General features: G+C 32.4%; 105 protein-coding genes and 1 riboswitch (1 of these 106 running past the window's edge). Of the genes, 86 read left to right on the top strand and 19 right to left on the bottom strand.

The window, feature by feature from the left end:
• On the bottom strand, window positions 1-217 hold the start of the coding sequence (rsgA, locus tag ERL59_RS07410) for a ribosome small subunit-dependent GTPase A (protein ID WP_160645559.1). It extends 842 nt beyond the left edge of the window; the window shows 217 of its 1,059 coding nt (coding positions 1-217); it begins with the start codon at window positions 215-217; its stop codon lies off the left edge, out of view.
• A gap of 330 nt (window positions 218-547) precedes the next feature.
• Window positions 548-1,018 (bottom strand): DUF1440 domain-containing protein, encoded by a 471-nt coding sequence (locus ERL59_RS07405; RefSeq protein WP_160645558.1) that lies wholly within the window; start codon window positions 1,016-1,018, stop codon window positions 548-550.
• A 77-nt stretch (window positions 1,019-1,095) separates the two neighbouring features.
• Between ERL59_RS07405 and ERL59_RS07400 the strand changes: the two genes are divergently transcribed.
• The 4 genes from ERL59_RS07400 to ERL59_RS07385 all read left to right on the top strand — a co-directional run bounded on the left by ERL59_RS07400 (window position 1,096) and on the right by ERL59_RS07385 (window position 4,739).
• Window positions 1,096-1,821 carry a hypothetical protein gene (locus ERL59_RS07400; protein ID WP_160645557.1) on the top strand — a complete coding sequence of 242 codons (726 nt, stop codon included), beginning with the start codon at window positions 1,096-1,098 and terminating at the stop codon, window positions 1,819-1,821.
• A gap of 41 nt (window positions 1,822-1,862) precedes the next feature.
• Window positions 1,863-2,561 (top strand): SDR family NAD(P)-dependent oxidoreductase, encoded by a 699-nt coding sequence (locus ERL59_RS07395; RefSeq protein ID WP_160645556.1) that lies wholly within the window; start codon window positions 1,863-1,865, stop codon window positions 2,559-2,561.
• A 72-nt stretch (window positions 2,562-2,633) separates the two neighbouring features.
• Complete coding sequence (locus ERL59_RS07390) at window positions 2,634-4,235, top strand: vWA domain-containing protein (RefSeq protein ID WP_160645555.1); 1,602 nt, start codon at window positions 2,634-2,636, stop codon at window positions 4,233-4,235.
• Window positions 4,236-4,316: 81 nt separating this feature from the next.
• Entirely contained in the window at window positions 4,317-4,739 is a 423-nt protein-coding gene (locus ERL59_RS07385) for a GNAT family N-acetyltransferase (RefSeq protein WP_160645554.1), read from the top strand.
• A gap of 66 nt (window positions 4,740-4,805) precedes the next feature.
• Here ERL59_RS07385 and ERL59_RS07380 read toward each other — a convergent pair whose 3' ends face one another.
• A complete protein-coding gene (locus tag ERL59_RS07380) occupies window positions 4,806-5,699 on the bottom strand; it encodes a DMT family transporter (protein ID WP_160645553.1) in 894 nt (297 codons plus the stop codon).
• Between the two features lie 134 nt (window positions 5,700-5,833).
• Between ERL59_RS07380 and ERL59_RS07375 the strand changes: the two genes are divergently transcribed.
• Window positions 5,834-6,181, top strand: coding sequence for a hypothetical protein (locus ERL59_RS07375; protein WP_160645552.1), 348 nt, complete (start codon window positions 5,834-5,836; stop codon window positions 6,179-6,181).
• Window positions 6,182-6,695: 514 nt separating this feature from the next.
• Window positions 6,696-11,366, top strand: a complete 4,671-nt coding sequence (locus ERL59_RS07370; RefSeq protein ID WP_160645551.1) for a glycosyl hydrolase — start codon at window positions 6,696-6,698, stop codon at window positions 11,364-11,366.
• A gap of 225 nt (window positions 11,367-11,591) precedes the next feature.
• Here ERL59_RS07370 and ERL59_RS07365 read toward each other — a convergent pair whose 3' ends face one another.
• Window positions 11,592-13,229: an alpha-glucosidase gene (locus tag ERL59_RS07365; protein ID WP_160645550.1), complete on the bottom strand. Its 1,638-nt coding sequence runs from the start codon at window positions 13,227-13,229 to the stop codon at window positions 11,592-11,594.
• Between the two features lie 252 nt (window positions 13,230-13,481).
• On the opposite strand from ERL59_RS07365, the gene ERL59_RS07360 reads away from it, so the two are divergent.
• From ERL59_RS07360 to ERL59_RS07295, 14 genes are all read left to right on the top strand, one after another.
• On the top strand, window positions 13,482-14,486 hold the full coding sequence (locus ERL59_RS07360; protein WP_160645549.1) for a LacI family DNA-binding transcriptional regulator: 1,005 nt from the start codon (window positions 13,482-13,484) through the stop codon (window positions 14,484-14,486).
• Between the two features lie 239 nt (window positions 14,487-14,725).
• The gene (locus tag ERL59_RS07355) at window positions 14,726-15,580 is read left to right on the top strand and encodes a carbohydrate ABC transporter permease (protein ID WP_328699914.1); all 855 of its coding nucleotides are present in this window, start codon (window positions 14,726-14,728) and stop codon (window positions 15,578-15,580) included.
• The gene (locus ERL59_RS07350; protein WP_235929824.1) at window positions 15,577-16,638 is read left to right on the top strand and encodes a carbohydrate ABC transporter permease; all 1,062 of its coding nucleotides are present in this window, start codon (window positions 15,577-15,579) and stop codon (window positions 16,636-16,638) included. Before ERL59_RS07355 ends, ERL59_RS07350 begins: the two co-directional genes overlap by 4 nt.
• A gap of 42 nt (window positions 16,639-16,680) precedes the next feature.
• A complete protein-coding gene (locus tag ERL59_RS07345) occupies window positions 16,681-17,961 on the top strand; it encodes a sugar ABC transporter substrate-binding protein (protein ID WP_160645548.1) in 1,281 nt (426 codons plus the stop codon).
• Between the two features lie 127 nt (window positions 17,962-18,088).
• Window positions 18,089-18,469, top strand: coding sequence for a hypothetical protein (locus tag ERL59_RS07340; protein WP_160645547.1), 381 nt, complete (start codon window positions 18,089-18,091; stop codon window positions 18,467-18,469).
• Window positions 18,470-18,716: 247 nt separating this feature from the next.
• Window positions 18,717-19,307: a TetR/AcrR family transcriptional regulator gene (locus tag ERL59_RS07335; protein ID WP_160645546.1), complete on the top strand. Its 591-nt coding sequence runs from the start codon at window positions 18,717-18,719 to the stop codon at window positions 19,305-19,307.
• Between the two features lie 568 nt (window positions 19,308-19,875).
• Window positions 19,876-20,184: an MTH1187 family thiamine-binding protein gene (locus ERL59_RS07330; RefSeq protein ID WP_160645545.1), complete on the top strand. Its 309-nt coding sequence runs from the start codon at window positions 19,876-19,878 to the stop codon at window positions 20,182-20,184.
• Between the two features lie 521 nt (window positions 20,185-20,705).
• Window positions 20,706-22,442 (top strand): peptide ABC transporter substrate-binding protein, encoded by a 1,737-nt coding sequence (locus ERL59_RS07325; protein WP_160645544.1) that lies wholly within the window; start codon window positions 20,706-20,708, stop codon window positions 22,440-22,442.
• Window positions 22,443-22,724: 282 nt separating this feature from the next.
• A complete protein-coding gene (locus tag ERL59_RS07320; RefSeq protein ID WP_268894502.1) occupies window positions 22,725-23,657 on the top strand; it encodes an ABC transporter permease in 933 nt (310 codons plus the stop codon).
• 3 nt (window positions 23,658-23,660) lie between these two features.
• Entirely contained in the window at window positions 23,661-24,596 is a 936-nt protein-coding gene (locus ERL59_RS07315; protein ID WP_160645542.1) for an ABC transporter permease, read from the top strand.
• A 42-nt stretch (window positions 24,597-24,638) separates the two neighbouring features.
• Window positions 24,639-25,655: an ABC transporter ATP-binding protein gene (locus ERL59_RS07310; protein WP_160645566.1), complete on the top strand. Its 1,017-nt coding sequence runs from the start codon at window positions 24,639-24,641 to the stop codon at window positions 25,653-25,655.
• Window positions 25,655-26,623 (top strand): ABC transporter ATP-binding protein, encoded by a 969-nt coding sequence (locus tag ERL59_RS07305; protein ID WP_160645541.1) that lies wholly within the window; start codon window positions 25,655-25,657, stop codon window positions 26,621-26,623. The genes ERL59_RS07310 and ERL59_RS07305 overlap by 1 nt, the downstream gene beginning before the upstream one ends.
• A 17-nt stretch (window positions 26,624-26,640) precedes the next feature.
• A complete protein-coding gene (locus ERL59_RS07300) occupies window positions 26,641-27,042 on the top strand; it encodes a DUF3899 domain-containing protein (RefSeq protein WP_160645540.1) in 402 nt (133 codons plus the stop codon).
• Window positions 27,043-27,391: 349 nt separating this feature from the next.
• Window positions 27,392-29,722, top strand: coding sequence for an immune inhibitor A domain-containing protein (locus ERL59_RS07295; protein ID WP_160645539.1), 2,331 nt, complete (start codon window positions 27,392-27,394; stop codon window positions 29,720-29,722).
• Window positions 29,723-29,869: 147 nt separating this feature from the next.
• Here the strand turns inward: ERL59_RS07295 and ERL59_RS07290 are convergent, their stop codons facing one another.
• On the bottom strand, window positions 29,870-31,066 hold the full coding sequence (locus ERL59_RS07290) for an MFS transporter (RefSeq protein ID WP_160645538.1): 1,197 nt from the start codon (window positions 31,064-31,066) through the stop codon (window positions 29,870-29,872).
• A gap of 296 nt (window positions 31,067-31,362) precedes the next feature.
• Here ERL59_RS07290 and ERL59_RS07285 point away from each other — a divergent pair, with 296 nt between their 5' ends.
• From ERL59_RS07285 to ERL59_RS07175, 23 genes are all read left to right on the top strand, one after another.
• Entirely contained in the window at window positions 31,363-32,103 is a 741-nt protein-coding gene (locus ERL59_RS07285) for a FadR/GntR family transcriptional regulator (RefSeq protein WP_160645537.1), read from the top strand.
• 270 nt (window positions 32,104-32,373) lie between these two features.
• The gene (locus ERL59_RS07280; protein WP_160645536.1) at window positions 32,374-33,261 is read left to right on the top strand and encodes a dihydrodipicolinate synthase family protein; all 888 of its coding nucleotides are present in this window, start codon (window positions 32,374-32,376) and stop codon (window positions 33,259-33,261) included.
• Window positions 33,262-33,281: 20 nt separating this feature from the next.
• Window positions 33,282-34,718 carry an aldehyde dehydrogenase family protein gene (locus ERL59_RS07275; protein WP_160645535.1) on the top strand — a complete coding sequence of 479 codons (1,437 nt, stop codon included), beginning with the start codon at window positions 33,282-33,284 and terminating at the stop codon, window positions 34,716-34,718.
• A gap of 132 nt (window positions 34,719-34,850) precedes the next feature.
• A complete protein-coding gene (locus tag ERL59_RS07270; protein ID WP_160645534.1) occupies window positions 34,851-35,126 on the top strand; it encodes a (2Fe-2S)-binding protein in 276 nt (91 codons plus the stop codon).
• Window positions 35,119-35,454, top strand: coding sequence for a (2Fe-2S)-binding protein (locus ERL59_RS07265; protein ID WP_160645533.1), 336 nt, complete (start codon window positions 35,119-35,121; stop codon window positions 35,452-35,454). The genes ERL59_RS07270 and ERL59_RS07265 overlap by 8 nt, the downstream gene beginning before the upstream one ends.
• A complete protein-coding gene (locus ERL59_RS07260; protein WP_160645532.1) occupies window positions 35,451-36,686 on the top strand; it encodes an NAD(P)/FAD-dependent oxidoreductase in 1,236 nt (411 codons plus the stop codon). Before ERL59_RS07265 ends, ERL59_RS07260 begins: the two co-directional genes overlap by 4 nt.
• A complete protein-coding gene (locus tag ERL59_RS07255; RefSeq protein ID WP_160645531.1) occupies window positions 36,676-37,866 on the top strand; it encodes an NAD(P)/FAD-dependent oxidoreductase in 1,191 nt (396 codons plus the stop codon). The genes ERL59_RS07260 and ERL59_RS07255 overlap by 11 nt, the downstream gene beginning before the upstream one ends.
• A 12-nt stretch (window positions 37,867-37,878) precedes the next feature.
• The gene (locus ERL59_RS07250) at window positions 37,879-38,901 is read left to right on the top strand and encodes a proline racemase family protein (protein ID WP_160645530.1); all 1,023 of its coding nucleotides are present in this window, start codon (window positions 37,879-37,881) and stop codon (window positions 38,899-38,901) included.
• 26 nt (window positions 38,902-38,927) lie between these two features.
• A complete protein-coding gene (locus ERL59_RS07245) occupies window positions 38,928-39,908 on the top strand; it encodes a proline racemase family protein (RefSeq protein ID WP_235929826.1) in 981 nt (326 codons plus the stop codon).
• Between the two features lie 306 nt (window positions 39,909-40,214).
• Window positions 40,215-41,078, top strand: a complete 864-nt coding sequence (locus ERL59_RS07240) for a YitT family protein (protein ID WP_160645565.1) — start codon at window positions 40,215-40,217, stop codon at window positions 41,076-41,078.
• Window positions 41,079-41,310: 232 nt separating this feature from the next.
• The gene (locus ERL59_RS07235) at window positions 41,311-42,330 is read left to right on the top strand and encodes a fatty acid desaturase (protein WP_160645528.1); all 1,020 of its coding nucleotides are present in this window, start codon (window positions 41,311-41,313) and stop codon (window positions 42,328-42,330) included.
• A 241-nt stretch (window positions 42,331-42,571) separates the two neighbouring features.
• Complete coding sequence (locus tag ERL59_RS07230; RefSeq protein ID WP_160645527.1) at window positions 42,572-43,204, top strand: GDSL-type esterase/lipase family protein; 633 nt, start codon at window positions 42,572-42,574, stop codon at window positions 43,202-43,204.
• A gap of 278 nt (window positions 43,205-43,482) precedes the next feature.
• A complete protein-coding gene (locus ERL59_RS07225; protein ID WP_235929822.1) occupies window positions 43,483-44,619 on the top strand; it encodes an Ada metal-binding domain-containing protein in 1,137 nt (378 codons plus the stop codon).
• Window positions 44,620-44,760: 141 nt separating this feature from the next.
• Window positions 44,761-45,666: a multicopper oxidase family protein gene (locus tag ERL59_RS07220; protein ID WP_160645526.1), complete on the top strand. Its 906-nt coding sequence runs from the start codon at window positions 44,761-44,763 to the stop codon at window positions 45,664-45,666.
• A gap of 99 nt (window positions 45,667-45,765) precedes the next feature.
• The gene (locus ERL59_RS07215; protein ID WP_160645525.1) at window positions 45,766-46,161 is read left to right on the top strand and encodes a helix-turn-helix domain-containing protein; all 396 of its coding nucleotides are present in this window, start codon (window positions 45,766-45,768) and stop codon (window positions 46,159-46,161) included.
• A gap of 197 nt (window positions 46,162-46,358) precedes the next feature.
• The gene (locus ERL59_RS07210) at window positions 46,359-46,811 is read left to right on the top strand and encodes a MarR family winged helix-turn-helix transcriptional regulator (RefSeq protein WP_160645524.1); all 453 of its coding nucleotides are present in this window, start codon (window positions 46,359-46,361) and stop codon (window positions 46,809-46,811) included.
• Between the two features lie 99 nt (window positions 46,812-46,910).
• On the top strand, window positions 46,911-49,247 hold the full coding sequence (gene gshAB / locus ERL59_RS07205; protein ID WP_201763502.1) for a bifunctional glutamate--cysteine ligase GshA/glutathione synthetase GshB: 2,337 nt from the start codon (window positions 46,911-46,913) through the stop codon (window positions 49,245-49,247).
• Between the two features lie 104 nt (window positions 49,248-49,351).
• Window positions 49,352-50,317 carry an ABC transporter ATP-binding protein gene (locus tag ERL59_RS07200; RefSeq protein ID WP_160645522.1) on the top strand — a complete coding sequence of 322 codons (966 nt, stop codon included), beginning with the start codon at window positions 49,352-49,354 and terminating at the stop codon, window positions 50,315-50,317.
• On the top strand, window positions 50,314-51,426 hold the full coding sequence (locus ERL59_RS07195) for an ABC transporter permease (RefSeq protein ID WP_160645521.1): 1,113 nt from the start codon (window positions 50,314-50,316) through the stop codon (window positions 51,424-51,426). The genes ERL59_RS07200 and ERL59_RS07195 overlap by 4 nt, the downstream gene beginning before the upstream one ends.
• Before the next feature lie 216 nt (window positions 51,427-51,642).
• Window positions 51,643-52,566, top strand: coding sequence for an EamA family transporter RarD (gene rarD, locus ERL59_RS07190; protein WP_160645520.1), 924 nt, complete (start codon window positions 51,643-51,645; stop codon window positions 52,564-52,566).
• Window positions 52,567-52,806: 240 nt separating this feature from the next.
• Window positions 52,807-53,214, top strand: coding sequence for a CBS domain-containing protein (locus ERL59_RS07185; protein ID WP_160645519.1), 408 nt, complete (start codon window positions 52,807-52,809; stop codon window positions 53,212-53,214).
• A 146-nt stretch (window positions 53,215-53,360) separates the two neighbouring features.
• On the top strand, window positions 53,361-54,275 hold the full coding sequence (locus ERL59_RS07180) for an NAD(P)/FAD-dependent oxidoreductase (RefSeq protein WP_160645518.1): 915 nt from the start codon (window positions 53,361-53,363) through the stop codon (window positions 54,273-54,275).
• A 153-nt stretch (window positions 54,276-54,428) separates the two neighbouring features.
• Window positions 54,429-54,926, top strand: a complete 498-nt coding sequence (locus tag ERL59_RS07175; RefSeq protein ID WP_160645517.1) for a hypothetical protein — start codon at window positions 54,429-54,431, stop codon at window positions 54,924-54,926.
• Window positions 54,927-54,996: 70 nt separating this feature from the next.
• Here ERL59_RS07175 and ERL59_RS07170 read toward each other — a convergent pair whose 3' ends face one another.
• Window positions 54,997-55,662 (bottom strand): glycosyltransferase family protein, encoded by a 666-nt coding sequence (locus ERL59_RS07170; RefSeq protein WP_160645516.1) that lies wholly within the window; start codon window positions 55,660-55,662, stop codon window positions 54,997-54,999.
• Window positions 55,663-55,909: 247 nt separating this feature from the next.
• On the opposite strand from ERL59_RS07170, the gene ERL59_RS07165 reads away from it, so the two are divergent.
• The 6 genes from ERL59_RS07165 to ERL59_RS07140 all read left to right on the top strand — a co-directional run bounded on the left by ERL59_RS07165 (window position 55,910) and on the right by ERL59_RS07140 (window position 61,385).
• Window positions 55,910-56,962, top strand: a complete 1,053-nt coding sequence (locus ERL59_RS07165; protein ID WP_160645515.1) for a CgeB family protein — start codon at window positions 55,910-55,912, stop codon at window positions 56,960-56,962.
• A 91-nt stretch (window positions 56,963-57,053) separates the two neighbouring features.
• A complete protein-coding gene (locus ERL59_RS07160; RefSeq protein WP_160645514.1) occupies window positions 57,054-57,731 on the top strand; it encodes a class I SAM-dependent methyltransferase in 678 nt (225 codons plus the stop codon).
• 104 nt (window positions 57,732-57,835) lie between these two features.
• Window positions 57,836-58,816: a CgeB family protein gene (locus ERL59_RS07155; RefSeq protein WP_160645513.1), complete on the top strand. Its 981-nt coding sequence runs from the start codon at window positions 57,836-57,838 to the stop codon at window positions 58,814-58,816.
• Between the two features lie 47 nt (window positions 58,817-58,863).
• On the top strand, window positions 58,864-59,667 hold the full coding sequence (locus tag ERL59_RS07150) for a glycosyltransferase family 2 protein (protein ID WP_160645512.1): 804 nt from the start codon (window positions 58,864-58,866) through the stop codon (window positions 59,665-59,667).
• A gap of 47 nt (window positions 59,668-59,714) precedes the next feature.
• A complete protein-coding gene (locus tag ERL59_RS07145) occupies window positions 59,715-60,524 on the top strand; it encodes a TylF/MycF family methyltransferase (RefSeq protein ID WP_160645511.1) in 810 nt (269 codons plus the stop codon).
• Window positions 60,525-60,575: 51 nt separating this feature from the next.
• On the top strand, window positions 60,576-61,385 hold the full coding sequence (locus tag ERL59_RS07140) for a glycosyltransferase family 2 protein (protein ID WP_160645510.1): 810 nt from the start codon (window positions 60,576-60,578) through the stop codon (window positions 61,383-61,385).
• Window positions 61,386-61,391: 6 nt separating this feature from the next.
• On the opposite strand, the gene rfbD is transcribed toward ERL59_RS07140, so the two are convergent.
• From rfbD to ERL59_RS07115, 5 genes are all read right to left on the bottom strand, one after another.
• On the bottom strand, window positions 61,392-62,249 hold the full coding sequence (rfbD, locus tag ERL59_RS07135) for a dTDP-4-dehydrorhamnose reductase (protein ID WP_160645509.1): 858 nt from the start codon (window positions 62,247-62,249) through the stop codon (window positions 61,392-61,394).
• Between the two features lie 34 nt (window positions 62,250-62,283).
• Entirely contained in the window at window positions 62,284-63,234 is a 951-nt protein-coding gene (gene rfbB, locus ERL59_RS07130; protein ID WP_160645508.1) for a dTDP-glucose 4,6-dehydratase, read from the bottom strand.
• Entirely contained in the window at window positions 63,231-63,794 is a 564-nt protein-coding gene (gene rfbC, locus ERL59_RS07125) for a dTDP-4-dehydrorhamnose 3,5-epimerase (RefSeq protein WP_160645507.1), read from the bottom strand. The genes rfbB and rfbC overlap by 4 nt, the downstream gene beginning before the upstream one ends.
• A 60-nt stretch (window positions 63,795-63,854) precedes the next feature.
• Entirely contained in the window at window positions 63,855-64,721 is an 867-nt protein-coding gene (gene rfbA, locus ERL59_RS07120) for a glucose-1-phosphate thymidylyltransferase RfbA (RefSeq protein WP_160645506.1), read from the bottom strand.
• 146 nt (window positions 64,722-64,867) lie between these two features.
• Window positions 64,868-66,259, bottom strand: a complete 1,392-nt coding sequence (locus ERL59_RS07115; RefSeq protein ID WP_160645505.1) for a bifunctional glycosyltransferase family 2 protein/class I SAM-dependent methyltransferase — start codon at window positions 66,257-66,259, stop codon at window positions 64,868-64,870.
• A 258-nt stretch (window positions 66,260-66,517) separates the two neighbouring features.
• Here ERL59_RS07115 and ERL59_RS07110 point away from each other — a divergent pair, with 258 nt between their 5' ends.
• From ERL59_RS07110 to ERL59_RS07045, 14 genes are all read left to right on the top strand, one after another.
• A complete protein-coding gene (locus tag ERL59_RS07110; protein ID WP_235929820.1) occupies window positions 66,518-67,618 on the top strand; it encodes a tetratricopeptide repeat-containing glycosyltransferase family 2 protein in 1,101 nt (366 codons plus the stop codon).
• Window positions 67,619-67,844: 226 nt separating this feature from the next.
• Window positions 67,845-68,690 carry an HAD-IIB family hydrolase gene (locus ERL59_RS07105; protein ID WP_160645504.1) on the top strand — a complete coding sequence of 282 codons (846 nt, stop codon included), beginning with the start codon at window positions 67,845-67,847 and terminating at the stop codon, window positions 68,688-68,690.
• A gap of 56 nt (window positions 68,691-68,746) precedes the next feature.
• On the top strand, window positions 68,747-69,481 hold the full coding sequence (locus ERL59_RS07100; protein ID WP_160645503.1) for a metallophosphoesterase family protein: 735 nt from the start codon (window positions 68,747-68,749) through the stop codon (window positions 69,479-69,481).
• A 30-nt stretch (window positions 69,482-69,511) separates the two neighbouring features.
• Window positions 69,512-70,129 (top strand): class I SAM-dependent methyltransferase, encoded by a 618-nt coding sequence (locus ERL59_RS07095; protein ID WP_160645502.1) that lies wholly within the window; start codon window positions 69,512-69,514, stop codon window positions 70,127-70,129.
• A gap of 65 nt (window positions 70,130-70,194) precedes the next feature.
• The gene (locus ERL59_RS07090; RefSeq protein WP_160645501.1) at window positions 70,195-70,884 is read left to right on the top strand and encodes an HAD family hydrolase; all 690 of its coding nucleotides are present in this window, start codon (window positions 70,195-70,197) and stop codon (window positions 70,882-70,884) included.
• Window positions 70,885-70,990: 106 nt separating this feature from the next.
• Window positions 70,991-71,473: a DUF2569 family protein gene (locus tag ERL59_RS07085; RefSeq protein WP_160645500.1), complete on the top strand. Its 483-nt coding sequence runs from the start codon at window positions 70,991-70,993 to the stop codon at window positions 71,471-71,473.
• 11 nt (window positions 71,474-71,484) lie between these two features.
• Window positions 71,485-72,150, top strand: a complete 666-nt coding sequence (locus tag ERL59_RS07080; protein WP_160645499.1) for an HAD family hydrolase — start codon at window positions 71,485-71,487, stop codon at window positions 72,148-72,150.
• A gap of 36 nt (window positions 72,151-72,186) precedes the next feature.
• Window positions 72,187-72,657, top strand: a complete 471-nt coding sequence (locus tag ERL59_RS07075) for a GNAT family N-acetyltransferase (RefSeq protein ID WP_160645498.1) — start codon at window positions 72,187-72,189, stop codon at window positions 72,655-72,657.
• Between the two features lie 204 nt (window positions 72,658-72,861).
• On the top strand, window positions 72,862-73,572 hold the full coding sequence (gene cuyB / locus ERL59_RS07070) for a cysteate racemase (protein WP_160645497.1): 711 nt from the start codon (window positions 72,862-72,864) through the stop codon (window positions 73,570-73,572).
• A 179-nt stretch (window positions 73,573-73,751) separates the two neighbouring features.
• Entirely contained in the window at window positions 73,752-74,621 is an 870-nt protein-coding gene (locus ERL59_RS07065; RefSeq protein WP_160645496.1) for a LysR family transcriptional regulator, read from the top strand.
• 205 nt (window positions 74,622-74,826) lie between these two features.
• Window positions 74,827-76,083 (top strand): dicarboxylate/amino acid:cation symporter, encoded by a 1,257-nt coding sequence (locus tag ERL59_RS07060; RefSeq protein WP_160645495.1) that lies wholly within the window; start codon window positions 74,827-74,829, stop codon window positions 76,081-76,083.
• Window positions 76,084-76,234: 151 nt separating this feature from the next.
• On the top strand, window positions 76,235-77,701 hold the full coding sequence (gene aspA, locus ERL59_RS07055) for an aspartate ammonia-lyase (protein WP_160645494.1): 1,467 nt from the start codon (window positions 76,235-76,237) through the stop codon (window positions 77,699-77,701).
• A 228-nt stretch (window positions 77,702-77,929) separates the two neighbouring features.
• Window positions 77,930-79,126: a GNAT family N-acetyltransferase gene (locus tag ERL59_RS07050; protein ID WP_160645493.1), complete on the top strand. Its 1,197-nt coding sequence runs from the start codon at window positions 77,930-77,932 to the stop codon at window positions 79,124-79,126.
• 42 nt (window positions 79,127-79,168) lie between these two features.
• On the top strand, window positions 79,169-80,863 hold the full coding sequence (locus ERL59_RS07045) for a M3 family oligoendopeptidase (protein WP_160645492.1): 1,695 nt from the start codon (window positions 79,169-79,171) through the stop codon (window positions 80,861-80,863).
• A gap of 76 nt (window positions 80,864-80,939) precedes the next feature.
• Here the strand turns inward: ERL59_RS07045 and ERL59_RS07040 are convergent, their stop codons facing one another.
• A complete protein-coding gene (locus ERL59_RS07040; protein ID WP_160645491.1) occupies window positions 80,940-82,670 on the bottom strand; it encodes an aromatic amino acid hydroxylase in 1,731 nt (576 codons plus the stop codon).
• Window positions 82,671-83,008: 338 nt separating this feature from the next.
• Between ERL59_RS07040 and ERL59_RS07035 the strand changes: the two genes are divergently transcribed.
• The 3 genes from ERL59_RS07035 (at window position 83,009) to ERL59_RS07025 (ending at window position 86,528) form a co-directional block, all read left to right on the top strand.
• Entirely contained in the window at window positions 83,009-84,382 is a 1,374-nt protein-coding gene (locus ERL59_RS07035) for an MATE family efflux transporter (RefSeq protein WP_160645490.1), read from the top strand.
• A gap of 696 nt (window positions 84,383-85,078) precedes the next feature.
• A complete protein-coding gene (locus tag ERL59_RS07030; protein ID WP_160645489.1) occupies window positions 85,079-85,591 on the top strand; it encodes a sigma-70 family RNA polymerase sigma factor in 513 nt (170 codons plus the stop codon).
• A 4-nt stretch (window positions 85,592-85,595) separates the two neighbouring features.
• Entirely contained in the window at window positions 85,596-86,528 is a 933-nt protein-coding gene (locus ERL59_RS07025; protein ID WP_160645488.1) for a hypothetical protein, read from the top strand.
• A 148-nt stretch (window positions 86,529-86,676) separates the two neighbouring features.
• Here the strand turns inward: ERL59_RS07025 and ERL59_RS07020 are convergent, their stop codons facing one another.
• Entirely contained in the window at window positions 86,677-87,183 is a 507-nt protein-coding gene (locus ERL59_RS07020) for a ferritin (protein WP_160645487.1), read from the bottom strand.
• A gap of 370 nt (window positions 87,184-87,553) precedes the next feature.
• Here ERL59_RS07020 and ERL59_RS07015 point away from each other — a divergent pair, with 370 nt between their 5' ends.
• Window positions 87,554-89,227: a thiamine pyrophosphate-dependent enzyme gene (locus tag ERL59_RS07015; RefSeq protein ID WP_160645486.1), complete on the top strand. Its 1,674-nt coding sequence runs from the start codon at window positions 87,554-87,556 to the stop codon at window positions 89,225-89,227.
• A 337-nt stretch (window positions 89,228-89,564) separates the two neighbouring features.
• Here the strand turns inward: ERL59_RS07015 and bioA are convergent, their stop codons facing one another.
• Window positions 89,565-90,926 carry an adenosylmethionine--8-amino-7-oxononanoate transaminase gene (gene bioA / locus ERL59_RS07010; RefSeq protein WP_160645485.1) on the bottom strand — a complete coding sequence of 454 codons (1,362 nt, stop codon included), beginning with the start codon at window positions 90,924-90,926 and terminating at the stop codon, window positions 89,565-89,567.
• A 258-nt stretch (window positions 90,927-91,184) separates the two neighbouring features.
• Between bioA and ERL59_RS07005 the strand changes: the two genes are divergently transcribed.
• From ERL59_RS07005 to ERL59_RS06995, 3 genes are all read left to right on the top strand, one after another.
• Window positions 91,185-91,787, top strand: a complete 603-nt coding sequence (locus ERL59_RS07005; RefSeq protein ID WP_160645484.1) for a pyroglutamyl-peptidase I — start codon at window positions 91,185-91,187, stop codon at window positions 91,785-91,787.
• A 216-nt stretch (window positions 91,788-92,003) separates the two neighbouring features.
• Window positions 92,004-93,383, top strand: a complete 1,380-nt coding sequence (locus ERL59_RS07000) for a hypothetical protein (RefSeq protein WP_160645483.1) — start codon at window positions 92,004-92,006, stop codon at window positions 93,381-93,383.
• A 95-nt stretch (window positions 93,384-93,478) separates the two neighbouring features.
• Window positions 93,479-93,880 carry an Asp23/Gls24 family envelope stress response protein gene (locus ERL59_RS06995; protein ID WP_160645482.1) on the top strand — a complete coding sequence of 134 codons (402 nt, stop codon included), beginning with the start codon at window positions 93,479-93,481 and terminating at the stop codon, window positions 93,878-93,880.
• Between the two features lie 114 nt (window positions 93,881-93,994).
• Here ERL59_RS06995 and gcvPB read toward each other — a convergent pair whose 3' ends face one another.
• Genes gcvPB through gcvT form a run of 3 tightly spaced genes read right to left on the bottom strand, consistent with a single transcriptional unit; the run spans window position 93,995 to window position 97,919 of the window.
• Entirely contained in the window at window positions 93,995-95,452 is a 1,458-nt protein-coding gene (gene gcvPB, locus ERL59_RS06990) for an aminomethyl-transferring glycine dehydrogenase subunit GcvPB (RefSeq protein WP_160645481.1), read from the bottom strand.
• A complete protein-coding gene (gene gcvPA / locus ERL59_RS06985) occupies window positions 95,449-96,798 on the bottom strand; it encodes an aminomethyl-transferring glycine dehydrogenase subunit GcvPA (RefSeq protein ID WP_160645480.1) in 1,350 nt (449 codons plus the stop codon). The genes gcvPB and gcvPA overlap by 4 nt, the downstream gene beginning before the upstream one ends.
• A gap of 2 nt (window positions 96,799-96,800) precedes the next feature.
• Window positions 96,801-97,919: a glycine cleavage system aminomethyltransferase GcvT gene (gcvT, locus tag ERL59_RS06980; protein ID WP_160645479.1), complete on the bottom strand. Its 1,119-nt coding sequence runs from the start codon at window positions 97,917-97,919 to the stop codon at window positions 96,801-96,803.
• 229 nt (window positions 97,920-98,148) lie between these two features.
• Window positions 98,149-98,249: riboswitch (glycine riboswitch) on the bottom strand.
• Between the two features lie 320 nt (window positions 98,250-98,569).
• On the opposite strand from gcvT, the gene gcvH reads away from it, so the two are divergent.
• The 14 genes from gcvH (at window position 98,570) to ERL59_RS06910 (ending at window position 111,171) form a co-directional block, all read left to right on the top strand.
• Complete coding sequence (gene gcvH, locus ERL59_RS06975) at window positions 98,570-98,959, top strand: glycine cleavage system protein GcvH (RefSeq protein ID WP_160645478.1); 390 nt, start codon at window positions 98,570-98,572, stop codon at window positions 98,957-98,959.
• 171 nt (window positions 98,960-99,130) lie between these two features.
• Window positions 99,131-99,847, top strand: a complete 717-nt coding sequence (locus ERL59_RS06970) for an endonuclease/exonuclease/phosphatase family protein (protein ID WP_160645477.1) — start codon at window positions 99,131-99,133, stop codon at window positions 99,845-99,847.
• Window positions 99,848-99,962: 115 nt separating this feature from the next.
• Window positions 99,963-100,676, top strand: a complete 714-nt coding sequence (locus ERL59_RS06965; protein WP_160645476.1) for a DUF421 domain-containing protein — start codon at window positions 99,963-99,965, stop codon at window positions 100,674-100,676.
• A 163-nt stretch (window positions 100,677-100,839) separates the two neighbouring features.
• The gene (gene aepX, locus ERL59_RS06960; protein WP_160645475.1) at window positions 100,840-101,736 is read left to right on the top strand and encodes a phosphoenolpyruvate mutase; all 897 of its coding nucleotides are present in this window, start codon (window positions 100,840-100,842) and stop codon (window positions 101,734-101,736) included.
• A gap of 34 nt (window positions 101,737-101,770) precedes the next feature.
• Window positions 101,771-102,517 (top strand): YheC/YheD family protein, encoded by a 747-nt coding sequence (locus tag ERL59_RS06955; protein ID WP_328699912.1) that lies wholly within the window; start codon window positions 101,771-101,773, stop codon window positions 102,515-102,517.
• Between the two features lie 86 nt (window positions 102,518-102,603).
• A complete protein-coding gene (gene aepY / locus ERL59_RS06950) occupies window positions 102,604-103,731 on the top strand; it encodes a phosphonopyruvate decarboxylase (protein ID WP_160645561.1) in 1,128 nt (375 codons plus the stop codon).
• 13 nt (window positions 103,732-103,744) lie between these two features.
• Window positions 103,745-104,869, top strand: coding sequence for a 2-aminoethylphosphonate aminotransferase (locus ERL59_RS06945; protein WP_160645474.1), 1,125 nt, complete (start codon window positions 103,745-103,747; stop codon window positions 104,867-104,869).
• 117 nt (window positions 104,870-104,986) lie between these two features.
• A complete protein-coding gene (locus tag ERL59_RS06940; protein WP_160645473.1) occupies window positions 104,987-105,826 on the top strand; it encodes a YheC/YheD family protein in 840 nt (279 codons plus the stop codon).
• 101 nt (window positions 105,827-105,927) lie between these two features.
• Window positions 105,928-106,269, top strand: coding sequence for a PadR family transcriptional regulator (locus ERL59_RS06935; RefSeq protein WP_160645472.1), 342 nt, complete (start codon window positions 105,928-105,930; stop codon window positions 106,267-106,269).
• Window positions 106,256-106,903: a DUF1700 domain-containing protein gene (locus ERL59_RS06930; protein WP_160645471.1), complete on the top strand. Its 648-nt coding sequence runs from the start codon at window positions 106,256-106,258 to the stop codon at window positions 106,901-106,903. Before ERL59_RS06935 ends, ERL59_RS06930 begins: the two co-directional genes overlap by 14 nt.
• Window positions 106,904-106,970: 67 nt before the next feature.
• Window positions 106,971-108,437 (top strand): DUF4153 domain-containing protein, encoded by a 1,467-nt coding sequence (locus tag ERL59_RS06925; RefSeq protein ID WP_160645470.1) that lies wholly within the window; start codon window positions 106,971-106,973, stop codon window positions 108,435-108,437.
• Between the two features lie 62 nt (window positions 108,438-108,499).
• Entirely contained in the window at window positions 108,500-108,922 is a 423-nt protein-coding gene (locus ERL59_RS06920; RefSeq protein WP_160645469.1) for a hypothetical protein, read from the top strand.
• Window positions 108,923-109,042: 120 nt separating this feature from the next.
• Window positions 109,043-109,504: a hypothetical protein gene (locus ERL59_RS06915; RefSeq protein ID WP_160645468.1), complete on the top strand. Its 462-nt coding sequence runs from the start codon at window positions 109,043-109,045 to the stop codon at window positions 109,502-109,504.
• A gap of 251 nt (window positions 109,505-109,755) precedes the next feature.
• A complete protein-coding gene (locus ERL59_RS06910) occupies window positions 109,756-111,171 on the top strand; it encodes a flavin monoamine oxidase family protein (RefSeq protein ID WP_235929825.1) in 1,416 nt (471 codons plus the stop codon).
• A 96-nt stretch (window positions 111,172-111,267) separates the two neighbouring features.
• Here the strand turns inward: ERL59_RS06910 and ERL59_RS06905 are convergent, their stop codons facing one another.
• Window positions 111,268-113,013: a heavy metal translocating P-type ATPase gene (locus ERL59_RS06905; protein WP_160645466.1), complete on the bottom strand. Its 1,746-nt coding sequence runs from the start codon at window positions 113,011-113,013 to the stop codon at window positions 111,268-111,270.
• 257 nt (window positions 113,014-113,270) lie between these two features.
• On the opposite strand from ERL59_RS06905, the gene ERL59_RS06900 reads away from it, so the two are divergent.
• Window positions 113,271-113,807 (top strand): hypothetical protein, encoded by a 537-nt coding sequence (locus ERL59_RS06900; RefSeq protein WP_160645465.1) that lies wholly within the window; start codon window positions 113,271-113,273, stop codon window positions 113,805-113,807.
• Window positions 113,808-113,922: 115 nt separating this feature from the next.
• On the opposite strand, the gene ERL59_RS06895 is transcribed toward ERL59_RS06900, so the two are convergent.
• The gene (locus ERL59_RS06895; RefSeq protein ID WP_235929817.1) at window positions 113,923-114,432 is read right to left on the bottom strand and encodes a QcrA and Rieske domain-containing protein; all 510 of its coding nucleotides are present in this window, start codon (window positions 114,430-114,432) and stop codon (window positions 113,923-113,925) included.
• Window positions 114,433-114,675: 243 nt separating this feature from the next.
• Here ERL59_RS06895 and ERL59_RS06890 point away from each other — a divergent pair, with 243 nt between their 5' ends.
• A complete protein-coding gene (locus ERL59_RS06890; protein WP_160645463.1) occupies window positions 114,676-115,275 on the top strand; it encodes a cupredoxin domain-containing protein in 600 nt (199 codons plus the stop codon).
• The last annotated feature ends 68 nt before the right edge of the window (window positions 115,276-115,343 follow it).

Here is a 115,343-nt window from a genome sequence, read left to right as displayed (position 1 = left end):
GGACAACCCAATCGCCAACAGCAGGATAATCTTCTCGTGAAGCAGATTCAAATCTAAATTTCCCTGATACTTCTCCTAAAAGTTCTCCGTTTTCTGTATATATTCTATATAAGCGTTTATGTTCTAACGCCACACGACCGAGTGTAAATTGTTTTTCCTTATATGGTAAAAATTCATTTTCAAAATATTCATTCCAACCTAATTTGTTTATATTCAATGTAAAAGCCTCCAATTATTATATACTGTAAATTTTTAATTAAAAAAAGACCGTTTCAAACGGTCTTAGTAATAGATAAGAAATATATCTATCCATTAAAAAACCGTGGGTTAAATACACAACCCACGGTACAGTCATCAATTGAATTAAGTACAACTAACTAAGTATCGTATCGTAAATGGAGGGTTGTGTATTATTCAATGCAATTAAGGTATAAACTCGTAATTTGATTGTCATAAAACATTCCTCCTTTGATTAAGTAGTAATACCTAAATTAATATACAATAATTTCAGAACGTTGTAAAGTTGTTTTTTAATCTTTACTTCACTTTATTTATTAGGGATTAATTTAAACACTGTTCCAGTTACCAGCCCATATATACCATGACTAACCAAGCTTAACCACATCCCTGATGATGAACCTCCACCACAGGCATTACCACATGGATCACTTGCAGTCCCGCAAGCGCTTCCACAAATAGAACCACAAACAGCTACATCACCACCCATTAACATTGGCATAATTACTAGGGGACCGATAACCCAAATGATCACTCCAAAGATTACACCTGCAACTATGGGTTGTTTGATAAACCCAATAAAATATGCAAAACAAATCCCAAAGATGGCACTGATGGCTAAATGAATAATAAAACCAACAATGGCAGAGTCACTTCCTACCATAGATGCGATTCCAGGAAAAGACCCCATCATTCCTAACATAATAGACATTATAAGTCCACCAATTAAACTTGCTAAAACTCCAGCTTTTAGATTAAACTTTTTTGCTGTTTCAGACATAAAAGTATACCTCCTTTATTTTTATTTTCATTATATTGGTAATGAAAATTATAGTATGTAAAACAGATTACATTATTATGGAATTAGTTCATGGTATGATTGATTTTAATGGAAATTATAGAGAGGAATGTGATAGATTAATGGTATTTAAAAAATATTGGAAGTTAATGATTATGATTGGTGGTCCTTTTTTGTTAGGAACTTTAGAAATTTGGCACCCTCATCATGTGGATTTTAACGACATGGTTTCTGCAAATGATAAAGCAAGTTGGTGGTTAACAATACATCTGCTACAACTCCCATTATTTGGCTTACTGGCTCTATCTATTTTGTTTTTATTAGAAAAAGCTCGAAATGCAGCTGCATTCATAAGTAAAATCGCATTGTCGTTTTTTATTGTGTATTATATTGCTTTAGATTCTATCGCAGGCATCTCAACAGGAATATTATTTAATTTTCTAAAGTCCAATCCTGATTTAGCTCAATCTGACACAATGAATCAACTTTTTTTATCCCTATTTCATATCCAAGTACCAGGCGGTGCTATGATTGTTAAGATAGCGGTTGTTTCTTGGTTAGTAGCTGGAATTTCTGTAACGATTGCACTCTATTTAAAAGGATATAATCGAGTAGGAGTCATTTTGATAGGAATTGCTACGATTGTTTTTCAATCACACGCTTACCCAAATGGAACCATTGCAATGTATTTGTTAACAGCAGGAATAATATTGATTCAATTTCTACCTTGGCATTTTACAGAAGTGAAAAAACCTTCAACAAATCAAGAAATAGATTTCAAATAGAAACTATGATAAAATGATTTCTGAAATTGGAGGGATGAACAATGAAAAGGTTAGATGGCCAACTGGCTTTAATCACAGGTTCTAGTCGTGGTATTGGTGCAAAAGTTGCAGAAGGATTAGCAGATAGAGGATGTGATGTTATTCTTCATGGAAGAAAAATAGAAAACACATTACATACAAAAAAATTGATTGAGACTAAGGGAGTTGAGGTTTATTCAGTAGAAGGTGAATTATCTACTCTTGAAGGTGTTAATCATATTATTCAACAAGTAAAACAAATAGGGCATGTTGATATTCTATACAATAATGCTGGACTTAGTAATATATATAAATCCATTTTTGAATATACAATGGAAGATTGGCAAGAAATTATGCAGGTTAATTTGTATAGCTTAACATTATTATGTAATGCATTTGCCGCTGCAATGCAAGAAAAAGGGTATGGTCGAATTGTAAATGTAAGCTCCGGTATTCAGGATCAACCCCATTTAGTTGCTTATAGTGTTTCAAAGGCAGCTGTAGATAAGTATACGAAAGATCTATCCTATGAATTAAAAGATACTGATGTAAAAGTCAGTTACATTGATCCTGGGTGGATAAAAACCGATTTAGGTGGACGGAATGCTGAAAATGATCTGAGCAGTGTTCTGCCAGGTATGTTAGTGCCTGTTTTATTAGATAAAGAGTCTGTTACTGGACAAGGTTTTCGCGCACAAGATTATAGAGGCAAAGAAATTTAATAAATAATTTATAAATAGATACAACATTTTCCTCCTTCATACCGTCTATGGATTTAAAGGGGGTTTTTTATAATGAAAAAAATAGGGTTCATTTTATTTTGTTTTGCATTGTTTTTGTCTATTATCGGGTGCTCTAATCAACCTGAAGAAAGCCCGATGTTAGAAGGAGACAGTATATATGAAGAAACAGAACAAAGTCACATAGATATTGAGGTACAAGGTCAAGAAAAACCGAAGTTTGAAGAATCTGCTTCAATGGATTCTGCTCTAAGTTTAGAATTTTCTGAAAGTTATACGGATGAGAGTATAGTGATAACTCCGCCAAACAGAGAAGGAATAGAAAATATGTATTTCAAAGGATATGGCACCAATCCCTTTATTTCAACAGAAGATGATACGTTATCTACTTTTGCTATTGATGTAGACACGGGTTCTTATACAGTGGCTAGGAATTATATTGAAAGAGGTGCTTTACCTCCTTCAGAGGCTGTAAGGGTGGAAGAATTTATTAATTATTTTAAAACAGATTTGGAAGCACCTAAAAATAAATCTTTTACAATTCAAGTTGATGGTGGAGAATCTCCGTTTGGTGAAGGTTATAAACTAATGAGAATTGCAATTAAAGGGGAAGAAATAGAAAATGATAACAGAAAACCAGCGAACTTAGTATTTGTCATTGATGTTTCTGGCTCAATGAATCAAGAAAATCGATTAGGACTTGTGAAAAAAAGTCTATATCTTTTAGTAGATCAACTAAAAGATAATGATAGAGTGGGTATCATCGTATATGGATCAACAGCTAGAACTATTCTTGCACCTACTTCAGTTGAAGACAAACATCGAATTTTAGAAGCCATAGATCAATTAGAATCATCTGGATCAACAAATGCTGAGGAAGGATTAGTAATGGGTTATGAGATGGTATCGGAATATTTTCAAAAAAATGCTGTAAACCGAGTAATTCTTTGTTCAGATGGTGTTGCTAATGTAGGTGAAACTGGGGCAGAGGGAATTTTAGGAGAAATCAAAAGGTATGCAAGGAATGATATAACATTAAGTACTTTTGGGTTTGGGATGGGAAACTATAATGACGTTCTAATGGAGCAGTTAGCTAACCATGGGGATGGTAACTATGCATATATTGATTCTTTTTCAGAGGCTAGACGTATTTTTACTGAGGAATTAACAGGTACATTACAAACGATTGCTAAGGATGCAAAGATCCAAGTTGAATTTGATCCTAATAAAGTGGATAGATACCGTTTAATAGGTTATGAAAATCGAGATGTAAGGGATGAAGACTTTCGGAATGATACAGTTGATGGGGGAGAGATTGGAGCCGGACACACCGTGACTGCTTTATATGAGATTAAAGTGAAAGATAATGAGTTAGATGATCTGGGTTATATTAGATTAAGATTTAATGATGTAAAGATGGAAGATGTTGTAGAGATTTCAAATTCACTGTCCATCCAAAATGAACTTAATAGGGAGTTGAAGTTTCAAGCAGCTGTTGCTGAATTTGCTGAGATATTAAGACAAAGTTATTGGGCAAAAGAAAGCACCTTGATGGAAGTACTAGAGCTAGCAGAACAAAACGCAGTAGGAGAAAAACAATTGCAATTTGTTTCTCTAGTAAAAGATGCTATCGCAATTCAATCCTATGAACATTAGTTAAAATCATTTTGTCAATTACTCTAAATTACTGATATAATCATAAAGAAAGTCGTTATATTGAAAGGGAGAAGGTAATACATGAAAGTAAAAGTTGTAGAAAATGATCAAGAACTTCAAGATGCATATAAAGTACGAATGGATGTATTTGTAGAAGAACAGAAAGTACCTCCAGAAATTGAGATAGATGAGTTTGAGCAAGAATCTACACATGTAGTTATTTATGAAAAAGGAAAACCAATAGCAACGGGACGGATCCGAGAAGCAGATGGTTATGGAAAATTAGAACGCATATGTGTTTTAAAAAGCCATCGCAAATTTGGATTAGGTAAAATGATTATGGATGAGTTAGAGTCTGTAGGGCGTAAGATGGAATTAAAACAATTCAAGCTAAATGCCCAAACTCAAGCGGAGTCATTTTATCAAAAACAAGGGTATAAAACAGTATCAGGAGAATTTCTAGATGCAAATATACCACATGTGACAATGGTAAAAAATAAATAAAGTATAGTAAACCCGTCTTTTTAATATTTAAAATAAGACGGGTTTTTGAATATTTAATTACTGATTTCATATTTTTGATCGATCTTTCTCATCGAACTTAATAAACAACCAAACTCCAAATAATAATATAACTCCAGCAATAGCTTGTTGGATAGTAATATGTTCATTCAGAAGGAAATATGCAAGTAATGCTGCTCCTAACGGTTCCCCTAAAATAGACATAGATACAGTTGTAGCATTCATATATTTTAATAACCAATTAAACAGTAGATGGCCGAATACTGTTGGCACGATAGCCAATATGATAAAAATTCCCCAATCTATTGAAGCATAATTGAAAAAAGAATATCCTAAAATTAAATTATAAATATGAAGTGAAAAAGCTGCTGTTAAAAATACAAAGAAACTATAAACATAGTTGGACATTTTGCGTAGTAATAGTTTTCCAATAAGCATATGTAATGCAACTGCAATTGCTCCTAACAAAGCTAGTATATCTCCAAAGAATGCTTCTGAAGAAACTCCAAAATCTCCCCATCCAATTAAAGCTGCACCAAGAACTGCTATAAACATACCAACCACTGATAGAATGTTTGTTCTTATTTTGAAAAATAGAAAAGATCCAATGAGCACAAATATAGGTTCTAGTGCTACTATTGCTGTTGAATTTGCTACAGAAGTAAACCTTAAAGAACCCATCCACAATAAAAAATGTAATCCTAATAAAAGACCAGATAAAGATAAATAAAACCAGTCACTTTTGGAGAGCGTCTTAATTTCGCTCCAGTATTTCATTACGAATGGTATCATAAATAAGTTTGTGAAATATAAGCGATACATTGCCATAACAGATACGGGTGCATCTGACCATCGAATGAAGATAGAAGAAAAAGAAATAGCTATAATTCCAATAAGTAAAATAATCCAAAGTGGAATGGGGAATGGTTTTGAGTTGTTCATTATGCTGATTCTCCTAAAATAATTGACTTATTAGAATGGTATGATTTCTATGAAACTATGAAATGAATCCCCATTCTTAACTTCTCTTCAAATACATATACATAATATAAATGATTTTTAAGGTGGGGTAAATGGTGATCGAAAAAATAAAAGAATACGTTGAGCTTAAATCAAAACAGAAACAAATCACAGAGGAATTATCAATTTTACGTGATGATATTCTTTCTTTTATGGAAAAAGTCTATCAACTAGAAATGGATATAGAAAGTTATCATGTAAAAGTTGTGCCTTTGGAGAGGAGAGTTTATGATGATGAAGCATTATTTAAATCATTACCTGACGAGAGTTTGTGGAGATTAATGTCTAAAGCAGACATCTCAAAAATTAATGGATTATTGAAGTTAAACATAATTAAGGATGAATTATTAATTGGTTCTTATGAAATTAAAAAAGTGACTAATTTACAAATTAGCAAAAAATAGAGGTTACCTATAATATAAGTTCATGTAAATCAAAACCATATCTCTTTATGTTATATGTGAAGAAATATGGTTTTTTGTGTTTTTTAAGAATTTCACAGAAAATTTTTATATAATCAAAATTATATATAGGAAAATTTTCTAATTAAGTGTATACTAGTGTTAATAAATATTTATATTTAATTAAATAATTTCCAATTAACTCCTCAATTACATACATTTTATTAATAAAGTAATTACTTCTTAATATTTATTTATATGATCCCACAGAAAATTTTCCAAATCAATTCTATTTTACCTTTTTATTTTTTAAACTTAATTAAGCTTTTTGATGCTGTAATCTTTATTTAGTCATATTCGTAAAACATAAATATTTTGATATACAAAAATTACATGTTTAGATGAAATGATGCTTTATGGAGGTGATGCAAAAAAAGTGATTTGTCATGCTCTTATCATGAAAGGGGGTTAACTTCATCTGCTAGATTTATAAAATTTTTATAAAAGGGAGTGTATGATGTTGGTAAATCTAAAATTAAGATTTGCTCATAAAATGATGATCATTTTGATTATTTTCATTTTATTACTATCACAGATGTCACTGAATAATGTTTCAGCAGATAACCATGTTCCCTCTCCATTATTACAGTATCCTGCATATTCAACTACTGATAGTGCTAATGCAAATCTACCAGTTCCACCAGTTCGCATTACTGATAATGTGAGTACGCCATTAACATCACATCAATGGTTTACAAATTTATATTTTGATCCAAGTGATTGGGCAGATCCTGAGTACCCAAATATGATTGGTTTAATAGCCGATCCATTAGCTGTGCGTATTGAAAAAACTGGAGGAGGTCCCATTCTAACTGCTTTAAATATTCAATATGTATACAATGCCGGTCAAGGAAATCCCCATTATAGAATACCTTATGAACTTGCCCCAGCCTTGGAAGTTAATCCACTTAGCAGTGATGCAGGGGTAGCTCATATGGATGGTTACTCCGATTGGGGATTAAAAATGGCATGGAATAATGGAGACTTTAATGCTTATGCATATAATGGAAGTCCTTTTGTATATTTTGAATCAAACGATGGAATCCGTATTCAAACTAAAGATATTGGACATATTTGGTACAATCAAGACAACGTTTTAGGAGTGAGTGTCGAGATCAATATTGAAGAAGATCCTAGTTTAGGACATTTAGGAACAGATGATTTTGTTATTTATGCACCAACAGGATCAACATGGGAGGTTTTTACTGATCAATTTGGTTTCATTACAGCTACTTCAGATTTAAATGGACTTGATTATGCATCAGTAGTAAGTTTACCTAGAGAAGAAGATGTGGCTGCTAAAATAGACCTTCTCAATTACTATAAAGCATTTGCTTATAACTTTATTACGGATACAAAAGTAAGCTGGGAGTATAATGAGGAAGCTGCTTTGGTTACAACTACATTTACATCCACATTTGATCAAAAAGAACCAGGCAGCAATAATCTAGTTTATGCTTTATATCCTCATCAATGGCTGAATTATAATCACGATATTGAGAATATTACATATAATTCTGCTAGAGGACCGATGAAGGTGATTGAAACACAAGGTAATCGTTTTATTACGGAAATGACTTATTACGGAATTCTGCCTTCTTTCCCACATGTAGCAGATGAATCTTTAAGTGGTTACAGCATTGAGGAATTAAGACAACATGTTCTGGATCAAGTCGCTGCTGGTGAAGGAGCTAACATTTTTCAAAGAAACACGATATACGGTACTTCTGTTACGATCGGAAGAACAGCTCATATGATAGATGTAGCTAACGATGCAGGGCTAATCGAAGAGAGAGATACCATTATACAATGGGTAAAAAATGCATTGGAAGATTGGCTTTCATACTCTGGGGAAAATGGAGATGCTTTCTTCTATTACAATGCTGATTATGGTAGTTTAATCGGTGTACCACCTGAAAGTGGTATGTTTAGTGATTCTCACTTAAATGATCACCATTTTGAATATGGTTACATGATTAAAGCTGCTGCTATAGTAGCTTCCTATGATAAACAGTGGGCGTTGGATTGGGAAGACAGAATAAATCTTTTAATTAGGGAAGTTGATAATTGGGATAGAACCGATACACAGTTTCCATTTTTGCGTTTTATGAATCCGTATCAAGGTCATTCTTGGGCTACTGGAGCTGCTGATTTTAGAGATGGTGCGAACCAAGAATCTAGTTCAGAAGCGATGAACTTTGCTTCAGGAGTTGCTCAATGGGGTATGGTCATGGGGAATGATACTATTAGAGATCTAGGAATCTACTTATACACAACTGAAGGAGAGGCTGTATTAAACTATTGGTTTGATATAAATGATATCGTTTTTCCAAATGGTCCAGATTTTGGAGATCAAATAGATGCAATTTGGGAACCAGCCCAGTTCAATTATCCAATGGTTGGATGGATTTGGGGAGACAAAGCAGGTTTTGCAACATGGTTTGGAAGTGAACAAACAGGTTATCAAGAATACCCAGTTGGTATTAATCTTCTACCAATGACAGCAGGTTCTCTTTATTTAGCCCGGGATACAGAATACATTACTAATTTTACAGACTGGTTTTTAAATAAATATGGACAGGTCAACCGTTGGAACGAACTATTTTGGGAATATCTTGCATTAGCTGATCCTGAGAGGGCATTAACGATGTATAATACGAGTCCTCATGGAGCTAGTGAACCTAGTCCACCAAGTGAAACAGAGCCGCATTATTATAGCTGGATTCACAATATGGTTGCACTAGGTGCTTATGATTCAAGTATTACAGCTAATACACCTTCCTACGCTGTATTTAATAAAAATGGTGAACGGACATATGTTGCATATAATCCTACGAATACAGATTTAGTCGTACAATTTTCAGATGGATCTGTTGTTACTGTACCTCCAGGTGAACTTATAGCAGAAAAAGATCCAGATCAATTGCTTGCTGATGCTGGAGAGAATATTGTAGTATTGGATGATAATGAAGATGGCAGCGAGTCTGTTATGTTAGATGGATCTGGTAGTTTTAATTCTAACGGTACGATAACGAGTTACGAATGGTTAGAAAACGGAATGCAGATTGCAACGGGTGTAAGTCCGACAGTTGTATTAGATAATGGAGAACATCTAATTACTTTAACAGTAACTGGAAGTGATGGCACAACAGCTAGTGATGAAGTGCTTGTTTGGGTAACAGCTGGAGAACCTATTGCAATTGCAGGATCAGATCAATCTTTAGTAGATTTAGATGGAAATGGATCTGAAACAGTAGTTCTTGATGGTTCGAGAAGTTTTGCTCCTGTTGGTACTATAGCCGAGTATAGATGGACAGAAGATGGAACACAGATTGCTATAGGAGTATCACCTAATGTAGATTTATCTACTGGAAATCATAATATTACACTAACCGTTACATCGGATATAGGTAAATCCTCTAGCAGTAATGTGCTAATTTCCATAGACGCTGAAATTGGTCAAAATGCAACTGTGACAGCTTCCTCAACTAGTGAAGGTATCCCTGGTAACATAAATGATGGAAATGAAAACAGCGTATGGGTTAGTGAAGACAGTGATGCACCACAATGGATAGTTATGGACTTTGGAGGTATGAGCGATGTATCTCAAGTGAATGTAACATGGGGAGATAACTATTATGCAACCACTTATGAAGTGCAGATATCTGATGATGAAAGTTTTACAAACTTTGAAGTGTTGGGTTCAATTAACGATGGGGATGGAGGAGAGGATGTACTCCATCCTGAAAATCATATAAATGGAAGTTATGTAAGGTTGTATGCAACTGAAGGTAACGGAGGAACAAAAGGATTTGAAGATTCTTCTCGTAATTTCATTGCTGAAGTGACTAGCAGCACTACTACAGTTCCTACTATCACTTTTGTGCCGCTTGTGAATGATATAGGTATTGGTTTTTGTTACATTCAACCTTCTGTGAATGGAAGTGAACTTGGAAGTTATCCTTGTACACCTAATCAACCATACGAATTGAATAATGTAATCGATGGGGATATCGTATCATTTAATTACAAGTACACTTTACCTACTGGTGCACAAGCTGATAGTGATATCTTTGAATTTACCGTTGGAAATGTGAATGGTGGAAAAGTTTACAGCATTAAAGAAATAAAAGTATTTAGCAACAGTGATGTCGATCCTGTTCCTAAATATGAGTTAGATGTTTTGAATGGAACAGGAGAAGGTAATTACAGAGAAGGGGAATTAGTTCTAATTACAGGAACTCCTCCACTTGTACAACCGAATGAGATTGCAACTTTTGAAGGTTGGACAGGAGATGTTTCTTATCTTGATGATCCAACATTGGAAAGCACTACGGTGACTATGCCAAATATGAATATAACAGTCACTGCAAATTATTTAGTAGAACAAGTAGAGTTATATGATTTAATGGTTGAAAATGGGTCTGGAAGTGGAAGTTATAAAGAAGGAGATAGGGTTATAGTGTTGGGAACTCCTCCAACAGTGGAACCCAATGAAATTGCAACTTTTGAAGGTTGGACAGGAGATGTATCATATCTTGAAAATCCAACATTGGAAAACACTGCAGTGACTATGCCAAATATGAATATATCCGTTACTGCAAATTATAGTATTGAACAGGCACCTGTTTATCAACTAATGGTTCAAAATGGAACTGGTAGTGGTAATTACCAGGAAGGTGAATTGGTTAAGATTACGGGCACTCCTCCACAAGCTGAGCCAGGGAGTATCATTACATTTACAGGTTGGACTGGGGACATATCTTACCTTGATGATGCAATGATGGAAAGTACTGTAATTTCAATACCGAATATGAATATATCTGTTACAGCAAACTACAGTATTACTCCACCTTCAGAAGGTGAGTTTATACAGGGCGTAGAAGTAATGGGGAATCAACTAACGATTTGGTTTAAACCTAATCAATTTTCGCCAGGGTTTGTATTAGTACATCATGTTGTGTACCCACAACCGGGATATGAAGAGAATTATTTCTTGGAATATAATTCAACTACAGATAGATATGAAAGAATTGTAACGGGTACTTCTATTGATTATTCATTTACTTATACAGATGAAAGTAATACACAAATCACTACGGATACTTATCATTTTATAGTTGAATAAGTTGAAATAATAGTTTCAAAAAGTATAACAGCTGACGATTTTTCGTCAGCTGTTTTTTCATTTTAAAATTATTAAAATTAATGGCTACAAACAGTCAAGGGAAATGATTTGGTGAGTATTTCCCGGGTGAGCGCACAGAAAGATAAATATTATAATGAATCGACAACAGCTTTTATATTTTTTATCAGTTCATAGTATATTATGTCGAAACAACTCTTAATATGATCAAAATATTTGATAGACCAAAGCCTCATATGGTCTTAAATCAATTTCGTCATTCTCTAAAACAACTTCTGCATCTTGGTAATTGTTAATGATTAGATTTTTCTTTTTATTCTGATAAGGAGTAGAAAATTTGAACACATGATGAAGATCAGAATGATTTAGAATGACCATCCATACATTGTTTTCCTTCTTTCTTGTATACACGTATAGATGCTTGTCCTCTGGTAACAAATCCTCATATTCCCCATAAACCATAATTTCATGCTTTTTTCTGAGAGAAATGAGCTTTTGATAATAATAGAAAATGGAATTAGGATCCTTTAAAGCTGATTTTACATTAATGGTTTTATAATTAGGATTGATATTAATCCATGGGGTTCCCTCCGTAAAACCGGCATTTTTTGTGTCATCCCATTGAACAGGTGTACGTGAATTATCTCTACTTAGAAGTTTTAAAGACTGGATCACCTCTTTAGGACCCCTTCCTTTGTTCACTTCTTCTTTGTATTTATTGATCATTGCAATATCTTTGTATTCCTCTATAAATTCATAGTTGACTCCTGTCATGCCTATTTCCTCACCTTGAAAAATATAAGGTGTTCCAGGCAAGGTATGAAGCATTGTAGCTAGTAACTTTGCTGATTCTACTCTATATTTCTCATCATTACCATATCTTGTAACTTGTCTTGTATGGTCATGATTATTTAAAAATTGCGAATTCCATCCCGAATCTTTTAGTGCCTCATACCAGTCTTTTTGAATGGATTTGTATTTTATAGTATCCCAAGTAGGCATATCATCTGCTACTTGAAAGTGAAATAAAGTATTTAATTCTTTATTTTCTTCAGCAACATATTGTTTCCCCATTTCGGGAGTAACAAAAGGAACTTCACCAACAGTCATAATATCATAATGTTTTAATACTTTATCATTCATTTCACGTAAATATTTATGAATACCTGGGTTGTTTCCAAGATATTGAATGTTGTCTGGATTTTCAACATTGGAAAAATCTTTTGGTTTAGCAAGTAAGTTAATGACATCCATTCTAAACCCATCTATCCCTTTATCCAGCCAAAATCTCATCATGTCATAGATAGCCTCACGAACCTTTGGATTTTTCCAATTTAAATCAGGTTGTTGGACGGCAAAGGAATGCATATAATATTGATTGGTCAATTCATCAAACTCCCATACTGAAGGTGTAAAATAAGAACGCCAATTGTTTGGCTCTTGACCATTCTTTGGATCTTGCCAAATGTACCAATCTCGTTTTTCATTCGTTAAAGAAGATCGAGATTCAATAAACCATGGGTGAGCAGAAGAGGTATGATTTACAACTAAATCCATAATTAATTTCATTCCTCTGTTGTGAACTTCAGTTAAAAGCAAATCCCATATTTCCATAGATCCTGCTCGTGGTGTGATGCTAAAATAATTACTTATATCATAACCATTGTCAACATCAGGTGATTCATATATTGGATTTAACCATATGATGTCTACTCCAAGGTTTTTAATGTAGTCTAATTTTTTTATGAGACCGTGTAAATCACCATATCCGTCACCATCGGAGTCATAAAAACTTCTCCAGTAAACTTGATATACAACAGCCTCTTTCCACCAAGTTTTTTTCATGTCCTGCCTCCAAATGTAATATAGTGGAATTTAATTAATTGAAAAGCTTTTCAGGTTTTGATAAAATGAAATAGAAACATTTTAATTATTACACTTTTTTCGTATACTTGTAAAGAATATTTTAAAATGAAAAGAGAGCAGCATAATTCTCCACCCAATTTCCAATGCTCTAAATAGCTAATATATTTAAACTTCCAATTTTTCACGCCAATTATGCGGATAATTTGAAAGTTTTTTCAAGGAGGTAAATCATTGACAGCTACAATACATGATGTCGCCAGAAAAGCAGATGTATCTATTTCTACTGTTTCAAGAGTAGTTAATAATCCATCTTCAGTAAGACTTGAAAAACGTAAAAGAGTATTAGAAGCCATAAAAGAATTAAATTATGAACCTAACCCTTTTGCAGCAGGGTTAAGGGACAACAGAACAATGACTATTGCAGCTATTATTCCCGATATATCCAATCCATTTTATTCTTCACTGCTTCGAGGCATCGAAGATGTAGCAAGAATGAAAAAAAACAATGTCATCATTTGCAACACAGAGCAGGATGATGAACGTTTCCGAGAATATATGCTGTACTTTAAAAAGAAAAAAATTGATGGGGTTATTTTTACTAGTGCCGTGATTAGTGACTATGTTTATGAATCATTTCAGGAATTAAACAAACCGGCTGTTCTTGCAGCAACAAAAAGTGAAGACCGTAGTTTACCATATGTGAAAATAGATGATTTTCAAGCTAGTTATGATGCAACTAAATTTTTAATAAAAAATGGCCATCATTCTATAGGGATGATTAGTGGTTCTTTAAGTGACCCCATTGCTGGAAAGCCAAGACATGATGGGTTTTTTAAAGCATTGAAAGAAGAAAATATTCCTTTTTCTGATCAATCCGTTTCCTTTGGTAATTTAGATTTTGATAGTGGTTACGAAGCGATGAGTAAGCTTTATGCTCAAAAACCTGAAATCACAGCAGTGTTTGCTGCATCTGATTTAATGGCACTGGGTGCGATGTCATTTCTACAAGAAAGACACATACAAATTCCAAAACACATCTCAATTGTAGGATTTGATAATATTGGTTTTTCACGTATGGTCTCACCACCATTAACAACTGTTTCCCAGCCTATCTATGAGATTGGGAAAAGTGCAGCATCTTTATTATTTCAATTTATTGAAGAAAAACAACCGCCAGAAAGTATATATTTGAAACATGAGTTGAAAATCAGACACACTGTATTTAATAAAAATTAGACTTAAATATAAGACTCAATTTACTTATTTATTAATTTTTACTGATTACCAACATTTTTTATTGACGAGTGATTTGTAATCAGTTAAAATTAAATCGTAATCTTGAAAAGCTTTTCAGAATTGAAATATAGAAACAGTAGTAAAAAATTTAAAACTGAATAAGTTCCATAGGAAAAAGAAATAAATAGAGGGAGGGTTTAAGGTAAATGAGGGATCACTAGAAGGAGGAGAGAACTAAAGTGAGATTTGTAAAGAAGTACTGGTTAGAAATGATGATGGTACTTCCGTTGTTCGCTTATTTGTTTTATTTTACATTTATACCTGTCTTTCAAACGATACAAATTAGTTTTCTTGATGATAAGAGCAATCAAATTTCATTGATTAATTATCAATCACTTTTCTCTCATATTGATTTTAACAGTGCTTTGTTTAACACTATTTTCATTACTTTAGTTGGCATTACTGTGCAGATTGTAATCGCTTTAGTGATTGCTTTAATTTTAAAAAAGAAATTTTTTGGCAGAGGTTTTTTTAGAACCATTATGTTGATTCCGATGGGGGTTCCTACTCTTGTATCAGGTGTAACACTGCTTTTTGTGTTTGGTCAGACAGGTTACTTCAATGAATTGTTATATCGATTAGGTTTAGTAAGTACCCAACCATATTGGCTAGGTGGAGGATTTGAATCATTGGCTGTAATCATTTTTGCAGACATGTGGAAGGTTTTGCCTCTAACCATTCTTCTTTTACTAGCTGGATTAGAAAGTATAGGTGAAGATGTTTATGAAGCGTCTTCTATAGATGGAGCAAATGGTTGGAAAAAATTTTGGCATATCACTTTACCGTTACTAAAACCATCCATTACGATGGCAATTATTTTAAGAGCTATTGATTCTTTTAGAATATTTGAATTGCCGCTTGTGATGACAGGTAAAAATGTACCTGTGTTATCAACCTTTGCGTATGAAGCCTTTCAAAGAAATCAATATGGATTGTCAGGAGCAGCTGCAGTTATTTTATTATTCATTATCATCATATTTATTTTACTTTATTTCTTTATAGTAGAAAGGAAGGAAGCGAGGGAAAATAGATGAATAAATTAACTTCAGATCACATTTTCAAATTCATTTCGTTTCCTTTACTTTTAGTCATAGCTTTTATGATGATTTTTCCAGTATATATTTTAGTAAAAGTATCTATTAGTGAACCTAGTGAGGTGAATACAGATCATCCAACTTTTTTAGTTCATGATTTTACACTTGAGCATTGGAAAAATATTATTCTTACGGATAAAAAAACAGAATCAGGACAAATTGTATATAAAATTAATATAGATGAACTGACGGTTGAAAGTGAAAAAGAAGAGCAAATTATAATCACTCCAGATGAACAATATACAATAAATGGAGTAACTAGAAAGCTAACCTTTTTAGATGGGGAAATGTATAAACTCAACCGATCAGAGTTACAGAAAGTCAGGGATGTAAGTACTACCAAAAAAATCTTTTTTGGAGAAGAAACGGTGCAAAAGTTATATTTGCCAATATGGAAAAGCTTCAGCGTAGCAACTCTGACAACAATCATTGCCATTATCATTGCTGCGCCAGCATCATACGTAATTTCCAGAATGCCAAAAAGTATAGGCTACATGATTATTTTAGGATTACTATTTACAAGAATGTTTCCTGATGTTGGTATAGCATTACCTATAGCAACTCGATTCGTATCATGGCAATTAACGGATTCAACTTTTGGGTTGATACTCGCACATTTAATACCTAATTTACCGTTTTTAGCTTGGATTCTAGTAGGTACTTTTCAGGTTATACCTAGAGATGTAGAAAAATCAGCAATGATAGATGGTGCAGGAAGAATTACAACACTTCGTAAAATTATTTTTCCAATTGCAGCACCAGGGATTGCTGTAGGTGCAATGTTTGTATGGTTGAATTCATGGAATGAGTTTTTATATGCAAGATATTTAACTACAGTTGAAGGGACGTTACCTATTAAAACGTTCGAAATTATTACAACAGGTAGTTATTTTACAGCGGCAGCATATTCTACGATTCTTACAATTCCGATTATTATTATAACGTTCTATTTACAAAGGTATTTAAAATCTGGGATGTTATCGGGTGCTGTAAAGTAAATCTTACTTTAAGATTATTAATAATAACAGGGGGATATCAAAATGAAGATTAATAAATTACTTTTATCAATTTTAGCAGTTATCTTTATATTTGGTGTAGCAATAGTCGGATGTTCTACTGCAGATGATGAGGTCCAAGAACAACCAACTGATAATGAAAATACCGAACAGCCAGCAACTGAAAATGAACCATCCAGTGATTCAACAACATTAAATGTTGCATTCGGTATGGCGGAAACAGAATGGGATTTATTTAATAATGAAATAATACCTGCATTTGAATCTGAAACAGGTATAAAGATTAAGGCAGTTGAATTGAAAGCTGAAGATTTAATTAACAGTCTTACAGCACAAGTAGATACAGGGCAAATTAATATAGATATGTTTGCTCAAGATATCAATAATTTATCAGGGCTAGTGACTAGAGATTTAGTTGAAGATTTATCACAATATAATGAACAAATTCCTGAGGCTGTGATTCCTGGGATGTTAGAAGCAACTGAATTCGACGGAAAAAGATTGTTTTTACCTTATCGTCCAAATGTAGAAATTGCTTTCTATAATGAGAGTAAATTTAGTGAGTTAGGTTTAGAGGTGCCAACTACTTGGGAAGAACTGCTAAATGTTGCAAAAGCAACCAATGATGCGACGGGTCAAGGACGAGTAGCAATCAAAGCAAATTTACAAGCGGATAACATTTTGCATATGTTTGATTTTATTAAACAAGCAGGTGGAGATCCTTACACATTAAATGATGAAGGAAGTATTCAAGCTTTTGAATTTTTGCAGGAATTATATCCATATTTAAATGAACAGAGCTCTACAGCCGCATGGGACACTATGAACGAATATTTATTGAAAGATAGCGTATATCTTGGTACAAACTGGCCATTTTATATTCCAGAATTTCATAAACAAGGAAAAGATGAAATAAAAGCTTTTAGTGGATGGAGTGGACCTGTAAAAGAGTCACATGTATTAGGTGGAGAAGTGATTGGTATTCCTAAGGGATCTACAAAAGTTGATGAAGCGATTCAGTTTGCAGAATTTTTAATGTCTAAAGACGTACAGGAATTGCTTGTGAGTGAATTAGCTTGGCCTTCAGTTAGATCTGATGCTTATGGTTTAGTTCAAGGGTATCAGGAACCATATTTTAAAGCTATACAACAAGCGTTAAATTATGCAGAACCTAGAGGAAATGAACCATATTGGGAAGATGCAGAGCCAATCTATTTAGAAGTATTTCAAAAAATTGTTGTGAATGGGGAAGATGTTAAAGCAACGCTAGATGAAGCAGCCGAAAAATTAAATGCATTAAAATAAGACAATAATATATTTCTCAAACCTCCAGAAAATAGAGGACAATAATCTATTTTTTTGGAGGTTTTTTCTCTTTTAGACATGCATATGATATTAGTATACTAAAGGTGTATGAAGGAGGGGAAGCGATTTGTTTACAAAATCGCACCGGCTGATTTATTTATCGATGTTTATCGTAATTATTAATGTAGTTCTTGTATTACTTCTTATCATCCCGCGAAATCATCATCAAACATCACAAATTATAGACGGCAGTGAAGCAGCTTTTATCGTAGAATGGGCGGATGAAGTTCCTGTTAATTCCCAATTAAATAGAAACGAATTTAAAGAGTCGAAAGATCATAAGTATTTTGTGATACTAGAAAAGCAATTGGTTGATTCAAAAGTAGAAGGAAATGTATTAATTGAAACTTATCAGGAATTTGAAGTTTATAAGAATCTATATGGAGAAGTAGTTCAGATTATCCCTACATCAAATTTTGATTATTTAAGATATTCTATAACTCAATAATTTTTTAAAAGAGACCTTTTATTACTATGCTGGTAAGGAAGGTTCTTTTTTATGCTGATATTTAACTTAAATACTGTAAAGTTAGAATTGGATGTTAAGTTAATGTCTGAATAAATAACATGAAGTTACATGATTTTTTCTAAAATGTGGTGAGATTCTAACATTTATGATAATATTAATTTAAATAAGTCCGAATGATGACATAGAAATAACTTTTGAGACTGTACGTATGAAAGGAAGATAGATGATGAGTTTAAAAGATAATAAACAATTAACTACAAAAGAGAAAATATTAAAGGCTAGTCTTAAGTTGTTTTCTGAAAATGGTTACAAAGGTGCTACTTTAAAAAAAATAGCACTTGAAGCAGGTGTAACAGAAATGACTGTGTTTAGAATTTTTGAAACAAAAGAAAAGATTTATGAAGAGATCATGGGAACATTTAAATCTTCTTTACCAATTTTAAGAAGTTATATTGAAAAAGAAGCAACATTTGTTTTGGAAGAAGATTTGAAAGAAATTTCTAAGTTATTTTATAATCAATTGCTCGATAACGCTCAAATAATGATGATTATTTTTAAGGAGAAGGATATAAAATCTATTATCTCCGATAAAAGTCTGTTGGAGATGAGGTATTTATTCGAAAATTATTTTGATAAATTGAAGGAAAAAGGAAAAATAAGAGAAGATGTAAATTCAGAAATTTTAACTTTCTCTTTTTTATCTTCTACATTAGGTTCTTTTTTAACAAGACAAAGATTTTTTGATTTCCCAGTACCACCTCAAGATGAACTCATTGAAGCAATGGTTCCAATATTAGCAAGGGGAATAAAATCCTAATACGACCTTAATAAAGTAGGATTTTAACATTAATTGAAGCAATACTATCTATTTTTCAAATAGTAGTATTGTATTTTTTTCGTCTGACATTACTCTAAAAGTTGCCAATAAAGCAAGTTTATTTAAAAAATCTATAAGATATTTAAATGAATATTTATGAAAATTAGTATTGTTAATTTTATTTAATTCGTGTAAAATACAATTATAATTGTTAGTTTTTTATAACAAACTAATATTATGTCTGGAGATACCTTCGACTATTAAACAAATAAATAGGTTTATCTTCTTGGATAGGGGAGAAATAAAAATGAACGGATATCATTTTTTATTTAGAAATTATGTCGAAGGTATCAATGTTTAAGTACTTCTTGATTATTTTTAATGTGGATTTAATAAAAATAAAATATTTTTTATATTTTTTCAATCACTTTCTATCATAATGCTACAGAAGGTGATTTTTTTGTTATTAACAATTATAATTAAATTACTGTTTATTAATTAACAATTGAATTGAAAGAAAAGCTAGTCATTAATAAATTAGTTTGTAATTAGGAAAGGAGCCTTTAAAATGGCAATCGCTGATATTACTATCATACCGATTGGAACAAAAAATCCTAGTGTTAGTGAATATGTAGTAGAAATCCATAAAAAGCTCGAACTGTTTGCAGATAAAATAAAAATTCAACTCACACCGATGAGTACACTCATTGAAGGAGATTTAGATGATTTATTTGAAGTCATAAAGGTCATTCATGAAATTCCATTTTCAAAAGGTGCACAAAGAGTTGCAACAAATATCCGTATAGACGATCGAAGAGACAAACCTTTACATATGGAGGAAAAGGTGAATAAGGTTCAACGTAAATTGAAAGATTGATATTAAAGGAATAAAGATTGAAAAAAGGGAGCTTACATGCTCCTTTTTTTATTTGAGCAAAAGATTTAATAAAATAGTCAAATTGATAACATTTTCATCTTGACTCAATTTTCAGAATATTATATGATTACTTATATCAAATGGTTAGACCATTAGATATTTAAAGGTTTTACCATTGGACATTTATGAAGGGGAGAATTACCGGACAAAGTTTCCCTTGTCCTAAACCGCTGCAAATGCAGAGAGGAGATTTATTCACTTTTTTACACATCTATTTTTTACATACCCTTGTACATACTTAATTTTTAAAATTCAATATTTTAGTTGAAATTTTTATTATTCAATCAGATTCTGTAAGAGATAATTGTGAGAAAAATAATCGAAATTAATTAGTAAGCGCTTCCACAAGAAAATTTTTAATGAATTTTAAATATGAAAAACTCTACAAAATGATGTAAAGGGCTAGGTAAGGGTATAGTGTGACAAAGTTGAATGATGTAAATAAAAAGGAGGATACAATGATGAAGAGTCGTAACAAGAGAATGATGATGATTTTAGCAATGTTTATAGCTGTAATGGTGGGTCTTGCAGCTTGTAGTGGAGAAGAATCAACTACTTCTCAACCATCCAATACTTCAAACACTGGAAATGACAATAATAGTGATGAAGTTAGTGGGGATGAGCAAGTTTTAAATTTAACAGCTGGTGAACCTACAGCGTTAAATCCTGGTCAAGCAAATTATTCTCAAGATCAATTAATTACGAATAATATTCAAGAAGGTCTAATGAGAAAAGGATTGGACGGGGCTACTCTTGAATACGGATTAGCTGAAAGTTATGAAGTAGATGGATTCACTTATACTTTCAAAATTAAGGAAGATGTAATCTGGTCTAATGGTGATCCAATTACAGCTCATGACTTTGAATTTGCTTGGAAAGAGGCAATGGATCCTAGAAATGCTTCTCCATATTCTTGGTTATTTGAACTTATTGCACTTGAAAATGCCGCAGAATTAGCTTACATGGAAGTACCAGAAGATGAATCAGAAGCTGAAACAAATATCCAGGCTGCTAAGGATGCAGTAGGTATAAAAGCATTAGATGATACAACTTTACAAGTAACTTTAACTAGACAACATCCAGCATTCTTAGAATTAACTGCTTTTCCTACTTTCTTCCCAGTGAATCAAGCGTTTTATGAACAAGTTGGTGGATTAGATGGATATGCCACTGAAGCAGATACAATGTTATATTCAGGCCCGTTTGCTATTTCAGAATGGTCCCATGATGAAAAAATAGTATTAGTTAAGAATGATAAGTATTGGGATAAAGATGCAGTAAAACTTGACAAAATTGTATTCTCAGATGTAGCAGATGAAAATACACAAGTTCAATTATACAGCAGCAATGGCGTTGATGCGATTCGAGTTCCAAACGATTATGTTGATCAATATAAAGATTCTGAAGAAGCTACACAATATGCTAGAATCCAAACTTGGTGGTTCGTATTAAATATGGAAGCCGATGGTGTAGAAGGAGAATTTTTAAGAAACGAGAAATTCCGCGAAGCTATGGCGATTGGGGTAAACCGTGAAGAGTTAGTTAATGTAGCATTTGGAGGTTTACATGTACCAGGTACTGGACTCATTCCACCTGGATTAGCTGGAGCAACACCTGATCAAGATTATCGTTCAGCTAATCCAGAACATACTGATTTTCTTGCATATGACTTTGAAAGAGCACAACAACTTCTTGAAGAAGCAAAAGCAGAGGTAGGTCAAGATTTACCAACATTAGGATTGAGTATTTATGAAAGACAAAGTAAAGAAGCTCAATATTTACAAGAACAATATCGGAAGTTAGGTGTTAATTTAGAAATCACAGTTACTGATTCAAAAATTAGAAAATCCTTATTTAATTCAAGAGACTATCATATCATATATGCGGGATGGTTTGCAGATTATGATGAGCCAAGTACTTATTTAGATCTATTCTCAAGCACATCAGGATTCCCTAAAAATGGTTTTGCAATGGATGAATATGATGCTTTACTAGAGCAAACACAAAATACTACTGATAAAGAAGAAAAATATAAATTATATGCTGAAATGGAATCATTAGTTTTATCCAATTTTTCATTTATTCCGATGTCACATGATGGATTTTATTCTCTACAAAAATCTTACGTAAAAGATGTAGCAGTTCATTCTACCGGTCCTAGTAGAACTTATAAGTGGGCATATATATCTGGTAAATAAAGTTCGCTGATTAAATTTGTTTATATTAAATGAATCAAGGAATATGTAACAATACATATTCCTTGATTTCTAACTTTATAACATAATAATTTATAAATTTTACAAATTCAATGTTTCAACAAAAAACTACTCAGTTCCTGGATGAACTGGTGCCGACATTCACCACTTGGACGTGGTGAGTAATTAGTCGGCTGCTATTGAAGTATTAGCTACATCGAGAGACGCCGATAAGAGTTTTTGTTGAAAAAGAACTGAACATCCCTGTGACATTATAGATTGGAGATGAGAAATTTGGGGAAATATTTACTTAGGCGTTTCGCTTTTATGATTATCACGTTATGGGTGATCATAACAATTTCTTTTTTCTTTATGAAATTGTTACCCGGAACGCCTTTTGATGATGAAAGAATTCCAGAAGCTGTTCTTGAGAATATGATGGCTCAATACGGACTTGATAAATCAATTCCAGAACAATATGTATTATATCTTACTAATGTAGTACAAGGAGATTTTGGTGTTTCTTATCGAATCAAAAATAGAGATGTAACTACTATTATAGCTGAGAAGTTTGCCCCATCAGCAATTATTGGTATTCATGCCCTTATCATTAGTGTTCCATTAGGAATTATTTTAGGCATGATAGCAGCGTTAAGGAGAGGAACTGCAATAGATTATGCAGCTGTAGGGTTTGCTGTTATCGGTTTTGCAATCCCTAGTTTCGTAGTTGCTGTTGCACTACAATATTTGATTGCTGGAAATGGACTACTGCCTTCTGCACTTTGGGGAACCTATAAACATGTCATTTTACCTTCCATTGCTCTTGCATTAAGTATGTTTGCATACTATGCACGAATGATGCGGTCTGAAATGTTAGAAGTACTTGGCCAAGATTATATAAAGACTGCTAAATCCAAAGGGTTATCTAGACCAGTGATCATATTTAAACATGCGTTTAGAAACTCTTTAATTCCAATTATTACAAGTCTACCAGTTGTTATATTATTTACAATTTCAGGCTCATTGGTTATTGAACAAATATATTCAATACCAGGTCTTGGAACAGAATTGGTTAAATCCGTATTAAGTAGGGATTACACTGTTAGTATGGGATTAACATTATTTTATGCAGTGATGTATATCGTGGCATTATTTATCGTTGATATTTTATATTCTGTTGTTGATCCTAGAATTCGTGTTGCGGGAGGGAGTGAATAAATTATGAGTATAAATCCAAGCACACCAGAAGGAAAATTTACTCCATTAAATAAAGAGACACTTTTTGCTAATGAGAAGGATTATAAAAGTGTATCCTTTTCCCAAGATGTATGGCGCCGTTTAAAGAAACATAAACCTGCGATGGTATCCATTTTTGTTTTAATTACGATCACACTTTTTGTGTTTGTTGGTCCATTTATGAATGAACATGATGCAACTGCTCAAAATTATGAAGTGATTAAACTTAAACCAACAATGGAAGGTAGTTATTGGTTTGGAACAGACGATTTAGGTCGAGATATGTGGACTAGGACCTGGGATGGTGCTAAAGTTTCACTGCTAATAGGTGTTATAGCGGCTCTGTTAGATGTTGTATTTGGTATAGTTTATGGTGTTATATCAGGTTATTTTGGTGGTCGTACTGACTTTATCATGATGAGGTTTATAGAAATTATTGTAGGTATTCCTAATATCATCATTACAATACTTCTCGTCATTATATTAGAACCTGGAATCACTGCCATTATTATTGCAATTGCAGTTTCAGGATGGGCTGGCATGGCACGTCTCGTACGAGGACAAGTATTAAGTTTGAAAAACAGAGAGTTTATATTAGCAGCTCGTTCTCTAGGTACGAAACCAGCTAAAATGATGCGAGTTCATCTTATTCCCAACATGGTTGGTCCAGTATTGGTAAATATTTCCTTCACGATACCCTATGCTATATTTGCTGAAGCTGTATTAAGTTTTATTGGATTAGGTGTACCTGTTCCAGATGCTTCCCTAGGAACTTTAATTAATGATGGACGAAAATTCCTATTAACTGGTTCACCATATTTATTATTTATTCCAGCTACAATTCTAACTCTTATTGTTACAGCATTTAGTATTTTTGGAGATGGGTTACGGGATGCAGTTGACCCTCGTTTGCGTAAATAAGAATGCGATTACAAAGTATAGCATAAGGAGGATTCAATGACGATGAGTAATCTGTTAGAGGTGAAAGATTTAAGCTTTTCATTTGACACATTTCAAGGAGAAGTAGAAGCGATACGTGGAATCAATTTTGAACTTAAAAAAGGGGAAGTAGTTGCTCTTGTAGGAGAATCAGGTTCAGGTAAGAGTGTAACATCACAATCAATCATTGGCCTGAACCCCATGCCCCCTGGACGATATAAATCTGGTTCCATTTTATTTGAAGGTATAGATATCACAACTCAATCTGAAAATAATATGCAAAAAATTCGTGGTGCAGAAATCTCCATGATATTTCAAGATCCGATGACATCATTAAATCCAACGATGAAAATAGGAAGACAAATAGTAGAGGGGTTAATAAAACACCAAGGATTAACAAAACCTGAAGCTAAACGAAGAGCAACAGAAATGTTAGGATTAGTTGGATTACCCAATCCTGATAAACTTATATTTAGTTATCCCCATCAATTTAGTGGGGGAATGAGGCAAAGAGTGATGATTGCCATTGCATTGGCATGTAATCCTAAATTGTTAATAGCAGATGAACCAACTACTGCTTTGGATGTTACAATTCAAGCTCAAATTGTTGAATTGATGAAAGATTTACAAAAAAAGTTAGAAACTTCAATTATGTTAATTACTCATGATTTAGGGGTCGTAGCAAATATAGCTCAACGTGTAATCATCATGTATGCAGGTAAAATTATCGAACAAGGTACATTAGATGAAATTTTTTATAAGTCACGACATCCATATACTTGGGGTTTGTTGGAATCTGTACCACGTCTTGACTCCAAAGAACATGGGAGGTTGGCATCGATTCCTGGAACACCTCCACAATTGATACATCCTCCAAAAGGCTGTCCCTTTGCAGAACGATGTGAATTCGCTATGAAGGCTTGTATTGAGGAATATCCAGATGAAACAACTTTGTCTTCAACCCATAAAGTAAACTGTTGGTTAGAAGATCCTGCAGCCCCAACAGTAAAGAGACCGGTACATTTAGGAGGAACAATATAATGGGCGAATCATCAAAAACATTATTGGATGTTAAAAATCTATCCAAGGAGTTTAAGGTTGGTGGAGGACGTAAGCTCAAAGCAGTGAATGATGTATCATTTTCAATTTTGGAAGGTGAAACATTTGGTTTAGTAGGAGAATCTGGATGTGGGAAATCTACTACAGGGCGTACAATACTACAATTATATAATGCAAGTAAAGGTCAAATTCATTTTAATGGAAAAGATATTCTCAAAATGAATAAAAAACAAAAATATAGTTTACATCGTGAAATGCAAATGATTTTTCAAGATCCATATGCTTCGCTTAATCCAAGATTAACAGTTACTGAAATTATTTCTGAAGGAATGGATGCACTTGGATTGTACAAGGGAGATAAGGCCGGCAAGTATGAAAGAGTACTTGAATTATTAAATAAAGTTGGATTAAAGAAAAATCATGCAAATCGTTATCCACATGAATTTTCTGGTGGACAACGTCAACGAATAGGAATTGCTAGAGCACTAGCTGTAAAACCGAAATTTATTATCGCTGATGAACCTATTTCAGCGCTAGATGTGTCTATTCAAGCTCAAGTAGTTAATTTATTTCAGGATTTACAGGAAGAAGAAAACCTAACTTATTTATTTATAGCTCATGACTTATCTATGGTAAAACATATTTCAGATCGTATCGGTGTGATGTATTTAGGAAAACTTGTTGAAGTATCAGAAAGCGTGGAGTTATATAATAAACCACTTCACCCATACACTCAAGCTCTGTTGTCAGCAATTCCAATTCCTGATCCAAAAGTTGAAATGGCAAGAGAACGCATTGTATTACAAGGAGATGTACCAAGTCCTATGAATCCACCGAGTGGCTGCCATTTTAGAACTAGGTGCCCACACGCAACAAAAGAATGTCAAGAAACCGTTCCTGCCCTGAGAGAAGTGGAGAATGGCCATTTTGTAGCATGTCATCTGTATTAATACTTGGAGGTGTATTTTTGAACTTTCCAATAATATTAAGAATTTTCACACCTGTATCAGTATTGATTATTTGTATCATCTATAGCTTCTATTTCTCTGAAAATAGCATTTATCTAACACTGATTAATGTTTCATTTATGATTGGCATTTTTATTTTATCTATAAGTGCAATTTTTTATGTTTCCAGTGGATGGTTTCAACCTTTATATCATTTCATGATTAGGAGAAAAAAACCGTCAAAGGAACAATTGGATGAAAGTTTGGTGGATTATCAAGTTGCTCCTGATGTTCTTGAAGAAAAACAAAAATTGAAACTAAAAAAGCAAACTTTAAGAAAAGAATCTTTACTTCTCCCACTCATCACAGCAATTACATTATTGATTACGTCATTTATTGTTTTGTTTTTTCATTCATACTAAAAGAATATACCAATGGTATATACAACTCTAATATGCAATTATAGAGATTTATATAGCTTTCTTACTGACAACTTTATTTCCTCTAAAATCACTTTGAATTTTTATAGGTACATTTAACAAATTTTCATACCATAAGACTAATTAGTTTGGCTTATACTAGGGAAACTTGTAAACATTTTTAGGCTACTTAATTACAAAAATAGTTTAATAATCAAGCTTACTACTCTTTCTATATTTAGAAAAAGGAGGTGAAACTAGTTATAAATTATGGAAAATAAAAGAGGTGATAGTTATAGAAAAAACAAAAATTGAAATTAATATTTACATATAAGGGAGGATATATCTAAATATGAAAAAAATATTAACTATTGCTATGGCTTTTGCATTAGGAATTAGTATTTTAAGTCCTGCATTAGCTATAGAACGTCAACCTATTGAGTTTTCCACAGACTCTTTTAATGTAACTTCATATTCTCACAGCTCTCATTTATCGCCCAGTAATGAAGATAGAGTCATAGAAATGTTGAAAGATAGTGGTTATATATCAGATAATGCTTCAGCAGAAGAAAGTCAATTGCGATTAAAACAATATATTCAAGAATTTGAGGATACATTGACTAAACAAAAAGGGGAACTGTATTCAAATGAGGTTCATAGACAAGCACACTTAATAGAACAATATAATAACTCTCCTTTAGTTAAAGGGAAGGGTAACAAATTAGGATTAGCTGAAGAAGTAAAGTCCATTGAAATTGAAAACTGGGATGGTTCAACCCAAATTGATAATGTATTAGTATTACTAATTGAATATCCTGATTATCCGGCAACTTCTATTCAACCCGAAGATACAGATCATTATTATGATGAGTATTCTAAAGAACATTATGAGAACCTAATCTTTGGTGAAAACGGTTATATAGGACCTAATGGAGAAACATTTATCTCAGTAAAGCAATTTTATGAACAACAATCTGGCGGAAGTTATTCTATTGAAGGAGAAGTAGCTGGTTGGTATAAAGCTCAAAATCCTGCAGCTTACTATGGCGGTAACATTGATGGAGTGCGTGATAAAAATAGAAAGGAGCTTATCCTTGAGGCGCTAAATGCTGTTGGACAAGATGATGATGTTGATTTATCGAAGTTTGATATCGAAGATCGATATGATCTAGATGGAGATGGAAATTATCGCGAATCAGATGGAATTATAGATCATCTTATGATTGTACACTCTAGTGTGGGTGAAGATGATGGGGGAGGTGGATTAGGTAGTGATGCAATATGGTCTTATCGCTGGAATCTAGAACAAGTATATGATATACCTGGAACAGAATTTTCTGCATATGATTACACGATGCAACCAGCGAGTGGAGCACCTGGTGTATTTGCACATGAATATGGTCATGATTTAGGATTACCTGATGAGTACGATACATCTAATTCAGGTTTAGGTGAACCAATCTCTCATTGGTCTATCATGGCTAGAGGAAGTTGGTCAGGTACGGTACCTGGTACAGAACCTTCAGGATTTAGTCCTTACGCGAAAGAGTTTATTCAAGCTACTATAGGTGGGAATTGGTTAACGGGAACAACAATTGACTTAGACGAAATTGATAGTGAAGGTATTGAAGTTTTGATAGATCAAGCTAGTTCTAAAGGTACAAATCATGATGCAGTTAAAATTCAATTACCTGAGAAAGTGATTGAAATTAATGAGCCATTTAGTGGTAGTTATGCTTATCATAGTGGGAAAGGTGATTATTTAAATCATTCTCTAACCACATCTGTAGATTTATCTAATGCGAATGAAGCTTCCTTAACTTTTAAAACTTGGTATGAAATCGAGCAAGATTTTGATTTCGCTTCTATTCAAGTAAAAGAAGAAAATTCTGATGATTGGGTTACAATACCTGGGAATATTACTACAGAAGAAGGTTATGAAGATCGAAATCCGGGACATGGAATTACTGGACAAAGTAATGGATGGATTGATGGGATTTTTGACTTGTCTGATTTTGTTGGGCAAAGTATTGAATTGAAATTTAATTACTTAACAGATACGAACACCATTGAACTAGGATTTTGGATAGATGATATTGTGATCAGTGTTGATGGTGAGGTTGTCATTTTTGATGATGCTGAATCTGAATCAGCGTTTTCCTTTGATGGTTTTAAATTAAATGAAGGGAAATTTAATGGGGATCACTATTATTTACTTGAATGGAGAAATCACGAAGGAGTAGACGAAGGGTTAGCACATATTAAGTTTGGAAAAAGCATCATGCAATATGATCCTGGACTTGTTGTATGGTACGTAGATCATACTGCAGACAATAATGCTGTAGGCAGTCATCCAGGAGACGGCTTTTTAGGAGTTGTCGACGCAGACCAGCATACGATTATGTGGAGTGATAGATATCTTGCTTCAACTCGTTATCAAGTACATGATGCAGCGTTTAGTTTAAATAAAACAGAAAAGTTATATGTTGATTATAACTATTTGTATGGTGCTGATATTACAGATAACTTTACTCAACAAACACCATTATTCGATGATAGCCTATCCTATTTGAATTCTGGCCAACCGGACGCAGGGCGTAACATCCCTAATTACGGCCTTAGAATTCGTGTTACTGGAGAAAGTGATGATCGCTCTGTAGGGAAAATACTGATTTTTAGATAAAATTATAATTTATTTAGAAACTCAAACTAAAATAATCAATAACGAAGAACCCTGTCTTTAGATGAATAGGGTTCTTCTTATTAGGTCTTCTTCTAATTTTATGAAAGGGAATTTATAAAATATACAGCTTTTAACGATAGATGATGTTTAATTTCCTTTTGGCAAAAATAAAAGTAATATACCTACAAGTGGTAAAAAACTTAACCAATACATGACTTGATCTAAACCAACGTTCTCAATAGTTAATCCCAAAACTCCTGATCCTATGGCACCTAAACCAAAAGCTAACCCTAGTATAATTCCAGTGACAGTTCCAATTTTGTTTGGGATTAATTCTTGAGCATAAATTACCATAACAGTGAAACTAGAAAGCATGATAAATCCGATCATGAAACAAAGTAACATAGCCCAAAAGGGATTTACGAATGGTAGAGCTAATGAAAAGGGGACTGTACCGAACATAGATAATAACATGATGTTCTTTCTACCCCAACGATCCGATAAAGTACCTCCTAAAAAAGTACCTAACACACCACCAAATAAAAAGAGAAAAACATAAACTTGAGCATCACTAAAAGTAAGATGATATTTTTCCATAATATAAAACTGATAGAAACTTGTGATCCCTGAATAATACCATGTTCTTGCTGTAATAAATATAACTAAAATGGAGAAAACATAACCTATTTTCTTTTTACTGATATGGGATGTTTGATGATCAAGTTGTTTTTTCTGTAAAACTTGATGACTATAAGTTTTTTTATACCAAGTTGATACTTTCAGTAGAAAAAGTATGGCTATCATAACTGCAATACTAAACCATAATGTTCCTGATTTACCTAAAGGAGCAAATACTAATGCAGCCATAATAGGAGCAAATGCTTGTCCAAAATTACCACCGACCTGAAATATAGATTGTGATAAACCTCTTCTGTTTCCTGCAGCATAATATACAACTCTTGAGCCTTCCGGATGGAATACAGCCGATCCTATGCCTATGAACATAATTCCAATAAGTAGTAAATAATAGTTGTCTACGATACCTATTAATAAAACTCCGATCAATGTAAATAACATTCCTAATGGTAGTGAATATGGACTAAATCGTGCATCTCCCCACCAACCCATAAACGGTTGTATGATCGCAGTTGTAATACTTAAAATAAATCCTACTATCCCTATTTGGAAGTATGATAGATGCAAACTCTCTCTTAAAATTGGATATAATGCAGGTACAATAGCTTGTACTAAGTCATTAAGAAAATGAGTAAAACCCATCAAATATACAATAATGTAAATCGTTTGGTTATCAGACTGTGTTCTTTGGTTGTTTATTTGTACCATGCTTATTTATCACTCCTTATGTAATTGCTTCTAATGGGCATAAGTCTATTTGTAACATATCTTTTAATGAAATAAAAGATGTTGTTATACGAGTCTGCAGTCCCTTTTTTAAAATACTTTCACATTATATAATGTGAAGAGTATAATACTATCGTTTTGATCATATTTTGTATAACATCTCATGTAATAAATATTCATTTTTTTCTTGACTCTAAATGAAGAGTATTGTATCATTATCACAAATGGTTAGACCATTAGACTTTTATTAAAATATTTCAATATATAAGGAGTACGTTATGAAAGATAAAGTAAATTTAGGAGGGATCTTTAATAAGGTTCAACCTGTTAGAGGATTTGAAGACATTGCAATGCAAATTCAAGAAGCAATTTATAGCGGTCAGCTAAAAAGTGGTGACCGTTTACCTAGTGAACGCGATTTGGCTGAAATGTTTCAAGTGAGCAGATCAACTGTACGTGAGGCAATCCGTGTATTAGAAGCTGAAAAAATGGTAGAAGTACGTAGAGGGGTTAAAGGAGGAATTATCATTGTAGAACCTAAACCGGAGCAAGTAGGAAGATCTATTGAAGCTTTAATACGTTTTAGGGGAGCAACTGCCGAAGAGTTGGGTGAATTCAGAACAGACTTTGAAAGTCAAACTGCATATTTAGCAGCCAAAAGAGCTACACAAGAGCAACTGGATCGTTTACAGGAAATTACAAATTTATTTAGAGATGAATCCAGTACTTTTGATACTCCTTGGTCTAAGTTGGTAGAATATGATCTTATGTTTCACGAAGAGGTTGCAAACGCTTCCCATAATAAAATTCGTGTTGCGATTATGATGGCTACTCATGGCATACTTCAGAAATCATCTTTGAGTATTGAGAAAGTAGATACGAGAGAATGGAGAATGCAACAAGCGATAGATTTACAGAATATAACGGATGCTATAACAAAACGCGATCAGGAAAAAGCAAGAAAAGCCATGGAAGATCATGTGGGTAGAAATGTAGATAAATACACGGATCATGATTAATGATTAATATATGCGTAATTGATAATCAAGAATATTATTTTTATGATCAGGTTACTAAGCTTGATAGATTAAACATCTGATCGTTTGAACAAAATCAGCATTTTACAATCCAATTCATTTGAAATGGTTGGTTTTGTTCAAACTTAGATCTAGATCTAAGTATTGTTACAAAAGATTAGTAGAAGCATATTTAACGATCTTTTGTTTACTTGGATATTGAAAATCTAGGTTAAAAAATTATAACTCAATATATAGTTAGGAGAGGTTTAAATGAAACAGTTTGAAGGTGTTTTTGTAGCCATTGTTACACCATTTACCCAAAATTATGAGGTGGATTATCAGGGATTAAGAGATCATTGTGACTGGCTGATTCGTGAAGGAGTACATGGCTTAATTCCAGCTGGGTCTGTCGGGGAGTATGCGGCTCTGACTAAGGAGGAAAGAGCGAAAGTAGTTGAAACAGTAATTGAGACTGCAGCAGGCAGAGTACCAGTTGTTGTAGGTACAGGTGCGCCTTCAACTGAACAAGTTGTTTATTGGGTTCAACATGCAAAAGATGCTGGAGCAGCTGGGGTCATGGCACTTCCACCGATTAATTATAATCCAAGTGAAGTCGAAATTATTGCACACTATGAAGCCATTTCAAATGTGGGTTTACCCATTATTGCATATAATAATCCACATGATTATAAGACCGATTTAACCCCGCAATTATTAGGTAAATTATCTAAGATTGAAAACGTTGTTGCTGTAAAAGAGTTCTCTGGGGATATTCGTAGAGTTCAAGACATTTATGCAAGTGCTGATTTAGAGATTTTAATTGGTGTAGATGATTTAGGTTTCGAAGGTCCAATAATGGGAACAACAGGATGGATTGCTGGATTTGCCAACGCATTACCTAAGGAGAGTGTAAAAGTATTTGAATTAGGAAGACAAGGTAAAACAGAAGAAGCACTTCCATTATACCGTAAGCTGTTGCCTTTATTCCATTACGATGCTAGACCTGATTTAGTGCAAGCTATCAAATATACCCTAGAACTAGCAGGAAGACCTGCTGGACCTACTCGTCCACCACGTTTACCTTTAACCGCCTCAGAATTGAAACTAATTAAAGAAGCTTATGAACTAGCGATAAGCAAAGAAGAAGTACAAGTTTAAGAGAAAGGAGAATAAAAACTATGGAAAGTAAAAATTGGATAGGAGGAGAATGGATTAGGCCTAACAAAAGGATTGCAGTTGTAAAAAATCCTTCAAATCTCCAAGAGGAAGTAGGCGTGATTCACTTATCCGACGAATCACAAGTATATCAAGCAGAGCAGTCCTCCAAACAAGCTTTTAAGCAATGGTCAAAACTTACAGGAGCTGCTCGAAGTGAATATTTGTATAAAATGGCAGCATCTCTTGAGAAGTATAGTGAAGAGCTAGCTACTCTAGCAAGTTCTGAAATGGGTAAACCAATTACTGAGATGAAAGGTGAAGTAACCAGAGGAATTCACTTATTACGTTATTACGCTGGTGAAGGTGTACGTGCCGATGGGTCAATCATTCCGTCCAGTGATGTCAACGTATTACAGTATTCACAACGTGTTCCGCTTGGAGTTGTTGGTGTCATCACACCTTGGAATTTTCCAGTGGCGATTCCAATATGGAAGTTTGCTCCCGCATTGATATGTGGTAATACTGTCATTTGGAAACCTGCAGAAATTGCATCATTAACTGCAACTAAGATGGCAGAAATTTTTGAAGAAGCAGGATTGCCCGCAGGTGTATTAAATCTAGTAATTGGTAAAGGAAGAGTAATAGGAGATACTTTATTAGAAAAAATTGAATTGAATGGACTAAGTTTTACTGGATCTACTGAAACAGGAAGAAAAATTGCAGCAACTTGTGCAAGTAGAAATATTAAGTATCAAACAGAAATGGGCGGAAAAAATGCTGCAATTATTCTGAATGATGCTGATTTATCTAAAACAATTCCAATGGTGATCAGTGGTGCCTTTCGTTCATCTGGTCAAAAGTGTACAGCAACAAGTAGAATTATTGTGCAAAAAGACATTTATCCTTCTTTTATCGAACAGATACAAAAAGCTGTATCACACATCAAAATTACCAATGCATTAGATCCAACTGCTTATTTGGGTCCAGTTGCTTCAAAGTCTCAATTTGACATTGTGAATTCGTATGCTGAAATAGCTCGTAGTCAAGCAGAGATTATTGCAGAATGTCATACTTCCATTACGGAAGAGGGATATTACATTAAACCTTTAATTGCATCTGGAGTGCAGGCGAATCATCAGTTAGTGCAAGAGGAGATATTTGGACCAGTGGCAGTGACATTACAGGCTGAAAACTTTGAAGAAGCAATTGATCTATGCAACCAAACCATATATGGCCTAAGTGCTTCTTTATTTACAACTGATTTATCTAAGGCACATCGATTTTTAAATGAAGCAAATGCTGGAATGGTAAGAGTAAATCAGGAAACAGCTGGGGTAGAATATCAAGCGCCATTTGGCGGTATGAAACTCTCGAGTTCACATACTCGTGAGCAAGGACAGGCTGCCTTGAGTTTTTATAGTGAAATTAAGACTTGCGCAATTAAACACACGTTCTAAAAACAAATCTATTAGTGCTTGTTCAAGAATTTTGAACTTTCGTAATATGATATTAAGCGCAGGATACACCAACCTAATTGGTAAGTGACGAATGCGCTTAATGTTGTTTTTAGAGAAATCAGGGGGATCGTCATGAGTGACCGTAAAATAATCATATGTCGTTGTGAAGAAGTAACATTGGATCAATTAGTTGATACTGCAGAGTCATATCGATGTTCTTCGCGAGAGCTTAAACTGCGTACGAGAGCTGGTATGGGGCAATGCGCAGGAAGGACATGTCGTGCTTTAGTGGATGAAATTGTACAAAAGTACACCAATGAACCAACACCGCATGATATACCACTTGGCTATCAAGCTCCAATACGTCCAATTACATTTTCATTAATGGGGGAAAAAGATCATGACTAATAGTAGAATTGTGCATCACCCTATTCTAGGTCGTTTACAAGAGCGAGGAAAGATTCATTTTACTTTTGATGATAACGAGTATATTGGTTACGAAGGAGAGACGATAGCAGCTGCGATGTTAGCAAATGGAGAACGTGTTTTACGCAGTCATGAGGAATCAGGGAATTTACGTGGATTTTACTGTAATATTGGTCACTGTATGGAATGTCGTGTAACCGTAGGTAATCAAAAAACAGTGCGTGCATGTCTATCACTAATAGAAGAGGGGATGATCGTGAATTCTGGAAAGAAATTGCCAACGCCATTTAAGAAAGGTGAGACATTATGATAGATGTATTCATCGTAGGAGCAGGACCTGCTGGTTTATCCGCAGCTAACGTTTGTGCCAAAAATGGTTTAAAAGTAAAAGTTGTTGATGAGTTTATGAAAGCAGGTGGGCGATTACTTGGGCAATTACATGAGGAACCAGATGGTACTTGGTGGAATGGAATTGAAGAAGCTAAAAAACTAAATGATGAAGCTCAACAGTTAAAGGTAGAAGTCGATTGTGGTGTTTCTGTTTACAACATAAAAAAACAGAATAAAAGCTGGAAAGTTTATACTACAAAAGGGAAATTTCAAACAAAGGCTCTATTGTTAGCAACTGGTGCTGCTGAAACAGCCATACCTATACCAGGTTGGACACTCCCAGGTGTGATGTCGATTGGAGCAGCTCAGGTGATGACAAATGTACACAGAGTGAAAGTTGGAGATCGCGGAGTAGTCGTAGGCATAAATATTTTGTCAGCAGCCATTACTAGAGAGTTGCAATTGGCAGGAATTGAAGTTTCTAGTATGTATCTACCTGGTAAAAATATTGCTACTGGCGATCATGGAAACCCAATATTAACTATGAAATCTATGTTAAAAGTAGCTTCTTTAGCTCCATCAAAATTAATTCGAATTGGCAGTAAATTAATGAAATCTGAATCTCTTCACCCCCTAGCATTAAAGTTTTATCCTAAAAGTGGGATTAAAGTTTGGGGTATGCCAGTTCATTTACGAAAAGCAGTGATTGAAATTGTAGGAGAAAAAAAGGTTGAAGGTGTTAGAGTAGCAAAAGTGGATTTAAATGGAGAGCCAATTGTATCAACGGAAGAATTTATACCAGTAGATTTTGTCTGTATTGCAGGAGGATTATATCCATTAGTAGAGTTAGCTGCAATAACTGGTTGTCCATTTCAATATGTTTCTGAATTAGGTGGTCATGTCCCCGTCCATAGTGAAAAAATGAAAACACCACTAGAAGGATTATATGTTGCAGGAAATATTACAGGTATAGAAAGCGCTAAAGTAGCCATGAAACAAGGTACAGTGGCTGGTTACTCAGTGGTACAAGATTTGTCAAATAAAAAAGAAGCATTCCAAGTTCAATTAAAACAAGCGATACAAACTGTTGAAGAAACTCGTAATCAAGCTGTAATTCAATTTCATCCTGATATACGCACTGGTCGTAAAAAAGTGTATATGTCTTTTAAAGATAAGGGCTTAATGAAAAAGAGGGATTTCTATGGAACGTAGAAATACAGAGGTATTAATCATTGGTGGCGGTGTAATAGGTGCATCCATTGGCTATTATGCTGCAAAAAGTGGAATAGAAGTTACCATCATTGATAAAGGTGACATTGCTTGTGGAACTTCTTCTCGTTGCGATGGAAATATTCTAGCAATCGACAAAGAACCTGGCTTTGACAGTCAGATGTCTCTAGAAAGTCAGAAACTAGTAAAACAATTAAGTAAAGAACTTGATCTAGAATTTGAATATAGGGCACCGGGCAGTATTTTAGTTTGTGAAAGTGAAGAGGAAATGATAGCGGCTCAAAGCTGGGTAGATAGGCAAAAAAAAGCAGGTCTTTCATTCAAAATGTTAGATCGAAGTGACATCAAACAAGAATCACCTTATTTTGCTGATGATCTTTTGGGTGGACTTGAATGTGAGACTGACTCAACCATTAATCCTTATTTGTTTACTTATTCTTTGTTTCATGGAGCTATTCATTATGGAGCAAAAGTAAAACTGAGATGTGAAGTAAAAGGAATGAGAAGGAATTCGGAAACTGGATTATTTCATGTAAACACAGATCAAGGGAGTATTATTGCTAAAAAAGTAGTTAACGCTGGTGGGGTTTGGGCTCCATATATCGGAAACATGCTAGATTTGAATATTCCCATTAAACCGAGAAAAGGTCATATCATCGTTGCGTCAAGAAATATGCCTGTAGGCATGAGAAAAGTGATGGAATTTGGTTATTTGATGTCTAAATTCGGTAAAGAAAGAACTGTAGATGAGGAAACAGACAAATATGGTGTAGCACTCGTTTTTGAGCCGACTGAGAGCCAGAACTTTTTAATCGGAAGCAGTCGTGAATTTGTTGGTTTTAACACAAAGGTAGATTTGGATGTAGTCAATTGCATTGCTCGTAGAACGATTCGATTTTACCCAAAAATCGCTGACTTCCTACTGATTCGTACTTATGCAGGGTTAAGACCTTGGACTCCTGATCATTTACCTATTGTTTCCCCTGTAGAGCAAATTCCAAATTATTATATTGCTGCAGGTCATGAAGGTGATGGTATTAGCTTAGCTGCGATTACAGGGAAATTAATGACAGAATTATTGCAGGAAAAAAGTGAGACTATCATTCCTACTCATCCTATTCGTTTTAGTAGATTTCAAAATGTGTCCACGATTCAAACATAAGAGGGTGTATTTATGAAAAGTAGTAAGATGTTTAAAACGATAGATACGCATACAGGTGGAAATCCAACTCGAACTGTCATCAGCGGACTTCCAAAATTATCTGGAAAAACAATGTCAGATAAAATGTTGCAAATGAAAAAAGAACATGACTGGATTAGAAAATTGTTGATGTTTGAGCCTAGAGGTCATGATGTAATGTCTGGAGTTTTACTTGTTGACCCGTGTCATCCAGATGCAGACTTAGGAGTTATTTATATTGAAACAGGCGGATATTTACCGATGTGTGGTCACGATACCATTGGTTTTTGTACGGCAATGATTGAATCCGGTATGGTGGATGTTGTAGAACCTATAACGATGTTAACATTAGATACACCTGCAGGATTGGTGAAAACTGAAATATTAATAGAAAACGGAAAAGCACAAGAAGTTTCCTTTCTTAATATAGATTCATTTTTGTATAAAAGTATTGAGGTCATTGTAGAAGGAATTGGGTTTGTATCGTGTGATATTGCTTATGGAGGTAATTTTTATGCGATTATAGATGCTAGGAAGCTTGATTTGGATTTAGTCCCTTCAAATGCAGAGAGAATTATAGAAACAGCGATTAAAATTCGAAAAGAAATCAATAGAACAGTTGAAATTGTTCATCCTGAATTCCCTTTCATTCAAGGTTGTACTCATGTGGAGTTTTATACAGATCCATCCCATAAAGATGCTCATGTGAAAAATACTGTTGTTGTGCCTCCTGGAGGAATTGATCGTTCACCATGTGGGACAGGAACTTCTGCCAAACTAGCAACCTTATTTGCAAATGAGCAAATTAAAATGGAAGAAGAATTTATTCATGAGAGTATCGTTGGTACATTGTTTAAAGCCAAAGTTAAAGAAAAAACTCAAGTAGGGAGTTTATCCGCAGTTGTTACAAAAATAACAGGGTCTGCATGGGTCATGGGATTCCATACCTTTTTCAGTCATGATGAGGATGAGTTAAATGATGGATTTTTACTTATCCCTCCTGCTGAAGAACATTAATAAATAGGAGTGGATGAGTTTTGGAGATGATTAAACATTTCACGACGACCGATCTACATTCATCTGGTGAGCCTCTTCGGGTAATTACGGGAGGAATCCCTTTTATAATGGGGGAAACGATGCTGGAGAAACAAGGTTATTTCAATGAACATTTTGATTATGTAAAGAAGATCCTATTAAGTGAACCACGGGGTCATCTTGGTATGAAAGGATGTATTATAACTCCTCCTATATTTAAAGAATCAAATTTTGGTGTTTTATTTATAAATCATGATGAAGATAACTCTATATGTAGCCATAGTATTATAGCAGTTACTACGTACATGTTGGAAACGGGGATAGTGCAATTAAACGAGAACAAACAAGTAATTATAGATACTCCTTCTGGAAATGTAATTACGAATCCAGTATGTAAAGGATCGCAAGTTAGAGAAGTTTCTTTAAACCATTTATCAGCTTATGTATATAAACATAACATTGTGATTCATTCACTTGGAAAAGAGCTGACAATAGATCTGGTGTTAAGTGATTTTTTTTACGTGACGATAAATGCAGCAGATTTAGGTCTAAACGTTAATATAGATCAACTTCCTGAACTTAAAAAATGGAGTCATATCATAAAAAAAGAGATTGAAGAACTCAAATTGATAAAGGAAGAGAATCAAATGATTAAAGGAATCATTTTCTCAGATTCACCTCATCATTGTGATTCAAATTTACGTTATGTGACTATATTTGAAAACGGACAAATTGAACGTTCTCCATATGGAGCTGGAGCAGGTCCACTGTTAGCTCAGCTTCATCATAAAGGAAAACTAGGAATAGGAGAACATATAACCCTCGAGAGTATCGTAGGTGTTAGAACCATTTGTAGTATATCTTTAGATCATAATAAGAAAACGAAATCTATTGTTCCTCATATTTGTGGAAGAGCATTTATTACAGGTATGCATCAGTTTGTTGTAGACCCATCAGATCCTCTAATTGAAGGGTTTTTATTAAAGTAAGTGCAAATCTAATTTATAGTACTATAAGTTTACTATTTTGCATCGTATAGTAAGCTTTTTTTGTTTGTAAGTCGTTATCTTAAAGTTTGTGTTTTTATTCAAATACGTTAAAAATGATTGACTTTTATTTCTTTTTGCAGGTATAGTAATTCTGGGTGTTATATTCATTACTAACATTATTAGTTTTTAATCAAAATAATCACTATAATTAAAGATTTTGAACAGAGCGAGATTAGGAGGGAGATTTTGGTTAGCAAAAAAACAAAAAAAATACAGTTTAATATATTATCATTTTTGAAAAAAAACATCACCAAAGCACGAATCATTAAAACATGTATCGTTATTATAGGAGCATTTTTTAATGCTATCGCTTTTAATTTATTTTTAATACCCGCTGATGTTTATTCAAGTGGTTTTGCAGGATTAGCGCAGCTCATATCCAGTGTTGTTGAAGATTTCACTTCATTCCCATATCCTATCTCTACAGGTATTGTATTATTTATATTAAATGTACCTATCGCAATTGTGGGTTGGAGATATTTGGGCAAATCTTTTACTTTGTATAGTTTTTTTAGTGTTATGTTATTAGCCTTGTTTATGGAATTAATTCCTGTCAATGCTGTAGCAGAAAATGATATTTTATTAAATGCCGTTTTTGGAGGTGTTATGTCTGCAATAGGTGTTGGATTAACACTAAAGTGGGGTGCTTCTACTGGAGGTATGGATGTCATTGTAATGATCCTATCTAGAATGAAAGATCGACCTGCAGGAACATATTACTTAATCTTAAATGGTGCTATTATTACAGCAGCTGGAGCTTTGTATGGATGGCAAAACGCACTTTATACATTAGTCGCTTTATATGCTTCAACACGTGTAATTGATGCAATACACACACGTCATATTAAATTAACAGCAATGATTATTACATCAAAACCTGATCAATTAGAAGTAGCGATAAGAGAAAAACTGTCTAGAGGAATAACGAAGCTGCCTGCAAAAGGCTCCTATTCAAAAGAGGATAAAGAGATGTTATTAATCGTGATTACTCGTTATGAATTATTTGACTTAAAGAAAGTTTTAAGTGAAACAGATCCTAATGCATTTACTAATATCGTACAAACGACAGGAATTTTTGGATTTTTCAGGAAAGAATCCAAATTGGATTAAAAGATATATCAAAAATTAGTTTTTGAATAGTAAACAATGTATAATAGATATATTGTGATAAAAAACTACCATTTTTTATTCATATTTAATAGAGTGTGTATATTTTACACTCAATATTTAAACAATTTGAAGTGGAAACTCTTCATCTAACGTCTAACCTTATGTAAATAAAATACGAATGAGAAAGAATGTACTAACTAATATTTAACTTTAAATTGTTTAGGAGGAAAAGATGAATAAAAAAAACCGTATTAATTTTAAAAAATTGCTTGCCCCTTTTGAGAAATCTAGTGCCAAATCTAGTACGAGGCAAATATTGAATACCTTTATGCCTTTTTTTATCCTTTGGTTCGCAGCGTATCAAAGTTTAAATGTTTCTTTTTGGTTATCTCTTTTGTTTTCAATTCCTGCTTCAGGGTTCCTAGTACGTATTTTTATTATATTTCATGATTGCTGCCATCAATCCTTTTTCAAAAGTCGAATGAAAAATGATGTTCTTGGTTCGATAAGTGGAGTAATAACTTTGTTTCCTTATGAAAAATGGAAAAGAGAGCATTCCATACATCATGCTACGAATGGAAATTTAAACAAAAGAGGTACTGGAGATATTTGGGTTCTTACAGTTGATGAATATGTAAAAGCTTCATTTTGGAAACGATTAGCATATAGATTGTATAGAAATCCACTTGTAATGTTTGGTTTAGGTCCAATTTATATATTAATTATTTTAAATCGTTTTAATGCAAGAGATGCAAAAAAGAAAGAACGAATCAGCACTTATTTGACAAATTTATTTATTATAATTTTATATGCTTTTATGTGTTTTGTTATTGGATGGAAAGCTTTCTTAATGATACAAGCACCCATTCTTTTTGTAAGTGGAGTATTGGGAGTATGGTTATTTTATGTGCAACATCAGTTTGAAGATTCATACTTTGAAGATGAAGAAAATTGGGATTATGTTAAAGCAGCAATTGATGGTAGCTCATATTATAAATTACCAAAAATTTTACAATGGATTACTGGGAATATTGGCTTTCATCATGTTCATCATTTGAGCTCAAAAATACCTAATTATAATTTAGAAAAGGTTCATAAATCAATTTCTGTATTAAAGAAGGCAACTACAATTAAAATAGGTTCAAGTTTAAAATCACTTCGTTTCAAACTTTGGGATGAAAGACGAAAAACTTTTATCAGTTTTGGTGATTTGAAAAAATACTACTTTAACACGAAAGTGAATGTAAAGTAGTTCATCCTTGTATCCGAATCGTTAAAAATTCCTTAAGACAGGTGTATAATTTCTGTAATTAACTTACATAAATTTGTACATCATTCTTGAAGGAATTTTTTTATTTTTTACTAACTGATTTGAACAAAAAACAATACTGGTCATATATTTTTATAGGCATGAACCCATTAGAAAGTAAATGCATAGGATATAGAACCAAAATAGAACGGTTAATACAAAAGGCTAGAGAGGATGATTCAAGTTGATTAACTATTTAGCTTTAGGTGATTCCTTATCAGTTGGTGTGGGCGCTCCGGCACCGCAATATGGTTTTGTACCTAGGTATATTTCAATGACACGTAAAGAATTAAAAAAATATATTTCTTGTGAAAACATGGGTGTGTCTGGAGCAACATCAGAAAATGTTTTAGATATGGTTACTAAATCTGATCCGGTTCAAGTTTTAATCAGGCAATCTGATTTGATTACCATTTCGGTGGGTGGGAATGATATGAAAAATGCTGCACTACAATTTTTAAGAAGTAAAAATAAAAGTGTATTATCTACAGCTCTAAAACGATTTAATTGTAATTTTGACAACATCATTGATACAATCCATTGCTTAAAAAGATATAATAGAAAAAATTATATTTTAAGGGGCATAAACTTATATAATCCATTCCCAAATACACCTGGAACAGAAGCTTGGGTTAGGCGGTTTAATCAACATATACAAAGTTTTGAAGGTAAGAATATTGGAATTGCCAACGTATATCCAATTTTTGTTGGAAGAGAAAAAGAATTATTATCATCAGACAAATTTCATCCAAACGGTAAAGGTTATTATTTGATGGCCCAATCATTATATGAATTAGGTTATTATCCATTATATTAGTAGACCTGTACCTGACCATACCTAGTATCTTATTTATTACTACAGAGTAGTTTTTAATAAATGCATATAATAAAACGTTTCTTCTCAATTTGAGAAGAAACGTTTTAATTTGTGGTATTACATTCCATGATGAGACTGATAAATGTGGATTTTGTATAATGTAAGACTAAGTCCAATTCCTATGGGACATTTGGATGAATCTATGTGTAAGTGCTGATTTTAACCATATAATATATACTATAAATAATATATTGTTTGAAAGAAATGAGGAATTAGTCATGAAATATAAGTTAAGTCATGATGAGATGTATCATATTATGAAAAATAATGATTCATCATATGATGGGGATTTTTTTATGTGTAATAAGTTAACTCAAACTTATTGTTTAACCTCATGTGAGGTGACCATGCCTAAAATTGAACAAGCGGAATTTGTTCACTCATATAATGAGGCAGAAGCTAAGGGGTTTCATCCTTGTAAATTGTGTAATCCTAATGTTTTTCATGTCAAATGGGATGATTATATTGATACGTTAGAAATTGAATTACCTAATGAATTTAATTTTAATGAATGTTTGGTTTATTTTAAAAAATCAGAAGAAGAATGTTTACATAAGGTTGTTCAAGATAACGTTTTTAAATTATTAAAATTTGGTCAAAAATTTGTGTTATTTAAAATATCATGTGTTAATAAAAAAATGATCATTACATTTCTAAATGGAATTCCAACGAGCTGGATGAGAGCTCAAACTGCAAAATATATATGGGATATGTTTGACTTTGATACAGATTTGACCCCATTTTATTCCTCTATGAAAAATGATCGCATCATGGGAGTACTTATTAAAGAATATTATGGATTAAGATTAATTAAAATCAATGACTTATTTGAAGCCTTATGTTGGTCTATCCTCGGACAACAGATTAATTTGAAGTTTGCTTATACTTTAAAAAAACGTTTTGTACAGACATATGGTGAAAAAATTACATATGAAAACGTGGATTATTGGATTTTTCCAAAGTCGGATCGTATATGTGAAATTCATATTGAAGATTTAAAGGAAATGCAAATATCAACAAGAAAAGCAGAGTATATTATTGGGGTTGCAAAGATGATAACGGATGGAACCTTAAATCAAAAAAAACTAAGATATGAAAATCATTATGATAAAATGATGGATCAACTTACTTCAATTAGAGGAATAGGAAAATGGACAGCTGATTATACGATTATGAAATGTTTTTCTATCAATAGTGCATTTCCCGTAGCAGATGTAGGAATTCATAATGCATTAAAAGCAATATTAGGATTAAATCAAAAACCATCCATTGATGAAATAGAGGGGCTGGTGAAACAATGGAAGGGCTGGGAGTCTTACGCTGCGTTCTATCTTTGGAGATCCTTGTATGATTGAATATTCTTTCACAATTTAAGTAAGGAAATATGTTAGTTTCTAAAGATCTTTCTATGTTTTTTAGAGACCTATTTGTTACAGAGTGCACATACTATATAACAAAAGCTTAAATTACTGCTCTTCTAATACATTAAGGGGGAGATGATATTGGTTATTACTCCAGGAATTCCAAACCTTCCTTACGTTTTGAAAGAAGGGATTAAACATTTTTTATTAGTTGCCGAACCCGTCACCCAACAATTGCTGCCTGGGTTGTATATAAATGGATGGGGATATAATGGGTATATCCCAGGTCCTACAATACAGGTTTTTCAAGGAGACAATGTAAATATAAGAGTTTATAACAAGCTTTCAGAACCAACAAGTGTTCATTGGCATGGGTTAGATGTACCTAATGTCATGGATGGGGTTCCGGAAGTAGAACCTTCTCCAAGAATAGATCCAAACCATTATTTTGACTATCAGTTTAAAATTACTAATCCACCAGGTTCACATATGTATCATACACATTATCATACAGCTAAACAAGAAATGATGGGACTAGGTGGAACTTTTATAATATTAGATCCACCTCAAAAGCAATCAATCATCCAAAGAGACTATTTTATGATGTTGCAGGAGTTTGCAGTTATTGGGATGAAAAAAGGAACTTTATCACCTGGTACTTATAACCTTGAGCCTCTATCACACGATTTAAATTTCTTTACTATAAACGGAAGATGCTTTCCCTATACGATACCACTTCTCGTTAAAAAAGATGAAAACATACGAATTCGTATCGGCAATTTAGGAATGAATGCTCATCCAATCCATCTTCATGGTCATCAATTTATAGTTACTGCTACGGATGGCAATTCCTTTTTAGAGAGTAACCAATATTTGAAAAACACCATTTTAGTAGGTGCTGGTGAAACATATGATACTCAGTTTTATACCAATAATCCAGGGATATGGCCATTACATTGTCATATTCCTCATCATTTATCCAATAATTCTACTACAAATACAGGCGGTATGTTTACAACTGTTACCTATACTGAAAAATAAATGATTGAAAACATTGTTATTTTAAAAAGAATCTATTAGAATTATAAAGCATACAACCTAATAGGACCTAACCAGCTTCGCTTTAAAGGAGACATCATGATGAAAACTACGATTCTACAAAAACCTTCGCAAAAAATACTTAATAAAATGAAGGAGATTGAAAATAGAGAAGTAACAAAATCAGAACTGATAGGGATTAATATTTATTTAATTCGAGAAATGAAACAAATAACACAAAAAAAATTATCTATAGAGAGCGGCTTATCAGTTTCCTCTATTTCCAAAGTGGAAAGAGGAAAGAAAGTATCAAACAAAACAGTTCATAAAATATGCAATTATTTAGGGTATTCTATAAAAGAATTACAAACGAAAGTTATTTTTAATTCAGATGATACAGGTATTGAAATTGATATTCATATTAAAAAAGAAAGAAAAATGATAGATCTAGATCCAGATTTACTAAAATATTTTGGCTTGAAGTGTGGAGAAATTTAATAACTATTTTGAAAAGGACCGTATAAGATAATATAAGTTTTATACTATCTTTTTTGTTTGAAAGTTATGCAAGTGAATATTTTTTGTAAGAGAACACATATTAATAAAATCTTGGAAGGGGTAAAAATATAGTTGCAAAAATCAAGTGATTTAATTAAAATATTAAGAAGATATAGAAAATGTTAGGAGTGATAATAATGAATCAGTTTAGGGAGTCTATGTTCATTTTATCTAGAAAGTTTGGTATTCTAAACGAACAATCTTGTGTAAATTGCTGTGGTAAGGAACTATCACTAGTGCAAAGTCATATATTATATGAAGTTAATCGTCAAAACCAACCTTCTATGCAAGATATTGCTAGTGCCTTAAGTATGGATATTACAACTTTTAGTCGTCAAGTTAAGAATTTGATTGACAAAAATTTAATCAAAAAAACACCTGATTTAAAAGATAATCGAATTCATATTTTGTCTTTAACAGATAAAGGGAAAGAAATACAATCTAAAATAGACCTAGAATTTAATATTTATCTTGAACAAGTATTTTCTCAATTAAGTGAATTTGAACGAGATACGATTATAAGATCGATTGAACTACTAAATATTTCAATGAATAAAGCAGAAGTATGTTGTGTTGCTGCATTGAAGTGATTTTCGATTTAATACTTGTATTATGCAAGTTTATATCATCCATTATTCTTTCTCTGGATGATATATACTTACATATTCAGAAAGAAGGTGAAAGAATTAGTGGATAATGAATTTTATAAAATTGTTCAAAAATTGAATCTTGAGTATGAATTTTTAAGTGGGAATTTTGGTTTAGAGAAAGAAAATGTAAGAGTTAATGAATTAGGTAAACTTGCTCTAACCCCACACCCTGCAGTTTTTGGAAATAAGTTAACCCATCCATTTATTACGACTGATTTTTCAGAAAGTCAAATAGAAATGATTACTCCGATGTTTCAGACACTTGAAGAAAGTTTTCATTTCTTAGAAAATATCCATCATATTGTTACTTTAGAGCTGAATGATGAATATTTATGGCCACAAAGTAATCCTCCGATGCTTCCAGAAGAAGAGAAAATTCCAATCGCAAAATATGATGATAGTAAAAAGGGAAAGGAGGCTGAGATATATAGAGAGAAGTTAGCTGTTGGTTATGGAAAGAAGAAACAAATGATTTCAGGTATTCATTATAATTTTTCTTTTCAAGAGGAATTTTTAATGAAGATTTACAAAGAACAAAATACCAATAAAACTTATAAACAGTTCAAGAACGATATTTATTTGCAAATCAGTAGACATATATTGAAATATAGATGGTTGCTCATTTATTTATTTGGTGCTAGTCCAGGAGTGCATTCAAGTTATAACAAGGAATGTATAGAAATGATGGAGAAATTAGATCAAGAGAGTTCATATTTTGTATATGCTAGTTCTTTTCGAAATGGAGTTTGTGGTTATAGAAATGAAAGAGAATTGAATGTATCTTATCACAGTGTTGATGAGTATGTAAAAGATATAAAAAAATTGATCAACGATGGAAAGATTCAAAGTGTGAAGGAATATTATAGTCCTGTTCGTTTAAAATCAAAAAGCTGTTCTGATTTATTAACATCATTAGAATATGATGGTGTAGATTATTTAGAATTAAGAATTTTAGATTTAAATCCTTTTCTAACCGTTGGTGTAGATTTAAACACACTTTACTTTGTTCATTTATTTATTTTATTTGGTTTATTCAAACAAGAAGTAAATAAAAATGAGCATTCACAGATGATTCCTCTAATTAATCATGAGCTTACTGCTAGTTTGGGTAGAAAACATAACTTGAAGCTTTTTAAATCTGTACATGAAGTTGTTTCTATTCATGAATGGGGGATTGAAATCTTAGATGAAATGCTTACTTTTATTTCTACTCTAGGTATAAAAAAGCAGTACTTTCAACAAATCATTAATAATGCAAAATATAAATTTAAACATCCTGAAAAAAGTACCTCATCACTAATTTTAGAAGCTATTCGAGAAAAATCGTTTATCCAATTTCATATGGATAAAGCAAAACAATATTTGAATATAAGTAAATCAAAGTCATACAATCTTTTAGGTTATGAAGATATGGAGCTTTCCACACAAATATTATTAAAAGATTCGATTAAGAAAGGTATACATTTTGAGATTTTAGATCGGAATGACAATTTTATTGTGCTGAAAAATGAAATGAAGAAAGAATATATTAAACAAGCAACAAAAACTTCATTGGATTCATACAGCACCATTCAAATGATGGAAAATAAATTAGTAACAAAAAAAGTGCTGATTGAACAAGGTATAAACGCCCCTATTGGACAACATTATTTAACTATGGATGAAGCATTATCAAGTTTCAATCAATTTAGCGGAATGGGGATCGTAATTAAACCAAAATCAACAAATTTTGGATTGGGTATTACGATTTTAAAAAATGATTATTCTCTAGCCTCATACAAAAGAGCTGTTGAACTTGCTTTTCATCATGATAACTCCATACTGATTGAACAATTCATTAATGGGAAAGAATATCGTTTTTTTGTCATTAAAGATGAAGTAGTAGGTATTCTGCATCGTGTTCCAGCAAATGTAACTGGGGATGGAATATCGAGCATACGAAATTTAGTACATGAAAAAAATAAAAATCCTTTAAGAGGTCAGGGATATAGAACTCCATTAGAAAAAATCAAGTTAGGGGAGAATGAAGAAACGTTTTTAAGCAGTCAAGGGTTAAACTTTCAATCCATTCCCAAAATAGGAGAAATTGTTTATTTAAGAGAAAATTCTAATATAAGTACAGGTGGGGATAGTATTGATTTTACAGATGTTATTCCTAGATCGTATAAAGATATTGCCGTATCTGCTGCAAAAACCGTAAGCGCTACTATCTGCGGAGTAGATATGATTATTAAAGATCATCATTCACAAAATTTAAAGGAAAACTACAGCATTATAGAATTAAATTTTAATCCAGCCATTCATATTCATTGTTATCCTTACAAAGGTGAAGATAGGAAATTAGGTGAGAAGTTACTAGAGGTACTCGGCTTTTAAAGTAAACCTACTAAAGTTATAACAAGGAAGCAGTAATTGTATATGTTAAATTTTTGAAATGATATAATTTAGTAATATAAATATTAGGAGGTTGGAATGAAGGAATGAGTGAATTCATTTATGATGAACCTGTTATCAAAATAGAAAAACTGTTTAAAAAATATGGTCAATTCATTGCTGTGAATAAAATTAGTTTTGAGGTTCAGCAAGGTGAGGTTTTTGGATTATTAGGTCCAAACGGTGCTGGGAAAACAACCACTATGGAAATGATAGAAGGATTAAGAAAACCCGATGGTGGGATGGCTTTAGTTGCTGGTTTTGACACTCAAAAACAATTAAATAAAGTAAAGGAAGTCATAGGTGTTCAGCTTCAATCTACTTCATTATTTGATTTGTTAAAAGTGATTGAAATAACACAAATGTATGCAAGTTTTTATCCTAACCCTGTAGAGATTGAACCTTTGCTGGAAAGTGTTAATTTACATGAAAAAATGAACGATAGGGTGAAAAATCTATCTGGAGGGCAAAAACAACGTTTGGCCATTGCTTTAGCCTTAGTTAATGATCCTAAAGTCATTTTTTTAGACGAGCCAACAACGGGTCTCGATCCACAAGCTAGAAGAACGTTATGGGATATTATTTTAAAATTAAAAGAGAGAGGGAAGACGATCATACTATCTACACATTACATGGATGAAGCCCACATTTTATGTGATCGTATTTGTTTAGTAGATCAAGGAAACATCATTGCTTTAGATACACCGCAAGAGTTAATTAAAAGCTTAGACTCTCAAAGTGCGGTAGAGTTTAATTTATCAAATGAGGATTTGTTAAATGATGAAGATAAAAAGCTGCTTGAGCATGAGTTTGGTAATATGACAGCTGTTAAACAAGTAGATATACATCATGATACCTATATATTGTATACAGATCAATTACAGGAAACGTTAACAGACTTAATACAACAAGCAGAAGAAAAAAAGATTAACTTAGCAGATTTACAAACTAGAACGGCTACATTAGAGGATGTATTTATACATATGACAGGAAGGAGCTTAAGAGAAGAATGAAGGGTTATGGACAGTTAACGATAGCACAATTGAGAATATTTGCACGAAATCGTCAAGTGCTTTTTTGGACACTATTTTTCCCAATTTTTTTAATGATTATGATTGGCTCCTTTATAGGTGGAGGGAATGATGTTTCTTTACAAGGTGTTATCATTGATATGGATGATTCAAGTGATTCCAACATATTTGTAGATGGATTAATATCAAATCAAACCTCTATAGATGCCCCAGTCTCCATACAATTTGAACTATCAAAGGATGAGTCGATTGCAAAGGAACAACTTAAACAAGGGGATATTCAACTTATTGCAATCGTACCTGAAGGTTATAGTAATGAGGTGAATGCTATAGGTGGGTCATCCAATATTATTTTATATTACGACGAAACAGATCAATTAAGGTCTACGATAGGAATTGGATTAGTTGAAGGTGTAGTAGATCAGATTAGTAAACAGATGGCAGGATATGAACCTGTTATTACAGTACAACAAGAGGGACTTCAATCATTAAATTTACAATACATTGATTTTCTTGTTCCTGGTATTGTAGCGATGATGATCATGTCAAATAACCTAAATGGTGTAGCTGGCCAGATTGCATCTTGGAGGGAACGAGGAGTTCTTCGCAGAATGCAAAGTACAACTTTAAAAGCATCCACTTTTATCGCTGCTCAAATTACAGCTAGACTCATATTAAACGGTCTTCAAGCACTAATTGTTTTATTAGTAGGAAGTTTCATTTTTGGCACACAAGTAAATGGATCTTGGTTATTATTGATTATGTTTGTCGTATTAGGAACATTAACCTTTATGTCGATAGGTTTTATTATTGCTTCAGTAGCCAAAACACCAGAGAGTGCAGGACCTATAGCAGGCTTTATTTCCTTTCCGTTATTGTTTCTAGGTGGTGTCTTTTTTCCAATTGATGACATGCCTTCTTATTTGCAACCTATTGTAAATTCACTACCTATTGCTCATTTAAGTACAGCTTTTAGACAAATTATGAATGTAGGTGCGGATTTAACTACTTTATGGAGTGAAGCACTGTTACTGAGTGGTTGGATGATAGTATCCTTTATCATTGCAAGTTTTACATTTAAATGGGATTAATAAAATAAAAACAAGTCATCTCTAATATCAACAAATTTGATAATATACATTTACATTTTGCATACCCCTTGTTATACAAAATAATATATAATTTTATAAGAGGTCAGAATGAATGTTATAAGAATAAATGTACAATCGATGAAAGCATATTATTCATAAGGAAGAGATATTTATGTATTATTTTTTCAATATTGATATCATAGAGGGGATGTTTGTTTGAACACAGATAGAAATACATTTTTTATTGGAACTTTATACTCTCTAGCAGCGTATGTATTATGGGGATTGCTTCCGATTTACTGGAAGTGGATTGAACATGTACCTGCAGGTGAAATATTAGCGCATCGAATCGCTTGGTCATTTGTATTTGTAGTTGGGATTATTTATCTGACTAAGAAATCTTCATCATTTAGACAACAATTATATATGTTTTGGAAATCGCCCAAAAGTATGATACCTGTTTTAATAGCAGGAATACTTATTAGCTGTAATTGGTTCATATATATTTGGGCTGTCAATCATGAACAAATGGTTGAAGCAAGTCTGGGTTATTATATAAATCCTTTACTTAGTGTATTACTAGGAGTGATTGTTCTAAGAGAAAAGATGTCGAATTGGCAGTTTATTGCTTTGTGTTTTGCTGGTATTGGTGTAGCCATCTTAACGGTCGAACATGGACAAATTCCATTGATATCCATTGCCTTAGCTTTTAGTTTTGCATTATATGGATTAGTTAAGAAAATAATTAAGCTTGATTCATTATTTTCTCTAGCTATTGAAACAGCTTTAGTATTGCCTGTAGCATTGATTTATCTTCTAAGTTTAGAAGGGAAAGGCACTGGGATGTTTGTAACATCTTCTCTACCCACAACTATTTTATTAATATGTTCGGGAGTAGCAACAGCTTTACCTTTATTGTTTTTTGCTGAGGGGCTTCAAAGAATTTCGTTGTCATTAAACGGTTTTTTTCAATACTTAGCGCCTACAATTAGTTTGCTTTTGGCTATATTTGTATATCATGAACCGTTTTCAAAAATACAACTGATCAGTTTTATGTTTATATGGTGTGGTTTGATCCTATTTACGCTTTCTAGTACTAACGTTGTTAAAATATCTGAGAAAAAAACAGCAAGTGTGTAATTAAATTATTTATTTTGTTTTTCACGTAGTACTCATTTAACTTCAGTAATATGAATAATATAAACTATGAAGGTGGATAAATTTCTGTAAGTTTCTTTTCATTAAATGATTCATCTGAAAGTAAAAGCACTTTATGTTATGATAATAAATGGATTTATTCATGATATTCCTCACTCCCTCGAAAAATCATGAACAATTAATAAAGAGAAAATGAAGTATTTAAACCGAGGTGATACAATAATGAACGTAGCTTTTTTTCTTACACCGAAGTCTGAGGTCATTTATTTAAATGAATCATGGAGTATGAGACAAGTTCTTGAAAAAATGAAACATTATCGTTATGCAACTGTTCCTATTATTGATGATCAAGGGAAGTATATAGGAACCATATCTGAGGGTGATTTACTGTGGCAAATGCACGAAATGATTGGAGAGTCTATAGATAATTACAGTAAAATTAAATTAAAAGACATCCCACTTTATAATAGTTATAAATCTATCCATGTAAGGGGGGAAATTGAAGATTTAATAGATTTAACGATTAGACAAAATTTTGTACCTATCATTGATGACCTTGAACATTTTATTGGAATCGTAACAAGAAAAGATATTATACATCATTTAAATTCAAAATTAAAAACAACATAATTCAAAGTTAAAACGTCACTGTGAGAGCAGTGGCTTTTTTATTTTGAATTTTTTATTGATCTCCACACACGTCCATACATTATTGAAATACTTGAATATAATGGAAAAATGTAGCTATAGACATCATAATGGAGCGTGGTCAACAAATGAATATAAAAATAGAATTTTATGATGTAGTGATTGTTGGTGGTGGACCTGCTGGATTAAGTGCTGCACTTGTGTTAGGACGGTCTAAAAGAAAGATTTTGCTTATAGATGAAAACAAACCAAGACATGCTGTTACCGCAGAATCTCATGGTTTTTTAACAAGAGATGGGATTAAACCAAAGGAATTTAAAAAGATTGCAAAAGATCAAGTCTCAACATATAAAAATGTGAAACATAAAAATGATTGTGTAATCAATGTAGTCAAGAGTGAAGGATTTTTTGAAACTGAGACTTTAAAAGGAGCAAAATATCATAGCAGGAAAATTCTTTTTGCTACAGGGATCATAGATCAATTACCTAGGATTATCGGTTTAAGTGAAGTGTATGGAAGAAGTGCTTTTCCTTGTCCTTATTGCGATGGATGGGAAGTAAAGGATCAACCTTTAGCAGTAATTGGTAATTCAGAGCGGATTTTTGAATATACGAGATCAGTACACAATTGGAGTCCAAATCTAATATTGTTTACGAATGGATCAGCAAATTTAAGTTTGGAAAATAAACGGGATTTAGTTCGACATAACATTAAAGTAAAAGAGACTAAAATCAAACAAATCATTTCAAACAATGGAATGCTTAAGAGAATTCAGCTGGAAAATGGAACAATCATTTCACGAGCTGCAGCTTTTATTGAAGGAATAAAAGAAACTCAAAGTTGTAAAATCCCAGAAAAACTAGGCTGCAAAATAGATGGAAATGGTGCTTATATAACAAAGCAAAATGGTTTATCAGAAGTTCCTGGTTTATATATTATAGGTGACGCAAAAAATTTATTTTCTGGTTTGATTAAATCAGCAAGTGAAGGATATTGTGCAGGAGTATCCATTAATAGTGAAATTATAAGGGAAGATTGGTAATTAGAATGAAAATTAGCATTTCTTTTTATTCGAGATTTACAAGTATTTTGTTTATGCAAATGTCTATTTTCTAATTTTACACTATCTTTGCCTATACAAGTGTTACCTCTTTTGAATAAGATAGATCATCTAGAGTCGAAAGGAGGTAGTACATTGGCAGGTTTTAAAAAAGGTCCAGATGTAATATGTGATTTTAGAGATGATCCTAGAGATTTAACTACAAGTGACCAAGTTATTCTTGAAGTAAAGGTATGTGTGAAGGATCCAAAAAAAGATGTGAAACTTGATTGGTCAGTCTGTGAGTTGTTAGAAGGAGCTGATGGTAGATTGCTTGCTGCTGTAGAGCCTACTGCTACGGTAAGATACAATCTCTGTAGAGATGGTGTACCAATCGCTTCAGAAATAACATCAGCGCTATCATTAAGATTTGATGTTGTAACAGCTTTAGGTGTCACATTGGCTTTTTCACAAAATTCTCAACCGAATTTTACATTTTGTGATACCCCACCTAAACTAGGTAAGATTTGTTACCAACTTAAAGCCAGAATTGAAGATACTGGTGATCCCACTGGTGGTCAAACGTCTAATAGTACTGTAGCAGATCGATCGTTAGCTGCGGTTTGTATTGATAGGAAACCAAAATTGAATTGAATATATGGTTTGATGTAGATTAACTCCGAAAGGGGTTAATCTACTTTAAAAGTATATATTATTGTTTAAATTATTTCAGATTATTTCTGTACAGATGTAGAAATTTTTTACGCAATCGATGAAATTCATGATTGTCAGTTTCTCTTTTACCAATATAATGAAGTGTCCAAGGCAAAGGCTGTCGTGGGATGACTATATTTAACCCTTGGTTGATAAAATTAATACATTGAGATGTATCGTAAAAGTGAAATCCTTTAATATGTTCATCCCATTTGATATCATATTGAGTCACCATGATTACTCCGTCAATTGCATGTACATTTTCATATAGTGATTTAACTTCTTGAAAACAAAGATAGCTATAATATTGTCTATATTCAATGACTTTTCCAAAACGTTCTTTACCTTCCCACCAAATACCCGTGGGTGGTAATTGCTTTACACCAGCTATTCCAAGCATGCCAATTTGTTCATTATTTAAAAAGACCTTTAAAAAGTTTGGAATGAAAGTTCTATTCAATATGAAACAATCTTGATGGATATAGACTTTATACTTAGCTTTACTGCTTTTCATAGCTTTATTATATTCTACAGTTATATTTTCACAATGATAAAGTGGAAAATGTTCAATTTGGAATCCTGCCGGAACATACAGACGATCAATATGATTTTTACACTCACTATAATGTTTTTCGTTATTGACACAACAAATAAATGCTATAGTTCTCTCGTTCATAATTACACCCTTTCATAGTTTTTATTGTATGGAAATCCATTTTATTTTTCTAATGTGTAACTAACCATTTTTGCCTTTTAATGTAACAAATAGCAATTTAAAATATAAAATAAATAAATAATTTTATTCATTTTCTACAATTAACTTTTTTGTTTATAAAAAACAATTCATTTTATGCTTTGACTCCATTGTAATAAACGATACGATTTGAAATTGTAAATAATATAAGAAATAAGGAAGGGCTACTATGAAGTTTATAAGTAGAAATTACTTTAAGAATGATTCCAATCATCTTTTAAATAAAGAGATAAATAAAAAGAATTTAAAACTTTTATTCGTTAAATCTGGGAAAGGTAAACCATATGACTATTTAGAGGCATCCATCATCAAGTATTTTAAAAAAGAAATACAACAATTTTACACCGTTTCACCTCATGAACAAATTCATACTATTGCTGATAAAATAAACCCTGATCTTATTCTTTGTTTTGATGGATGGAACATGAATAAACCTAAAATTAACTTATTAAAAAATTTAGGTTTTAGAACAGCAGTATGGTTTTTAGATGACCCATATTACACAGATTTAACTAAAACTTTAGCACCTCACTACGATGTTGTATTTACAGTTGAAAAAGGATGCATAGATTTTTATAAATCTCTTGGTTGTGCAAATGTATACTTTCTACCTCTAGCTGTAGATAATGAAATTTTTAATCAAAGAGAAAAATTAGAATCTAAATATTACACAGATGTTTTATTTATTGGAAATGCACATCCAGACAGAATACAGTATTTCAATGCAATTGATCTTGAATTATTGAAGAGAAACTTAAAAATAATTGGCCCCGGATGGAATAAGCTTAATAACTGGAGGCTTAGTAAAAACGTATTAATCAACGAATGGATATCAACTGAAGAAACAGCAAAATATTATAATGGAGCAAAAATTGTAATTAATATGCATCGTTCCATTAACAATAGTCATATCAACCATAACAATATGATTAAAATTCCAGCACTATCTTTAAATCCGAGAACATTTGAAATAGCGGCTTGTGGTGCATTCCAACTTACAGATATACGAGAAGAATTAGAAAATGTGTATATACCAGATTACGATATAGCTACTTATATTACCGCTAGAGAAATGTTACAAAAGATTGATTATTATTTATCTTATTCAAAAAAAAGGAAACAACTGGCTTCAAGAGCAATGGAGAAAACTTTGAAAAACGAAACGTATTCAAAAAGAATTGAACAAATGTTAGACAAATTAATCTTATTTTTAAATAAGTAATAATTTTTAAAATTGAGATAAAAGATGAAAGAAGAAAAACTTCAAGTTATATGGTATTGCAAAATTTATTAAAGTATATGGAGGAAATATAATGGAATGGAAATATCATTCTCCCACATTTTTATCGGATAAATATTTATCACCAGAAGAATCACTATCATCATATTATCCATACAGAAATTTTTCATATGATTTAACTAGATATATTAAACCTAAAATAATAGTCGAATTAGGTACTCATTTAGGAGTTTCTCATTTTAGTTTCTGTCAAGCTGTTATGGATGAAAACCTACCTACAAAATGTTATGGAATTGATCATTGGAAGGGAGATGCTCACTCAGGTCTTTACGATGAAGATATATTTCTGTTAGTTAAAAATATATCAGATACTGAATTTCCTAATATATCTAATTTAGTTAGGAATTCATTTGATGAAGCATTAAGTACTTTTGAAGATGGTACTATTGATATTCTACTTATTGATGGTTATCACACATTTGAAAGTGTCAAACATGATTTTGATACATGGTTACCAAAAATATCAGAAAATGGAATTATATTATTGCATGATATTGTTGTCAGACACCTTGATTTTGGAGTTTATCAACTTTGGGATGACTTAAAGAAGAAATATCCGTGCATTGAGTTTAATTTTGCAACTGGTTTAGGGGTGGTTTTTCCAAATTTTTTCAATGAAAACCAAGTATCTATGATAAACAATCAAGCGGAATTGCAGATAAGCTACCAAAACAGTCAGAATCTAAATTAGCTTAGACAATGGAAAATTGATTCTATATTCGGTGTTTGATAATCTTTTATGCTTACAAATTTAAAATGTTATATAAAATACCCTAGGGAATGAGGAAGATTATGATGAATTTTTCAAAACAAAACACAAATATTTTATTTGTTAGATCTGGATTAGGAAACCCATACGATATATTAGAAACATCCATTATTCATCATTTTAAAAAAGAGATTCAATATTTTCATAGTATTTTACCTGATCAAAATCTTTTAAATGTTGCTAAAACTTTTCAACCTAATCTAATTATTTTTTTCAGTGGATTTAATGTTTCGACAAATGATTTAACTACTTTGAAAGAAATGGGGTATTATACAGCTGTATGGCTTTTAGATGATCCGTATATCACGGATATAACTCAAGCAATGGCTCCCATTTATGATTTTGTTTTTACAGTAGAAAAAGGATGCATTGAGTTTTATAAGTCTTTAGGATGTCAAAATGTACACTTTCTTCCTTTAGCAGTTGATCCAGATATCTTTCACTTTAAAAATGAATTAGATATTAAATATCAAACAGATGTACTGTTTATAGGAAATGCACATCCTGATCGATTACTTTTTTTTAATACAATTGAACATGAATTAGTGAAAAGAAATATGAAAATTATCGGACCGAACTGGGATAAACTTGGCAATTTTCGACTTAGAGAAAACATACTAGTAAATAATTGGGTTTCTGCTGAGGAAACATCAAAATATTATAATGGAGCCAAAATCGTTATCAATATGCATCGTTCTGTAAATAATCCTGAAATCAATCAAAATCATATTAGAATTAAGGCAATATCGATGAACGCAAGAACTTTTGAAATCGCTGCTTGTGGTGCTTTTCAATTGACCGATGTTCGAGAAGAATTAATCAATGTTTATATTCCAGGTGATGACATCGCCACATACACTACACCAAATGATCTGTTAGAAAAAATAGACTATTATCTGTTACATGAAGATGAAAGAAGAAGGATGGCATCAAATGCTATAAAGAAAACATTACAAACAGAAACTTATACTGAGAGAATTAAACAATTATTAGACATAGTTAACTAATAATAATTTATTTTATAAATGAAAGTATAAAAATAAGGAGAGAGGATATGGAAAATTCTGTTATTATCAGATGTTACAATACACTACCATTAATAAAAAAATGTGTAAAGGCTGCAATAGCAACAACCGATCATAATACAGAGATCATATTAGTTAATAATCACCCACCCTACCAAGATGTTAGAAAATTTTTGCATCGTTTCAAACATCCAAGAGTTAAAGTATTAGATCCAGGTGAAAACATCGGAAATATAGAAGGGTTTAATTATGGAGCAGCTCACGCAATGGGTGAAAACCTTATTATTCTAGATGATGATATTATTGTTGAAAATAATAATTGGATAGAAGTGATGAACAAGTCGTTTGAAGATTTTCCTAATTTAGCCTATGTTGTATTAACTTGGCCCGCTATAAAGGATTATAATGTTAGCTCATTAGATCAATTATTTGAAAAGTCAGAATATACAATTCGAATGATGGATGAAGTGGTTATCTTTGGGTGTGCCATGATCAAAAAATCTCTTTGGAAAGAACACTTTAAGAATATTGAAGTAAAATTACATTGGTATGGTATTGATAGAGAATATAAATTTAAAGCACAGGATTTAGGGATGGATACAGGTATTATCCTTTCACATAAAGTAGAACATTTAGCTCGTACAAAAAAATCTGATCCTTTATTCGGTGCTTGGAAAATTTTTTATACCTATGAGTTTACAGAAGAAAGTTACACGGTTTGGAAACAAAATAAAAGTAGTTTATCCATTGATGAGATAGATTTCCTTGAAAAATTTGGATATCAACAATCACTCATTAAGGATATCAAGCAAATTATCGAGAAAAAAAGATAATCTAAAAGTTCTGTATCAACAACCAATTTTTTTAGGGGGTGATTTATTTGAAAAATAAACACGAAGTAAATTTATATCTAGAGTTATTAAAAAAAGCTATTTTGTTTGAAATTTGGCTAGAGCATGAAATATATTCGCCTGCTAATCTCCCCATACCTCCAAAATTATATGAATTCATACAAGCACACAAATTACAATTAGTACATGTAAAGAAACCTAATCCAGAAGCTAGACGAGAAGGATTAGATTGGCCTGTCATTGCACATAGCATGATAGGACGTCTGCGATTAAACCAATTACATGAAGCAATGAAAACCGTTATAAAAGATAAAATTAAAGGAGATTTCATCGAAACAGGTGTGTGGAGGGGAGGAAGTTGCATTTTTATGCGAGGTTTTTTAAAAGCTTACAATATAAAAAATCGTAACGTATGGGTTGCAGATTCCTTTAAAGGGTTGCCAGCTCCTAATGTAGAAAAATATCCAAAAGATGCGGGTGATACTTTATACACAAGTGATTATTTACGTGTCTCTTTAGAAGAAGTTAAGCAAAATTTTAATAAATATGATTTACTTGATGATCAAGTAAAATTTCTAGAAGGATGGTTTAAAGATACCTTACCGTTCGCACCTATTAACAATATTGCAATTGCTAGACTTGATGGGGACTTATATGAATCGACTATGGATAGTTTAACAAGTCTTTATCATAAAGTATCTCTAGGTGGGTATATCATCATTGATGATTACACTTTGCCCACATGTCAACCTGCAGTAGAAGATTTCCGTAAACAACACAATATAACAGAACCTCTTATTAGAATAGATCACTATGGTGCATATTGGAGAAAAAGGTGAGAATGACAAGCATTTACTAAATGCTGTAATCTATAGAAAGTGGGAGAGAATATGATAAATTCAGTTATCATTAGATGTTACAATACTTTACCTTTAATTAAAAAAAGTATAAACGCTGTAATTGAGACAACAGATAAAAATACTGAAATAATTCTAGTAAATAACCATCCACCTTATCAAGAGGCAATGGAATATTTACAAAATTTTAACCATATTAGAGTTAGTGTATTAGATCCAGGTCAAAATATTGGATCAATAGCAGGTATTAATTTTGGGGCTCATAAAGCAGTTGGTGAAAATTTAGTCATACTTGATGATGATATTATTGTTCCAAATAATAATTGGATACAGGTGATGGCTCAATCTTTAAATCAGTATCCTAACTTAGCTTACGTCTCATTAGCTTGGCATGCCATGATAAATCATAATACTAGCCCATTGGATAAATTAATTGAAAGACCAGAATATACAATCCGATTTATGAAAGATGTAGTTATATTGGGATGTACTATGGTTAAGAAATCTCTGTGGAAAAAGTACTTTAAAAATATTAATACTTCATACCAACACTGGTATGGAACTGATAAAAAATATAAGGCTAAAGCTAATGAATTAGGAATGGATTCTGGTATCATTCTTTCACATATCGCAGAACATTTATCACGTACAGAGGAATCTGATTTTTTATATGATATATGGAAGGTTTTATACGCCTTTGGACTCACGCTAAAAAATTATACAGAGTGGAAAGAGAATAAAACTAGTTTGTCACCCCTCGAAGAATATGCTTTAAAACTATTCAATTATCCAACATCGCAAATTAAGAAATGTAAACAACTACTGACGGAGAATAATACTTAGTTTAAACTAACGATTTTCTAAATCAGATAAAAATGCTACTAAAGCATCTTTCCAATTTCTCATTTTATTGAAACCATTTAGTATTAAGGCACGATCACCTAATACAGAATAAGGTGGGCGGGGAGTATCATTTTCAAACATTTTAGAATGTATTTGTTGTAACTCTATTGTTATTTTTTTGTTTTTAAATATCGATTCTGCAAACTCATACCATGAACAACTACCTGTATTTGAAATGTGATAAGTACCGTATTTATCCGTATGTATGATTTGACTAATTCGTTCAGATAAATCTAATGTATAGGTGGGACATCCTATTTGATCAGAGATGACGGAGATTGAATCCTTTTCATTTGCTAATGTAAGCATGGTTTTAACAAAGTTATGACCATGTTTTCCATATAACCATGAAGTTCTGACAATATAAAATTTAGAGTGTAATTCACGTACAAACTGTTCACCAGCCAGTTTTGATTTTCCATACTGATTTAATGGGTTAGTCTGAGCAAATTCTGTATAAGGAGAGGATGTATTTCCATCAAATACATAGTCAGTACTTATATAAACAAGTTTTGATCCTATTTGTTCTGAAGCAGTGGCAACATTTCTTGTCCCATAGCTATTTATTAAAAAGGATTGATCAGGTTTATTTTCTGCCATATTAACATCTGTATAAGCCGCACAATGAATGACAACATCAGGATGTATTTCTTTCATTTTGATTAATACTCGATTTATGTCTGTGATATCTAGTTCTTTCCTACCAAAAGCAAACACATTTTCTCCATTTTTTTTTAGTCTATGCACCATATCTCTTCCTAATTGTCCGTTTGCTCCTGTCACTAATACTTTAAGTTGTTTCAAGTCATTTCCCCCTATTTATTAAATTCATTAATTTTTACCACCATTCTCGATTTTTGACATACCACTCAATAGTGTCAGTTATTCCTTTTTCAAACGGAATGACTGGTTTCCAATTTAGTTGTTTTGAAATTTTCCTTGCATCAATGGCATAACGACGATCGTGCCCCAATCTATCTTTCACAAATGTAATTAACTGTTTGGACTTACCAAGTTTTTCTAGAATTAGTTCAGCAATTTCAAGGTTGTTTCGTTCGTTATGACTGCCAATATTATAGATTTCTCCAGCTTTTCCCTTGTGAACGACAAGATCAATTGCAGCACAGTGATCGGTTACATGAATCCAATCCCTTATATTTTTACCATCTCCATATATAGGGAGCTCCTTATCTTCCAATGCATTTAGAATAAGTAGTGGAATTAGTTTTTCTGGGAATTGATAGGGACCATAATTGTTAGAACAACGTGTTATATTTGTATTCATATTATACGTTGCGTGGTAGGCAAGCACTAAATGATCTGCACTTGCTTTGGTTGCTGAATACGGATTTTTGGGGGATAGAGGAGTAGTTTCTGTGAAATAACCACTAGCCCCTAAATCACCGTATACTTCATCTGTTGATATTTGAATAAATTTTTTAATATTGTTTTCCAAAGCCACTTCCAAAAGAGTTTGAGTTCCTAATACATTCGTTTTTACAAAAATGGATGAACCATGAATGCTTCTGTCCACATGTGTTTCAGCTGCAAAATTTACAAGGATATCAATTTTATTGTTTTGAACAATATGGGTTATCAAATCTTTATTTTCAATGTTTCCTAGTATAAAAGTATATTTAGGATGATGTTCATATGTTGCTACATTTAATAGATTGCTTGCATAGGTTAATTTATCTATATTGACTACATGGTAATCATATTTATTCAGAATATAGTGTATGAAATGGCTGCCTATGAATCCTGCACCACCGGTGATTAATAAATTCATGATGATTTCTCCCAACAAAAGTTATTTTCAGTATTTTTTAAGAGTGGGTGCTTTTCATCTTTTGTAGATAAAATTGGACTAGATACAGGCCACTCAATTCCAATATCAGGGTCATTCCAAGCAATACCTCTATCATTTTCAGGACAATATCCTTCATCGACCTTGTATAGTAAATTGGTGTCGGTAGTTAATGTGCAAAAACCATGTGCAAATCCTTTTGGAATGAACAATTGTCGCTTATTATGTTCACTTAATATGACACCAATCCATTGGGAAAATGTAGGGGAGCCTTTTCGAATATCAACAACAACATCAAGTACTGCTCCTGTAGCTACACGTACTAGTTTTGTTTGAGCATTAGGATTTAATTGATAATGTAAACCACGAATAACTCCAGCTTCTTTTGAACAGGAATGATTATCTTGAACGAAATTAAATGATAACCCAGCCTCATCAAAAATATGTTTATTATAGCTTTCCATAAAAAAACCACGATGATCTTCAAAAAATTGTGGTTCTATAATGAAAACTCCTGGAAGTTTTGTTTTTAAGAACTTCAAAAAAACCCTCCTTTTGACACATTTTTATAACTTAAGAAAAGTCTCTGATAGGTGACTCTCTTAATCGTTAACAATTTCATTCAAATATTCACTATAACTATTGGTTTTCATAGTTTCTGCTAATCGTAGTAGCTGCTCTCTAGTGATATAACCTTTTCGATATGCAATTTCCTCGATACATGCTATTTTTAAATTTTGTCTACTTTCAATGGTCTTTACAAAATTGGATGCTTCTTGCAGTGTGTCATGGGTACCAGTATCAATCCATGTAAATCCTCTTCCTAATAGCTCAACATGTAATTCTTTCAAATCTAGATAAGCCTTGTTAACATCTGTGATTTCAAGCTCTCCTCTTGAAGAAGGAGTAAGGTGTTCTACAATATCTACTACTTTATTGTCATAAAAATATAATCCTGTAACTGCATATCTTGATTTCGGTTGATTTGGTTTTTCTTCAATTGAAACAACTTGGTGATTATCGTTTAACTCGATCACTCCAAACCGTTGTGGATCTCTTACAGGATAACCTAATATTGTTGCTCCTGATTTTTGAGTAGTAACTCGTTCAAGTGTATCTATAAATTGATGACCATAAAAAATATTATCTCCTAGTATTAAGGACACATGGTCTTCATCGATAAACTTTTTACCAATTTTAAATGCTTCAGCAATTCCTTTTGGTTCCCTTTGTATTTCATAACATAAATCTAATCCTAAATGATTTCCATCTTTTAGAAGTTGTTTAAACCTAGGTGTATCATGAGGAGTAGAGATGATCAATATTTCTCTTATGCCAGCTAACATCAGTACAGATAATGGATAATAAATCATAGGTTTATCATAAATAGGGAGTAATTGTTTTGAGAGAACTTTCGTTAACGGATATAGTCTAGTACCACTCCCACCAGCTAAAATAATCCCCTTCATTTCTAACTCTCCTCCTATCATGATCTATTTGTAATCTTTAACTTAACCAATGGTTTAGTTATAAAATCTTTGTTTCAATGACATTTACAATGTTCTTCTATATTGAATAATTTATGTTAGAAAAAAAATTGTGTTCCTTATTTAACTTAAATATCAACGATTTTCCTTGCCTTAATCAAAAATTGATTCGTGGTGATATCATCAAATAAATCATTAGTTTTTAAACCGTACTTTTGTCCTAATTCTACTATTTCATCTACAAACTCCATGATTTTATCTGGGACGTGCATATGAATGGGAATTATTTTTTCAATTAACATTTCTGGGGGAAAGAGAGTAGGTATTGTTGTCTTTGTAAAAAACCTTAAATGTTGTTTATTCAGGGGTCCAACATTTTTATATGAAAAATAACCTTGTAGTAGTTCTGTCATTACTTCTAAATGATTTACATTATGAATTAAAATAATCAAATAACCATCTTTATGAAGTAAACCTGACAATTGCTTCACAATGGTCCAAGGATCTTTCAAATGTTGTAAAATATCATTACAGATTATACAATCATATTTTCCTAGAGTGTCCTCTGATATTTCAATCGTTTCTACGTCATGATGAAGAACTTGACTTAACTGTTTTTGTGCAAATCGAATTACTTGATCATTCTTTTCAATGCCAACAACCTTACATTCGATTTGATTAATTAGCTCTATCGCCAAAGCACCCATCCCACAATTAATATCTAAAACACGTGAAATAGATTTAGGCATGATTGCAATTAAGTTTGAATGAGGATGTAAATATTTATGTACATCAAATCCCCACTTTTTATTAAACTTTGTTTTATTTTTTATCATCAAATGTGAATAGTTTATTTTTGACTCCTTAAAAGTAATCCGGCCAAAATGATGAACAAAGGAATCTTTCACGATTCTTAGTTCATAACCTTTGATCAAAGCTCGCAAGCATAAATCATCATCTTCGTAATTACCTATACCAAATGATTCATCAAATAACCCAATTGTATTTAACACTTCTTTTTTGCAAGCTAGAGCAAAGCCAACAAGTCTTAATACTCTTTTGCTCATATGAACATGTTTAGCACAGTATTGTTTAGAAAATTCAGAAATACCTTCTAAGGTATCTTGATTATAATCAACTTGGATTTTTTGCAGTCCATTTACATTATCATTATTTGTTACAGGACCTGTCATCGCTATTTTCTTACTTGAAAATAAGGTGTTGATTAAGGGTTCTAGCCAACCTGCTGTAACGACAACATCATTATTTAAAAATACAACAACATCACCACTAACTATCCTCATTGCTTGATTGTTGCCTTTAGCAAAACCCACATTCTCTTTGTTAAAAATAACAAGAAGATCAGATTGTTTTTTTAAGTAGTCTACTGTACCATCCTGTGATGCGTTATCCACAATAATCAATTCATAATCCAAAGAAGTATATTTCCTTATGCTTTCAATACACTTTTTTGTGTATGTTAGTTGGTTGTGAGTTAAAACAATAATGCTCGTTTTCATACTTTAAAGACACGCTCCTTTAAACATAAATATATATTGAAGGCTTGGGTGCAGTATTTTATATTTTATGAATGATTATAGGATTGTGTTCTAATCTAAAAAGATCTTTGTATGTTTGTTCCATATAAATTGGAACCCAACCTCATCATTTTTCATATATATAACGTAATTTAAAAATGTAATTATTTCTTACGTATGATTTATAGTTTTTTTCAAAAGTGTATATGAAATCTCGATTTAGAGGCAGGGGAAGATAATATGACAATGGCAACATTAAGTCTGTGTATGATAGTAAGAGATGAAGAGGAAGTACTTGACCGATGTTTATCTTCAATCTCTGACTTAGTAGATGAAATCATCATTGTGGATACAGGGTCTACCGATCAAACGAAAGAAATTGCTAAGAAATATACGGACAAGATTTATGATTTTGAGTGGGTAGATGATTTTTCAGCAGCGAGAAATTTCTCTTTTTCAAAAGCAACAAGTGACTATATTTTCTGGCTTGACGCAGATGATATTGTACCTCAAGATAGTCGCAAACAAATATTAAAATTAAAAGAAAAACTTATTCCACATAACATGGAGTGTGTCATGATGGAATATGAATATTCTTATGATCAGGAAGGAAACCCCACATTTACCCATAGACGAGAGCGGATTGTGAAAAGAGAATGTAATTTTAAGTGGGTTGGATTAGTTCATGAAATACTTGATGTTACAGGGCTTGTTTTCGTAACGAATATTGTGATAAAACATCTAAAAACCAAACCAAATACAGATCGAAACATTAAAATTTACGAAAAAGCCATTGAAGAAGGCAAGAAATTAACTGCTAGAGATGTGTTACATTACGCGAATGAATGTTTTGATCATAAGAAACATAGTGAAGCGATAGAATGGTACCAGAAATTTTTGAAAGAAGATTCTGATAATGTAGATGAACGAATCTATGCCTATTTAAAACTTGTTGATTGTTACATTCATTTTCAACAATATGATGAAGCTTTAAAATATGGTTTACACACATTCCAATTGGATACACCTAGAGCAGAGGTCTGTTGTAGATTAGGTTACATTTACGAATTTAAAAAAGAAATAGAAAAAGCAATTACTTGGTATAAAATAGCCACTGTTATTGATATTCCAGATCAGAGTGTGTATGTACAGCAACCATGTTATACATGGCTTCCACATGTACAAATATGTGCATGTTACATGTCTTTGGGTAATCTTGAAAAAGCAAAAAAACATAATGACATAGCCGCAAAGTATATTCCCAATAGTTCTTATGTAACTAATAATGATAAAATAATAGAAGAAATGAAAGCTAAAAACAATAATTCACATCATGAATAAAGAGTGAACAAATCATGTAATGTTGAATTGATAATTGGGTAACTTATAAGGGTTACCCGATTTGTATGTTTGGGAATACTAAATTTGTTAAGCTCTATCAAATTGACATACTTTTCACCTCTTATTAAGAACAACTATGTCATCTTATAATATAAGACATCCTTTGAATTCTACAAATGATTAGTAACTAGCAAGTTCAAGTTAAACAAAAGGGAACTGAGGATATATGAAGAAAGAAAAAAATAAACACCTATACATCACTGGTTTAGATGGAACATTATTAAATAATAAAGCACAACTCTCTGAGTATGCTTGTGACCAATTGAATACACTCATACGTAATGGTTTACTTTTTACAGTTGCAAGTGCAAGAAGTATATTTTCTATTAAACAAACACTAAAAGGTTTATCTCTTTCACTACCAGTTATAGAGTTTGGCGGTGCTATGATAACAGATATGGAAACGGGTTATCACTATATCATAAACAACATTGACTCAAATTTAACGAAGGATTTATATCAATTCATTTCTAATAAAGGATTCTCCCCTCTAATTACGAGTTTTAATGGAGAAAAAGATTGTTTAAATTACGAAACGATCTCAAACGAAGGGGTAAATTGGTATATAATAAATAGAAAACAAATGAAGGACAAGCGTTTAAAAAAAGTTGAATTAAAAAGCATGATAAAGGAACAGGTTGTATGTTTTACAATGATTGAACATTATGATAAATTAATTGAACTTAGAAATAAGATACTTGATAAGTATACTGAACAGTTTGTTGTACATTTAAAAGAAAATCCATTTTCAAAAGGATGGTTTTGGTTAACCGTCCTGGATAAAAAAGCAACAAAAGACTATGCCATTCACTGCTTGTTAAATGAATATGGATTTAATAAAAAACAGCTAACTGTTTTTGGCAGTAAAACCAGTGATTTAAACATGTTCAAAATTGCAAAAAATCGTATCGCTGTTTCTAATGCAAAACCTGAATTAAAAAAGGTTGCTACCGAGATCATTGGAAGCAGTAATGAAGATAGTGTTGTCAATTACATTTTAAACAGTGTATAACCTTGAATCATCTAAAAACATATAAATAATTTTATTTACATTATTTGGAGGTCTTTATGAATCGAATAGCAATTATATCTGATATACATGGCAATATTCCTGCTCTAGATGCAATAATGAACGACATAAAACAAAGAAATATACATAAAATTTTCTGTTTAGGTGATATGGTTGGAAAAGGACCTCATTCAGAAATAGCGGTTGATCGAGTTAGAGAACAGTGTGATTTAGTTGTTAAAGGAAACTGGGATGATGCTATAACAAAGGAACAAAAACATGAAACGATGTTATGGCATCAGAACCGATTAGGGAAATCTAGGCTAGAATATTTAAAGAGATTGCCTTTCTCAGTTGATTTCTGGATGAGTGGAAAGTTAGTTCGATTATTTCATGCCTCAGAAGAAAGTGTATATAAAAGGATTCAACCCTGGGATTCAATGGAAGAAAGGCTTGCTATGTTTAATAACACTGAAAGTACGGGTTTTCCTGAAAAAGAACCTGATATGGTAGGATATGGGGACATTCATAATGCCTACATACAAAACTATAGAGGAAAAACATTGTTTAATGTAGGAAGTGTCGGAAATCCTCTAGATCTTAAACAAGCTTCATATGCAATGATTGAAGGAGAAATGGACAGTAAAGAACAGGGTACAGTTTCAATTCAAATTGTCAGAGTTCCTTATGATATTGAACTTTCAATAAGACAAGCTGTAGATGAAAACATGCCTGAACTTGATGCTTATATTCAAGAATTGAGAACAGGTAAATATAGAGGGTTAAAAGATTAGAATATATTTTTCTGAAAGGAGTAAAAAACGTTGAAGAAACTAACTGAACATTGGAATGAGATTTACAAAAAATCAGAGAATGAAAATCTAGGATGGTATGAGGATGATTTTTCACAAACATTAAAGATTTTAAATCTAATTCCTACATGGAAAGAATCTAAAATCTTTGTATCAGGTGTTGGAACATCCGGTTTGGTTGATGAACTATTACAATCTAAAGCAGATTTAGTATTAAATGATTTAAGTTCAGAAGCTATTGAAAAATTAAAACTCAAATATTTGGATAAGGATCATCGCATTGAATGGTTGTGTCAAGATATTTCTCAACCCCTTCCAACAGATTTGAAAGAGATAGATATTTGGATGGATAGAGCAGTGCTGCACTTTTTAACGGATGAAGTTTCTATTCAGCAGTATTTCAAAAATGTAACCTCTAGTTTGAAAGTTGGCGGTTATGCTATTTTTGCTGAATTCTCAAAAAAGGGTGCAACAAAATGTGCTGGTCTAAATGTTACAAGATATGATATTCAGGATTTACAAGCAAATCTTCTTTCTTTCAAATGTATTGCAGAAGAAGAATATACATTTATTAATCCAAAAGGTGACCCTCGTCCATATATTTATGCTTTATTCAAAAAAATGAAATGAACTAACATGGGAGATTTAGTATGAAGCGCTAAAAAGGGTTGATTGCAAAGTAGGGATGAGATTAAATGATTTTTTTTGATATAGATGATACACTCTTAGATTTTAAAGAAGCTGAACATCAAGGAGTAAAGAAATTTTATAACAAATTTCCTGACGTTATTAACATTAAAGAAGACAAGTTTTATGATCACTGGTGTACAATTGGGAAAAAACATTTTAATAGATTTTTAAAAGGAGAATTAACTTTTGAAGAACAAAAAGCAGAAAGAATCAAAGAAATTTTTCATTTAGTTAAATTACCACTTGATGATGTAACAGCTGGGCAATATTTTAGTATCTATTTAACTCACTTTGAAGAAAGTTGGCAAGCCTTTGATGATGTTATTCCATGTCTTCAACAATTACAGAATTATAGAATGGGAATCATCACCAATGGATATGAAGAACAACAAATTCAGAAACTTAAAAAAATAGGAGTTTATGATTACTTTGAAATCATAGTCACTGCTAGTGATGTAGGAACAGCAAAACCTAATAAAAGAATATTCGAAGTGGCATGTCAAAAAGCAAAAGTAAAACCGTCATCTTGTTATTACATTGGGGATGATTATAAATCGGACATACTGGCTTGTGAAAAAGTAAACATGAGAGGGATCTGGTTAAATCGAAAAAATCAGAAAGTTGACACTCATGTATCTTGGATTAACAATCTATATGAATTAATGGATAAAATAAATGAATTATCCAAGACATGATGACAAAGAAAAATTAGCTGATTGTGGAAAAATACTTGGATGATTTTATTCAAAAAAAAGGTTTGAAAGAATACTTAGAATTATAAAAGGAAGATGGAGGAATAATATGCAAACAAATGCTGAAGTTGAAACAAAACATAGTTTTGGATTCATGTATATCATAATTTTTATATTTTTAATATTTCCAATTAATGTACTGGCATATTATAAGATAGAAGTATTACCAATGATATTTAATGGTTCGTTTCCTATTTTGTTCAATCTATCAAAATTATGGAGTTTTATAGTATTAATAGATTTTATCTTAATGCCTATTATTATTATACTTTCATATGTTATTATAGTTTTATTTTTTAAACGAAGTAAGTATGTACCAAAATTAATAACTTTGACACTTATTGGATATTTAATATTATTATTATTAGATTTGTTAGCTAATAACTTTCTTTCTAATTATTCAAATGAGACATATATGAATGCAGTAAATGATAGGATTACAAAAAGTATTTTTAGAACCTTTTTATACATACTAGTAACTATTCCATATCTATTTATATCTAAAAAAACTAAAGAAATATTTATACGATAGGATATGAATGAATGATAAAAGCTGTGATTTTTGATTTAGATGGTACATTACTTGATAGAGACGAATCATTAAGACGTTTTATTGCAGATCAATATGATAAAATGGATGCATTAAAAAAAATAGACAAACAAACTTACATTCAACGATTTATTGATTTAGATAATCATGGATATGTCTGGAAAGATAAAGTCTACCATCAACTGATAAAAGAGTATCATATTCCTATAACTGTAGAGGAGTTGTTGGAAGACTACATTAATTCCTTTCAATACCATTGTATTGGTTTCCCTGGACTTAAGGAAATGTTAAATACCTTAAAAAATAAAGGAGTAAAGCTAGCTATTATTTCAAACGGTTATGGATCATTTCAATACAACAATATTCATGCACTAGAAATAGAAAACTTTTTTGATCTCATTGTTATTTCTGAATGGGAAGGTATAAAAAAACCAGATCCTAAAATATTTCTTAATACTTTAATTAAATTAGGGGTTAAGCCTGAGCAAGCTATATATGTGGGAGATCATCCTGAGAATGATGTGATAGCTAGTCGAAAAGTAGGTATGAAGGGGTTATGGAAAAAAAACTATTTGTATGATGCTCCTTCTGAAAATGATGGGATTATTCGTGAGTTGTTAGATATGAATAAGATTATAAATGTTTTTAAAAAAACATAAAGATTGTTTATTTGCCATTTACGGGGTGATAGAATTATGAAAATACGAGCACTACAATCTTCTGATTACGAAATCATTAATCCATTGGTTGACGAATGGTGGGGTGGACGAAAGATGAGCCACTTACTGCCAAAACTTTTATTTAATCATTTTAATCAAACTAGTTTTATAGTTGAACAAGATAACGAAATTATCGGATTTTTAATTGGATTTTTATCGCAAACATTTTCTGATAAAGCTTATATTCATTTTGTTGGTGTACATCCAGAATATAGAAAATGTAATGTTGGAAAACAACTTTATGATTGTTTTTTTGAAATAGCAATAAAGAACAATCGAAATACTGTACATTGTTTAACCTCGCCTGTTAATAAAACTTCTATTTCATTTCATCAAAAAATGGGTTTTGATATTGAAGAAGGCGGCGTTGAAATGGAGGGTGTATCTGTACATACTGATTATGATGGGCCTGATCAACATAGAGTCTTATTTGTAAAAAAATTATAAAGTGATATAAATGATTATAGTAATAAATTAGGTTAACAGATCATTGGTTGATAGAGAATCTTATCTTAATGTCACTTAGCCATAATTTAAGGTTGTATATTTAAACATTCTATAAATGTATAGAATCATTCTATAATCCTTTACTCCAAAAAAGCATTATAATTTAAAATGTAATACTTAGAATGCTTGAAAGGAGTGATGAAAGTGACCAAAATAATAGGGATTATTGGCGGTATGGGTCCTATGGCAACTGTGGATTTAATGGAAAAGATTATTAAGAATACCCCTGCAAAAGAAGATCAAGAACATATTCATGTTATAGCTGACAATAATGCACAAATACCTGATCGTTCTTCAGCTATATTAGGCAAAGGGGAAGACCCAACTCCATTATTGGTGAAATCAGCACAACGATTACAAAATGCAGGTGCCGAAATGCTTGTTATTGCATGTAATACAGCACACTTTTACTATAATGCTGTGAAAAAGGCTATACAAATTCCAATCTTACACATTCCTCTTGAGACAGCTTATTATTTAAATTCAAATTATTTTAAAAAGGTTGGTTTATTAGCTACTGATGGAACTGTGAAATCAAAATTGTATCAAAGATATTTTCTAAAATATGATATTGAATATATTCAAATGGATAATAAATTACAAGAAAATGTAATGCAAGGAATATATGATATCAAAGCTGGGAGATTAGATTCAGCTTATTTGCATCTATCGATGGCCGCTGAGCAATTGAAAAAGAATGGAGCTGAGGCCATTGTTGCCGGTTGTACTGAAGTTCCTTTAGTGTTGAAATCAACAAAGGAAATGTGCATCATTGATCCAGCAGATATCATTGCAAAAAAAGTCATCGAAGTAGCTAGAGGAATCAATACTGAAAGATTTAAAATTTCAATATAAATTCATTTCTAATTCATAATTTTTCATGTATATCACTTACTTTCATAGATATTTACTAACTTAAATTGGGTAAATAATGTTTTAATTATAGCTCAATTCTAAGTTATCACTAACTTTTAATCCGCTTTGTGATATAGTAAAATCAATTCAAGCAAGTGAGTATGCAAAGGAGTAAAATTATGAATATTGAAAATATTGAGGCATTTATTTATGTTTGCCAGTTAGGAAGTTTTAATAAAGCTGCAGAAGCCCTTTTTTTAACTCAACCTTCTGTCACCGCTAGAATTCAATCACTTGAACGTGAAATGAACTTAAAACTTTTTCATAGGAACGGTAAGAATATTTCATTATCTGATAAAGGTGAACATTTTTTTCCTCATGCTCAAAAAATATTACAGTCTTATCAAGATGCAAAGTACGGCATGCAACAAGTAGTTTTGCCAAATGAATTAAATATAGGCAGCGCGCTTTCGATTTCTAACAATGTTTTGCCTACAATATTACCTGAAATAAAATCTGAGTTTAACAATGTTCGAATGAAAATTGTTACAGGTCACTCTAAAGATATACTGAATAAAGTCATAAACAAAGATGTGGACTTTGGTATCGTAAGGACGGAAACTCATCCACAAGTGGAATCTATTTTGTTATATGAAGATCCAATTCATTTGTTTGTTCCTCCAGGTCATGAACTATTAAATCAAAGTAAGGTAACATTAGAAAATGTCGGAAATCAACCGCTTATCTTTTTTGATTATGGCTCAATGGACTGGTTATATATCCATCGGTTATTTTCAAATAATCATATCACACCAAATATAGCTTTAGAGGTAGATAATATGGAAACAGCCAAAAATTTACTTTTGCAGGGGATGGGGATTAGTTTTTTACCCGAACATTGTGTAAAAAAAGAGCTTGAAAAAGGTCAGCTTTTTCGAGTTGCTTTGACACCTCCTATCAAAATGAGTATCAATATTGATTTAATTTATTTGAAAGGGCGTTCTAAATCTATTTTTATAAATTTTTTTAAAGGTAAATTTAAAATATAGCTAACACTTGATGTTACAACGATTTTGGGGAGAATAATTATGCATTAAAATTTGTTATTAATCACTAAATCATATTTTTTCATTGACAATGAATAATTTATTATATTAAACTAAACTAGCATTGTGCGTGATACTGTGGTAACTCACTAAGTATTTTAGCAAAGCTAGCTTAAAACAAGCATTATAATATTAAAGAGGTGAATGTATGTCATTAACAAAAAAAATATTAATCGGTATGGGTCTAGGTATTATAGTTGGTTTATTATTTAATTTTGCTATACCTCAGTGGTTTGATGTAGCAGAAACATATGTTTTAAATCCACTAGGAAAAGTTTTTATCGGATTAATTAAATTATTAGTAGTTCCAATTGTTGTTATTTCCATTATTTTAGGTACCGCTGGAATAAGTGATCCTAAAAAATTAGGTCGAATTGGTATAAAAACTGTAATTTTCTTTTTAATTACTACTTCCATTGCTTTAATGATTGCATTATCTGTAGGTAATATTATTGAACCTGGATATGTAGATGGATTAAATTTTGATAGTGATTCTACAGTAGAGCGAAAAGAAGCACCACCAGTTATGGAAACACTATTAAATATTATCCCTACGAATGCATTCCAAGCTATGGTTGAAGGCAATATGTTACAAATTATCTTTTTCTCCATCTTATTCGGATTTGCATTAACTCAATTGCAAGGAAAAGTAGATGGTGTTAAAATGTTTATTGAGGAAATTAATAAAATCTTAATGTTCCTAGTTGATGTTGTGATGAAGCTTGCTCCGATCGGTGCATTTGCATTAATTGCAATTGCAATTGGTGGTCAAGGAATAGATGCAATAAAAGCTATGTTTTTTTATTTTGGTGCTGTTCTACTCGCACTATTTATACATTTAGGTTTAACATACGGTTCAGTCATTTACTTTTTAGGTAAGATGAATCCGTTTACATTCATTAAGAATTTTTTCCCTGCGATTGCAGTTGCTTTTAGTACATCAAGTAGTTCAGCTACATTACCTGTATCCATGGATACAGCACAGAAGAATTTGAAAATTCCAAAAAGTATTAGTGGTTTTGTTCAACCGTTAGGTGCAACCATTAACATGGATGGAACAGCAATTATGCAAGGGGTTGCTACTGTATTTATTGCTCAATTATATGGTGTTGACTTATCCATAGCTGATTTGGCAACAATAGTATTAACAGCTACCTTAGCTAGTATTGGTACTGCAGGTGTTCCAGGTGTAGGTATTATCATGTTAACGATGGTATTAACTTCAGTTGGTTTGAGTCTAGATGCAATTGCGCTTGTACTTGGAGTAGATAGATTGCTTGATATGACAAGAACAGCAGTAAATATCACAGGTGATGCTGCTTGTGCACAATACATTTCGAAATCAGAAGAAAAGTATGACCAACGTGCCTCTGCAACAGCTAAAACAGCTACAAAAACAGTTTAAAATAATAATAGCCGACCGTAGTACGGTTGGCTATTCTATAGTAAAATAAACTAACTATTTTTTTAGAATTGCAAAAAAGCTCCAGTTGGGGCTTTTGTTATTGACCCACTTATGATCATATTAGGAAACCATTTAAAGGGGAATTAGAAAAATGTCAACAAAACAAACTCGTACTGAAAAAGATTTTCTTGGTACAAAAGAAGTACCTGTAGATGCTTACTATGGAATTCAAACTTTACGTGCAGTGGAGAATTTTCCGATCACTGGATACCCAATGGATGTAGAATTAATTCGTTCAATTGCTATTGTAAAAAAGGCAGCAGCAATGACAAATATGAATATTAAACGTTTACAACCTCAGCATGCTAATGCTATAGTGCAAGCAGCAGATGAAGTGCATGAAGGTAAGTTCGATGATCAATTCATCGTTGATTCTATTCAGGGCGGCGCAGGGACATCTTTTAACATGAATGTAAATGAAGTGATTGCTAATCGTGCAATAGAACTTCTTGGGGGAACTAAAGGAGATTATACTGTTTTGAGTCCAAACAGTCATGTGAATATGGCTCAATCAACAAATGATGTTTTGCCTACAGCCATTCGTATTTCAGTACTAACATTAATGGATAAGCTTTTATCAACGATGGAAAATTTACAAAAAGGTTTTGTTGCAAAAGCAGAGCAATTTGATCATGTTATAAAAATGGGTCGAACACATTTACAAGACGGCGTTCCGATCAGACTAGGACAAGAATTTTCAGCTTATGCACGTGTTTTAAAAAGAGATATTGAACGTGTCACACGCACTCGATCATATATGTATGATGTAAATATGGGCGCTACTGCTGTCGGAACAGGTTTAAATGCAGATCCTTGTTATATTTCCGAAGTAGTAGAAAGATTAGAAGAGTACACTGGATTTCCATTAAAAAATGCAGAAGATTTGGTTGATGCTACTCAAAATACAGATGTATTAACTCAAGTATCTGCATCGTTAAAAGTTTGTATGATTAATATGTCTAAAATAGCCAATGATTTGCGACTATTAGCCTCTGGACCAATTACAGGGATTAATGAAATTTCTTTACCACCACGTCAGCCCGGCTCATCTATTATGCCTGGTAAGGTAAATCCAGTGATGTGTGAAGTTGTGAATCAAGTAGCATTCCAAGTCATCGGAAACGATCATACGATTAATCTGGCTTCACAAGCAGGACAATTGGAGTTAAATGTAATGCAACCTGTACTCGTATTTAATCTGTTACAGTCATTACGAATTATGAATCAAGCTTTTACAGTATTTAAGGAATATTGTCTTGATGGTATAGAAGCAAATGAAGATATTTGTAGAGAAAATGTTGAGAAAAGCGTCGGAGTTATTACAGCGCTGAATCCTCATTTAGGTTATGAAATTGTTTCAAGGATTGCTAGACAAGCCATAGAGGGTGATCGTTCTGTTCGTGAATTATGTTTACTCCATGACGTGTTAACTGAAGATGAACTTAATGTTATTCTTGACCCTTATGAAATGACTAATCCAGGAATATCAGGAGCACATTTACTGGAAGATGAGTATCAAATGAAAATGTCAAATAACAAACAAGGTGTAAAAAAATAAATTGACAGATAATTCTAGAAACAATATATATTTATGCTCAATTATTTTAAACAAAGCTGCAGGTTAAAATTATAAACCTGTGGTTTTTTTGTGGACTAAGGCTAATTTAATTCTAAGTTATTCTTTCTATTTATATAAAACAATTTATCATTTAAGATTTTAATTAAATCTTCATTCTTTGGCTTTTTATTTTATGAAATATTAGGTAATATGAGAGGAGTAAGGAATATGACAAAAGTAGATCAGTTAAGAGGTGAAGAATTGATCAGACTGATATTAGATAAAGATTACCCACAAGTCTTTGCATTACATGAATATGCATTTCAACATCAATTAACTGAAGAAAAGAAGAAATTAAAACAAACACGAAAAATGATTGGTTATTTTAATGAAGATAAACTGATGGCTAAACTTGAAATGATTGATTTTAAAATATTCATTGATGACAAAGAATGGAATATGGGAGGCATTGCTGGAGTAGCTACATGGCCTGAACATAGACGTGGTAATAAAGTTAAGGAATTATTACTCACCTCATTACAAATGCTGAGAGATCAAAAAATCTCAATATCATTTTTACATCCATTTCAAATTGGATTTTATAGAAAGTATGGATGGGAGTTATTTAGCGATGAGTTGCAAATCAATATCCCTGTAAATGAATTAAAATTTATGAATCATTTAAAGGGACAGGGACAAGTAAAGAGAGTAGAAGTAACTAAAAACTTATTCATTTTAAATGAAGTTTATGAAAATTTTGCAAAAAAGTACAACGGTATGCTAGCAAGAAGTCAGGAGTGGTGGGAAGATTCAGTTTTACCTGATCAACACTGCGCTAGTTATTTTAATGATGATGCTCAGATGTTGGGTTACATTTTGTATGAGATAGAAAATGGAAAATTGATCGTTCAAGAATTCATTTCACTTAGTGCGGAAGCAAAAATAGGGTTATGGAATTTTATATGTCAACATGATTCTATGATTTCAGAAGTAGAACTTACATGTTCAAATCTTGAAAACATATTATTTATGCTTCCTAATCCAACGGTAAAATCGATACTGCACCCGTATTTTATGGCTAGAATTGTAGATATTGAATCATTTTTAAATGACTATCAATTTAATGAGTGTGATGAGTCGGTGATCATTCATTTAACAGATGATTTTGCTTTATGGAATCAAGGAACCATTTTCATAAAAAAAGGGAAAGCTACTTTCTATCCTGTTAAAGAAGGAAGCAATTGTACACATCCTCCTAAAAAAGGACTTCATATTAATATTGGTGTTTTCACAGCACTGCTCTTTGGGTATAAAACTGCACTTGAGTTAAAAGAATTAGGTTTAATTCATGGAATTGATGAAGAGTTGAACATATTGCAATCTGTGATCACAAAGAATAAAACATTTTTCTATGATTACTTTTAATAAAATTATAGTTATATTAAGCTAAAGGAAGGAAGAGATATAATGAAATTTTCTGAATACAAGTATATACGCCCAAATATGGAAGAAATTAATACACAATTTGATAAAGCACTAAAGCAATTTTCAAATGCAACATCATGGCAAGAACAGAATGCAACTATGAAGGACTTATACAATATTCATAATGATTTTTATTCCATGTTTGAATTAGGCAGTATTCGTCATTCTATAAATACAAAAGATGAGTTTTACAAAACAGAGCAGGATTATTTAGATGAGGTGGAACCTTTATTTAAAGAGTTGTTTACAAAGTTTTATAAAGCGTTGATTGAGTCTAAATATCGAGAAGAACTAGAAAAGAAATGGGGAAATCATTTATTCGACTTAGCTGAAGTAGAAATCAAAACCATGTCCTCTGATATTGTGAAATATTTACAAAAAGAAAATAAATATACAACAAAGTATTCTGAGCTTATTGCTTCTGCTGAAATTCCTTTTGATGAAAAAAAATACACTTTAGCTCAATTGTTTCCTTTCACCATATCTGATGATCGAGAAATAAGGAAAAGAGCAAATAAAGCAAAATACAAGTTTTTCTCAGAAAACGAAGAAAAGTTAGATCAACTTTATGATGATCTTGTGAAGATACGAACAACAATTGCGAAAACACTAGGATTCAAAAATTTTGTAGAGTTAGGTTATGCTCGTTTAAAACGCACAGATTATGATTCTAATGAAGTTGCTGCTTTTAGAGATCAGGTACATCAATATATAGTTCCTATCGCTACACAATTGAAAAGACGTCAGCAAAATAGATTAGAATTGCAGCAGTTAAAATATTATGATGAAAATTATGAATTCAAATCTGGTAATGCTACACCAAAAGGAAATCCTGATTGGATTGTGGATAATGGTCAAACGATGTATGAACAATTATCTAAGGAAACAGATGAATTTTACCGTTTTATGAAAGATCGAGATCTCATGGATTTGTTAGCAAAAGATGGGAAAATGGCGGGTGGTTACTGTACGTATGTACCTAATTACAAATCTCCTTATATTTTTGCAAATTTTAACGGTACTTCCGGTGATATTGATGTATTAACACACGAAGCAGGTCATGCATTTCAAGTGTATAACAGTCGTCATTTTGAAAACCCTGAATATGTATGGCCCACCTACGAAGCTTGTGAAATACACTCTATGAGCATGGAGTTTTTTACTTGGCCTTGGATGGAGTTATTTTTCAAAGAAGATACGGATAAATATAAGTTTTCTCATCTGAGCTCTGCTTTGTTGTTTATACCGTACGGTGTAGCAGTAGATGAGTTTCAACATTTCGTTTATGAGAATCCAGAAGCAACACCAAAAGAGCGAAAAGAAATGTGGAGAGAAATTGAAAAGAAGTATTTACCTCATCGTGATTATGATGAAAATCATTATCTAGAACAAGGTGGGTTTTGGCAGCAGCAGGGTCATATTTATGAGGACCCATTTTATTATATTGATTATACGTTGGCACAGGTCTGTGCATTTCAATTTTGGAAAAAGATGCACGAAGATAGAAGTCGTGCTTGGGATGATTATATTCATCTTTGTAAGTTAGGTGGTAGTTTGCCTTTTTTAAAACTAGTTAAAGAAGCAAAGTTACGCTCACCATTTGAGGAAGGAACGATACAATCCGTGGTACATGAAATTGAGTTATGGTTAAATCATGTTGATGATAAATCTTTTTAAATACCAAGACTATAAAAACACACTCGACCTTTCTAGGGTGAGTGTGTTTTTGATATTTAATAGTTTGTTTTATAAATTAAACCAGTTTTAAACCATTGACAATAAGATCCTTTAATGTTACATCACGCTCTTTTAAATCTATTAAATCCTGACGAAGCTGTTGTTGCTCTTGTTGATGTATGTCATGTTCAGATAATATTTCTAACACTTCTAATCGTAATAACCAATCGTTAGGATAGGAATGATTCAGATCAGCCACAACTTCTAATAGCGTTTCTCCTATTATCATGATGTCGTATTTAGATTCTCTTAAGTCACGTACTTTTTTATATAGTTTTTCTAATGGATTTAAAGCGATTGGTTGCTTTTCTTCTATTACCTCTTCTTCTATTGTAAAGTACGCTTCTGGATCAGCTGCACCTGCATACACAGATTTAATACTTGCTCCTACAGCCATATCATACATTCCCCATTCAGGTTTGAATAAGATTACATCATCATTTGTTACTGTAGTATTCTTAAGACGAATGAGAATTATGGTATTATTTTTTCTAATTATTTCATGAACTAAGCCTGTTACTAATAAACCGCTTTCAAATTCAAGATTACACTGTTCTCCAACAACAATACCAGATTGCTCTAATTCAATATTCGAAAGGTTTTCTATAGGTTTCTTCACACCTTTTAAAAGTCCAATTGGTGAGCCAAATCCATCAGCATGAACATCTTTACCGTGGTTCTCGAGTACTTGATTATCATAAGATAATGTAGTTGCACTAGATGTTTGGAGGTAGACAGCTTCCTGGTTCTGATCTTTGATGATTTTAGAAAAGGTTCCAGTGACTTGTAGACCAGACTTATATTCAGCCGTTGCTGTTGCACCAGATCGAATTGCTTTTTCTAAGCTTTCTGTCCCACCAACGGTAAATGCCATACGTTTTGCATATTCTTTAACAGCACTGATTAATTGATTGAAATCTTTACATACAAATAATTGTGGTTGTTTTGTTGTAATATCAAAGCTTGTAGATATGACCTTCTCTAATTCAAATGGTATTTTTTTGACTTCATCTGATAAACAACTGCTGCTTTCTCCTACTGACGATAATAAACCAGCACCGTAAATTTTTGGGTTTGATACATCTCCAATTAATCCGTATTCTACAGTCCACCAGTATAATCTAGAAATTTCTTCTGCTTCAGATAAATGTTTAACAGCTTGTTGTTTTTCTTCTAGTACTCTTTCAGCTTCAGTTATTTCTTCTTTAGTAGAGCTACCTTTTTCTAACAGATTAGATAATGTACGAACAGCTTCAAATACTTCATGTTCTTCTTTAGTAGCAATCGCTTTACGACCAATCTGACCAAATAACTTTACGTATTCTGCATATTTCTCATCACAAAGAATAGGTGCATGTCCTGCTGCTTCATGTATGATATCTGGTGCAGGGGTATATTCTATATTTTCTAATTTTCGAATATCAGTTCCAATTGGAAGTAAACCGTGGGCTTGAAAATCAAAAAAGATCACCCCAGGAATGTAACCATCTATAGCTACAGCCCCCCAGTTAAACGGATTCAAACTAGTATGCATTTCCTCAACTCTTGGAATGCTCTCGATATCCATACCTGAAGCCGTCACACCATTTGTATATGCTTCGTGAGCAACATCTTTAAAAAAATTAACATTTTGTCTCATAACATATCGCCAAACTGCGTGATTAATAGGTGAATATTCCTCATATTGTTGATCAATAACATACTCTCTTAAATGAGCGGGAATATCACTTTTTTTTAATAATTCCATTATAAATCCTCCCTAACAAGTAATCATACTCCAACTAGGAATAATTGGTGAGAAAAAAATACTATTCTCAAACGATTTTTAGCCTTTGTTATTATATCATACTTTATTATTCATTGTATGTACTTATACTTGTTTTAAATACTCTTAGTAAGTTACAAGATTAATATTGTAGTCAGCTTAAGATAACAAAAATAATCGTTGACAGAAAGGGAAGGAAAGCTTAGAACTAGTTCACTTGCATCTTGCAATAATTCACATTCACTTTGTTTAAATAACCTCTTTTATGATATAATTCTAGCTATTATTTTTAACTTTATTGATGGAACGAGGAATACAAAATGATTCAAACAAAGACTAAAAAAGCTAAGCTTTTACAGTTTAATGCCATATTATTACCTATACTCATTAGTCAACTTGGTTTATTTTCTATGAATTTTTTTGATACGGTAATGTCTGGGCAAGTGAGTCCTGCTGATTTAGCGGGAGTTGCTATTGGGTCTAGTATATGGGTTCCGATATTTACTGGACTCTCTGGAATTTTAATGGCTTTGACACCAATAGTTTCACAATATGTTGGTGCGAAAGAAAATTATAAAATCTCAAAAGCTGTAATCCAATCCATTTATTTATCACTAATGATTACGATTGTAATTATTATATTTGGTTTATTATTTTTGCAACTTATTTTACAATCGATGAATTTAGAATCTGATGTGAGAAATATTGCTTTCCATTATTTAAAAGCACTTTCTTTAGGTTTAATTCCTTTGTTTGTATACAATGTACTTAGATATTTCATAGATGGATTAGGAGAAACTCGAACGACAATGATGATTACATTGCTGTCATTGCCAATCAATTTATTTTTTAACTATGTATTGATTTTTGGTAAATTAGGTTTCCCTAAATTAGGTGGCGTTGGAGCTGGGTATGCTTCAGCCATTACTTATTGGTGTATTTTGTTTATAGCTATTTATGTGATTAAGAAATTTCAGCCTTTTTCAAATTACAATTTGTTTAGTCGTATACAGAAGGTTTCATTTGAAGCTTGGGGTAGGTTGTTGAAAATCGGAATACCCATTGGTTTTTCCATCTTTTTTGAAACGAGTATTTTTGCAGCAGTCACATTATTGATGAGCGAATTTGATACAAATACGATCGCTGCACATCAGTCAGCATTAAATTTTGCTTCATTTTTATATATGATTCCATTAAGTATTTCTATGGCACTTACAATATCCGTGGGGTTTGAAGTTGGAGCAAAACGTTATAGAGATGCTATGCATTATAGTTATATAGGTATAAGTCAAGCCATACTTATTTCCTTATTAAGTGCAGTAGGATTGTTTATTTTTATTGATCAAGTTGCTAGGATTTACACAAACGATTCTACCGTGCTGTTGTTAACAAAACAATTCTTATTTTTCGCAATTTTTTTCCAACTATCTGATGCAATTGCCGCACCTATTCAAGGAGCTTTACGAGGATATAAAGATGTTAATTCTACTTTTATATTAGCATTTGTATCATTTTGGGTCATTGGACTTCCACTAGGGTACTGTTTAGCGAACTTTACTAATTTCGGTGCATTTGGATATTGGATAGGTTTAATATCTGGATTAGCAGTTGGAGCTGTATGTTTAATACTACGATTGACTTATATTCAAAGAAAAAAATTTGTGTCTATAAACAAAGGAGAACCGTCAACTTAATAACTTAAAATGAAGTTTTTTTCTAATATGAAACACAGAATTGGTGAAAATCAAATTCATAATTTGGTTGTTTACTAATTCTGTGTTTATTTATAATTAATTATTGGTGAAGACTATCTGATCTTTTTTGGATGGTTATTTTTCTATAAGCATGGATAAATTGATTGAAATTAGAACATGATATCTGTAACAAGGTTGAAAAAAATACCTATGCTTAAATAAGGTTAGAAGAATACTTGAACTTAGATATTTGTTATCTATCCTGCTATTACAAACGTTTCATTAATTTTAAATTATATTAATAGCAAATCAATATTCTCAACATCAAATCAAACATCCACATATCATGCAATATTGATGCACACTGCTGGACATTGAATACAAGATTTATCATGAATTGTAAAATGCAGTGATTCCGTTGATTCCAACATTAAAAAAGAAGGATATGAATATATAACTCTTTTTAGAAGTGTGGGCAAAGGAAACTTCCTCTACTTTAAAATAGTATCTTTTCTTACTTCTCCTAAATCAAATTTTTTAAGATAGTAAATTTTTGTTTCATTAATATTAAGTGGTTAAACAAGCGTGGAAATAATTACAAACACGATTTAATAAAAAATTTGAGACTAAATGAATTCGATATCAGTCTAATAAGTAATATTGAAATTTCAATAACAAAGCAAAGGAGTGGAAACATTGGCTATTGGTTTCAGCAAAAACAAATTGCTTAGAGAGAGGGAAAATAGTTTTCTGTCTTTGATAAATGAAAACCAAGAAAAACTATATAGAATTGCATATAGCTATGTAAAAAATAAAGATGATGCTTTAGATATAGTTCAAGAGACAGTATATAAAGCTTATCTTTCATATCATAAAGTAAAAAAAATTCAATATGAAAACACATGGTTAACTAAAATTCTGATTAATACATCTATTGATTTTATAAAGAAGAATAAAAAGGTAGTAACAACAGATATTAAATTGATTGAAAATACAAGTCATTTTAACAATGACAATCTTCAGCAAAAGGTAGAAATAAAAGAAGCGATTGACAAACTGAATGAAAAGCAGAAAACAGTCATCATTTTAAGATTTTATGAGGATATGAAGCTAGAGGAAATTGCAAAAATACTAGAATCACCCGTAAGTACTATAAAGTCTATACTTTATAGAGCATTAAATGAAATGAATATTAATTTAAAGGAGTAATGATATGGATAAAAATAATTTGTATGGATTAGAAAAAGAATACAAAGACATCCAAATTCCTTCAGAACTTAATCATGTCGTACAAACAGGTATTGAAAGGGGTAGAACTAAAATGAATAAAAGAAGTAGTAATAAATTTCTAAATATATGTGCTAGCTTAATTCTAGGTTTAACATTATTAACGGCAAGTGTTAATATATCACCTACTTTTGGCCATTCGCTAGAAAATATACCTTATATGGGCAAATTAGTAAAGGTCCTTCAATTTAATAATGGTACATCTGAAGGTGGAACAGTAACAGATGGGACCGATATAAGTGGAATAGATTCTTTTGAAAAAGAAGGATATGAAAATATTGTGATAAATTTCTCACAATATGATATGTTGCAGAATGATGTAGGAGCATTTAAAGTAAAATATGATGAAAATCCATATACCATGACCTTTGAGATAAATGGCGCTAGATATATTTCAGCTGAAAAGGACTTCAATAAGATACTAGAAAATAAGTATGTGAAGGATATTTATACAATTGTCACTGCTGATGATTCTGCTATTAGATTTGTAATTGAGTTTGACCGACCTGTGAAATATAAGATAGAAGAAAGGAAAGACCCTGCTAGCTTAGTAATATCATTAAAAGAAGACGAAAAGTATGAGGAAAAGAAAATATATTCATTAAGAACTGAGTCTTATGTTTATGGAATTTTCCTAACCCATTTTGAAGAAAAGTTAGCTGCGTTTAACATAGAAACAAGACAGTTAAAGGATGAAGATGGTCTGTTATTTTTAGAAATTCAATCTTTTGAAACTTTAGAAGAAGCAGAAGAGAAATTAGAAGAGTTAAGCAAATCAACAGATATAGAAATGTTAATTGAAGAAAGAATGGGAATAAAAGAACCACAAAGTTATCCATCAGGTTATCCATCAGAATAATACCACATTATATTTTCATCCATCCTCAAAAAAAATACAAAGAGGATTAATAAACTAAATTCTATACGATATGGAGATATGATTAATTAAAACTCATGAATTATAATCTAATTCATGAGTTTTTGATTTTTAAATCATAAATTTTTTCTTAATTATCTTGAGGTGTAAAGGAACGTTCGGCAAACTCATTATCCAACATAAACATCCCGTTAGTATCGTTTTCAACTAATTTTAACTTTTGAATAATCGTATTAAACATTTCTTCTTCCTCAACCTGTTCCTCAATAAACCATTTTAAAAAGTGAATGGTTGCATGTTCACGCTCGTCAAGAGCTATGTCTGATAATAGATAAATACGTTTTGTTACTTCTTTTTCATGTTCAAGCGCTTTTACATAAGCGTCCATAATGGATGCAAAATCATTATTTGGATTTTCAAAACCATTAATGGTTGCACGCTCACCTAAAGCATTAATAAAATGATAAAACTTCATTGCATGAAAACGCTCTTCCTCTGCCTGTACTAAAAAAAAATTAGCAAAACCATCTAGGCTTTCTGATGAACAATAAGCAGCCATTGACATGTAAACATGCGCAGAATAAAATTCATAATTCATTTGGGAAATTAATCCTTGAAGCAATTTATCACTGATCATAAGCATAACTCTCCTTAAACGGTGCTTCTTTTTTATTGGAAATCCACATTTCTTATATAGTATGACCAACTAGCAAATATTTAACTTTATTCATATTTTCTCGCTTACTCAGTCTCCATCTTTATTCCGTTTGACTTTGAGTAAATCAATTTTGAAATCTTTTCAAACTATATGTATCCATGATTTCAATCGTTTATCCTGATCTCAGTTTATTTGACGGAAATGGGGTAAAACCAAAAAAATTTTTTGTTTTTTTATTGCTTTATTATGGAAACATACTATAATCATAAGTGGATTAATTACATAATATTGTAAACCATTTTTGAATATTTTTAAAGGAATTTTAAATTAGTAATAGGAGGAAGTATAAATGGGAGAAATGATGACAGGAGCAGAGGCAGTTGTACAATGTATAAAAAACGAAGATGTTAATCATGTTTTTTGTGTTCCAGGGGAGAGTTATTTAGATATCATGGATGTTATTTATGGTACACCTGAAATAGAACTGATTTCTGCTAGGCATGAAGGCGGAGCTTCATTTATGGCCGAAGCGTATGCAAAAGCATCAGGTAATGTTTCTGTAGCTATGGCAACAAGAGGGGTTGGCGCAGCAAATTTAGCTATAGGAGTGCATACAGCTTATCAGGACTCTACCCCGATGGTCGTTTTTTTAGGACAGGTAGATCGGAAATTTAGAGGGCGAGAAGGGTTTCAGGAAGTTGAACTAGATCGTTTTTTTGATCCGATTAGTAAGTGGTCTATTGAAATACGTGACGTTGAAAGAATTCCTGAATTAGTCCAACGTGCCTTTAGAATTGCAAAATCAGGCAGACCAGGTCCCGTTGTAGTATCTCTTCCAGCAGATATCTTATCAGAGAAAGCAACTATGAAATTCATCGATTCTACAAAACTGTCAAGACATACACCAAGTGATATAGATTTGACTCGCTGTATTCAAATGATTGAAGAATCTAAAAAACCATTTATCTTAGCAGGAGGGGGAATAAAACTATCTAATGGAGAAAAAGAACTATTAGAGTTTGCAGATCTTTTACAAATTCCTGTGATTAGTTCATTTAGAAGACATGATATTTTTCCTAACTCAAACCGTTTATATGTAGGTCATTTAGGGCTGGGTACATTTCATCATATCATAGAGACTGTAAAGGAATCAGATCTGATTATCGCAATAGGTACACGTTTTTCAGAAGTAACAACTCAAAGTTATACTTTAATCGAATCACATCATAAACTTATTCATTGTGATATTGAACCTTCTACGATTGGAAAAGTGTACCCACCAGATCTATCTTTAATGGGTGATGCAAAAGCAACGCTTTCCTCTTTAAATCAAAAAATGAAGAGTGAAAGACAAATATCAATAGGATGGAAAAAGTGGGGAGAAGAACGCAGAAAAAGTTATGAAAATCACTCATCTTTAAATTCTTTAGATCAAACCTCAAAAGGGATAGAAATGAAAGGAATCATTAAAACGCTTCAAGAAAACCTCCCTAAAGATGCAATTCTCACAAATGATGCAGGTAATTTTTCTGGTTGGTTACATAGTTATTTTCAGTTTTCTGAACCAAACACTTATATAGGACCAACCTCTGGTGCTATGGGTTATGGTTTACCTGCTGCAATCGGAGTTAAATTAGCTTGCCCTGAAAAAGTTGTAGTATCACTCTCAGGTGATGGAGGATTTATGATGACTTTGCAGGAACTCGAAACAGCTGTTCGTTATGAAACGCCAATTATTTCACTCGTTTTCAACAACAATATGCATGGAACCATTCGAATGCATCAAGAAAAACATTTCCCTGGACGTGTAATTGGTACTGAATTAGGAAACCCTGATTTTGTGAAATTGGCTGAATCTATGGGGGTGTTTGGTCAAAAGATTGAACATAACCATGAATTTGAAAACGCTTTAAAACAAGCTTTGGATAGCCAAGTTCCTTCTCTTATTGAGGTCACTTGTGATCCAGAGAAAATTTCTGTAAAGTATACGATTGAACAACTTAGGTCATTAAAAAATACTTAGATATTGTCAATCAAATTTATTAATGATATATTTTTATTTTCAATAAGTTGATATTAGTATTGTTTAACTTTATATGTGAGAGGAGAATTTGGTGGTTTCAAAACAAGAAAAAATCATATGTTATATCTCGTCATTTATTTTTCCAATTATAGGAGTGATCTTATTTATTCTATGGTTAGGTAACGAAAATTTAGATAAAAAGAAATTAGGTATTCATTCTATTTATTTATCTTTCACATCATTTTTGATATATACTTTCTTAGGGTTACTAAGTTTTTATACTATTTAAACTTCTAAGAAAGTAAGATAAAGGAGCTTGAAGTTTCAAGCTCCTTTGTCAAGCGAGTTCCAAATCAATCAATACATTATTAATTTTGTATAATATTTGATCTATATCATCTATCGTTGTGCATAGTGGAAGCCAGACATAAATCGTATCCCCTAATGGACGCATAATCAAACCATGTTTTAAACCTGTCAAATAAACTTGATATCCCGTTCTTTTATTCGTTGCATAATTTAATCCCTTCGCTTTATCTTCAAAAATATCCATCGCTGCGATCATGCCGATGCCTCTCACGTTTCCGATATGTTTTAAGTCACTAAATTCAGGAAACCTTTGCTGTAAATATTTTGAAGTTGGTTGTATCATTTCGATCACTTTGTTATCTTCAAATATTTTTAGATTTTCAAGTGCTACTGCACAAGCAAGTGGATTCCCCGTAAAACTGTGTCCGTGGAAAAAAGTTTTAAACGTTTCATATTCATCATAAAAGGCATCAAATATTTTAAGTGTACTTAAAGTAACTGAGAGGGGCATGACACCTGCTGTTAAACCTTTAGATAAACACATAAGGTCTGGCGATATTCCAGCATGTTCGCATGCAAACAACTTACCTGTTCTACCAAATCCAACAGCTACTTCATCAGCAATAAGATGGATGTCAAATTCATCACATAATTCACGAATACCGATTAAATAGGAGGAAGGGTATACAATCATTCCGCCTGCAGCTTGAACTAGAGGTTCGATAACGAATCCTGCAATTTCTTCTGCTTTCTCTTCAAACAATGACCTAACCTCATCTAAACATTTTGAGACAGCTTCATCTTCAGAGACTCCTTTTTGCTGCCAAGCAAATGGATTTGGAGATGATACCTTGTATGAGTCAAAAAGAAGGGGTTTAAAAACCGAATGAAAAAGCTCCACACCACCAACACTAACAGCACCAATGGTATCTCCATGATAGCTATTATCTAAAAAGACGAATTTATTTTTTTCTTTTTTTCCTAAATGAAGCCAGTATTGAAATGACATTTTCAACGCAACTTCTACTGCAGTAGAGCCATTATCCGAAAAAAACACTTTATTTAAACCTTCAGGTGTAATTTCAACTAGTTTTTCTGAAAGTTCTATAGCAGGTCTATGAGTAAACCCACTAAACATCACGTGATCCATCTCAGACATCTGTTTGTCTATCGCTGCACGAATACGAGGATGTGAATGTCCATGGATGTTAACCCACCAAGAAGAAACCGTATCGTAATACTTGCTTCCATCTGCATCATATAAGTAAATGCCTTCGGCCTTTTCTATTAATACATGGTCTTGTTTCTCATAATCTTTCATTTGAGTAAAAGGGTGCCAAACATAATCCCTATCATTTTTTAATAGCTTATTTTTTAATTGAATGTCCAATGGGTATCCATCCTCCTATAAACAAGAAATAAACAATCCTTTCTAATAATAACACATTATAGTGTGTGTTTAAAAAACAGGTATACATAAGTAGAATTCATTTCAATTATAATAAAACTATGAAAAGTAGTTAGTTCCACTCTATAATGATAATAAAAGGAAAAATAAGATAATTATAAGAAAAGCAATTCATCTGGATACAGAGGGGAAATATGCTTTTATTCATCAAGGTTCTATTATTAATGGAGGTTTTGTACATTGAAAAAAATACTCTTAACTGGATTTGTACCCTTTTTAAACTATTCTATCAATCCAACTGAACATATTGTAAAACAATTAAATGAACAGACAATAGGCAATTATGAAGTGTGTGGACGTGTTTTACCTGTTGATTTTGAAAAATCAGGTAAGCAAATCATTAAACACTTTGAAGAAACGGAACCAGATGTTGTTCTTTCTTTAGGATTAGCAGCTGGAAATGTGAAGATCACTCCAGAAAGGATTGCAATTAATTGTAATGATGGTGAAGCTGATAATAGAGGAAGCCAAAAACAAGATCAACGAATTGTCTCAGATGGACCTGATGGTTTATTTTCAACATTGCCTATTCGAAAACTGGTAAATGGTTTAACAGATGCAAATCTACCGGCTGCAATTTCAAATACAGCAGGTACTTATTTATGCAATCATGTAATGTATACGATGTTACATCAGGTTAAAAAAGAGGGAAAAGCTACTCGTTCGGGGTTTGTTCATATACCAGCATCTCATGAGCTGGCCATTCTCAATCCTAAACTTCCAAGCTGGTCTGAACAAGATTTGCTTAGAGCTGTGACCGTAATAATTGAATTGTTGGATTAATTTCTACAAAAATATAATATTAAATACCAGCCGTAAGTTATATATGAATAACTTTCGGTTATTTTTTATGTATTGAATAGGAATAAACAGTATTACTAATCATGATCATTAAAATTATTTTTGATACGAGGATCCATTTTAGTATTACAATAAGGTATGGATAATCACTTTAAACTTATATCGTTTTTATGACTTGAATCAGGAAGGGATGACTTCATGCAAGTACCGTCTATACCTTATAAAAAAGGACTTGTTTTTAATAGAAGTTTAATTATATTAACTATGTGTTTAATGTATATTGTGCAGTTTTTTTTGCAATTGGAAGCACTTTATGTATTGTTATCTTTTTTTGTTATTTTCATTTTTTTTAGTAGTCTTATTTATGCTAAAAGCTTTGCTCGATTCTGGGCTTTAAGTTTTTTTTCACTAGGATTCCTCGTCAATGTTACAAAGGGAGCCAATCTTACAAATATAATAGATGGTATATTGGTAAATTTGCCAATCATTGCTCTTCTCATTTTAGCTCCGTTAATATTAATACCTCTTAAAATAAGTAATTACTTTAAGTCATTGTCATTTTTTTTAGTAAGATTAGTACAAAAACCAAAGAAGTTATTTGGGGGACTTACTGGTTTTATTTTTTTGTTTGGACCCATCCTTAATTTGGGCTCAATTCGATTGATCAATGACATGATTCAGCATTTGAATCTATCACCTAAGTTCTTATCCAGAGTTTATTTTATAGGATATTCCACAGCTTTTGTTTGGTCACCTTTTCTCATTTCCGTTGCAACAGCAACTTTTTATTTAGATGTACCACTATTAAGTTATATTCCGTATGGAATTCTTTTTGCGTTTATTCAATTGATAATTGGCAATCTATTATTTATGAAAATGACAAAGAAGACATCCAAAGAAGAGCAAAATTCAGGTATAAAAGTAGAAGGTTATCATATCAAAAAGGTTCTGGAACTTTCTGTACTTACAATTCTTTTGGGCATTACAATGTTTGTTATTCAATATATGACAGGATGGTCTATGCTGTTAGTTGTAAGTATGGTTTCTATTATTTTTCCTCTATTATGGAGTATCGTATTTAAAAAATTCAAAGCGTTTAGAGAACAGTTTAAAATATACAAGAAAAATTCTGTCCCAGTTATGAATAATGAGATTATCTTGTTTATCAGTATAGGTTTTTTAGGAAACTCTTTGATTGGTACTTCATTTTCAGAACAAGTACAACTTTTAATGTTGAGCATATCTAATTTTTCTTTATTTTTATTTGTTGTATTTATCCTCTCCATGATGATTTTATTAACATTTATCGGTGTTCATCCATTAATTATCGTCACAGTATTGGCTACACAGTTCGATCCATCTCTCATACTTATCGAGAAAGAAATCTTTATTCTCATCATGATGATGGGATGGTCTATAGCAACCATACTAAGTCCAGTTACCCCTTTAAATATTTTAGTGAGTGGGATGGTTGATGAAAGACCTCTAATCGTTGGTTTGAAATGGAATGGATTGTATTTAGCTCTCATTTTTCTTGCAAGTATTTTATATGCTTATACAATAATTCTCCTTACTTAAAAAATTAGTCATAGAACTTATTTTCTATCATATTTTATTAAGTGTGAGAGGTAATGCATACAACTTTTATGACAGAGAAGAAAGGTGGGATTATGATGTCTTCAACAAAAACTTTAACGAATTTGGAGCTTGAAAGAAGAGAGCTTGGAAGAGTACACATTGTTCCTGAAGTTGTAGAAATCATAGCAGGAATGGCAACCATTGAAGTTGACGGAGTTGCAAGTATGAGTGGTGGAATAGCAGGGGGAATCGCAGAGTGGATCGGGCGAAAAAATCTTTCTAAAGGAATAAAAGTAGAAGTTGGAGAAAGAGATGTCATCGTAGATGTTTCCATTATTGTTGAATATGGAAAAGAAATTCCAATTATTGCTTCTAACATTCAAGGAAATGTGAAAGAAGCCATTCATTCAATGACTGGTTTAGTTGTAGTTGAAGTAAATGTAAATGTACACGGTATTGACTTTGAGCAAGAGGAAAAGAAGGATATTGTTGATTAAATTCAAATCGAAATCTCAAATAAAATCACAGTAATTAAAATGAAAGCCAGTTATCCTTTAGTATAGGAAATACTGGCTTCTTCAATTAAAAGGCTGGTGTAATCATTAGAACTACTATTCACAAGTACAGTTCAATACTGGCTTACGTGCAGCTGTCGTTTCATCCAAACGTTTTACAACCGTATCATACGGAGCATTGATCACTATTTCAGGGTTTTCTTCAGCTTCTTTGGCGATTTGAATCATAATATCAATGAACCCATCGAGTGTTTCTTTACTTTCCGTTTCTGTTGGCTCAATCATAATACATTCTTCAACATTAAGAGGGAAGTAAATGGTTGGTGGATGATATCCAAAATCAAGTAATCGTTTAGCAACGTCTAGTGTACGTACACCGTATTGTTTTAACTTTCGACCAGATAATACAAATTCATGTTTACATACCCCTGGATAAGCGACCTCGTAAAATGGAGCTAAACGATGCATCATATAGTTAGCATTGATAACAGCTACTTCAGATACACGTTTTAATCCGTCTGGTCCATAAGTGCGCATATAAGTATATGCACGTACGAGAATACCAAAATTTCCATAGTACGCTTTTACACGACCGATCGATTGAGGACGATCATAATCCCAATAGAATGTACCATCTTCTTTTTTATTTACAATAGGTTTTGGCAAAAATGGGACCAGTTTACTCTTCACGCCAACTGGACCAGCACCAGGCCCGCCACCTCCATGAGGGGTACTCATTGTTTTATGAAGATTTAAATGTACAACATCAAATCCCATATCTCCTGGGCGAGTAATCCCCATAATTGCATTTGAATTTGCCCCATCATAATATAATAAACCGCCTGCTTCATGAACGATATTTGCAATTTCTACAATTTCTTGCTCAAACAATCCCAGTGTATTTGGATTAGTAAGCATCAAAGCAGCAGTATCGTCACCTACAGCATCACGTAAAGCATCCAAATCAACCATACCACGTTCATCAGATTTAATTGTGATGGTTTCATAACCAGCTGTAGTTGCACTTGCTGGATTTGTTCCATGAGAGGAATCTGGAACGATTACTTTTGATCTTTTTTCACCACGGTTTTCATGATAAGCTCGGATCATCATAAGCCCAGTCCATTCACCATGTGCCCCAGCAGCAGGTTGTAATGTAACTTGATCCATGCCTGTTAATACAGCTAAATCATTTTGAAGTGTATAAAGTAATTCAAGTGCACCTTGAATACTTTCTTCTGGTTGATGTGGATGGATCTTTGCAAATCCTGGAAAACGAGCAGTATCTTCGTTAATTTTAGGATTGTATTTCATTGTACAAGATCCTAGTGGATAAAAACCATTATCGATCCCAAAGTTTAATCTGGATAATTCTGTGTAGTGTCTAATGACATCTACTTCATAAACCTCGGGTAACTCAGCAGCTTTGCTTCGTTGCATTGATTCTGGTATAACATCATTTAAAGAGACTTGAGGTACATCACATTCTGGTAAAGAATATGCAACACGTCCAGGTTTACTAAGTTCAAAAATCAATTTTTTTTCAGGTTTCATATGATTTCCTCCAGTTCATGGATGAATCCATCAATTTCATCTTTTGTTCTTCGCTCTGTTACAGCTAATAACATGTGTCCTTTTAACTCAGGGTAAGAATATCCTAAATCAAATCCACCAATATAACCTTTTTCAATTAATTTAGAATTGACAGTTTTAACGTCCGTTCCTTCAGGTAGTTTTACAACAAATTCATTAAAAAATGGAGCATTGAAAGCAAGCTTTCCAGACTCAGAGAATTGTTTTGCTGCATAATGAGATTTATTTAAGTTTAACTGAGCTACTTCTTGCATTCCAACTTTACCCATTGTAGACATATAGATAGATGCACATAAAGCTAATAAAGCTTGGTTAGAGCATATATTAGATGTTGCTTTTTCACGACGAATATGTTGCTCTCGTGCTTGTAAAGTTAATACAAATCCACGTTTTCCGTCTGTATCTGTGGTTTGACCTACAACTCTACCTGGTATTCGTCTCATTAATTTCTCAGTTACCGCAAAAAATCCACATGTTGGACCACCAAGTGCAGCAGGGATACCTAACGGTTGTGCATCACCTACTACGATATCTGCACCAAGTTTGCCAGGAGATTCTAATAAACCAAGAGACAATGGATTTACACTAAGCGCAAGTAATGCTTTTTTCTCATGTACTAGAGGTTCAATGCTGCGAACATCTTCAATACATCCGAAAAAGTTTGGAGATTGAATCAAAACAGCCGCGGTATCCTCATTTATTGAAGATTTAAGTTCATCAATATTTGTTACGCCATTTGAAAATCCAACTTCTACGATTTCTAGTCCTAAACCATGCGCAGTCGTTTGCAAGATTTCACGAGCCTCAGGATGAACTGCTTTAGAAACGATGATACGTTTACGTCTAGTAGCTCCACTTGCTAAGGCTGCCGCTTCAGCTAATGCTGTGGCTCCATCGTACATACTTGCATTAGCAACTTTCATATCTGTTAATTCACAAATATAGGATTGAAATTCAAAAATAGCCTGTAACTCACCCTGACTAATTTCAGGTTGATAAGGTGTATATGCCGTATAAAATTCAGAACGAGAGATCATATGATTAATGACAACTGGAATGTGATGATCATAAATGCCAGCACCTAAAAAACAAGGATTTTGTTCAAAGTGTGCATTTCTTTCAGCTAATTCACTCATGTGTTTTAATAATTCAGGCTCACTTAACGCCTCTGACATTGGCATAGTCCCATTATACTGAATAGATTCTGGGATATCAGAAAATAATTCTTCGACGGAATCCGCACCGATCGTAGCGAGCATGTCACTTTGATCTTGTTCTGTCATCGGTATATATCGATGCTTTTTCATAGTTATTCTCCTTCTTTCTTCACTTTTGGTCTTTTATAGAAAGGGGCTTTAATCACTTTGGCCTTTAATCTTTTACCCCGAATTTCAACCCATACCTCTGTATCTAATTTTGTGTAATCTATATCTAAGATAGCTAAACCAAGATTTCTTTTTAAAGTAGGGGAGTGTGTACCTGTAGTTACTTCTCCAATGTTTTTATTATCTACAACAACAGAATATCCATGACGTGGAATCCCTCTATCTATCATTTCAATGCCAACTAATTTTCTTGTTACACCCTGTTGTTTTTGTTCAGCTAATGCTTTACTTCCTATGAATTCACCTTTTTCTAATTTAACGAAAAAACCTAGACTTGCTTCTAATGGTGTGATGTCTTTGGATAGTTCTTGACCATAGAGAGGTAATCTTGCTTCAAAGCGGAGTGTATCACGTGCGCCTAATCCTATAGGGCTAAGTTCTTCAGGCTCACTTGCATTTAATAAACCTTCCCATACTTTGCAAGCATCTTCTGATGGGCAATAAATTTCAAAACCGTCTTCACCAGTATACCCAGTACGAGATAATAGTACTTCTGCACCGCATACTGTCGCTTGTTGAATAAAACGAAAAGGGGATAGGGAATGAATATCATCATTAGTAACACGAGATAGGATTTTTTCAGCATTAGGTCCTTGAAGAGCTAATAATGCAGTTTGTTCTGATTTATTCTCAATGGTTACATCCCCTGTGATGTGTTTTTGTAACCATTCTAAATCTTTGTCTATATTCGAAGCATTAACAACTAACATGAATTGGGTATTGCTGATTTTATAAACTAATAAATCATCAACAACACCACCATCTGGATAACACATTAATGTGTATTGAGCTTGATTCAGATTCAATTTTGTTACATCGTTTGTTGTCATATGCTGAATAAATTGCTCAGCATCTGTACCTGTTACGATAAATTCACCCATATGGGAAACATCAAAAAGCCCTGCTTTAGTTCTAACAGCTTCATGTTCTTTTTGAATTCCAAAAAATTGAACGGGTAATTCCCAACCTCCAAAATCAATACAACGTGCACTTGGAAACTTTTCATATAAGTTAAACAAAGGAGTTCTTTTTAATTCACTCATTTCTTCACCTCTTCTATAAGTTTGGCCACACAAAAAAAGACAGACATAAGAAAAAGTCCCTATGTTAGCCTCAATCGCTGAAGCGTTCATAGTTATTATCCCCATGCTCTGTCCTTTGTACCTGAGAGTTGTCTTACACAAAAATATATGTAAAAGATTAATAAATAGTTTTGCATAAGTTTCCCCTTGGGTGATCCCTTTCATCAAAACAGGATTCTCTCCAGAGGTGCGTCAAGTAAAGGTCCTTTTGCCTGAGAGATTCACCTGTGAAGGCTTACTCCTTCGGCGTTACCTATTTTTTAATATGGTAATCTCTCCCGCTACCATCATCCGCATGTTATGTTATTGTTCTTGACATGTATATCAAAATTATATTCTTCAAAAGGGAAAGGTGTCAATCATTTTTTAAACTATTTTTAACCTGAATATTGACACAGCCTTATATCCTGTTTTATGCTGAGTTAGATACAAACTTTGATGCGGATGAAGACGGATATGAATGTCTGACGTGATTTACATCATACATATTCAGAATTTTTTACCATGAAAGTTCATTTTTAAGTCAGTAAAATGTTGTTTGATCTTTGAGCCGACTTAGAATAGAACTCACATATTTTAACAATAATAATGATTGAAGTGAGGCGTTGAAGATGAGTGAATTAAGAGAGAATTTAGGGTATAGTGAAGATCACGAATGGACATTATCAGTAGAAGGGCAAGTTGTGCGTATTGGAATTACTGATTATGCTCAAGAACAACTAGGAGACATTGTATTTGTTGAATTTCCAGAAGTGGGAGATAGTTTTTCTGAAGGTGATGTAATGGGAACGATTGAGTCAGTAAAAACAGTATCTGAAATTTATTATCCTATGTCTGGGAAAGTTACAAAAATAAACGATGTCCTAGAAGGTCAACCAGAATTAGTGAATGCTGAACCTTATGACGGAGGCTGGTTAGTTGAAGTTGAAGTAGAAGGTGATGTTAAAGAAGCACTGAGCAAACTACTTACTGCCGAAGGTTACCGTGCTGTTATTGAATAAGTTGAAGTAAAATAAAAATACAAATATCGTCAAAGCACTAATCCAATGGGATAGTGCTTTTTTTTGAATATGAAATGAAAGATATACGAACATTCCATGTCAATAACACAATCACATCTTTTCATTCAACATAGTATATAGTAGTCCCTTTAGAGGGGAGGTGACTATGAAATGAAAGTGATGAGCTTCAACATTTTAGCAGATCGAAGAACTTGGAATAATAGAAGAAATGGTATCGTTGATATTATTTTAGATTTAGATGCTGATGTTGTAGGAATTCAAGAGGCTTTGGATACGCAAAGAGCTTATTTAGAAAACGCTTTAGTCAATGATTATACTTTAATTGAATTTAACATTTCTGGCAATTATGATAACCCTATCCTATTAAGAAACAATCGTTTTACAATTCTAGATCAAGGAAATGCTATAGGTTCAATATGTAATGGATTTGATCGTTACATCACATGGTTACTTTTATTAGATAGTGTAACAGAAGAAGAATTTTATTTTTATAATAATCATTACTGTATATCGCCAATGAGGAATAAAGAGACGCATGCGATTAATTTAGCAGAGTTAATTGACCAACATCAATTAGTATCTAACCGAACTGCTATTGCCGTTGGAGATTTGAATGCCAGAAGAAACACGAGTGTTATGCGCTATTTATTAAATCAAGTGCCGATAAATGGAATTCCAAATCCAGTTAATTTAGATGACACTTGGCAAATTGCAAATCCAAATGTAAATCGACCTCCGACAACAGAAAGAGGTGCTAGTATCGACTGGGTACTCACCTTATCTGGTACAAATGTAACGGATGCATCTGTGGGTGATTCAAATGGATATTCAGACCACTTTCCAGTAACCGCTACATTTGATTTGTAGAGTAGATTGATTTCAATTTTACCCAACTAAGTGATGAATGCTTAATGATTCATTAATTTGGAAATAATATTTTTATATTACTTTTGAAAATCAAACACTGAGGTAGGTAAAGAAATTGGACTATGTTAAAGATTTTTTAATTGTTGCATTACGTGTTATTACGATTTTTCCTCTTCTTTTATTCATAGCACTTTATATGGGAAAGAGATCTGTTGGGGAGATTCCAGTGTTTGATTTCCTTATTGTAATAGCGTTAGGTGCAGTAGTTGGAGCAGACATTGCAGATCCTAAAATTGAACATTTACCAACAATATTGGCAATTATATTGATTGGTTTACTTCAACGAATAGTGAGTACTTTAATGATAAAAAGTAGAAAAATTGGTAAATGGGTTACTTTTGAACCGACAGTAGTCATTCATAACGGAAATGTATTAAAAGAAAATTTGAAAAAAGAACGCTATTCTATAGACAATATACTACAAATGTTACGGGAAAAAGATATATTTAATATTGAAGATGTGGAAATGGCAATATTAGAATCAAGTGGTAAGTTATCGGTGTATAAAAAACCAATGAAATCAACTGTCACTTTAGAGGATCTCGGTCTAAATTTAAAATATAACAAATTTTCTTATCCCATTATTTTAGATGGAATTGTTTCTGAAAAAGTATTAGCTTATATTCAAAAAGACATGAAGTGGTTAGAAAATGAACTACTTCATCAAAGTGTTCAAAAAGAAGATGTTTTTTTTGCATCTGTGAATGAGAATCTAGAAATTCATGTATCTAAAAATTTGCCCACACAAATTCCTCCAATAGAACATTAAAGTTCCTTATCGAATCAGGTAAGGATCTTTTTTTTATTAAGGAAAAATTTTTTATTTCTTTTTTTATAAAAATCTCCCTTCCCAAAAGAAAAATGTAGCATATGATAATATCAACTTCTTTAGAAATGAGCATAATATGTAAGTTGAGTGAGAGGGGAACTTTATGGAAAAAACTACACAATTAAAACAAATCCTCACTTCAAAAGAGCTGGATTTTATTATGGAAGCTCATAACGGTTTATCAGCAACCATTGTACAAGAAACTGGGTTTAAAGGAATATGGGCAAGTGGTTTATCGATCTCAGCTTCAATGGGAGTTAGAGACAATAATGAGGCTTCTTGGACTCAAGTGTTGGAAATTTTAGAGTTTATGAGTGATGCTACATCTATCCCAATTCTATTTGATGGAGATACTGGTTTCGGTAATTTTAACAACGCTAGACGTCTTGTTAAAAAATTAGAGCAGCGTCAAATTGCAGGAGTATGTATTGAAGATAAGCTGTTTCCAAAAACGAATTCATTTATTAATGCTGCAACTCAACCACTTGCTGACATCGATGAATTTTCAGGCAAAATTAAAGCAATGAAAGATGCTCAAACAGATGATGATTTCATTGTAGTAGCCAGAGTGGAAGCTTTTATCACTGGCTGGGGTTTAGAAGAAGCACTAAAACGTGCAGAAGCTTATCGCCAAGCAGGAGCGGATGCCATACTTATTCATAGCAAGAGATCGGATTTTAAAGAGATTGAATCGTTTATGCAAGAATGGTCAGGCAGGTTGCCAATTGTGTTAGTACCTACGAAATATTACACTACTTCTACTGAACTGTTTAAGAATGCAGGTGCTAATCTAGTGATTTGGGCCAATCATAATCTGAGAGCCTCCATTGATGCAATAAAAAATATTTCTGAAATGATCTATCGAGACGAAAGTATATACCGTGCAGAAAACTTGGTAGCTGCTCTTGAAGAGGTTTTTAGGCTGCAAAATTCAAATGAGCTCGATTTAGCGGAACGTAAATATCTCCCTAAAAAAAATACAACTGAAAAAAAATTATAAATAGTAATTTATATGAAATAAATTTTGTAAAAAGGTGGTGTTTACGCTGGGGAAAATAAGCAAACATAAATGGGCTAAATATCAGTATATGATAAAAAATGAAGCCTTGATTCCATATATACCTGAAACATACTTGATGGATAAAGAAGTTTTTGGTGTATTTCTCAATAAATATGACGATGTAATATTAAAACCGTCCAAAGGAAGTAGAGGACGTGGAGTCATTTTAGTGTCTACACAAGGAAATAATCGGTATAAAATTCATAGTGAAGATCATATTGTTACAAAAAAGGGGAAAGAGAAAACCTATAAGTATTTGAAAGATAAAATCGAAAATTATATTATTCAACAAAGTATTTTCAGACCTACCATTAATGATTGTCCTTTTGACTTTAGAGTTATTACCCAAAGGAAGAAAGATTCGAATAGATGGGTGGTTACAGGTAAGGTAGCAAAAGTTGCTGGGGAAGGTTTTATTGTCTCTAACATAACAAGGAGTAAAGGACATGTTTTACCAGCCAGTTCAGCTATTCAGATGTCTACAATTAGTAATCTATCATATAAATCACTACTAAGGAAAATTGATAGAGTTGCTTTAGCTTCAGCTCACCACTTAGTTAAATATTATAAGAAAAATCGTATTTTTGGATTAGATATAGCTTTGGATCAGAATGGTCATGTATGGATCCTTGAAGCTAACTTAAAACCATTCACCTCACATTTTAAAATGCTTGAGGATAAAAGAATGTACCGAAGAATTAAGAAATATAAAAGTAGTTAATGTTGAGATCATAGTGCCCTACTAATTATAGTACGGGCATTTCTTCAGTATTTAATTAGTAACAGAAGGAAAGGTGAAAGGGCTTGATTGATACAAAAGGGTTTGGAGATGAATTAAAAAAATTAAATTTTTTAAAATATACTGGTGTTCCGTGTTCTTTCCTTAAAAGTTTAATCAATTATGCAATGAATGAATGTGAATATATTGCTGCATCAAATGAAGGAGAAGCAGTAGCAATAGCATCAGGTATTTCAATAGGAGGAATAAAACCAGTTGTTCTTATGCAGAATTCAGGATTATCAAACGCTGTATCCCCATTAACATCTCTAATATTTCCTTTTCAAATCCCTTTTCTTGGTTTCGTGAGTTTACGAGGGGAGGAAGGGATTTCTGACGAACCACAACACGAATTAATGGGTCAGATAACAACAAAAATGCTGGATTTAATGCAGATCCAATGGCAATATTTATCCCCCGATTTAGATGAAGCGATCCAGCAACTTTACGTTGCAAATCATTATTTGGAAAATAATCGTTGTTTTTTCTTCGTCGTAAGAAAAAGCACGTTTTCTAAAGAAAAATTAAAAAAAGAGCAATTACTTACTCATGTTAATCATCAAAGTCTAGGCTGTCACTCAATCAACCATTTTCCTTCTAGGTTTGAGACTTTGAAAGTGATTAATGAATTAAAAGATCATCACACCATTCAAATTGCTACAACAGGAAAAACCGGAAGAGAATTATATGAAATAGAGGACGCATACAATAATTTATATATGGTTGGATCAATGGGATGTGTTAGCTCTTTAGGGTTAGGATTAGCTTTGTCTCGACCTGACAACAACATAGTTGTCCTTGATGGAGATGGTTCTTTACTTATGCGGATGGGTTGTTTAGCAACGAATGGCTACAATAACCCAACAAACATGCTTCATATTTTATTAGATAATCATGCTTATGAATCTACCGGAGCACAAAGTACAGTATCACATAATGTTGATTTTATAAATATTGCTGCTTCATGTGGATATGTTAATTCTATTTATGTACACAACTTAAACGAACTAAAAAAAGAAATAAATGTTTGGAAAGATAATAAAGGTTTAACTTTTTTATATTTAAAAATTTCTAAAGAATCTAAAAGTAAGTTAGGACGTCCTTCGATTAAACCTTATGAGGTAAAAGAAAGGTTAATGCATTTTATGAGTAATTAGAGGTGAATGATAAATGAATCGAATTAAGAGAAATATTTTATTAAATCCAGGCCCAGCAACAACAACAGATAGTGTCAAATGGGCACAAGTTGTACCAGATATTTGCCCTCGTGAAGATGAATTTGGCCACCTTATGAATTCTGTTACCACAGATTTAACTCAATTTGTTGCTGACAATACTGATTTTACTACTGTTTTATTTAGTGGATCTGGTACCTCTGCTGTAGAAGCTATTTTGTGTTCTAGTGTATCTCATGATGAAACTCTTCTCATTATTAATAATGGTGCATATGGCGAACGGATGGTTAAGATAGCAGATACTTATAAATTAAATTATGAAGAGTTTAATAGTTTACCTTATGAACCGTTAGACTTAGAACTATTAGAGCAAAAGATACAAACTTGTTCAAAAAAAATAACCCATCTTGCAGTCGTGCATCATGAAACAACAACAGGTCTTTTAAATCAAGTGAAATTAATTGGGGACATTTGTGCAAAACATGATATTGATCTTATCGTTGACGCGATGAGCACTTACGCTGCTATTCCAATTCAGATGGATGAAATGAATATATCTTATTTGGCTGCTAGCTCAAACAAAAACCTTCAAGGAATGGCTGGCATTTCATTTGTTATTGCTAAAGTAAGTAGATTAGAACAGTTAAAGCATGCAGAAATTAGGAGTTACTATTTGAATTTGTATGAGCAATACAAATATTTCTTTAAGAACAAACAAATGCGATTTACTCCACCCGTTCAAACGATGTATGCACTTAAGCAAGCCATTATAGAATTAAAAGAAGAGGGTATTTCTGAGCGATATGCTAGGTACACCCGTTCATGGGAGAGGTTAATAAGTGGAATAAGTAGATTAGGGTTATCATACTTAGTACCTGAAGCTCACCATTCCAAAATCATTACTGCTATCATTGAACCAGACCATGCTGAATACAACTTCCCAAATATGCATCAATATTTCTACAAACATAATATCATGATTTACCCTGGAAAATTAAATCAATTCAAAACGTTTAGAATTGCCAATATCGGCGCTATTACTTACAAGGATATAGATACTTTTCTAGAATTATTAGAACATTATCTCACAAGTATTTCTGTCATTAAATATGAACTCTGAAAAACATGTGATTATAAATTCTTAGTGAATTTTTCATTTAAAAATAGACTTATTTCTATGTAAACAGTCCAAACCTTTTTAAATCACCTGCATAAAATAATATATATGTAGTTGGAGGTGATTACGTTCCCAAAAGATAGAGTGATAGCTAGTAAATGGGAAAAGACTGTTGTATTATTACAAAATCGTACTTTAAGTAAATTTGTTCCTGATACTGAAAAGTTAGACTATCAAACACTCCAAAAGATGTTAAAGACACATAGGATGGTGTATGTTAAACCAACCATAGGTGGAGGTGGAGTAGGGGTCATGAAAATAAATAAATTGTCAAATAAAAGATATAAGCTCCAAAATACCACCAGTGTAAAACGATTTAAAACCTTTGATGGATTATATAATTCATTACTAAAAAAAATGAAAAATAAAGACTATATCATTCAAAAAGGAATCTCTTTACTCAAATATAAAAATAGATTAATGGATCTTCGTATCATGGTGCAGGAAAATTTAAAAAATGAATGGGAAGTGACAGGATCTGCTGCAAGAATAGGTTCAACGAAAAAAATAGTTACAAATGTAAGCAGTGGGGGTATCACAGTTGATTTTAAAAAGATGTTAAATCATTTCTATAAAGATAAAACAGAGCAAAATCAATTCCTGGATTTGTTACATCAGCTGAGTTTGGAGGTAGCAAACCAATTGTATAAATACAATCCAAATTTAAAAGAAATTGGAGTGGATATCGGACTTGATGATCAAATGCACCCATGGATATTAGAAGTAAATACAAAACCTGACCCACGTATATTTTTTAGAGATAAAAGCACTATAGAAAAAGTGGTTAGATATGGACGTGCGTATGGAAGAAAATATGATCTAACACCTAAATTTGAACATGAAAAAAAGTATGCTAATAAGTTAGGAAAAATCAAACGATCAATTCACAACTTTAGATAGTTGTGTTTTTTTTGTAAGAGCAATTTAAATTTTTCTTGCATAATTACATGAAAAGATGCTATGATAATCTATATACATATGTTTTCTAGGTAGGTGAGAAAATGTTCAATAGAGAATTAGTAAAGGGGAGTACTTCATTAGTTGTTTTACAACTGTTAAACGAGAGAGATATGTATGGTTATGAACTAGCTAAAGAATTTGGACGTCGCAGCGAGCAGCTTTTGCAAGTAAAAGAAGGTACCTTATACCCTGCTTTGCATAAACTAGAGAAACAAGCATATATCGAGTGTTATTGGCAGGAACAACAAAAAGGACCAGCCCGTAAATATTACAGAATTACTGAAGAAGGTAAGAAAATGCTGCTTGAGAAAACTTCAGAATGGGAAAAGTTCGTCAATGTAATGAATAAAGTATTAAGTGAGACTAAACATGACTTATCATAAAGTAAAAAAACTGTATTTAGAACAGCTCGGGAATGAGCTTAAGAAACACGCTGAGAAAGATGAAATTCTTATTGATTATGAACAACATATATCTGAACTTGCAAATGATTGCGATATTGAGATTCAAACAGAACAAGAGTGGATGTTTTACATTACAGAACGATTAGGAACCCCTAAAGGAGTGGCTAGAATTTGGAAAGAAGAATTAGCTGTCTCCCAAAATCGAACACTTATTTATTTTTTATTGGTTAACTTATTGTTCTTTATCTTTGGTGGATTACTAACCGTATTACATTTTACACTTGGATTGCAATGGTTTAGTGAAGTTTGGCGGTTTTTAACCTCAATTCCATCTTTATTAATGATTTTATATATGTTCTTCTGGGCGTTGTTAGGGTATGAGATGGGCAAAAGTTTCGGTGCAAATGGGAAAAAACTATTAAAGAAAACGTTCGCCATTGCTATTATTCCAAATCTATCCCTTTTGTTTTTAGTCTTATTTCAAATAGTACCTCATGAATGGTTTCATCCTTTACTGACAAAAACATTTATTTTGCTTTGTATCACATCTACAGTTTTTCTCTATCCCATAAGTTATTTAGGATTTTGTTGGGGGAAAAAGAAGTCGGTGTAATTTTTTTAACTTATTACATAGAATTTCTATATATTTAAATTTCTTAGTAATCTGGAGGTCATATATTATGAGTTCACAACTGGAAAAGTCAGATTTAAAATTACTTGCTGCATGTTTTCTTTTAGCAGTATTATTCGAACAAAGTTTTTTTCATGGAACAGTAGGCGTATCCTATATTATTTTTGTTGTAGCTTTTTATTGGTTATATTATTGGCGTTTTCGTAAGTTTCCTTTATCAAATCATCGATTGGGATTTTTACTTTTAATCTGCATTTGGTTATTAGCATTAAGTTACTTGTTATATACAAATCCATTTTTTTATGCAATGAATACGATTATCATTCCCTGTTTGATCATTATTCATATCGTACTTATTTCAAGTCAAAGTAAAATTCAATGGTATCAATGGAGATTTGTGTCACTTATTTTTAAAAGTGTTTTTGATTCTTTTTCATTCATTGGCCAGTTTTTCAAAATATTTAACCCTTTAATGTCAACTAAGATGAATAAAGGTAGCGCTCAGGCAGTGAAAAAAATTGGTCTTGGTCTCTTGGTCTCATTCCCAGTGTTAGTCATTGTTATCAACTTACTTTCATCTGCAGATCAAAATTTTAGTAGTTTATTGAGTAACTTGCAGAATATGATGATTAATGTATCGATTTCTGAATGGATTACTAGGACCATCATTATTATCATATATACTTTTGCGGTCTTTGGATTTATCGGAAGTTTAAGAAAATCTAACACTGTAGTTACTTCAAAAGCAGTTGAGACAAAATTATTTACAATAGATGGAATTGTCATTGCAACAATTCTAGTTGTACTTGATGTTGTGTATTTATTGTTTGTTTCAGTACAGTTTCAATATTTTTTTAGTGACAGTCTTCATTCAGGCTATACTTATGCAGAATATGCTCGCCGTGGATTTTTTGAATTACTGCTCGTGTCATTAATCAATTTATCCGTGTTAAGTGGGGTTTTAGCATTTACGAAGGTTGACTCTAAAAAGATGAAACGATTGATCCAAATATTATTAACAATACTTATCATTTCAAGTGGTATTATGCTTGTTTCAGCCTTTCTTCGTTTAAATTTGTATGAAGAATTTTACGGGTATACTTTTTTTAGAGTTTTACCACATTCGTTTATGGTGTATCTCGGAATTGTTTTTACCTATACTTTAGTTAAAGTGTGGATTGACAGATTAACGCTCAGACATTTTTATTTTATTTCTGCTTTAATTTATTACACATTTTTGAATGTAATGAATGTAGATCAATTCATTGTAAATGAAAATATGAAAAGATATGTGGAAACAGGTTCTATAGATGTTAATTATATGAGTCAGTCAGATCCTGGGATCATCGAATTAATGGATTTATACGAAAAAAATCCTAAAGATATAGAACAAAAAATAAAAGTAATTCTTCAAATAAGTAAAAATGAATTAACCCAGGATGATCAGTCTTGGCAATCCTTCAATTTTACTAGATATGCTACGGAAGAACGTTTAAAAAATCTTAATTTAGAATGATTTTACACATAAGAATGTTTAATTCTATTCTAGGTCAATACTTATAAAAAACGGGTGAGATCATGAATATTGAACTCAAATCTATCGAAAACAAAAAGGAATTTATATTAGATCAGATGCTTATATTCGATGAGCACATCATAAATGGAACCATCATTCAATTTACACCAGTTTCTGATAGTGAATCCATTTATAAATACCATGATTATTTTAAGAATCACTTTTTTGATGATAAAGAAATAAGTAAAAATGAAGTGATTCAACTTTTCGATTGTTTTAATGGAGAGTGGGTATTAAAAGTCGCAGTTGTAAAAACAAATAATTTAAATATACAATTTTGGCGATCAACGATTTCTAGTTATACAGACGGTGATTTTGAAGAATATATTGAAATAACTCAAGATGGAGATATTCAAGTTTTTAAGCTTAATAATGATTGTTATCGGTATTACATGAATCCCTTATTAAAAATTTATGGGTATTAATATGAATTGAATTACACCCTATGTATCTCTGCTCTTTGTATATTAATTTTGATAGAACCATATTAAATCATCTACTAAATGTTATAATATGACAATAGATTAATTTAAGGAGACGATGATATGAGTACAAAAGACAATCAAAATACAATTAAAGAATTCCATAGAAAATGTGCAGTAAATTTATTTAATCAAGTATGGGATCTTTTACAAAAAGAAACTAGGAATACGATGGAAGATGATACTATGATCCATGCTGCACATGCATCAAGATACCATTGGGGAATTGTCGGTAAAGAAGAGAATTTAGCAAGAGGGGAGTGGCAGATTTCTAGAGTTTACTCTGTGTTAAAAAAGTCTGAAGGTGCAATTTATCATGCACAAAGATGTTTAGATATTTGCTTAGAGAATGGAATAGGTGATTGGGATCTGGCTTTTGCTTATGAAGCACTTGCCAGAGCGTATACAATAACAGATGATATTGAAGAAACTAATAAATATCTTAAATTAGCCAATGAAGCTGGGGAAAAAATAAAAGATCCAAAGGACAAAGAAGTATTGATTAAAGATCTAAAAACTGTTTAAAAATGATTCTACATTATTTGATATATAGGTATCATTTGAACGATTTTCCTTTAATAGGAGAATCGTTTTTTTCTTTCAAAAAAAGTTGAACCTGACACATTATGCATATTTATTTTGCATAATATTAGCAATATGAATAGGTTTTTTATATTCCAAGTATATACTGCATTTAAAATATAAAATAAACCTTGTTTTAAGTGAAGAAACGGGGGATGCTTAACGTGAGTTTTCAATTATTGAATCAACAACATATGCTTAGTATCATTAGAAATGGTATTAAAAAAACACACTCTCCAAAACATATTATTGTTGTTGGAGCTGGAGTAGCCGGTCTCGTCACAGCATCTTTATTGAAGGATGCTGGGCATAAAGTCACTATTCTGGAGGCGAATAATAAAGTGGGGGGCCGTGTCAATACTTTGCGATCTCCTTTTAGTAACGAGTTATTTTTCAATGCGGGAGCAATGCGAATTCCTAATTTCCACTACTTATCCTTAGAATATGTTAAAAAGTTTAAGTTATCTACGAACTTATTTATTTATCAAACTCCAATGGATCTCCTCTACGTAAATGGCGTAAAAATACGGCGTGGTAAATTTGAGCGTAAACCAAGCCTTTTAAACTATCCAGTGAATCCAAATGAAAGAGATAAGACGGCTGAATATCTAATGCTTTTAGCACTTCAACCTTACTTTGATTTCATCAAACAAGATCCAGAAAAAAATTGGCCTATTGTGGAAAAAAACAATAGAAAACTCTCGTTTCGATTCCTATTAAATTCGGTTTATTCAGAGAGTGTTGTTGATATGATTGGTACTCTTCTGAATATGGAATCATTTTTGGGGATATCGTTAAATGAAGTATTACGACAAATGGAGTTTTTCAAATCAACCACTTGTTATTATGAGATATCGGGAGGTATGGACCGATTACCAATGGCATTTCTACCACAACTAAATGAAAATATAAAATTTAATCAAAAAATAATAAAAATAGAGAACTTAAATAACAGTGTAAATATTCAGTCCATTAATCAGAAAAACTCAAAGCCTTTCAATATAACAGGGGATCTTGCTATAGTGACTATACCATTTTCAACATTACGATTTGTAAAAATTGAACCATACGATTCTTTTTCCTATCATAAACGAAAAGCAATACGTGAACTCAACTATATGACTTCAACAAAGATAGCAATCGAATTTAAAAGCAGGTTTTGGGAAAAAGAAGGACAATTTGGTGGTAAAACCGTAACAGATTTGCCTATACGTTTTACATATTTTCCAAGTCATGGACTCGGAACAAAAGGAAACGCCATAGTTTTAGCAAGTTATACGTGGGAAGATGATGCTTTAATGTGGGACAGTCTCGATGAAGGAGAGCGTATTCAATATGCTTTAATGAATTTAGCAGAAATTTATGGGAATCAGGTATATTTTGAGTTCGTAACAGGTGCTTCCTTTAGCTGGGGTCAGAATTCATATTCTGCGGGAGCATTTTCGGCTTATAATCCAGGGCAGAAAATAGAGTTATACCCTTACTTAACGGTACCTCAAGGAAGAGTACACTTTGCAGGCGAACATACTTCAATTACGCATGGTTGGATCCAGGGAGCTATTGAATCGGGAATACGAGTGGCATATGAAGTGAACAATCTTCCAACTTGAGCAAAAATAAATAACCTTTTAGATTCATAATATTTAGATCTAAGGTATGGCAAAATTTATTCATTATCTTGAACTTCAATAGGAGGAAGGTATTCGTTATAAGGCAGGTGCATCATTGACTCCATCCCCTGTCATCGCAATTTTTAATCCTTTATCCTTAATTTCTTTTATCTTATCTGCCTTTTCATGAGGTAGAACTTCAGCAAACACTTGATCTAGGTTTAATAGTTCTGCCACCCACTGTGCAGCTTTTGAGTTATCTCCAGTTAACATCATCGATTGTATATTCATTTCTTTCAACCGTGTAATTGCGCTTTTTGCACTTTCTCTAATTTTATCTGCTAAGGCAATCATCCCAGCTAACTGATTGTTAATCATAATAAAAACAACTGTTTTTCCTTGTTCAGATAATTGTTCAAATTTTTCCGATTGATATTTAATCTGTTTTTCCTTCACATATCCAGGGCTAACAATTAAAATTTCTTTGTCAGTCACTGTTCCTCTTAACCCTCTTCCAGTTAATGATTCAAACTGGTGAGGTTCAATGAAAGCTAATTTTTGTGTTTTTGCCTCTTCAACTATTCCTTTAGCGATCGGATGTTCAGACTGAGCTTCTAGTGAAGCAGCTACTTGTAATACATCCTTTTCATCATAACCTTCTTCCACAATGATTTCTGTTACACCAAATTGACCTTCTGTTAATGTTCCAGTTTTATCGAAGACAATAGTTTGAATGTTTCTTGCTTCCTCAAAGTTAGCACGATTTCTAATTAATAATCCTTGTTTTGCAGCCAGGGCAGTAGACCGAGCTACGACTAATGGAGCAGCTAAACCTAATGCGTGCGGGCAGGCAATTACCATCACTGTTACCATACGTTCTAATGCATAAGTTATTGGTGAACCCATAGATAACCAAATAATTAATGTAGTAAAACCAGCAATTAAAGCTATATAAAATAACAATTTAGCTGCACGATTGGATAGATCTTGTGTTTTTGATTTCGACTCCTGTGCTTCTTTAACCATTTTAACTACTTGTGAAAGATAGCTGTCTTCTCCTGTTTTTTCTACGCTTATGGTTAGGGAGCCTTCACCATTTATAGAACCCGCGATAACTTCATCATCTATTATTTTTTCAACGGGTACTGATTCACCTGTTAGCATAGATTCATTTACTGAAGATACACCTTTAACAATAGTGCCGTCAACAGGGATTTTTTCTCCTGGTTTGACAAGCACTTTATCTTTATGAGTTAATTTCTCTATTTTAACCTCTATTATTTCACCATTTTCATCAATTAAATGAGCTTTTGATGGGATCATTTTGACTAGTTCTTCTAACGCATTAGAAGCTCCCATAACAGACCTCATTTCGATCCAGTGACCTAGTAACATAATATCAATCAAGGTAGCTAATTCCCAGAAAAAATTAGTTCCTGAAAGACCAAACACAGTTAGTGAACTATATATGTAAGCTACAGTAATCGCAAGTGCTATCAGTGTCATCATTCCTGGGTTCTTTTGTTTCAGTTCATCAAAAGAGCCTATTAAAAAAGGTTTCCCGCCGTAGAAGAAAATAAAAGTGGCTAGAATAAATAGAACATATCCTATACCAGGGAAACTAAACTCATATCCTAAAAAAGATTGGATCATTGGAGAAAATACCAGTATAGGTAATGTGACTACCAATGAAACATAGAATCTTTTTTTAAATTCAGCAATCATATGTCCATGGTCATGTCCTTCATGTTTATGATCATGATTTTCAGGAGCATGTCCTTGATGATTTTCTTTAGATTGATGAGAATTGCCATGATGTTGATGATTATGATGATTCGCCATTTTTAATCCTCCTTTTTCTAAATATAGTTTGCCATTATTTATGTATTAGATTCATGGAGGTTGAGAACTGCCGTGATAAAAAAACTACTTTGAAAAGTTTATAAATAAATACATATCATAAAAATTTGGAGGAATTGTGCAGAATGCTTATAAAAATTTCTTCTTATTTCTCATTGGTTGGAAATGAAAAATTATGATTTATCGCTCGCTTTTAAGCATATATGTGTACAAACCTAATATTTATTGGAGGGGAATCCATGACTTTATCTTTAATATTTGTCATATCTTCTGTTGTACTCTTCACCTTATTTTTATTTTTTTATATTTTTTCTAAAAGAAAATACATTTCATGCATGACTGGTATGATGATCGCTATGACCGTTGGAGTGATGGTTGGTTTAGTAAGTGGTGTTATACTTGGAATTATATTTTCTGAACTATTTTATGCAACGATATTTGGAATGGTAATAGGAATGATAGCTGGATATTTATTAGGAGCTCCTATTAGCATCATGGCAGTGTTAGATGGTATCTTATCGGGCTTAATGGGAGGTATGATGGGTGGAATGTTAGGAGTTATGATTTCACCAAATTATTATAACTCTATTGTCAGTGTATTTTTCATTATTTTTGTAGGTATATTTCTAATCTTAATTTATATGGTTCAACAAGAGACAAAAGCTTCAATTGAAGGATTTATAAAAAGGGCTTTCCATCATCCTTTATGGATAGCAGCAATTTTTGTTACATTTTTTTATATATTGAAACAAATAGGTCCTTTTTTTATGACTTAAGAATTTTTTACTAGGATAGGAGGAATGTAAAAACACTTTTATGAAACAAGGAGCTGATTATAATAAAGCTCCTTGTTTTATTTGTCCTGTAAGAAATGAATGTACATATTTCCTGTCATACCTTTCGTTCAGTTGGACTTAAAACAGGAATGTAAATATTCCCATTTTTTGTAAATGGTTGAAAGAGATCCAGTGGTCTTGGTGGGGGACCTCCAATATTGATACCAAACTCGTCATATTGTCCACCATGACATGGGCAAAAGAAAGTTGTTCCATTTTCTTTTTGTTCTTCTTTTGCAAATGAGGCTGTACAGCCGAGGTGTGTACAAATTGGAGACATAATCATGATTTCATTATTTATTTCATCTAATTGAATAAACACAAACCCATTTCGTTCTTGGGTAATCCAACCATCTTCAATCGTTACTACATAGTCTATTTTTTTAGGAAAGGGTCCCTTTTTCAGCTCTTCCATTGGTCCTAAGTTAGCCATTGCACTCGTATTTATATTTTCTGCATCACTACAAGCGGTTAAAGTGAGTGGAACAGCAGACATTGCCATCAAACCAAAGGTTCCCTTGGCAGTATTTTTGAGAAATTGACGTCTGCTTTGTTTTGAATTCAATTCACATTCTCCTCTCATTAAAATCTAATTACAATATATCTTAGCAAGAAAATATGAAGAAACTATGCAATTACTCAAATTATTTTTAATGAGACTTAAATTTAAAACAGTTCAAATAGGAAAATTTAGTAAATATTTTTTGCTGGATTTATTAAATAAAATACAATATAGTTTAAATAGATACCAATACGGGGTATACCTATAATTTAACTAGGATAATAAGAACTATGGGGAGGATTCTTTATGAAAAAATATTTAATAGTTTTTGGCCTTTTTATTATTATACTGGCTGGATGTTCTTCGAATAATGAACAATCTTTAGAGAACGATACTGGTACTCAACAAGAAAAGCAAGAGGAAACAAATAGTAATGAAACGAATAGTGATAAGAAATCAGAAGAACAAGATCAAGAACAACAAGATCAAGTTGAAAAGGAAAAATCCGAAGATCTAACAATTGATGTGTCTGCGTTTGAGATGGGATATGATCCTGATAAGATAAACCTGGAAGTAGGGAAAGAATATGAGTTAATCTTAACAAACGAAGGTCAGATTTTCCATGATCTAACTGAGAATGATTTGGAGGTTCAGGTTACTTATATGAGTGAGATGCCTGAGCACTCATTTTTAGATACAATTTTCGGTTTTCAAAAAGTTTATGCAGAAGGAGATCATGGAGACAAGAAAAATGATGGAATGAAAAATATTCATATGAATGTAAATGCTGGGCAAACAGTAAGTATTAAGTTTATTCCTAAAGAAGCAGGTGAATTTGAATTTTATTGCACAGTACCTGGGCATAAAGAAGCAGGTATGGTTGGAAAATTTATTGTAAAAGAATAAGTCTAAATATTAAAGATGAAAAGATATAAAAGTGCCTAACCGAGAATTGAACTGCCCCCTGTCAAGTA

This window comes from Chengkuizengella marina (assembly GCF_009910845.1).
Classification (GTDB): domain Bacteria; phylum Bacillota; class Bacilli; order Paenibacillales; family KCTC-33759; genus Chengkuizengella; species Chengkuizengella marina.
Note: the sequence above shows the minus strand (reverse complement) of the source record. Positions and strands in the feature narration are given on the sequence as shown.

Coding starts and splice junctions, on each gene's coding strand:
- ERL59_RS07405 (WP_160645558.1), bottom strand. CDS start 1,018: ATGTCTGAAACAGCAAAAAAGTTTAATCTAAAAGCTGGAGTTTTAGCA.
- ERL59_RS07400 (WP_160645557.1), top strand. CDS start 1,096: ATGGAATTAGTTCATGGTATGATTGATTTTAATGGAAATTATAGAGAG.
- ERL59_RS07395 (WP_160645556.1), top strand. CDS start 1,863: ATGAAAAGGTTAGATGGCCAACTGGCTTTAATCACAGGTTCTAGTCGT.
- ERL59_RS07390 (WP_160645555.1), top strand. CDS start 2,634: ATGAAAAAAATAGGGTTCATTTTATTTTGTTTTGCATTGTTTTTGTCT.
- ERL59_RS07385 (WP_160645554.1), top strand. CDS start 4,317: ATGAAAGTAAAAGTTGTAGAAAATGATCAAGAACTTCAAGATGCATAT.
- ERL59_RS07380 (WP_160645553.1), bottom strand. CDS start 5,699: ATGAACAACTCAAAACCATTCCCCATTCCACTTTGGATTATTTTACTT.
- ERL59_RS07370 (WP_160645551.1), top strand. CDS start 6,696: ATGTTGGTAAATCTAAAATTAAGATTTGCTCATAAAATGATGATCATT.
- ERL59_RS07365 (WP_160645550.1), bottom strand. CDS start 13,229: ATGAAAAAAACTTGGTGGAAAGAGGCTGTTGTATATCAAGTTTACTGG.
- ERL59_RS07350 (WP_235929824.1), top strand. CDS start 15,577: ATGAATAAATTAACTTCAGATCACATTTTCAAATTCATTTCGTTTCCT.
- ERL59_RS07345 (WP_160645548.1), top strand. CDS start 16,681: ATGAAGATTAATAAATTACTTTTATCAATTTTAGCAGTTATCTTTATA.
- ERL59_RS07335 (WP_160645546.1), top strand. CDS start 18,717: ATGAGTTTAAAAGATAATAAACAATTAACTACAAAAGAGAAAATATTA.
- ERL59_RS07330 (WP_160645545.1), top strand. CDS start 19,876: ATGGCAATCGCTGATATTACTATCATACCGATTGGAACAAAAAATCCT.
- ERL59_RS07325 (WP_160645544.1), top strand. CDS start 20,706: ATGAAGAGTCGTAACAAGAGAATGATGATGATTTTAGCAATGTTTATA.
- ERL59_RS07320 (WP_268894502.1), top strand. CDS start 22,725: ATGAGAAATTTGGGGAAATATTTACTTAGGCGTTTCGCTTTTATGATT.
- ERL59_RS07315 (WP_160645542.1), top strand. CDS start 23,661: ATGAGTATAAATCCAAGCACACCAGAAGGAAAATTTACTCCATTAAAT.
- ERL59_RS07310 (WP_160645566.1), top strand. CDS start 24,639: ATGAGTAATCTGTTAGAGGTGAAAGATTTAAGCTTTTCATTTGACACA.
- ERL59_RS07305 (WP_160645541.1), top strand. CDS start 25,655: ATGGGCGAATCATCAAAAACATTATTGGATGTTAAAAATCTATCCAAG.
- ERL59_RS07295 (WP_160645539.1), top strand. CDS start 27,392: ATGAAAAAAATATTAACTATTGCTATGGCTTTTGCATTAGGAATTAGT.
- ERL59_RS07290 (WP_160645538.1), bottom strand. CDS start 31,066: ATGGTACAAATAAACAACCAAAGAACACAGTCTGATAACCAAACGATT.
- ERL59_RS07285 (WP_160645537.1), top strand. CDS start 31,363: ATGAAAGATAAAGTAAATTTAGGAGGGATCTTTAATAAGGTTCAACCT.
- ERL59_RS07280 (WP_160645536.1), top strand. CDS start 32,374: ATGAAACAGTTTGAAGGTGTTTTTGTAGCCATTGTTACACCATTTACC.
- ERL59_RS07275 (WP_160645535.1), top strand. CDS start 33,282: ATGGAAAGTAAAAATTGGATAGGAGGAGAATGGATTAGGCCTAACAAA.
- ERL59_RS07270 (WP_160645534.1), top strand. CDS start 34,851: ATGAGTGACCGTAAAATAATCATATGTCGTTGTGAAGAAGTAACATTG.
- ERL59_RS07265 (WP_160645533.1), top strand. CDS start 35,119: ATGACTAATAGTAGAATTGTGCATCACCCTATTCTAGGTCGTTTACAA.
- ERL59_RS07260 (WP_160645532.1), top strand. CDS start 35,451: ATGATAGATGTATTCATCGTAGGAGCAGGACCTGCTGGTTTATCCGCA.
- ERL59_RS07255 (WP_160645531.1), top strand. CDS start 36,676: ATGGAACGTAGAAATACAGAGGTATTAATCATTGGTGGCGGTGTAATA.
- ERL59_RS07250 (WP_160645530.1), top strand. CDS start 37,879: ATGAAAAGTAGTAAGATGTTTAAAACGATAGATACGCATACAGGTGGA.
- ERL59_RS07245 (WP_235929826.1), top strand. CDS start 38,928: ATGATTAAACATTTCACGACGACCGATCTACATTCATCTGGTGAGCCT.
- ERL59_RS07235 (WP_160645528.1), top strand. CDS start 41,311: ATGAATAAAAAAAACCGTATTAATTTTAAAAAATTGCTTGCCCCTTTT.
- ERL59_RS07225 (WP_235929822.1), top strand. CDS start 43,483: ATGAAATATAAGTTAAGTCATGATGAGATGTATCATATTATGAAAAAT.
- ERL59_RS07220 (WP_160645526.1), top strand. CDS start 44,761: ATGATATTGGTTATTACTCCAGGAATTCCAAACCTTCCTTACGTTTTG.
- ERL59_RS07215 (WP_160645525.1), top strand. CDS start 45,766: ATGAAAACTACGATTCTACAAAAACCTTCGCAAAAAATACTTAATAAA.
- ERL59_RS07210 (WP_160645524.1), top strand. CDS start 46,359: ATGAATCAGTTTAGGGAGTCTATGTTCATTTTATCTAGAAAGTTTGGT.
- ERL59_RS07200 (WP_160645522.1), top strand. CDS start 49,352: ATGAGTGAATTCATTTATGATGAACCTGTTATCAAAATAGAAAAACTG.
- ERL59_RS07195 (WP_160645521.1), top strand. CDS start 50,314: ATGAAGGGTTATGGACAGTTAACGATAGCACAATTGAGAATATTTGCA.
- ERL59_RS07185 (WP_160645519.1), top strand. CDS start 52,807: ATGAACGTAGCTTTTTTTCTTACACCGAAGTCTGAGGTCATTTATTTA.
- ERL59_RS07180 (WP_160645518.1), top strand. CDS start 53,361: ATGAATATAAAAATAGAATTTTATGATGTAGTGATTGTTGGTGGTGGA.
- ERL59_RS07170 (WP_160645516.1), bottom strand. CDS start 55,662: ATGAACGAGAGAACTATAGCATTTATTTGTTGTGTCAATAACGAAAAA.
- ERL59_RS07165 (WP_160645515.1), top strand. CDS start 55,910: ATGAAGTTTATAAGTAGAAATTACTTTAAGAATGATTCCAATCATCTT.
- ERL59_RS07160 (WP_160645514.1), top strand. CDS start 57,054: ATGGAATGGAAATATCATTCTCCCACATTTTTATCGGATAAATATTTA.
- ERL59_RS07155 (WP_160645513.1), top strand. CDS start 57,836: ATGAATTTTTCAAAACAAAACACAAATATTTTATTTGTTAGATCTGGA.
- ERL59_RS07150 (WP_160645512.1), top strand. CDS start 58,864: ATGGAAAATTCTGTTATTATCAGATGTTACAATACACTACCATTAATA.
- ERL59_RS07140 (WP_160645510.1), top strand. CDS start 60,576: ATGATAAATTCAGTTATCATTAGATGTTACAATACTTTACCTTTAATT.
- rfbB (WP_160645508.1), bottom strand. CDS start 63,234: ATGAATTTATTAATCACCGGTGGTGCAGGATTCATAGGCAGCCATTTC.
- rfbA (WP_160645506.1), bottom strand. CDS start 64,721: ATGAAGGGGATTATTTTAGCTGGTGGGAGTGGTACTAGACTATATCCG.
- ERL59_RS07115 (WP_160645505.1), bottom strand. CDS start 66,259: ATGAAAACGAGCATTATTGTTTTAACTCACAACCAACTAACATACACA.
- ERL59_RS07110 (WP_235929820.1), top strand. CDS start 66,518: ATGACAATGGCAACATTAAGTCTGTGTATGATAGTAAGAGATGAAGAG.
- ERL59_RS07105 (WP_160645504.1), top strand. CDS start 67,845: ATGAAGAAAGAAAAAAATAAACACCTATACATCACTGGTTTAGATGGA.
- ERL59_RS07100 (WP_160645503.1), top strand. CDS start 68,747: ATGAATCGAATAGCAATTATATCTGATATACATGGCAATATTCCTGCT.
- ERL59_RS07090 (WP_160645501.1), top strand. CDS start 70,195: ATGATTTTTTTTGATATAGATGATACACTCTTAGATTTTAAAGAAGCT.
- ERL59_RS07085 (WP_160645500.1), top strand. CDS start 70,991: ATGCAAACAAATGCTGAAGTTGAAACAAAACATAGTTTTGGATTCATG.
- ERL59_RS07080 (WP_160645499.1), top strand. CDS start 71,485: ATGATAAAAGCTGTGATTTTTGATTTAGATGGTACATTACTTGATAGA.
- ERL59_RS07075 (WP_160645498.1), top strand. CDS start 72,187: ATGAAAATACGAGCACTACAATCTTCTGATTACGAAATCATTAATCCA.
- ERL59_RS07065 (WP_160645496.1), top strand. CDS start 73,752: ATGAATATTGAAAATATTGAGGCATTTATTTATGTTTGCCAGTTAGGA.
- ERL59_RS07060 (WP_160645495.1), top strand. CDS start 74,827: ATGTCATTAACAAAAAAAATATTAATCGGTATGGGTCTAGGTATTATA.
- aspA (WP_160645494.1), top strand. CDS start 76,235: ATGTCAACAAAACAAACTCGTACTGAAAAAGATTTTCTTGGTACAAAA.
- ERL59_RS07050 (WP_160645493.1), top strand. CDS start 77,930: ATGACAAAAGTAGATCAGTTAAGAGGTGAAGAATTGATCAGACTGATA.
- ERL59_RS07045 (WP_160645492.1), top strand. CDS start 79,169: ATGAAATTTTCTGAATACAAGTATATACGCCCAAATATGGAAGAAATT.
- ERL59_RS07040 (WP_160645491.1), bottom strand. CDS start 82,670: ATGGAATTATTAAAAAAAAGTGATATTCCCGCTCATTTAAGAGAGTAT.
- ERL59_RS07035 (WP_160645490.1), top strand. CDS start 83,009: ATGATTCAAACAAAGACTAAAAAAGCTAAGCTTTTACAGTTTAATGCC.
- ERL59_RS07025 (WP_160645488.1), top strand. CDS start 85,596: ATGGATAAAAATAATTTGTATGGATTAGAAAAAGAATACAAAGACATC.
- ERL59_RS07020 (WP_160645487.1), bottom strand. CDS start 87,183: ATGATCAGTGATAAATTGCTTCAAGGATTAATTTCCCAAATGAATTAT.
- ERL59_RS07015 (WP_160645486.1), top strand. CDS start 87,554: ATGGGAGAAATGATGACAGGAGCAGAGGCAGTTGTACAATGTATAAAA.
- ERL59_RS07000 (WP_160645483.1), top strand. CDS start 92,004: ATGCAAGTACCGTCTATACCTTATAAAAAAGGACTTGTTTTTAATAGA.
- ERL59_RS06995 (WP_160645482.1), top strand. CDS start 93,479: ATGTCTTCAACAAAAACTTTAACGAATTTGGAGCTTGAAAGAAGAGAG.
- gcvPB (WP_160645481.1), bottom strand. CDS start 95,452: ATGAAACCTGAAAAAAAATTGATTTTTGAACTTAGTAAACCTGGACGT.
- gcvPA (WP_160645480.1), bottom strand. CDS start 96,798: ATGAAAAAGCATCGATATATACCGATGACAGAACAAGATCAAAGTGAC.
- gcvT (WP_160645479.1), bottom strand. CDS start 97,919: ATGAGTGAATTAAAAAGAACTCCTTTGTTTAACTTATATGAAAAGTTT.
- gcvH (WP_160645478.1), top strand. CDS start 98,570: ATGAGTGAATTAAGAGAGAATTTAGGGTATAGTGAAGATCACGAATGG.
- ERL59_RS06970 (WP_160645477.1), top strand. CDS start 99,131: ATGAAAGTGATGAGCTTCAACATTTTAGCAGATCGAAGAACTTGGAAT.
- aepX (WP_160645475.1), top strand. CDS start 100,840: ATGGAAAAAACTACACAATTAAAACAAATCCTCACTTCAAAAGAGCTG.
- ERL59_RS06945 (WP_160645474.1), top strand. CDS start 103,745: ATGAATCGAATTAAGAGAAATATTTTATTAAATCCAGGCCCAGCAACA.
- ERL59_RS06935 (WP_160645472.1), top strand. CDS start 105,928: ATGTTCAATAGAGAATTAGTAAAGGGGAGTACTTCATTAGTTGTTTTA.
- ERL59_RS06930 (WP_160645471.1), top strand. CDS start 106,256: ATGACTTATCATAAAGTAAAAAAACTGTATTTAGAACAGCTCGGGAAT.
- ERL59_RS06925 (WP_160645470.1), top strand. CDS start 106,971: ATGAGTTCACAACTGGAAAAGTCAGATTTAAAATTACTTGCTGCATGT.
- ERL59_RS06920 (WP_160645469.1), top strand. CDS start 108,500: ATGAATATTGAACTCAAATCTATCGAAAACAAAAAGGAATTTATATTA.
- ERL59_RS06915 (WP_160645468.1), top strand. CDS start 109,043: ATGAGTACAAAAGACAATCAAAATACAATTAAAGAATTCCATAGAAAA.
- ERL59_RS06910 (WP_235929825.1), top strand. CDS start 109,756: ATGCTTAGTATCATTAGAAATGGTATTAAAAAAACACACTCTCCAAAA.
- ERL59_RS06905 (WP_160645466.1), bottom strand. CDS start 113,013: ATGGCGAATCATCATAATCATCAACATCATGGCAATTCTCATCAATCT.
- ERL59_RS06900 (WP_160645465.1), top strand. CDS start 113,271: ATGACTTTATCTTTAATATTTGTCATATCTTCTGTTGTACTCTTCACC.
- ERL59_RS06890 (WP_160645463.1), top strand. CDS start 114,676: ATGAAAAAATATTTAATAGTTTTTGGCCTTTTTATTATTATACTGGCT.